This window comes from Belliella aquatica (assembly GCF_014637795.1).
Classification (GTDB): Bacteria; Bacteroidota; Bacteroidia; order Cytophagales; family Cyclobacteriaceae; genus Belliella; species Belliella aquatica.
On sequence record NZ_BMFD01000009.1, the window covers coordinates 57,672 to 157,377 of the forward strand.

The window sequence follows — 99,706 nt, forward strand, 5'->3', positions numbered from 1 at the left end:
CATCTTTAAAGGATGTCTTTGGCTGCTGAAGGGAAAGCAAGATATCCAAGTTGATATAATCCCAGTAATTCAGGTAATCGGCATAAAGCAATCCTTCCAAATACGAGGATAAATCTTGACCAGAAGCTTTAAATTTCTTTTGAAGAAGCTCGATTTTATCAGTGATGTCTTTTTGGGTTTCTTCCGGGGTCATGGAGTAAATTTATATGAAATAGATAGTTTTTTTACCTGCTTCTTGTTTATTTCAAGGCGATATTGAAAAAACATTCGGGTACAAAAATCCATTATAATTAGCAATAAACCAAAACAGAAATGAATCCAGATAATACAGCTAGCAAAAGCACCAAAAAGGACATGTTTGAAGGCGTTGACTTTTATCAAATTGATGACTTGCTCACAGAGGAACATAAGCTCGTCAGGTCATCTGTCCGTGATTTTGTAAAAAAAGAGATCAGTCCTTACATTGAAGATTGGGCTCAAAATGCACATTTCCCTTATGAAATTGTAAAGAAATTTGGTGATGTAGGAGCCTTTGGTCCTCAAATTCCATCGGAATATGGTGGTGGCGGATTAGACTATATTTCTTATGGTCTGATCATGCAAGAAATTGAAAGAGGAGATTCAGGGATGCGAAGCACTGCATCTGTTCAAGGATCCCTAGTGATGTATCCGATATATAAGTTTGGCTCAGAAGAGCAAAAGCACAAATTTCTTCCAAAATTAGCTTCTGGTGAAATGCTCGGTTGTTTTGGTTTGACCGAACCTGACCATGGTTCAAATCCAAGCGGAATGACCACTAACTTCAAAGATATGGGAGATCATTATCTTTTGAATGGTGCTAAAATGTGGATTTCTAATTCTCCAAAAGCTGACATCGCTGTAGTCTGGGCAAAAAATGAAGAGGGAAGAATTCATGGGTTAATCGTAGAGCGCGGCATGGAAGGCTTCTCGACTCCAGAAACACATAATAAATGGTCTTTGAGAGCATCTTGCACAGGTGAGTTAGTTTTTGATAATGTCAAAGTTCCAAAAGAGAATTTACTTCCAGGAAAATCAGGTTTGGGCGCACCGATGATGTGTTTGGACTCAGCTCGATATGGTATCGCTTGGGGAACACTAGGCGCAGCAATGGATTGTTATGATTCTGCTAGAAGATATGCAATGGAAAGAATTCAGTTTGACAAACCTATTGGGTCTTTTCAATTAGTTCAAAAAAAGCTTGCAGAAATGCTTTCAGAAATAACCAAGGCACAATTGCTCGTTTGGAGATTGGGTAAAATGATGGATGAAGGAAAAGCAACTACAGCCCATATTTCATTAGCCAAAAGAAACAATGTAGCCATGGCACTCGATATTGCTCGAGAAGCAAGACAAATTCATGGAGGTATGGGAATCACTGGAGAATATTCCTTGATGCGACACATGATGAATCTAGAGTCTGTAGTTACCTACGAAGGAACTCACGACATCCATTTACTGATCTTAGGTCACGAGATTACGGGGATACCGGCTTTTAAGTAGATAGGAGACGTAAGACTTAAGAAGGAAGATGACTTGTCCATCGTGAAAGATGATTTTGACCGCTGAGGTTTTGTACCTTGGCGGTTTTTTTCTTTTACATAAAAAATAAGGTGAACCTTTCGGATCACCTTATCAATAATGTTGTGATTACTTTTCTTACTTAGTAAACTTTTCTGCTTCAGCTTTCGCTTTTTTAGTCAATTTGTCTACTTCGCTTGATGCTTCAGAAACTTTTTTATTTAGACCATCTAGAAAAGAATTTACTTTTCCATTGACCTCGTCTAAATACTCGTTTCCTTTTTTACCTAATTTTTTCCTTGTATTCTCGCCTTTATCGGGAGCGATTAAAATACCTACCTGAACACCAACTACTGCACCTAATAATGCACCTAAAAGAAACTTTGTAGAACTCATATTTTTATAAATTTTGAGTGAAAATAAAATTAAAATTAGCTTAAAATAAAATCTATCTTTTATCTAAACTACACTAAAAACAACGAATACTGTGCCACAAAGTTCCTAATTATCGATTAATTTATTTATTTGATATTTATTTTGATTTTTCTTCTTCAGCTCAATGGATTTTTTCTCCTTGTGATTATTTCACAATCTTTTGCCAAGATTCTAGTAATCTTAATAAATCCATCAAGATCATTAAATTACTTGATCATACTTCTGATGACAATCGTTCTAACAGGCTGAATCGGATCGTTTGTAAAAAGTGTGATATGTTTGTGGTCTATTCCCCTTCTACCCTTGGGGTCAAAAGTATAGCTCAATTGCATGGACTCACCTCCTAGCAAACTTTTCCCTTCCAAGTTTACCGACATACATTCACAGTTAGCAATCACTTTTCGAATTTCTAAAACTTCTTGACCCTGATTAGTCAATTTAAGCTCTCTATTGATTATTTGATCACTAGAAATGTTTTTCAAGTCAATATCAATTTCATTGATTCCTAAGCGTGGAACAACACTTTCCATACTTTTCAATACAGGATCAAAATATTCAAATATGTTTGCAAGTAATTTAAACTCAACTGGATTCTCCTTACCTTCAAAATTTAGAACCAATTGTTCTTCAACTAATCCCAAGTCATTTTTAACCTGTCCGTCATAGTCAAGAACAAGTAAACCACGTCGATTTGGTGGAATTGAATTCGGAACCATATTAATTTTCAAATATTCAGGAAAAGAATCTGATATCGAAGAAATGGTAAGGCTATCATTTCCAAAATTATAAAGTTCTAAAAGTTTCCTTCTCGGCTCATGGGTGTAGACATTCCCCATATTGATGGCAGAAAGACGCATTCCAATCTCTTGATTTCTCACTGGGTACGCCTCTTCTAGATCATTAGGAAAAGGAATATTAAAACCTTGAAGATATAGTGTATCTCCATAAATGTCCTGATTAGTACGAACAACAATCATCTTGGTAAATGCTCCACCTCTGTGGTCAGGATTGAAATTTACCTTAACACTTCCGATTTTGCTCTGATATATAGTGTCTTTGCTATATGCTGCAGTGGTGCAACCACAATCCGTCAAGATGTCAGAAATGACAATGGAAGAGTCTGTCTGATTCAAGCCTAGAAATTCAACTTCCACCAATCCATTTTCTTCCAATACCGTTCCGATATCAATCGTTCTGTTTTCCCAAAACAACAATTTCCGTTCAATTTCCTGAGCGTCAGCAACTCCAATGGAGAGAACTACAAATAGAATTAATAACAGCTGGGTTTTCATTTTAATCATACCACCAAATAACGATAAAATTCAAACGATTTGTACCCATATTTATTTAATTTGCGTCAAATTTATGAATAATGGCAAGAGTATTAACAGGTATTCAAAGTTCAGGACGTCCGCATTTAGGTAATATATTAGGTGCGATTGTCCCAGCGATTGAATTGACAAAAAAAGATCAAAATGAGTCTTTTATTTTTATAGCGGATATGCATTCGCTCACAACGATCAAAGATGGCGACATTCGAAGAGAAAACACTTTAGCTGTAGCAGCAGCATGGTTAGCCTTTGGAATGGATATTTCTAAAACGGTTTTTTACAGACAATCTCAGATTCCTGAAGTATCGGAATTGACTTGGTATTTGAGTTGCTTCACTCCGTTTCCGATGTTGGCTAACGCACATAGCTTTAAAGATAAGTCTGACCGACTAGCAGATGTAAATGCTGGATTGTTTACCTACCCAGTCTTGATGGCGGCTGATATTTTGTTGTATAGTGCTGATTTGGTTCCTGTGGGAAAAGATCAATTACAGCACTTAGAGATTTCAAGAGATATCGCTTCTACTTTCAATCATAGGATTGATGAAGAGATCCTGACACTTCCTGAAGCAAGAATCAATGAATCTGTAATGATCATTCCTGGTACTGATGGTCAGAAAATGAGTAAGTCTTACAACAATTACATTGATATCTTTCTCCCTGAGAAAGAATTGAAAAAAAACATCAACAGCATTGTAACTGATAGTACTCCGTTGGAAGAACCCAAAGATCCTGATACTTGCAATGTGTTTAAACTCTATTCACTTATTGCTACAGCGTCAGAAACTGCTGAATTGAGAGCAAAATACTTAGGAGGAAATTTTGGATATGGACATGCCAAGAAAGAGTTTTTGAATTTGATTTTAGAAAAATACAAAGAGGAAAGAATTACTTTCGATTATTTCATGACCCATCCTGAGGAATTGGAACTAAAGTTATCAGAAGGTGAAGCTAAGGCCAGAGTGGTAGCTCGAGAAATGCTGAACCGCATCCGAGAAAAATTAGGATTTTAAACAAAAATGCCTGAAGTGAATCACTTCAGGCATTTTTTTTTATCACAATTCTAAAATAGATTTAGATAGTAATTTTTTCACTTTATAAATTAATTCAATTATTCACTTTTTTCTGTTTCCTTATCACCAATTAACCCAAGCACTAATTGACTACCTTGATCTCCAAAGATCCTTAAGGGAAAGTCCATTGATTTGCATTACAAATCTAGTGGGGTTTGGAATAAGAACAATTCTCACATCCTGCTTATCAAATTGCTCAGATTCTATTGGTACACCTTCGGCTCCCTTTACTTCATAAGAGACAATGCCGTTTGCATCGGGTAACATGGGCGTATAGGCATTCGCCAAATAGGCAGAAGGCAACAGAACGTCATTGTCTGACTTGAGCTTTGCATAAATTTTTTCTAATTCTGCTTCCAATTCATCGCCATATTCATCATTGAAATCATCTTCCAGATCGTGCAGTTCTTCCTCAATATCGTCATAGCGTTCGTCAGCATAAGTGATTTTACTTAGTGCAATTCTCTTCTCTACAATTGCCGTTAGTTCTTGATCTAGTTTCTTTAAATCCATTGATTGATTTCGTTTTTAATTTAAAATACGAAGGTATTGAATATGATGAGTGATTCCAAAATATAGGTCAGTTTACAAGACCTTAAATCATGCTTTATCAACCTACAACATAAATAATATACTTATTTTATTAAAAATTAGATAATTTCAAAGATTTAGAAAAAAATTTTATAAAGAGTGGGTGCAATAATGATTTGAAATACATTTTTACATTATCTTAATACAAAATTACCCATACAAATCCATTTGAAAAATGAAAAAAAACCTAACAACAAGATTCAAGACTAAGATGTCTATGATCTTCACTGCCTTGTTATTGATGGCAGTTTCCTTTTCGTGCACTTCGATCGAAGAGCAGCCAACGCTTGACGAGAATGCAATGTTCAAAAAAGCATTCTTGGAAGAACTGGAAAACCTTAATTTTACCTCAAATCCAAATGCAAGAAATGGAAAAGTACCTTCCTTGCAAGTAACTCTTGCCGCATTAAGGATGACTGACAATTGGGTTCCTGCTGTAAAAGACAGAGCAACAGTATTTATGGCAACTGACGAAGCTTATGCTGAGCTTAATATTACAACAAAAAATCTTGCAGAAAACATTGATTTTGTAATGGCTGCAATTGGAAACCAAGTTATTTCTGGAAAGAAATTTTCAGGAGATCAATTACTGGATATTAAAGAAGAGGCAAATTTATTCTCAGCCTTAGCGGGTGCACCAACTTCTTTAACGGTCACTAACTCAAATGGTCAACTTGTTTTGAATGGTTTCTGTGGAGAAAATGCAAACATTATTGGTATGGATTTCAAAGCAACAAATAGTGTGACTCATTTTATAGATAGGGTTTTATTTCCAGATTTATCGTGTTTTCCAACAGAATAAAAATCAAATAATCATTCAAAAGCCCAGTTGGAATTTCCAGCTGGGCCTTTTTTTATTTTCATGAATCCGAAAATCCAATCTACAAGCGGAAAATATTATTTAGTCTCTATATCCGCTTTTATACCATTAGCCAGATAAAATAGTGTAAGTATTATATTTGAGCTGCTGTTGTCCGTTGACCGCGGACAGTTGACGATTTCACTTCAACGTCTTCTCGTGATTCTCTTTGATGATTCTTCTTAGAATTTTCCCTACATTAGATTTAGGTAATTCATCTGTAAAATACACCTCACGAGGCACTTTATAATTTGTCAGATTTTCTTTGGTATAAGCAATGATCTCCTCTTCAGTGACGGATTTGTCCTTAGCCACTACATAAGCAACTACTTTTTCGGTAGATTTATCATCAGGCATTCCGATTACACCAACTTCCAGTACTTTTGGATGGGAAGAAATGACATTTTCTACTTCATTTGGATATACATTGAATCCGGATACTAGAATCATTTCCTTTTTACGATCTACAATCTTTGCAAAACCATCCTCATCAATCACTGCAATATCGCCTGTTTTGAACCAATCGCCCATCATGACTTTCTCTGTTTCGTCAGGTCTGTTCCAATAGCGCTTCATCACTTGTGGCCCTTTGATACAAAGCTCTCCTTTCTCTCCTGTTCCCAGTTCATTCCCATCGTCATCTATAACTTTAATATCGGTATGTGGAAGCGGTACACCAATGGTGCCTATTCTTTCTGTTCCATCGATTGGATTACAAGTTGCTACAGGCGATGTTTCTGTCAATCCATATCCTTCTGCCAAGGGAGTACCCGTCACTCTTTGCCAATTTTCAGCTGTTGCTTTTTGAACAGCCATGCCACCACCCACTGCAATCTTCAGAGATGTAAAATCCAATTTCAAAAATGCTTCTTGATTCAAAAGTCCATTGAAAAGGGTGTTGACACCAGTAAATACCGTGAATTTATGCTTAGAAAGCTCCTTGATAAATCCTGGCATATCCCTTGGATTCGTGATCAGGACGTTATGTGCCCCTATTTTCATCATGGCAAGACAATTTACCGTCAATGCAAAAATATGATAGAGCGGTAAGGCTGTGATGACAATCTCTTCCTTTTCTTTCAGCTTAGGTTTCATCCATGCAGAGATCTGCTGCATGTTGGCAACGATGTTTCCATGTGACAGTTCAGCACCTTTGGATACACCCGTAGTTCCGCCAGTGTATTGGAGGTAAGCTGCATCAGCTAAGACCATTTCTTCTCTTTTGAAACTTGTTGCATTGCCGGCAGCCATCAATTGCTTCCATTTGATGGCATTAGGTATATTGAATGAAGGAACCATCTTTTTGATGTGCTTGACAAGCAAATTGACTATTCCACCTTTTAATCCACCCAACATATCGCCAAGTTCTGTGACAATGATATGCTTGGCAGGAATATCTCTCTGTATTTTTTCAAGGTTAAAAGCAAAATTTGCCAAGATGACAATCGCATCGGCTCCAGCATCTGCAAATTGATGCTTCATTTCACTTGAAGTATAAAGCGGGTTGGTATTGACAACGATCATTCCTGCACGAAGCACACCAAACATGGCAACAGGATACTGAAGACAGTTAGGCATTTGTATAGCCACTCTGTCGCCTTTCTTCATTTTTAGATTATTCTGAAGGTAAGAGGCAAAGATTTTGGAATATTTATCAACATCATTGAAAGATAGCGTCTTGCCCATGCACTCGTAAGCCACGGCATCGCCATATTTTCGAACACTTTCTTCAAAAAGTGCGACAACAGAAGAATACGCTTCCACATCAATGTTTTTATCTACAGATTGAGGATAAAATTTATACCAAGGATAATCTTGCATAAACGCTTTAATATTTTGGGTTATGAATTGATTTAAATATTTTACCTTCTAAATATAAAAGAAATATGAGCTTTATAAAAAATAAAGCCACTTTACTATAAAATAAAGTGGCTTTGTAGTTCAAGAAATTGAATTTTTAATCCTTTTTAAGAATTTTTCTAGCAATCAATTCTTTCATTATTTCATTTGTCCCTGCATAGATCCTCTGAACTCTAGCGTCAGCATAAGCTCGAGCTACAGGATACTCCCACATATAACCATAGCCACCGTGCAACTGCACACATTCATCAGCAACTTCACATTGTAGCTCTGTCATGCTGTATTTGGCCGCTGATGCCATAGCAGGATCCACTAATTTATTATTGTGCATCACTACTAACTGATCACAGTAGATTCTTGCCATCTCTAGCTTAGCCGACATTTCTGCAATTTTGAATCTTGTATTTTGGAAATCAGAAACAGTCTTACCAAAAGCTGGACGCCCTTTGACATAATCCACGGTAGAAAGGAATGTCCCTTCAGCTAATGCCAAAGCTGCCAAAGCAACTACCAATCTCTCTTGAGCAAGTTCTGTCATCAGATATTTGAATCCTTCACCTTCATTTCCCAACAAATTCTCTTTAGGAACTTTTACATCTTCAAAGAATAATTCGCAAGTATCCTGCGCATGTAAACCTACTTTTTCGAATGGAACACCTTTGGAAAAACCTTCCATATTTGTATCAACGAGAAAAAGACTGATTCCCTTTGCTCCTAATGATGGATCAGTTTTGGCAGCTACTACAACGATATTGCAGAGGTATCCATTGGTGATAAATGTTTTTGAGCCATTAATCAGGTAATGATCTCCCATATCCTGAGCAGTAGCTTTGATATTTTGTAAATCACTACCAGCTCCAGGTTCTGTCATGGCTACGGCTGAAATCAATTCACCTGAAACCATTCCAGGAATATATTTTGATTTGGCGGCTTCGGTTCCATAATGCAAAACATAAGGGAACACAATATCACTATGCAAAGGGTAGCCAATAGCAGGTCCCGAACAGCCACTTAATCCTAATTCTTCGATAAAAAGTGCATTGTATCTAAAGTCTTCGATTCCCATTCCTCCGTATTGCTCGGGTGCTTGAAGACACAAAAATCCATTATAGCCGAGATCAGTCCATGATTCTCTAGAAACCATTTTATTCTTTTCCCATTCGGCATTCTTTGGACTGATTTCTTTTGCAATGTAATCTTTCACAGAAAGTCTAAACATCTCATGCTCTTCTGTAAAGATTGTTCTTGGTATTCCGTACATATTTTTATTTGGGTTTATATAATTTTTCAGAATTTTCAATAAGTATTATCAGATTCACTTTGAATACAACAGCGAAATATAACTGTATTTTAAATTAATTCCAATCAATATTTGGTTCCATGTGTTGATAATTTAGTATATTTAAAACTGAGTTATTTCTAGAACCAAAAAAGAGCTGATTGATAATCAGCTCTTTTATTAACTCTTTATTTTCCCCAAGGTTTTCTTGGGAGTTTGAGATCCCGCTGAGCAGTGTTGTACACCATCGCAGCGACAATGATTGCGGCTTGAGTCATATCACCTTGTTGCATCCTTTCGTAAAGATCCATATTGGTGTGGTAGCCTTTTCCGTAATCAATAGGGTCTTGGATAAACTGAAATCCAGGAACCCCAACAGCATCAAATGCCACATGATCTGTAGACCCTGTATTTCTTCTAGTAATCGTTTTTGCTCCCATTTCATGGAAAGGTTCAAACCATTTTTCAAAAACAGGTACAAGTTGATCGTTTCCTTCTAAGTAAATCCCTCTGATTTTCCCAGAACCGTTGTCTACATTATAGTATGCTGATATCTTATCCCACTCTCCTTTTTTCTCTTGAGTTTGTCTATCTCCCACATACTTCTGCACATAACCTCTAGAGCCAAATAGACCCTGCTCCTCTTCTCCCCAAAGTGCAATTCTGATTGTCCTTCTTGGCTGAACACCAAGTGTTTTCAAAATTCTTATAGCTTCCATCATGACAACTACACCAGCAGCGTTGTCATTAGCACCTGTCCCAGCGTGCCAGCTATCTAAATGCGCACCAAGCAAAACAAGCTCAGGCTTCAAAGTCTTGTCTGTTCCAGGTATTTCTGCAAGCACATTGTATCCTTTATAGTCATCGTCCAACCATTCTACTTCTATTTCAGCATCAAGATTGACTGTTTGTCCATTCTTCAACAATCTTTCGATTCTACCAAAATGTTCCAAAGCAATTTCCATTTCTGGAAGTGTTTTGTTCTTAGCTGTGCTATAAGATCCCGCACGGGTATGAAAAACTGTCCCGAAATTTCCTCTGGTACCAGAAAGTTTCATCGCAATACCTTCATTCATCAAGAATTCATTTACTTTTTGATCCAAAACTCTTTGATCTCTCATTTGCTGAATCTGTGCAGGTGTATATCTAGCACCTGTAGCAGCATTGATTGTAACTTCTTTTCTATTCTCTAGATCTTCATCTGTCAATCTTCTTGCTTCTGCTGTGAAAGCAGGAGTTGTAGATAAAGTTGTTGGAAGCATGATTACTTTACCAGAAAGCTTTCCTTTATATTTTTCAAAGTCTGCTTCAGATTGAATATCAACCAAAACGACTTCACTACTGACAAGGCCATTTGTGCCTTCTGTCCATGCTTTTGGATAACCAATCAATGGTGCATAGTAAGGTGTCTTCATCGCGATGTAAGATTTCTTTACATCCCAGCCTCTTCCAAACTCACCATAGGAATCAATTTTTACATTTTGTAATCCCCATTCTTCAAATTTCTCAGCAGTCCATTGTCTCGCTCTTCTTAAGTTCGTCGATCCTGATAATCTTGGTCCCATCAAATCTGTCAGATGAAATGCCAAATCTTGAATTTGAGAATTTCTTGTTCCTTCGGTTTTGATTTTATACATCATTTCCAAATCGACATTCTCCTGTGCAAAGGAGGATGATGTCCATAAGAAAGCGACAAAAAGAATAAATGAAAATTGTACTTTTAGCTTCATATACGTCTGGTTTTTGTTTTTATCTTTAATAAAATTGATAATGTTGTTTTACCTATCAAAAATGTTAAAAAATAGTTATCAAAAATAACCGTCAGTGTAATTTCAGGAAATAAAAAAGGCCTCAGCATTTGCAGAGACCAGATTTTATATCATTTAATTGCAGTTAGATCTTGAAGCTATTCAAAGAAAATGTACCTAAAAAGCACTTGAACGAGATATATTTTAACTTCTTAGAAACCTGTAGGAAATATGAAATGATTAACTTTCCTTAAGCTTATTCTTCAAATACTTAACACGCTGAGCTATAGTCATATCGGAAATATCAACATTCTCAGATGTAGCTTGTAAAAACTCATCCACTGCACCCGAATGGTCGGTTGATAATCCTTCTTTAATGGTCACATAACGCATGGTCGTCCAAAGTAACGTTTTCAACTCTTTGCTAGAATCATCAGTCATATAATATTCCAATACGACCGTATTTTGATTATACCAAAGTAGCCTACTTTTGATCCTAACCCACTCTCCTACTTTTGCAGGCTTAACGTAGGCGATATTATGATTATAAACTACCCAAGCAGCTTTATATTTGTGAATGAAATCAATCATCTCAACTCCGTATAACTTTGGTACTTGATCTTCTCTGGCATTGAAGAAGTAATCAAAATACTTGGCATTATTCAAGTGCTGTAAAGGATCACAATCTTGAAATCGGATGACTACTCTACTTTCTGTTTCCTTTGGGTAATGCTTATCTTTATTATATTCAAACATATCAATTTCTTTATTGGATTCTTTCAATAATCATTTCAACTCGTCGGTTTCGGGTTTTACCTTCCTCCGTATTATTATCGGCTATTGGTCTAGAACCTCCCCAACCAGCAATTCTGACCCTTTCAAAATCTACTCCTTTTAAAGTCATGTAGCCTCTAATCTTAGAAGCTCTATTCATAGATAACTCCTTATTTAATTGTGGATCACCTGCATTATCTGTATGACCCTCAAGTCTGATGCGAACTGTTGGATTAACTTTCATAAAATCAACCAAGTCATCCAAAAGCTGTATAGAATTAGCATCTGCAAAATCAGATGTTCCTCTATTGAATTGAATATTATCCAAAACAATACTTGCTCCGGTTTTGATTGGAAGCAACTCAATCGTATCAACTCCCTTAGCAATCCAATCTGAGGCCACAAAATTTTTCGGAATATATCCATTTGAAGCAACTACAAATCTTTCTAAAGCATTATTTTCAAATGCATCTTTTAGATCTTGTGGATTGTTTGTTGACTTTTTAAAACCTTGTTTATTGGTATAAGCTATCTCAAAAGGAATCACATCTTTGGTATTTGCGTCCAAAACAGTGAAAATAAGATTAGATGTCACTACAGGTATTTGCGATTTTGTTGTAGACACAGTATCAATCTTTTCTTCTAAGATCAAAACAGAAGCATCAGCTATTGTTGCAATTGTAGTTTCTTTCTTGGTTGAATCAATCTTCGATATTTCAATTTTTTCTTTGATTTGAATTGTATCTGATATTACTTGAGACACCAGAATCTCTTCTACTGATTCCTGTGCATCGATCTGATGGGTAATCATCATCAAGTCTCCAAAGCCTTCTGAATTTTGTGTGGAAGTAAAAAGGGCTAAGTTTTTCTCTTTATCAAAAACCACGTAACTAAGTTCTGCTCCTTGTGTGTTGACTTGTTCCAAAGGTGTTGGCTTTGACCAACTATCCCAAGAATCACCAGTCCTTTTTGCCATAAAAACATCTCTACCACTTCCAATCTTATCAGAATTTGAAGAAAAATAAATTGTCGAAAGATCAGCTGACAAAGATGGTGTTTGTTCTTGTAGATCGGTATTGATATCAGGCCCGAGATTTTGTGGAGAAGACCAAGTCCCTTCTCTTATGAGCTCAGAAATATAAATATCTTCATTGCCATAAGATCCATAAGAAGTCATTGACATAATGATAACAGAATTATCCGAACTCAGCCTCCCACTGAAATGATTTCCTTGATTTCTGAAATTCCCCATTTCCAATACTCTGACATAATTCCACTCCAATCCAAACCTTGAGTATTGATGAATTCCTTGTTTCAGTCCATTCAAAGTCCCACTATGATAGACGTAAGCAGTCAAAGCATCAGGAAAACCCAAAAGAACATCATTTCCTGATGTTGAAAGACTTTTTATATGAATTGGCTCTTCCCATTCTCCAAGATTAGACTTCTTAGCCATCCAAATGTCTCCAAAGTCAGTAGGACCACCAAGATTTTCGGGATTAAAGCCGACTGAATAAAAAATTTCTCCTCTAAGTGAGACAACAGGATGTTGTTCATCATAAGAAGAGTTTAAGCTCTTCAAGGATGATATTTCCTGTGAAAAAACATTTCCTGATAATGAAAAAGCAAGCAGAATTAAGCTGCTTGCTTTCTTTATAATATTGATAAGGTCATTTTTAATCATTTCTGATCTTCATCAATTATTGATCCAAAACAATCGCAAATACTAATGGAGCAACAATAGTTGCATCTGATTCTATGATATATTTTGGCGTATTGATACCAAGTTTGCCCCAAGTGATCTTCTCGTTAGGAACTGCACCTGAATAAGATCCATAAGAGGTTGTAGAATCTGAGATTTGACAGAAATATCCCCAAAGCGGAATGCTATCTCTTTGCAAATCTTGATGTAGCATAGGTACCACGCAAATTGGGAAATCACCTGCGATTCCACCACCAATTTGGAAGAAACCGACTGTGCTGTCTTCTGTTGCATTTTTTGTGTACCAATCTGCTAAGAACATCATGTATTGGATTCCGCCTTTGACAGTATGAACATCTTTAATGTCACCTGAAATTACGTGACCTGCATACATGTTTCCAAGTGTAGAATCTTCCCATCCTGGGACAATGATAGGAAGGTTTTTCTTAGCTGCTTCTAGCAACCAACTGTCTTTCGGATCGATTTGGAATGATTTATCCAATTTTCCTGAAAGTAAAATTTTATAGAAAAATTCGTGTGGGAAAAACGCCTCTCCTGCTTGATCTGCTTTTACCCATTCTTCTAAAATCACATTTTCAATTCTTCTCATGGCTTCCATTTCTGGAATACAAGTATCAGTCACTCTATTCATATGACGAGAAAGAAGATCATTTTCTTGTTCTGGCGAAAGATCTCTATAGTTAGGGATTCTTTCATAATAATCGTGAGCAACAAGGTTGAATACATCTTCCTCCAAGTTAGCACCAGTACAAGTGATTATTTGAACTTTATCTTGACGGATCATCTCTGCTAAGGAAATCCCTAGCTCAGCTGTCGACATCGCTCCAGCAAGCGTGATCATCATTTTACCATTGTTGTCAAGGTGAGTTTTATACCCTTCAGCTGCGTCTATGAGTGCTGCAGCATTAAAGTGTCTGTAATTATGTTTTAAAAATTCAGTAATTTTCATGAATCCTATGTTTGTTTTAATAATACAAAAGTACCAAAATATCCTTCACGAAAAAAGCCCGGAAATCCGGGCTTTTTTTGATAAGAATATTATTATAATTATTTCGCTGGCTCAGACTTCTTAGTTGCGAATTTAGCATTCAATCCAGCAGTAACTTTATCAGTGATATCTAATGATTTTTTAGAATACCAAACAGCGCCACCCCTTGTGTAAGAAAGAATCATCTCAAGATTATTCTCTTCAGCATATTCAGTCAAATACTCTTGGATCTGATCAATTACATCGCTGTATAATTTTGATTCATCAGCTTGCAATTCTTGCATCAAGTTATCTCTGTAAGTAACCAAATTTCTTTCTTTTTGCATCAAGTCTTCTTGCTTTGCTCTTGCTTGATTTGGAGTCATAGAATTAGCAGTCTGCTCAAAGTTTGATACTTCTTGCTGAAAACCTCTTGATCTAGAACCTAATTCATTTTCGAATTTTTTACCTTTTTCAGTGATCAACTCAGATTGTTCTTTGAAAAGATCAAAATTGGCAATAACACTATCCGTAAGGATATAGGCAATTTTAAGATCTGAAATACTTACCTCAGCAGTGGTCTCTCCGTCAGTTGAAGTTGTTGAAGTAGTGCCTGAATTGTTGCAGGCAGAAAATAGAAGTGTTGCAAATCCTAGAACACCCAATACTTTAGATAATTTTTTCACGTTAGTTTGCTTGTTTTTTACTTGCCGCAAATATAAACAAAGTATTGTTTGTTCAAATTATTATCGAAATTCGATTTGTTAATTTCAGTTAAATTCAGAAGTATAAAAATCAAAAAATCATTTTCAATTATTTGACAATCAAACTATTATTTATTTTTATCACCTTTTTTAATCTTCCGATTTTTATAAAAATCAATTTGGGTTCGCAGGTTAACAGCGTTACCAAAAAGGGATAATCCCGCAAAAAATACGATTAAGGCAAGTGTACCAAGAAAAAACCAATCATAGAAGTCTTCATTTTCAGACTTTGATATTACTGAATCACCCAATAAGCTCAATCCAAATCCCATCAATAGAATTCCACCAACAGCATTGTAAAGCCATTTTTTCTTGAGTCTGCTTATTTTTGACATAATTTAGAAGAAAATTTCTTGTGCTAATCTATAGGTATTGGCATGCGCCTCGATGATGTTACTGATTTTTGGTGAGTAGCCACCACCCATGCAGCACATGATAGGGATTTGATTAATTTTGGCTAATTCCAATACAATTCTATCTCGCTCTTTACATCCTTGAATCGTCATTCCAAGTCTACCTAATTTATCAGATTCTAAGACATCTACCCCACATTGATAAATGATGAAATCAGGTTGAAATTTATCAATCAATGGGATCAAATTCTTTTTCAGTAAACCTAAATACTCTTCATCTTGTATTTTATCTGGAAGACCTATATCTAAATCTGATTTTTCTTTATGCATTGGATAATTTGACGCGCCATGCATGCTAAAAGTAAATACTTGTTTCTTATTTTCAAATATTTGGGCTGTACCATTTCCCTGATGCACATCTAAATCTACTACAAGAACTTTTTTTGCAAGTTGATTTTCAAGAAGGTAATTCGCAGAAATCGCAATATCATTCAAAAGACAGAAACCTTCTCCCCTATCTGTAAAAGCATGATGTGTACCTCCTGCAATATTCATCGCTATACCATTTTCTAAGGCGAATATAGAGGCTTCGATAGATCCTTGCATGATGTGAATTTCTCGTTCGATCAATGCTCTAGTCAATGGAAAGCCTGTCTTTCTAATTTCGGATTTTGATAAATCTAAACGAATGAGCTTTTCAAAATATTCAGAATCATGCGTATTGAGAACCCACTTTTTATCCAAATCTGTTGGTTCAAAAAAGTTAGACGAAGTCACTGTACCTTCGTACAACAATTGCTCAGGAAGTAGCTCATATTTTTCCATCGGAAAGCGATGACCTTCTGGCAAGTCTAATTTATACAGGGGTGAATAGGCAATCTTTAACATCCTAAAAAAAACGCTTGTTAATTAACAAGCGCTATACAATATTGTTAAAACTATTTGAAATTAATCTTCATCGAAGTCTTCTTCTTCCTCCGATTGGAAAGCATACATAGTATCATCCAATTTAATAGAATCATCATTAAATTCCTTGATGAACTTCTCAATCACTGAATCATCAATGAAATCAACGTTTAATGCAGCATCTAATCCAATTCCATAATCATGATGGGTATCTAGATCGATGAATTCTTGAACCTTTACAGTTTCTTCTTCTTCGATATCCATGATGATTTCTGTGATGAACCATCCAATTTCTTCTTCTTCACTAGAAAGTGGCTTGAGATTTCCATCATCATCCTCTTCATATTTTATTCCTTTATAATTAGGGAATTTTTTTGCTGCCTCGTGTTCTGCCAATTCGAAAACTTCCGAAGCGTGATGTAATCTTAGGGTATAAAGAGCAGCATCATAGATGACTTCCTTGCCTTCAAACATTCCCACAAACAGAAAATTAACAAACTCCTCAGAGTTTTCCTCGTCACCTTCTATTACTTTAAATGCTTTATTTAAAGACTTAAGCTCCTCTTTAAGGGCATCAATGATTTCTGGGTCAAATCCTTCGTTTTTATACTTCATATTTGCAAAAATATTAGGTTTACATGGACAACTTACTACTGAATGCGTAATTTTAAAAGATAAAATTTTGAACTCTAACTCAATATAATTTTAAGTAATTAAATTCCAATCAATTAAGTAAAAAAAAATGTATCTGCCTCAAAGAAATGATAATTTTGTAAAAGAACTACTCAAAAAAGAGGAAAATATAGAATTAGATTTCAAATTAAGTATTTCAAATAGTTCAAAAATTGCAAGAACGCTCGTAGCTTTTGCAAATACCAAAGGTGGAACAATAGCCATTGGAATCAATGATCATAAAAAAATAATTGGAATAGATCCCGAGGAGGAATTGTTTATGATCAAAAAAGCTGCGGAGGAATATTGTATTCCTCCAGTGCTATATGATAGTCAAGTTTACGAGATAGAATATCTTGATGATGAAAAACTAGAAGAAGAACTTTTAATCTTAGTTATAAATGTTCCAAAATCTGAAAATGAACATCTCTTACTTTCAAAAGGAAATAATCGATTAAGATATCTAAGGGTCGGAGATAAAAATATTCCTCAATAAATTGATTAATTCTTATTGACGTCTAGAACCTCCTAAAGATACTCCTAAAAGAGAATTAATCAATCCTAGAATTAAACCAAACAACAAGGCCCACCAAAATCCATCGACACTAAATCCTGGAACAATATTCGCAGCTAATAAAATCAATAAAGCATTGATTACAATCAGAAATAACCCGAGTGTTACAATAGTGATTGGTATAGTCAGAATTATAAGTATTGGTTTTACAGTTATATTCAAAAGTGCAATCAAAGCTGCAATCACAATTCCCGTAAAAAAACTCTCAACGATTACCCCTGGCAAAAGATAACTTGTAATAAGAACAGCGACCCCGCCAAATATTAATTGTACGATTATTCCCCAAGTGTCTGATGCTTTGCTCATGATTTTTTAGTGCTTTGGTTAGTTTCCGTTTAAGAAGATAATCTAAGTTAATATAAAATTGATTTTTCTTCTCCTAAGTATTAAAAAAAAATTCTTCAAAACATCAATGTAAAAATATCAGTTTATCTTTGTGACAATAAATTATAACTTAATAAACGATTGTGATTTTAATAGCTTTCTTTCTTCTTCATTGGTATTTCTCTTTGTTCTGTCAGAGTTTCTTCCTTCACCGATACGCAGCGCATCAAATGTTTTCCATGTCAAAATATTGGGAAAAATTCTTCTATATATTCACTTGGATTACCCAAGGTAGTAGTTACTTATCACCAAGAGCCTATGCAGTATTACACCGCATGCATCATGCTTACAGTGACACTCCAAAAGACCCGCACAGTCCACATCACACAGAAAATCTTTTTACTATGATGTGGAAGACAAAAAATATTTATAATGATTATTTCAGTTTCAAATTAAAGCCTGAAGAACGATTTAGCAAAGATGTTCCGGATTGGAATAAGTTCGATCTTTTTGCAGATTCCATGATGGCACGTGTAGGATGGGCATTATTCTATATATTAATTTATGTATTGTCAATTTCTGTTTTTGAATTTGCAGGTACACATTGGTGGATGTATTTCTTACTTCCAATACATTTAATGATGGGTCCAGTACATGGAGCAATTGTCAACTGGAGTGGTCATAAATATGGATATGCTAATTTTGATAACAATGACAAATCAAAAAACAGCTTACTTCTTGACGTTCTCATGTTAGGAGAATTATTTCAAAACAATCACCACAAACTTCCTAACAGACCAAATTTTGCGGTTAAGTGGTATGAGTTTGATCCTACCTACCCTATTGTCAAGATTTTACATGCAAGTGGTATTATTAAGTTGAAAACTACCTAACAATTATAAATAGAAAATTACAAAGCCATTCTTTACGGAGTGGCTTTTTTGTTTTTAAAAATTTTTTAATAATAAACTAAAAAATATTTTACTAACTAATTTTTAATTACTACATTTATAGCTGCCAATAGAAAAGATTCGTTCTAAAATTTGTTATTATGAAACTAACTGAATAATTTAAGGGTGTAATTTAAACTTAAACATCATTATGAGAAATCTAACAAGAGCAGAAGAGCAGGTAATGCAAATCCTGTGGGAAGCTGAAAAAGGATTCGTAAAGGACCTTTTAGAAAAAATGACAGAGCCAAAGCCGGCTTACAACACCGTTTCAACAATCATAAGAATTCTTGAAAGAAAGGGATTTGTTCAGCACAAAGCCTATGGAAAATCTCACGAGTACTATCCAATCGTATCTAAAGATGCTTACAGAAGTCACTCGATAAAGAATTTACTTTCGGGGTATTTCGGAGGTTCGTTTACTAAAATGGCATCTTTCTTCGCAAAAGATGAAAATTTAGATATCAAGGAACTAGAAAAAATCATGAATGAAGTCAAAGAAGATGTAAAATAATCTGCTTATGGCTTTTCTAATTGATTATATCTGGCAAAGTACATTCTGTTTACTGTTTTTCTATGGTATATATTGGGTCTTTCTAAGAAACGAGAAAGTATTTGGTTTCACTAGAGTTTACATATTAATCACACCTATTCTAGCGTTACTTTTCCCAATATTGAAAATTCCAGTAAACTTCAGCAAACCAGATATATCATTAGAACAATCACAACTCTTTCGGGCGCTTACCATAGAGCAAGCGCCCGAAGATGTTGCCGGATTTTATGGTTTACCGGAAGTGACTGTACAAAGTACAAAGCTTCCAATGCTCTTAGAATTCAAAGATTATATCTTGATTTTTTATATTGTCGTCATTGCGCTGCTTACATTAAGATTATTTTGGCAGTTTTTACAAATAAGGTTAATCAAAGAAAAAGGTTGGTATCAAACCATTTTTAAGTTAAAAGAAAATTATTTTCTAATTCCAACATTTGGATTAGCTCCAATATTTTCGTTTTTCAATCAGTTATTTTGGGATGAAACCCATGATTTGAGTTCTGAAGAAAAAGAACAAATTATCAAACACGAAATTGAACATATCCGACAAGGTCATTCTTGGGATGTGTTGTATTATCAAATATTAAGTATTCTATTCTGGTTCAACCCCGCAATTCATCTTATGCGAGTAGCCCTCGTCGATGTACATGAATACCTAGCAGATGAATCTGTATTAAATCAAACTACAAATAAAGAAAGCTATCCAAAATTAATCGTCAAAATCGCATTTAAGGGAATGGATCTACCTATTGGCAACTATTTTATTAGATCAACCACGCTTAAACGAATTTTAATGATGAAAAAGTCAGCAAAACCAAATTGGTTCAAAATGGCCATGATTGTGCCATTAACCTTTATGCTTCTAGCATTGGTTTCCATGAAAACAAGTGAAAGAATAGGGAACTTATTCAGTTTTAGTACTGAAAAAATTGAACTCATTAAAGAACAACTCATTGCTTCTCAAGACTCTTTGGAAGTTGCCATCAAGGTAAAGAAAACGAATAATCCAAAACACTATGAACTTATAGGTCCACTAGAAGGCGATAAGTTAACTGCGCAGCTCGGAGAATTGGTTTACGAATTTTCAGAGATTTCCTCTGACAATGAGTACCTTAAAGTAAGAAGTTTGATCAATACGCTTAGAAGTAACTCTAGAATTGTAAAGAATTATGGAGCGGTAAAATCCTACAGTCAGGCAACAAAAAAACCAACTCCAGTAGATGGAAATGACAACTGGTATAAATATTTGACAAAAACTTTAAGTGAAAATTTACCTGAAAAAGAAAAAGAACTTGGTATAGCTTCAGAAATTGAAATAGAATTCATGATCTCCAAAGAAGGGAAAATCACTAATCCTATTATCAAAAGAAGCTATGGAGGAGGGGTCGACGAGATTATTCTTCAAGAGTTAGTAAGCACTTCTGCACCAAGATGGAATCCTGGAGAGATCAACGGCGAAAAAGTCGACGTCATCCACAGTGCTTATTTGCAGCTATCAGGAATGATTTCCAATAATTATGATAGAGAGTCTTTAGAGTTTTTTCCACAATTGATGGATATTCCTATTGGTAAGAGTACAAATACTGTTATCAATGAAGACACGGTTTTTGATGTAGTTCAAACTGCACCTATTCCTATGGGAGGAATGGAAGGATGGAACGAGTATTTAAAAAATAATTTGACCTATCCTGAGGAATCCAAAGAAAAGAATATTTCAGGGACAGTATATGTGTCATTTGTAGTAGATAAATCGGGTGCTATAGATGATGTCAAAACAATTCGTGGGGTTAGCCCTGACATCGATGCAGAAGCAATAAGGGTGGTACAAGCGGCACCAAATTGGACTCCGGGAAAACAAGCTGGAAAAGAAGTCAATGTGAGAATGCGTTTGCCAATTCGTTTCAAAACCAATAGCAGTGCTGCAAATGAAAATATTTTCAATGTTACTCCCGGTAATCAAACTCCAAATGATGCAGATGGCTGGTCTTCTCCATCTCCGAAAGGAGGAATGGATGGCTGGATTCGCTATTTATCAGACAATCTTAATTACCCGAAACAAGCCATTTCAGCTAAACAAGAGGGTACAATTTACTTAACTTTTTTAGTAGCAGAGGATGGAAGCGTTGAAAATGTAGAACTGCTTAGAGGCATAGGTTATGGAATCGATGAAGAAGCACTGCGCTTGGTAAAGGAAGGTCCAAAATGGATCCCAAGTAAAAAGGATGGTGAAGTAAGAAAATCAAGAATGAGATTACCAATTGTATTTGACTTGGATAAGTTGGTTCAAACTTCCACTCCAGCCAAACCAAGTGAAAATTTCAACAAGTACCTCTCAAGAAATCTCAAATACCCAATTGAGTCTAGATCAAATGGTCATGTTGGTACCGTAATTGCAAAACTTACACTAGATGAAAATGGAGAAATCAAAAAATCATCTATCAAAGAAAGTTTAAGTAAAGAATTAGATGCAGAGGTCTTGAGAGTATTGGCTAATGCACCAGCATGGGAGGTAAATAAAAAGGGTTGGAAATATGAAGTCCTTATTCCTGTTACCTTTAGAATGAATAACGCTGCACCAGAAATAAAAAATAGTCTACCAAACGAGATTGTTGTAGTTGGATATGATTCTCAAACAAGCCAACAAAAAGAGAAATCTGATTCTAATGTGAAAAGCAATATGCGAGTTGGTTTTTATATGCCTGAAGTCTTTCAAACTCACGCATCTCCTACTACAAAAATCCCAATTTATATATATGAAGGCAAGGTTATAGACTTTGATGACATAGTCAAACTCACTACAGAGACAAAAACAATATTTACAAGAGTCCAAAATCCTTCCAAAATGGAAATTGAAAAGTTTGGTGATGGAGCGAAAAAAGGAATAGTTTACATAGAAAAAAATAATAAATAACTTAAACACAGTACTATACTCTAAAAGTAAAATCCCCACTATCAGTTTTAGTGGGGATTTTTTTTTAGGTCTATTCAAGATTTATTTCAAATTCAATCTTCCTTGTGAAGCACCATAGAGATTCGCCATTCTATATAGAATTCGAGCACCTACATTCCCATCCCACTCATCACCTTCGGGACCTGGAGCTACCTCTACCAAATCAAATCCAATCAATCTTCTACCTGACTTTACTACTTCGCGCACTAAATACATAATTTGATCCAACTCAAAACCACCAGCTACGGGTGTTCCTGTGTTTGGACAAAGTTTTGGATCAAAACCATCAATGTCAATGGTAACATAAACTTCTTGAGGTAATTGTTCTACAATTTCATCACAAATGATCTTCCAGGCTTTTCCTTCATAGGAATCTTTCTTAATGTCTTTATCATAGAAAGTAGTAATCCTATTATTTTCTTTGGCCATGATCGCCTCTGCTTCGCAATAATCTCTAATTCCAACCTGAACAAGCTTGCTGATTTGTGGAAACTTCAATGCGTTGTAGGCAATAGAAGCATGTGAATATTCAAAGTTCTCGTAAGCAACTCTTAAATCTGCATGGGCATCTATCTGAAGAATTCCAAAGTTATCATGATCATCAGCTACAGCTTTGATCAATCCTAAAGGAGTACTATGATCTCCTCCAAGAAGAGCAACCATCTTACCTTGTCCTCGATACAATTTCGCTTGTTCGTAAACCCACTCGTTCATCTCTGCAGCGGCCTTATTGATTAAATCTGGAACTGCAGCGAAACGCTCTAATTCAGCTTCTGGTGAACCCTTCTCTAACCAATCGATATAGTTTCGTGCCAAAATTCTAAAATTAGAACTTTTGTTAGCCAAATCATCTGGGATGGGTAACATATAAATCCCCATCTTCCAAGCATCTTTAATGTCATCCTGAAAAAGATCAACCTGCATCGAAGCATTCAAAACTGCATCGGGTCCATCAGCTGTACCTGGAGAATAAGAAACTGTAACTTCCCATGGCACTGGGATAATAATCATTTCGGCAGTATTTTCATCAAATGGCAGACCAAAAAGACTTTCGTAAGTACTTACTCCATTTGGATCAAAACCATCTATAATTTGGTGTTTCAAAGACATATTTATAAAATTTTAAATTCGAATTAAATTTAACTATTCACTATCTTCTTGTAAAAAAACAAAATCCAAGCTAAAGTTTAAACAGATTGAGTGAATATAAATTCCTTTAATATAAAACAAAGAGATAACCTATTGTAAAACTTCTCTTACTATACCAGTTCCCATTCCCAAATGACTCCAATTATCCACTGCTAATTCAATGACAACCATCATTCCAGGTTGAATACTCAAATAGCCTTGATCTGCAATGTGAGAAACCAATGCACTCACGCCAGGATTGTGTCCAACTAACAAAACACAGCTATGTTCATTATTCATTTTTGAAAGAAGATCTAGAATAACTGATGTTTCAGCTTCATAAACTTCATCGCTAAACTCCATGATTGAAGGGTCCATTGAAGACCCTATTAATTCTGTAGTCTGTTTAGTTCTTTTTGAAGAGCTTGAAAGTATTTTATCAACTACGATTTCAGATTTTACAAAAAGTTCTTTTAATCTCAATAATTGATTTTTTCCATTTTTTGTTAATTCCCTTTCAAAATCTGTTCCACCACCAGAGTTAAAATCCGCCTCTCCATGTCTCAGAACCACTAAAATTTTATTCTTTTTCATTTTATAATTACCATTTACAGCTAGCAATTGTTTGAAATAATCATGCCAATTCTAAGATAGTGTCTTTCATAATTTGGAATACAATGTAATCGCATCTATTTTTAGGATTTAAATGGCATTTTTAATAAATGCCCATTGTTTTAACCTTAAGGAAGTATGCCAAAAAATTTAGTCATAGTAGAGTCCCCTGCCAAAGCAAAGACCATAGAAGGATATTTAGGAAAGGATTTTAAAGTAGCGTCAAGTTACGGTCATGTGCGGGATCTGCCAAAAGGTGACAAAGCCATTGACATTCAGAATAAATTCAAACCAACTTACGAGGTAACTGCTGATAAAAAGGAAGTGATCAAACAACTCAAAAGTCTTGTCAAAGATGCTGACATGGTTTACCTAGCAAGTGATGATGACCGCGAGGGAGAAGCTATCAGCTGGCATTTAAAAGAGGTTTTGAAACTCAAAGATGAAAACAGCAAAAGAATTGTATTCAGAGAAATCACAAAAAATGCAATTACTAAAGCAATAGAAAATCCAAGAACAATAGATTACGACCTTGTCAATGCACAACAAGCAAGACGAATTTTAGATCGTTTGGTTGGTTTTGAGCTTTCTCCAATTCTTTGGAAAAAAATTAAAGCAGGACTATCAGCGGGTAGAGTTCAGTCTGTAGCTGTCAGACTAGTAGTAGAACGCGAGAGAGAAGTAGAAAAATTCAATACCAAACCTTCGTACAGAATTACAGCACTTTTTGATGTAGAAGGCAAGACACTTTCTGCTGAGCTACCAAAGAAATTTGAAACCCAAGAAGAAGCTGAAGACTTCCTAAAAAAATGTCTAGGGGCTGATTTTAGTATTAAAAGTTTAGAGAAAAAGCCAGGTAAAAAGTCACCTGCAGCGCCATTTACCACTTCTACATTGCAACAAGAAGCCAGTAGAAAGCTCTATTTCTCTGTAGCACAAACAATGTCAGTTGCGCAGAAATTATATGAAGCTGGTAAGATTACTTACATGAGGACAGACAGCACGAACTTGTCTGACGATGCGATGACAGCTGCAAAAAATGAAATCACCTCAGCTTATGGTGCTGAGTTTCATAAATCAAGAAAATATACAACTAAGTCAGAAGGAGCTCAAGAAGCTCACGAAGCCATCCGTCCTACAGATTTTTCACAACATGTTACTTCTGGAGATAGAAATGAGCAGCGCCTTTACGAGTTGATTTGGAAAAGGGCAATTGCCTCGCAAATGGCAGATGCTGAACTTGAAAAAACTAATGTAAGTATCGCTATTTCGACCTTACCACAGACACTTTCTGCGAGTGGCGAAGTCATCAAGTTTGAGGGCTTTTTGAAAGTTTATCTAGAAAGTACCGATGATGAAGATGAGGATGATGAAAGCACAGAAAAAGGTTTACTTCCTCCATTGACAGTAGGTCAAATTTTGAATTTGACTGAAATGAAAGGAAGAGAAACATTCACCAGACCTGCTCCAAGATACACGGAAGCGTCTTTGGTCAAGAAACTTGAAGAAATGGGAATCGGTAGACCTTCTACCTATGCTCCTACTATTTCTACTGTCCAAAAAAGAAATTATGTGATCAAGGAATCACGTGATGGAAATGAAAGAAAATATGTAGAAATGAAGATCGCCAAAGGCGAATTCAAAAAAGAAACCAAGACAGAAATAACAGGTGCAGACAAAAACAAGTTATTTCCTACCAACATTGCCATGGTGGTGAATGACTTTTTGGTCGAGCACTTTCCAAATGTCATTGACTTTACCTTTACAGCAAGAGTAGAAAAAGAATTTGATGAAATTGCTCATGGAAACCAAAATTGGGAAGATATGATCCAGAATTTTTATGGAGCATTTCATACCCGAGTAGAGGAAACTTCCAATGTAGCTAGAGAAGACATCAATACTTCTAGAGAAATCGGAATTGATCCCAAAACAGGGAAAATGATTATAGCTAGATTAGGGAAATTCGGGCCATTGGTTCAAATCGGTGATCAAGAAGATGAAGAGAAACAATTTGCCAGTCTCAAAAAGGGTCAATTTATAGAAAACATTACACTCGAAGATGCTTTAGAATTATTTAAGCTTCCAAGAGATGTTGGTAATTTTGAAGACAAGAAAATAGTCGCTGCCATAGGAAGATTTGGGCCTTACTTAAGACATGATAGCAAATTTGTCTCTTTAGGGAAAGAATATGATCCATTGAGTATAACTGAGGATGAAGCTATTCAACTTATCAAAGACAAGAGAAAAGCAGATGCAGAGAAGCATATCAAAACCTTTGAGGAAAATGAAGAAATTCAAATCCTCAATGGTCGATGGGGTCCTTACATCAAGTTTGGTAAAAACAACTTCAAAATCCCTAAAGACAAAAAAGCAACCGAATTGAGTTATGCGGAAACCATTGAAATCATAGAAAATCAACCTGAAAAGAAGAAAGGTAGATTTACCAAGAAAAAGTAATTAAAGAGCAGGTCGAAAGTCCTGCTCTTTTTTTTGCACTTGCCTATCATTTTGATTGGAACGGGTTTTTCATGAAATATTCCAAGTGAATATGCTTTATTCCTTAAAATTATGAAGTTAAATTGCATGATGAAGTTAGGTATTAGCTTAGTGATATTTTTTCTCTTATTTCATGTTAGTAAATCCTTTTCTCAGGTGACACTAAGAGGTGTTGTTGAAAATGAAAACAACAATGCTCCAATCCCCTATGCTATGATTTTCCTAAGTAATACGAGCAATGGGACATTGAGTGATTCCTTGGGGAACTTCACCATGATAATTGAAGAAGGCAAGCATGAATTGATTATAAAATCAATGGGCTTTACAACACTCAATTATGAATTTGATCACTCTAATATTCAGAATAGACTTTATAAGTTCAAGCTTGCTTCAAACGATTTAGAACTTACAGAAATAGAGGTTGATTCTAAAAGAGATCGTGTTTGGTATAATAATCTCGAGGTTTTCAAAAGTTATTTTATCGGCAATAGCACTAATTCAATGAAAAGTAAATTGGTAAATCCCAACATCTTAATATTGGATGATCAGAGTGTTCAAAGAACTCTTTTAGCAAAAGCGAGTCAGGATTTAATCATTGAAAATACCAATCTAGGTTATACGATCCGTTATTTACTCCAGACATTTGAATATAATATGGCTGAAAAGAAGATTTTTTATGGTGGTTACTCCTACTTCACCGAGCATGATGGCCTTTCAAAAAGAAAAGTGAAGCAAGTAGAAACCAATAGAAAAAGAGCCTACGAAGGAAGTTCTATGCATCTATTACGGGCGATTTATAATAATTCTGTAGCAGAGGAAGGATTTATTGTAAGAAGGCTAAAGAAAATCCCTAATATTAACCGCCCGTCGGAGGAGCATTTGGATAGCATTGCACGGAACCTGAGGTTGGGCAGACCGACACCATACACGTTCGAGGAATTTGCTAGGTTAAAAAAACTTCCCAAAACTATAGATCAACTTGAGAAAAAGCCTGTAGACCTCAGCCAATATATAACAAAAGAAGATGGTGGGAAAATCACACTTCATTTTGAAGATTACCTTCAAGTTATTTATACGAAAGCTAAGCCTGATCCAAATTATGTTCTACCACACAAAGCAGAAAATCAGGAGAGTTTGATTCATTTTCTCAATGGGAAAATAGAAATTTATGAAAATGGAAGTTTCTCTCCTCCATTTGATCTGTTATTTGAAGGGTATATGGGTTGGCTGAAAACAGGTGATTTACTTCCATTAGATTATAATCCACTATAAATGAAAAAAAAGCTCATCGTATTAACTGGTGCTGGAATTTCAGCAGAAAGTGGGATTGCCACTTTTCGAGACAGCAATGGCCTTTGGGAAGGGCATAATGTCATGGACGTAGCCTCACCAGAAGGCTGGAGAAAAAATAAAGAAGTAGTCCTTGAGTTTTATAATCAACGAAGAAAGCAAGCGCTATCTGTTCATCCCAATCCTGCCCATCTTGCATTAGCTGAATTGGAAAAGCACTTTGATGTCACCATCATCACACAAAATGTAGACAATCTTCACGAAAAAGCTGGTTCTAGCAATATCATTCACTTGCATGGCGAACTTTTTAAATCCCAAAGTACATTTGATCCGAGTTTAATTTATGAAATGGATCAATGGCAATTGAATATTGGTAATAAATGTGAAAAGGGAAGTCAACTGAGACCATTTATAGTATGGTTTGGTGAAATGGTCCCCATGATGGAACCTGCTATAGTTGCAGCACAGCAAGCAGATGTCTTTGCGGTCATAGGTACTTCACTTCAGGTTTATCCTGCGGCAGGATTGATCCAATACCCACCTAGCGAAAGTTTGAAGTATATCATCGATGTAAAAATCCCACAAACTGGCTATATCAATAATTTGAAAGCAATAGAAGCGACTGCTTCAGAAGGAACACAAATCATGGCAAGAGAACTTATTGATAAGTATGTTTATCAGTGAATTCGTTATTAGGGGGATTGGTTATTTGGAGATTAATGATTGGGTGTATTAGTTATTGGGCCGTATAATTTTTAATCAGACAAAAAAATACCTGACAAGTTCCTAAAGCTTGTCAGGTAAAAATTCAATGGGAATTTCAATCTACTATTTCCATTCAATTCTTGCAGTTTTCAAATCCCTTGAATTTGGGCCAACCATGATATCAAACTCACCAGGCTCAAAGACAAAATCAATATCGAAATTATAGAATTTTAAATTTTCTTTAGTCAGTTCAAATTTAACAGTTTTTGTCTCTCCAGCTTTCAGAGGTACCTTTTCAAATCCTTTTAGCTCTTTCACCGGACGTGTAATTGAAGCGACCAAATCTCTTATGTAAAGCTGAACCACTTCCAAACCATCTCTTTCACCAGTATTTTTAATTTGAATAGAAACTTCCAGCTTCCTATCTCCTTCAAGTGATTTATTGCTGATTTGAATATCTCCATATTCGAATTGGGTGTAGCTCAATCCATACCCAAATGGATATAAAGGATCATTAGATACGTCTAGGTAATTAGACCTAAACTTCTGGAACCACTCACCATCTGGAAGCGGTCTTCCAGTATTCTTTTGATTGTAGAAAATTGGAACTTGTCCCACATTTTGTGGAAAAGTAGCCGTGAGTTTCCCTGAAGGATTCACATCTCCAAAAAGCACATCAGCTATAGCATCTCCCGCTTCACTTCCAGCAAACCATACATTTAAAATCGCAGGAACATTCTCTGACTCCCATTTGATCGCCAATGGTCTGCCAGTGAAGAGAACCAAGACAACAGGCTTACCCGTGTCCAAAAGCGCTTGCATCAGTTTTCTCTGATTTTCGGGCATTTCAATATCTGATCTACTAGCCGCTTCACCACTCATCTCAGCAGATTCTCCCATAGCCATTAGAACCACATCTGATTTATTAGCAGCTGCTACAGCTTCTTTGATCAAAAGATCCTCTGATCTTTCATCTCTATAAGTTGGCTTTCCAAAAATACTTACTCTTGCTTCATATTCTGCATCAGGAACGACATTAGCGCCACGCGCAAGAATGATATTTGCTTGATCTCCCAAAGCCTTTTCAAGTCCATCTTTTAAGGACACAGATTCGGCAAATCGACCAGCCACACTCCATGTTCCTGCCATGTTTTCTCTATTGTCAGCCATTGGACCTATTAGAGCTATCGTACCTTTCTTTTGAAGTGGAAGAATATCTCCTTCATTTTTCAATAAAACTAAAGATTGAGCCGCAATATTTCTTGCAATCGCTCTATGCTCTGCATTGAAGATTTCGTTTTTCGATCTTTCTGGATCAGCATATTTATAAGGATCATCAAACAACCCTAATCTGAATTTTGCAATTAGCATTCTTTTTACTGCAACATCAATTTGTTTTTTAGTGATTTTTCCTTCTTCCAATGACTTAGCCAAAGTTGTCAAGAAACCTTCTCCAACCATATCCATATCAACTCCTGCGTTAAGCGCAAGAGCAGATACTTGCTGCAGATCTCCCATACCATGAGCAATCATCTCGTTAATAGCTGTGTAATCCGTAACTACAAAACCATCAAATCCCCATTGATCTCTCAAAAGATCAGTCATCAACCATTTATTTCCAGAAGCAGGAATTCCATCAATATCATTGAAAGAAGTCATAACAGAACCCACGCCAGCTTCAACAGCTGCTTGGTAAGGTAAAAAATACTCGTTGAACATGCGTTGACGACTCATATCAACAGAATTGTAATCTCGACCAGCTTCAGGAGCACCATACAAGGCAAAGTGCTTGACACAAGCCATAATTGTATTGGCGAGTGTTAAATCATCTCCTTGATAGCCTTGAATCATCGCCTTGGCGATTTTAGCTCCTAAATATGGATCTTCGCCATTTCCTTCCGAAACTCTCCCCCATCTAGGGTCACGAGAGACATCCACCATTGGTGAAAATGTCCAATTAATCCCGTCTGCACTAGCTTCGATGGCTGCAATGCGAGCCGATTGCTCGATCAATTTCATGTCCCACGTGCTTGACAAGCCTAAAGGAATCGGGAATAAGGTTTCATAGCCATGTATAACATCCATTCCAAAAAGCAAAGGAATCTTCAATCGGCTCTCTTCTACAGCTACACGTTGAATTTCTCTTATTTTTTCGGCAGACTTCAAGTTAAAAAGACCACCAACTTTTCCTGCTTTAATGCTGACTGCAATATCTGAACTCCCCGCTTCCCCTGTAGTAATATCTCCGCCAACAGGTAAATTTAATTGTCCCAACTTCTCTTCGAGGGTCATTAATGCTAAGACAGAATCGGCTCGAGCTTCCAAATTATCTGAGGAATTATTGCTTACTGACGTGGAACAAGAGCTCGAGATCCATCCCAAAAGCAAAATATATAGGATATATTTATTTAACATAACATTTAAGTTTTCAATAAAGGAAATAGGTTTATAAAGTCAATCTTCTAATTGATGACAAGTTACAAACTTCTGAAGGGAAATTTCCCTAGAGAAGTACAAATCACCTAAAATCAGTTAGCTTGAATTATAGTTAAGCTTCAAATCTATTTTCTTTCTGAGAATTTTATTTTAAATGAGGACTTTGGAATTCTAATTTTGATAAACCCTCTTGTACCTCGGGCGATGACATAAATAGATCCCAAAGCAATCCTGTCCTGTGATTTTCGATCATTACCACAATTGGACCTTGGTCAATTGCCAAATATCGCTGTGGAAACCAATTTTCACTTGCACTGAAAGCATCATAGAATCCATATTTTCCAAAAAGCTTTTCACCATATTCTTCAAACCAATATCGCATGGCCTCCATGGAGTATTCTGGAGTGTATGGAAATGAAGATAATGCGGCAGTGGGTGAAATCACGCCTTTATCCTTGTCCACTCCAGGAGCATGTGCAGCGTATCCATTTACTGAGTAGCTCGCAGTCAATCCCCAAGAGTTTTCTCCATAACCTTCAAAACCATTTGGATTTTCAACACACCAAGCTCTATTGGCGAGTGTATGATTGACATTTTGTCTCCAATAATCTGCATATTGATCTTGCAGACCTCGTGGATCTAGGCCAACAAATGAATAATGTGCCCAAAAAAGTGGTCCACCCAATTCCGCTGCTCCATTGTGTTTGAGTTCTAAAAGATGCCCATAAGGTTCAGAATCATTCTTAATTTCTCCACTTCTTGCCCAACCTTCTTGATAAAGAATTGGATCAATTGCATGAGTTGGTGATGAAGCTGCAAGGATATAAGTTATCAGCGTTTCATCATAGCCCATGAGCGCATGATTCTTTTGAAAGTCTATATTTGGTGACCAATGCCATAACAAAACATTCTCGTTCTTTCTCTTGTACCATGACCACTCCATCTCTTCATAAAGCTTCGTTATTCTAGTCGCAAGTTCTTTTTCTTCCTCTGTTCCATCTCTAAAATATTGTCTAACAGTTAATAAACCTTGCATTAAGAATGCAGACTCTACCAAATCTCCCCCATCATCATCCGATCCAAAAGGCTTGACCTTTCCTGTTTCACCATGAATCCAATGCGACCAAATTCCATGAAATCGGTCTGCTTTTTCAAGATAATTTACGATTTTCCTCAATCGCTCAAATCCCTCTTGTCGAGAGATAAAACCTCTTTCAATACCAACCAATATGGACATTATTCCAAATCCTGATCCACCTGTAGTGACCACATTCTGATCATTTTCGGGATAATCTCCATCTAAATGAATCCTTTCGCGTGCTAATCCTGAGGTAGGCTCCGCTCCTTCCCAAAAATATTGGAAGGTTCTGTATTGAACTAATGTCATTAATGAATCATCTGAGATTCTTGTTTCTAAAGACGTACCCTCTACCTCATTTTGATTTTTTTGATTACAAGAAAAAACAAATAGTGCTAGAAGGAAATATCCTCCAAGTAAACGCTTCATAATTTGGGGTTTAATAGTTGAAATTTAATTTATCTAAACCTGCTTTCACTTGTTCATCTTGCATAAACAAGTCCCAAAGCAATGCAGTCCGGTGATTTTCTATCATGATAATAATGGGGCCCTGATCAATCGCGAGATAAGAGTCTGCAACCCAATCTTCGGTTTGATTATAAGCATCATAAAAACCATACTCTCCCCATAGCTTATCTCCTATTTTATAATAAAAAAATTCCAAAGCCTGAATGGACTCTTCAGGAGTGTAAGGCATGGATGAAAGTGCTGCTGTTGGAGTAATTACACCCAAATCATTGGTGGGTGAATGTGCAGAATATCCCAAATGATTATCACTTGCAGTCAGTCCCCACGAAAAATTTGAAATCCCTGCAAAGCCTTGAGGGTTTTGAACACAATAGGCTCTATTTATTAAAGTATGATTCCTTCCCTGGGTCCAATAATTGGCATATTGATCAGAAAGATTTCTTGGGTCTAGACCCAAAAAAGAATAATGAGAGTAAAACAAAGGACCACCAAAACTCTCTCCAAGTGGCAAAAGGTGTGTATAAAAAGTCCCCCCATTTCTCATCGATCCATTTCTTGCCCAACCATTATCGTATACTGTTTTTGTAATTGGGTGAGTGGGTGAAGCAGCAGCAAGTACATAAACAAGTAGTGATTCATTGTATCCTCTGATTGGTAAATTCATCGCCCATTCGTGTTGGGGCGACCAATGCCAGTACAAAACGTCCTGACCACCTCTTGTATACCATGACCATTCTACTTCTTCCCAAAGCTTCGTAATCTGATCGATGATGGATTTTTCAATGGGGTGTGATGCATCCAAATATTGTCTGACTGTTAGCAAACCTTGAATCATAAAAGCAGTTTCTACCAAATCTCCTCCGTTGTCAAACTGAGAAAATGGTAAAACCCTTCCAGTATTTCCGTCAAACCAATGTGGCCAAGCACCATGAAATCTATCTGCTGCTTCCAAAAAATCAACAATCTTTTTTAATCTCTCAACTCCTTCAGTCCGATTAATAAAACCTCTTTCAATGCCTACCAAGATGGCCATTACACCAAATCCAGAACCACCAACAGTCACAAGGTTTCCTGAAGTATTTCGCTCTCGGGCCATTCCACTAGCTGGATGCCCAAAATCCCAAAAATATCTAAAGGTTTGTTCTTGAACTTTAGTCAAAAGCTGATCAATTGGTATCTGTGGGAATTTACTTCCTTCGGCAATCGGTTTTGTGAAAACATTTGTTGGTGTAAGCGCTTCTAATGTTCCTGCAACACTTTCAATGCCTTGGGCAATCCTAAGTTCATATTTAGAAAAATCTTTAAGTCTAATATTTGAATTTATTTTTATTTTGTTTTCTACTATTTCAAAATCAAGTTGGGTGGCAGTAGGACCGACTAAAGTGATTTTATCGGAAAGCACTTGATCTGTCAATATCTTATGTGATAATTCCATTTCTACACTGAAATCAAGAGGTACATTGATAATTCTGCCAAAATTTGTCACCAAAGCATCCTCTGAAGTAAATTTTATAAAAGAAACTCGGTTTTGAAGTGTCCTGAAATTAATGGTTGAATTAAGTACATTTTCACCATTAGCTCCTTTCAGATTGGAAAACTCAATTTTGTATCTCGAAAATGCTGACAGTACTCCAGCTGGAAAAATAACAAGGTTACGGTTATTTGAAATTAAAGATGTTGTGAAACCTACGTTTTGCCCATTTTCATTTGTAAATGTAATTCCACTGGAAATTGACCTGAGATCTAACGGACCAGAAAAACTAAAAGATAGCGCTCTATCTAATGGGACATTGATATAATACCCATCTTCTTGGGTAAGTTCTTCAGCACCCGATTCAAATTTTTCCAAAGAAATATCAGGGAAGCTATCTTCCTCTTTACACGAGAAAAGAGCAATAGATAAAATTAGAATAAAGGAGATTTTATTGAGCATTATTGATTGGCTGTATAAAAAAGGGAGGGTTAGGATATGTCCCAACCCTCTCTGTTTAATAAAATTTAAACTACTGAACTATTGTAATTAAAGTCTATCAGTATCAATAATTGCTTGAATTTCAGCTTGGGTTAAAGCCTTACTGAAAATCCTCAATTCATCTATCAAGCTTTGCGTAGACAAATGCCCCCACTCTGAAAAACGAGGAGCTCCTGATCCAATTGATAAAAGATCACATCCCGTCCAATCGATACCTGGAAATGTTCCTTGACTGACAACTTGACCGTCTAAATAAACAGCCGCTCTTGATCCTGAAATTGAAATGGCAATATGCACCCATTCATTTTTACTTGGGTCAATATCAGCTGCTGCACCACCATCAAACCAGTTGTCACCTGATCCATTTCCTACGTTCAATTTGACTCTTTGCATGGATCCAGCTGCTTCTCGGAATAATCTAAAGCCATGATTCCTGAAATTTTGATTTGTGGGATTATTTGGATCAGGTGGACCCATAACCAATATTCCCGCTCTATCTGGGCTTGGATTTACTTTATACCAAAACGCTGCTGAAAACTCTTGATTTCTCAAACCCTCTGTTGGGAATGTGAGGTAACCACTGCTACTACCTTGATAAGCTCTTCCTTTTATTCCTGTAGCAAAGCCTGGCGAACCATTGATCGCCGCTTCTTCTACACTGACTAACTCTAAATAATCCCCGTCGAAAGGTAAATAAAAGATTTCCCCATCATAAACAGGATCATAAGGCTCTATTTTTTCAAAAATTACCGTTTCGGTTGTGGTCTTACCTGAAAGATCCTTTGCTTCAATAGAAAGTATATGTTCTCCATTCCCTAATTGATCATAGTTGAACGTTCGGACTAACCTTCTGTAATCAAGAAAATCTGTCACTTGTAGTAATTCAGTTCCATTCAGTCTTACAATTACAGACTCAATTTCGATGTCATCAGACACTTCAAAATTAATATTTAGGTTTGTGACTGCTTCAGGAACTCTAATTTGCGTCCCATCCAACGGAAAATTGATGACTACTTCGGGAGCTTCCTCGTCAGGACCTACAGCAACAGGGACAATATCATCTATATATGTGGCATCGCATCCGAAAGCAAAAAGAGCAATTGCGATGATATAAATATTTAACTTTTTCATTTTTATTTATTTAAATGTGATGGAATCAAAATATTATCCTTGCGGCGTATTAGCCGTTAATTGAGGAAGAATATCTTGTTGTTCTAAAGGATATGGTAAGTATTTGTTAAATTCTTGTTGGAAATTTCTTCCTCCAAAATTCAACTCACTCCCTCTGTTGTATCTCATTAGGTCGTAAAACCTAATACCCCATTCCATTCCAAATTCTGCAAATTTCTCATCAAGCACTGTTTCAAGCGTAACCATGCTGACAGGCCCTAAACCCGCTCTATTTCTAACCAAATTCACAGCAGCGGTTGCCGAGATTGAGGAAGTATTGGCGCCATTTACAATCGCCTCTGCATGCATCAATAATATTTCTGAGTATCGTATTACTGTTAGATTCTTGTTTTCTCCATAAGAGAATCTACCTGGAGTCAGCTGTGTGGAAGGTAAATAATGCTTTCCACTCATGAAATTATATCGAGGATGATTGTTGAACACGTCACCATCTGGAGTTACATTAGATATCCAATTAGGCAGGTTAGAATAGTTTGGATCTGACTCTATCTCAGCAATCCCATCAGGAGTAAATATTACAGTCGTTTCTAGACGCGTTCTTTCATTTCTGTCTAACATAAACTTTATGTATTTGGTCGTTGGAGACCAAAAACCCCATCCTTGAGAAGCACCTGCAACAGTAGGTGTCCAACTTGCAGGACCAAAGAAATCCCAAAGATATCTTGTCACAGTACCTGTAGCGGTTCCAAAATCTGAGTATTGAAATTCAAATACATTTTCTCTATTTAACTTTCCTGGAACTTTGAATAATTGATAATAATCGGGTTCTAAAGCAAATTGATTTGAACTGATGATTTCACTTGTAGCTTCAGCTACTTCTTGCCAGTTTTTCAATTCGAGATTTGCTTGCGCTTTGATCGCAAGGGCTGTTGCTCTAGTCATTCCACCTCTTATATCAGATCTTTGATTTGGATGAACGTTAGGTAAATTAGGAATTGCTTCATCCATTTGAGATGATATATATTCCATAACCTCATCAAAACTCGATAATTCCACATTAAACAAGTCACTTGGCTGTGAGCTATTTGGGATCAAAATTGTTCCCCATAATCTAGCCAATTGAAGTAGCTCGAAAGACTTCATTACCTTAACTTCTGCAATATATTGCTCAGCTGTTTCGGCTCTCGCACCAGCTTCTTGATACTTCCTGATCTCCTCCATCGCACCATTCCAATAAAGAATGTCTGTGTACAGATTCAACCAGGTAGAGTTGTACATCCAAAAGCTTCGGTCATATCTAAAAAGATCTGTCTCTGTCAAAGGAAACTGATCTCCAGCAGGTGTCACATCATCTCCACGTACAGAGATGATAGGAAATGACTCCCATTGTAGACTATAAAGTTCTGCATATGCTCCATACAAAAGCAAAATCATATTCTCAGATTGAGAATAATTTGTTCCGTCAGCTATGATCTGATTTTGAAGTGGTTCGTCAAGCAAATCTGAACATGAAGAGATACTAAACATTGCTGCTAGGATCAATGCTAATCCACTTTTTATAAATTTATTATTTTTCATGATAGGTCTCCTTTTTAAAATTTAACATTTAACCCAACTGTGTAAACTGCAGGAATTGGATAGGTTTGTCTATCTATTCCATCAGCTACTTCAGGATTGAAACCATTGTAACTAAACATTGTCAATGGTCTTTCTGCTGTGAAAGAGATTCTTGTTTCCGGCATAGGTAGCCCAAAAAGTAATTTGTCAATTACCGAATAAGCAACTCGTACGTTTTGAATTCTAAAATAAGAACCATCTTCCACAAAGTAGGAGCTCATATTCTGATTCCATCCTTTTCTCAAACCTGCTGCAGAAGGGTATTTATTGGAAGTTCCTTCTCCACGCCATAAGTTATCTGCAAGCTCCGCATCGATGTTAGTATCATTGGTAAAAATGATTTCACCTCTTTTTCTATTGAGGATACTGAATCCAGATTGTCCTTGAAATAGCGCTGAAAAATCCCAGTTCTTATATCTAAATCCAGCATTCAAACCATAAGTAAGCTCAGGTAAGAATGATCCTAAAACAGTTCTATCTAAATCATTGACAATACCATCTCCGTTCAAATCTCTAAATTTGAAATCACCTGGTTGAAAATTATTTTCTGCTATAAATTCTGGAGAATAACCGCTGTTATCAATATCAGCTTGATTTTGGAAAACTCCGTCAACTTCATATCCGAAGAAAGCTCTAAATGGCTGTCCTACAATAGACCTCTGACGAAACTCAGCAGAGCCTCCATCCAAATACTCCGGTCCTCCCAAGCTTAAAACAGAATTTTTCAAAGTAGCGAGGTTACCAGAAACATAATAAGAGAAATTTTCAGTGACTTGATCATCCCATCCTAAGGTAATTTCTAAACCTTGATTTCTAATCTGTCCCACACTTCTTCTTTCCAATGCTCTGAATACAGGAGGTATAATTTGGACTGCTAGATTTCTTGTATCTCGAATAAAGTAATCTGCATCTAAAGACAATCTGTCATTTAAAAATCTTGCATTCACACCAATATTCGTCTCAACAGTTGTTTCCCATCTGTCTATCAAATCAAAAGTTGGGTTTAGTCTTCTCCCAAACAACAAAGCATTATTGATTGCAACACTGTTTTCTTGGAAAGTAGGTCTTCCAACTGATGGGTTTATTGCATCATTCCCCAATTGACCCCAAGAAGCTCTAAATTTCAAGAAATCAACACCACTAACGTTAAAGAATTTCTCAGATGTCACTACCCAACCTGCTCCAAAAGTTGCGAAATTACCCCACTTCTCCTGAAATTTATTATTCCCATCTCTTCTTAAAGTAGCGTAAAGTAAATATCTGTCATCATAGTTATAGGCAACTCTACCAAAATAAGAAAGGAAGTTTAATTTGGCTCCACCATCTCCGATTCCGTTTAAATTGAAATTTGTAGAATTCGACAAATACCAAAATTGCTCTTGGTCTCTATTTGGGTCTGGATTCAAACCTTGTCCAGCTGCAAAAAGTACCTCGTTGTATTCACTTCTGAAAGATTGACCTAAAACAGCTGTAAAGCTATGCTTGCCAAATCCGTCTGTGTAGGTAAAGAAATTATCTACTATTTGATTGTAAGCAGCAAAATTCCTTCTACTCATTCCTGACTGATTTTCAGTCACACCATCGTTATAGGAGAAATTCACACTTCTGGAATTGATTACATCGATACTGTAATTATATGCCGTTCTGAATTTCAATTTGTTAGGAATAATTTCAAAATCTGCATAGAAATTACCCATCACCTTCGCTACGTTGTTTCTGTTGTCCGAATAAAGCAAGCTATAGAAAGGATTTTGGTTTCCTCTATAGCCAAGCTGCTGGGCATTTGAAAGACCAAAAGGCTCAGCGGCTGTATTCAACTGATCATAAACAGGAAGGATCGGAACAGCAAAATATGATCTAAACCAAGCTCCGTTGTCTGCATTATATTGTCTCGCTGTACTGAGGTTGATATTTCCTCCTACAGAAAGCCAATCTCTTAAATCAGAATCCAATTTAACTCTAAAATTTAACCTCTTATATTCATTTCTTGTGTCATTCAATAGACCTTGTTGTTCGAAGTAGCTCCCACCTATAGAATAACGTGTTCTATCACCTCCCCCATTGAAAGTAAGTGAGTGATTCTGAATAGATGCAGGACTCATGATTTGTGAATACCAATCTGTATTGACATTTGGTAAACTTGGATCAATTCTACTTCTTCCATAACGTTGTATAGCATTGTTTACAAAAGCAATGTCAGGTGCACTTCCTGTTTCATTTATATATCCCACAAATTGCTGGGCATTAGCCATTCTTAGGACGTTTTGTGGATTTTGAATTCCCACATAACCATCATATATAATTTCAGCTTTTTGATTGTATTCACCCGATCTAGTTTCTATCAAAACTACTCCATTGGCTGCTCTCACACCATAAATTGCGGCAGCAGAGGCATCCTTAAGGATTGAAATATTTTCGATGTCTCCAGGGTTGAGGAAATCTATATTATCAAAAAACATCCCATCAACCACGTAAAGCGGCGCTCCTCCTCCTTCAAATGATCCAACACCCCTAACTCTTACAGTTGGTGATGCGCCTGGTGCACCGTTAGAAACAATTTGGACCCCTGCTACCCGACCTTGTAATGATTGCATAGCTTGAGCATTAGGTGTCTTGACAATGTCCTCCGTTTTGACGGTTGAAATTGAAGATGTTAAATCTCTCTCCCTCTGTGTACCATATCCGATGACGACCACTTCATCCAAAGAGCTTTGGTCTTCTCGCATTTGAACATTTATAATATTGGAATTGCCAACTACAAAACTCTGCTTTTCAAAGCCAACAAAAGAAAAAACTAGCGTTTGCCCTTCTTCTACCGTAATGGAATATTTACCATCCATATCGGTGACTGCTCCTCTTGTTGTTCCTTCTATCACTACAGTTACTCCAGCTAAAGGTTCCCCCAAAGGGTCAACTACAGTGCCTGAAATAGTGATTTCTTCTGCGATAGTAACCGCCTTGTTAAGACTTTTTCTATCTCTTTTGACATCAATACTATTGTTGATTTGGCGAAATGACAAAGAAGTCTGTCTCGCTACTTCAATCAAAAATGACTCAACGGTTCCTGAATTCTTTGAAATCAAAATTTCTGAATCAAGATTTATATTTTTCCTATCAAAAGAAAAAGAGTATGGAGTAAGAAGTTCTACTTGATTGAAGAATTGACCTAGACTTTGACTCCCTTTGTTTACCTCAACGTTTACTTGATCAATTGGCTTGTATTGACCATTTGCGGCGCTTGCAAAAACAAAATTGAACGTCAATAACTGAAATGCAAATCCATATATGAAATATTTGGAAAACATATAAATGACATTAGTTAAATTTTTTTTCATATTTTTCATGGTTTATTGAATTGAACGATTCGATAGCTAGGTCTGATGATGATTCCATTCCCCAATGTTTTTTGTCATCAAAACCTAAACTAGGCCGGTAGATATTCATTATCTATTGGCCTTCTTTTTACTCTTGGTGTATCTTTATCATAGTTCTAAAATTTAATTTTCACTTGTTTTTCTTTTATTTCAAACTCAAAATCCTCAACATACGACATGCTTTTAAGCACCAACTCTAGTGATTGATTTTTGTACTCTCCTGAAAAATTCCATTTCACATTCTTCGTGTTTTCAAAGGAAAATTCAACGCCATACCACTCTATCAATTTCTGGATGACTTCATCGAAAGTATTATTCTCAAAAACAAGCTTGCCCTCTTTCCAAGCAATCTCACTTTCTATTTCGAAATTTCTAATTTCAAAATTTTTAGAAGTCTTGTTAATTAAGATTTGCTCGGTCGGTTGAAGAATTTTATTTTCTATGTTTAATTCCATGTCTTCAATAGCTACAATTCCAGTTATTAAAGATATTTTTAGTTTGTCTTTTGATTTACTGTTGATATTAAATGATGTCCCTATAGCTGTGGTTATACTATTATTCGTTATGACTTTAAATGGCTTATTTTCATCTTTTGCAACTTCAAAATAGCCTTCTCCGATCAACTCCACTGTTCTTGTCGAATCATCAAAAAGCGAAGGAAAAGCTAATTTGCTGTTTGAATTCAACCAAACTCGCGTCCCATCAGGCAGTGCAAAACTAAGCTTCTCTCCAAGGCCTGCAGCTTTTTCAAGATAGGCAATGTTGCTTTTTACTGGTATCTCTTCATTCCTAGGATAGAAATACCAAGACAACAAAATCCCAAGAACAAAAACTGCCGCTACTTTAAATAATATGCGGACGTCAAATAGGGATTTCTCCTTGATGACTATTTGATTCTTGTCCGAATAAGCAGTTTCTTTCAAAATCTCAGACAAGATTTGATTTTCCAATTCTTTACTCGGAGCTTTGTTTTCAAACTTGATCCCCCTTACCAACTCTCTTGCCTCTGTCAAAGCCTGCAAAGACTCTGGGTTTGCTTCCAACCAATTTTTCCAATAAATCTCTAGGTCTTCATCTGATGATTTTACCCAGCGGATAAATTCCGGATTCATTAAAAAAAACTCTCTTGTATACATGTATGATGTGTGTTAATTACTTTAAAAAAGCCCCTTTTAAGTGTAAAGACAAAAATGTATGAAATGACACCATCGTTTTTGAAAAAAAAATTTATAACAGGGTTACAGTAATGACGCAGTTATGAAAATTCATGTTCTCAGAGATGCGTTTAAAATGATTAAGTATAGAAATACAAAAGCATCCTCAGCTCCAAAGAGAGTACTTAGTTAAATTAAATGGGTTCTGATAAAAAATAATATGCTTAAAATTTCAAATAGGATTAACCTTTTTCACAAAATATTCCTCAAAAAAGCTAAGGATCTATAAATCAAATTTCTTACTGATTTGATATTGTCTAAGTTCATAATCTCTTGGATTTCTTTATAGGTCATCCCTTCATAAAAATAATAATAGACAACCTCTTTTTTCCGTGGACTTAGCTGTTGAATCGCTTTTGTTAGTTTTTTTGACTTTTCCTCATCAATTTGTCTGTTGATCAACAACTCCTCTGGAGAAAAACTAAAATCGAAAAAATAATTAGAATCAATATGTTCCAAATTTGAATACCACTTTTTTTCCTCTTTAATCAACTTTCTTTTAATACACTTAAAAAGGTAGAACTTTATAGAAGTGGTTTGTCCTAATTTTAATCTGTTTTTTCTCAGTTCAATAAATAAATCTTGAATTGCATCTTTCACCATAGCTTCAGAATTGCAAATTTTGAATCCATATGCAAATAGATTATCAAAATGCATCTGATAAATAGAAATAAAAGCAGATTCATTTCCCATTCTAAAAGCATCCCAAATGTCAGAGTCGGATGTTTTGCTTACAGATGGTGAATCGTTTGCTGGAAAAATATTGTAATAATAGGGTTTATTTTCATTTACCATAATCTTGGGGATTATAACAAATTTAATTTTGAATAAAATTAGTCATTTAATTTATAATTTGAGACCATAAGACATTAAAACAATTAATTTTAAGGATCATTTGTTCCTTTCCCAAGCTATGAAACTTTCATTTCCACACCCTATGATTATTATGCTGGCCTTTGTTGGTTTGGCAACTATACTTACCTATATCATCCCTGCTGGCTCTTTTGATAGGATATTGGATGAGGGGACGGATAGGGAGATCGTCGTGGAAGGAAGTTTCAAATATGTTGAAAAATCTCCCGTAAGTATAGGAAAGGCTTTTTTAAATGTACCTGAAGGAATTATAGAAGGTGCCGAAGTGGTGGTATTGATTCTGATTATTGGCGGAGCATTTTATGTAGTGGATAAAACAGGGGCATTTCAAGCTGGATTGGAAAGCTTAATCTTTCGTTTCGATAAAGCCAAGGCTGGACTCCTTGCGATTGTGGGAGTTCTCTTCGGTACTGCAGGAGCACTTAATGGACTACAAGAAGAGATCATTGCTATGGTGCCCGTTTTGATGATCTTGACAAAAAGAATTGGCTATACCAAAATTGCTGGAGTTGCAATTAGTTTAGGGGCAGCTTTGATAGGCGGATCTTTTGGACCCTCCAATCCATTTTCAGTAATCATTGCACAAAAAGTTGCTGAAGTACCTGTTTTCTCTGGAGGTATGTATAGAATGGTTTTCCTAAATTTAGCATTGAGTTTTTGGATCATCTACATCATCCGAACAGGAAAAGATCAAAACAACCTTGAACCAATAAAAAGTGATAAGCCAGCAAAATTATCGAATTCTCATAGCATTATACTTTTACTTGTTGCTTTGACATTTACAGTTATGATCTATGGCTTGACCAATTGGGAATGGGACTACAATGAAATGTCTGCAATCTTCTTCGCAATGGGTTTAGCCGCAGGTATTATTGGTAAATTAGGAATCAATGGGACAGCTCGTGCCTATTCCGAGGGATTTGCAGAGTTGGTTTTTGCAGGGATTATTGTGGGACTTGCTAGGAGTATTTATCTCGTCCTTCAAGAGGGTCAAATCATTGACACGGTTATCTATGGTTTATTTAATCCATTAGAAAATTTACCACTCGCACTTTCAGCATTTGGTATGATGCTCGCTCAAGCTATTTTACATATACCTGTTCCAAGTACTTCGGGACAAGCAGTTTTGACTATGCCACTGTTGACCCCCATTGCAGATTTGATCGGAATATCGAGACAGGTCGTTGTATTAGCATATCAATACGGCGCTGGAATCATGGATATGGTCACCCCGAGTAATGGAGGCTTGATGGCGATTTTGGCAGCAGCAGGGATTTCTTACAAGGAGTGGATTCAATATGCTTGGAAGCCAATCTTGGTACTTTTTATTATCGCCTCGACGTCAGTCATCCTCGGTATTTACCTCTTATAAGTACTTGAATATTTAGTATTTATATTTGTTTTTACTAACTTTAAGGAGGTTCTAATTATATTTTCTAACCTAAATAAATTTTTAAGAAATGAAACAAGTAGCCATACTATCCATCGATGGAGGTGGAATCAGAGGGATAATCCCAGGAACAATTTTAGAATTGATTGAAGAAAAAATCCAAGAAAAAACCCAAAATCCACAAGCTCGAGTTGTGGATTACATTGATTTTGTCGCTGGTACCAGCACGGGAGGAATTTTGGGTTGTGGAATGCTTATGCCTGATGAAATTGATCCGACAAGGCCCAAATTTACCATGAAAGAAGTAGTCAACCTTTACCTTGAAAATGGTCAATCTATCTTCAGCAAATCACTTGGGCACAAATTAAAATCTGTTTTTGGAATTCGAGAAGAAAAATATCCAAATACAAATTTGAAAAAAGCTTTACAAACTTATTTTGGTGATGTGTATTTAAGTGAATTGATGAAGCCGTGTCTTTTTACTTCATATGACATAGAAAGTAGGAAAGCAAAGTTTTTCAAACATGGATACGCATGCCAAGATGAAACACATGATTTTTATGTCAAGGATCTTGCCTTGGCCACAGCTGCTGCTCCTACTTATTTTGAAGCAGCATTAATCCAATCCAGATTTGGCTCAAAATATCCATTGATAGACGGCGGTGTTTTTGCGAATAATCCTGCAATGTGTGCTTATGCAGAAGCTAGAAAATGTACTTTTGGAGATATTGTTAATCCAACATCTAAAAATATGTTGATGCTGTCTCTTGGAACTGGTTCTGTCAAAGAAGAAATCCCATACAGCAAAGCAAAGAATTTTGGACTAGCACAATGGATAAAACCTCTTATTGACGTCATGATGTCTGGGAATTCTGAGACGGTTTCGCATCAACTAGAATGGCTTTTTGATGCAGGTAATAATAATGAAGGATTCATCCGAATTGAACCTGAACTGATTCACGCAAAACCTACCATGGATGACGCTAGCAAATCAAATATGAAAGCGCTGAGAGAAGATGCTATCCGATATGTCAAAGATAATTCCATGAAAATCAATAATCTTGTAGATAAACTTATCAAAAATCAATCTTATGAAGATCAATGATCTTGAACCTTTAATCCCATACCATCCAGCCAACTCAAGATATGAAAATATGTCATACAGAAGAACTGGAAATAGTGGTCTATTACTTCCTGAGATTTCCCTTGGTCTTTGGCATAACTTTGGGCACAATGCTGATTTCACCAGTGCCAGAAAAATACTTCGTCAAGCATTTGATTTAGGAATTACCCATTTTGATCTAGCTAATAATTATGGACCTCCTTATGGTTCTGCAGAAGAGACTTTTGGCAGAATTATGAAAAAGGATTTTGAAATGTATCGAGATGAATTAATTATTTCTACCAAAGCAGGTTGGGATATGTGGCCTGGTCCTTATGGGAATTTTGGCTCCAAAAAATATCTTATTGCCTCACTCGATCAAAGTTTAAAAAGAATGGGTTTAGACTATGTAGATATTTTTTATCATCACCGTCCTGATCCAGACACTCCATTGGAGGAAACAATGGGTGCGCTAGACCAGATTGTGAAACAAGGAAAAGCACTCTACGTCGGAATATCCCAATATAGTGCTGAAGATACACTTAAGGCTTCCAAGATTTTGCGAAGTCTGGGAACACCTTGTTTGATTCATCAGCCGAGATACAGCATGATGGATCGATGGGCTGAAGGTGGCCTTTTAGACACTTTAGAAAATGAAGGGATTGGCGCAATTGCTTTCTCTCCTCTAGAACAGGGGATTTTGACAAATAAATACCTGAAAGGAATTCCCGAAGATAGCAGAATTGCTAAAGATGGAAGGTATATACAAGAAGACAAAATTACCCCAAAGCTCATCAGTAAAATCGAGGCTTTAAATAATCTCGCTTTAAAAAGAGATCAATCATTAGCCCAGATGGCAATTTCTTGGCTCCTCAAAGATACGAGAATTACTTCTGTCCTAGTGGGGGTCAGCAAAGCAAGCCAACTTAAAGACAATGTGGGAGCCTTGTTAAATACTAATTTTTCGAGTGAGGAGATTCAAGCAATTGATAAGATTCTTGAAAAATGAACCATTAAAAAAATAGCCTCTCAAATTTTGAGGGGCTAATTATTTAAAGTCATCCTTCCGATTATCTAATATGATTATCCGCAATGACACCAGTATGTGAATATTTCACTTATAATTATGCGAATAATCGCTTACAGTCAATAGTCAACTGACCACAGCTGATTGAAATGAACTTCATACAATATAATAAATGGCTACTGGTGCAAAAGCGGATATACATATTATCTAATTAGGCTTTGGAGGGTTGCAAGATAGACCCACTTTTGATCTCTTGATTTTAAGCCTTTTTCTACTGCTGTTCTTTGTTCGACTGTAGATTCCATTTCATCATATTCTAAGGCATTGAAAAACTGCACATAATCTGCATACATATTCATCGTCAGATGGGTAGATTTGGCTTCGCTGCCAAATGGTAATGCTGTTCTTAACAAAGTCCAACTTCCCATCAATCCTTTTTCGATTCTATTTTGATGAATAGGCATAAAAACTTCTTTTTCAGCATTTTCATAGTCTAGAAATTTTCCTTCAACTGCCTTCATCAAGTCGAATGAAGCCAACACACCTTTCTTCATTTTAAAATTATCTTTTGTACTAGAAACTTGCTGCATGTAAGACCTCTGTGCTAGGTCGTGTGTTGATGAAGCTGCTTCAAGTTTGTCACTTACTTGCTTTTCAGTCAAATGTGGATTTGCAATCATATAATATTTGATGATATCTTCATTTGTCAATCCTTTCATCATCGTCACAGGATCCTTGAAATATGTAATGGTGATGTATTGAAACTCTCCTTCGTCGGCACCAGATTGCAAAGACCAAAAATCCCAGCCTAGAATTTTGTTATCGTTGACTGCTGATTGATATACTTTTTCCATAAAGTCTTTATGCTCAATGAAGTCATACATTTGAGAAGTTTCAACCTTGATAAATTCAAATACCAAATATTTTGTCTCCTGAGCATATACTCTCCCGATTAGGATTATTCCTACAATCAATGATAAAACTGACTTTTTCATAATATTTATTATTTAGGGTTATTATCAATATATCTGAATATCATAAAATTTAAGAATATAATTTTGATAAAAATAATTTTATCAGTCTTTTTTTAATGTACAATACTATTTATTCAAAACTTATGAAAATCAAAAAATTAATGTTTTAGAAAAATCCTTCAAAAAATTCATAGGAATAAAATTTTGATATCCTTAACTTTTAAAAAATATTTCTAAAACAATATGAAACTATCCCGAAGACAATGGCTTAAAAATGCAAGTTTGACAAGTGGATTGGCACTATTGGGTGGGTCTGGAGCCATAGCTGCCTTAACTTCTTATGAAGAGGAGCATTTTAATCCCCGTCCACTCGCCGATCTCATTCGTCTTGGTAGCAATGAAAATCCATACGGACCTTCTCTAAAAATGAGAAAAGCGATGGAAAATAGTTTTGACCTCTCTTGTAGATATCCATGGGCCTACAATTCAAGCCTTCAGGAATTAATAGCCAAAAAAGAAGGGGTTCCAACTGACCATATTGTTCTGACAGCTGGGTCAACAGAGGGTTTGAAAATTGCGGGAATTACTTACGCTAGTAATGGCGGAGAAATCATTTCAGGCTTACCCACCTTTTTATCCATGATGACTTACTCTGAAGTTTTTGGTGCCAAGATAAATTGGGTTCCTCTTGACACAGAGATGAACTTTGACCTGCCAGAAATAGAAAAAAGAATCAACTCAAACACCAAGTTAGTCTTCCTATGCAATCCAAATAACCCAACAGGAAAGCTCCTGCCCGCAAAAGAAGTTATGGATTTTTGTGAATCTGTTAGCAATAAAACAATCGTGTTTAGCGATGAAGCTTACTATGATTATATAGAAGAACCTAATTACCCTTCGATGGTAGAATTAGTAAAAAAAGGGAAAAACGTTATTGTGTCCAAAACGCTTTCAAAAGTCTATGGGCTCGCAGGAATAAGAATTGGGTATTTGATTGCAAAGCCTGAAATTGCTGAAAAGCTTTCAGAAAGAATTGTAGCAAATACCAATATGATGGCAATAGAAGCTGGAAAAGCGGCGTTGCTAGATGAGGAATTCTATAATTTTAGCTTAAAGAAAAATCTCGAAGCTAGAAAATCCATTGAAATCACTTTAGACAACCTAGGCCTTTCTTACCTTCCTTCACAAGCAAATTTTGTGTTTTTTGATGCAAAGCGAAATGTGATCGAATTGGGAGAACAAATGCTAAAAAAAGGCATAATAGTAGGTCGTCCTTTTCCTCCATACACAGATTGGTGTCGAATTAGCACCGGAACACTTGAAGAAGTTGCATTTTTCAACAAGGCAATCACAGAACTTTATACTTAATATTATGCAAATCGATTTTAATCTGATTTTACAGAACAAGACAATTATTCTCCGCCCAATTAAAGATTCGGATTTAGAAAATTTGCACCAATTGACAGCAGATTCCAACGCTTGGAAATTCTATACACATGACTTATCTGATTTTGAAGAATTTAAGGATTGGGTAAAACCTGCTTTGAAGAAAGATAGATTTCAATTTGTCATTCTGCTCAAAGAAAATAACGAAATCGTGGGATCTTCTGCCTTCGGTAATTTTTCGGTAAGGGACAGAAGAATTGAAATTGGATGGACTTGGTTTGCTAAAAAACATCAAGGGACAGGAATAAATAGTCAAGTAAAGCAGCTGATGTTGGAATATGCTTTTGAGAAACTTTACATAGAAAGAGTTGAGTTCAAAACTGATGTTCTGAATGCTCAAGCTAGAGCCTCGCTTAAGAATATTGGCGCTATAGAAGAAGGTGTATTGAGAAGTCACACCTTGATGGCAAAAAGTAGAAGAAGAGACACCATCTATTATAGTATATTAAAATCAGAGTGGAATCATATCAAAAGAGAAAACGAGTGGTAAAACAAATCCAAAATGATAGATCATATTCTTAAAATTGAAAAAATAGGGAAAAAGTTACTTCGGTTTGGGATGGTTGCATACCTCCTATTTATTGGAACACTCAATTTTAATAATACCCTAATTTCAAATAATGACTGGATTCAAAGCACAATATTATTCACTATTGTGCTTGTTACGGCAGTTTTGCTATTGATGCATTTCAAAAAACCAAAACTAGGTGCTATTGGGGGATTTCTTGCTGCATTACTTTTCTTAATCACCGTAATTTATCTCTCCTATCTTGAAATCAGCTCAGGAATACCTATTTCCTTGGTCTTCCTTCATGTCATCAAGGATATCATGCTCACTTTTGCTGCAATTATCTTAGCTGGTGAATCTCTCAAAGAAATGATTCGAGAAAAAATAACAAAGCCATTCCCAGTGAGATAGGAATGGCTTTGTTTTCATTGGAATCAAATTAATCTTGCGCTTGTGGTCTTGCTCCGGCAAAGCTTCTTAAATTATATGTTAAGCTTAACATAAAGAATTGCGTCAATACTTGTGTTCTTTCATCTTGAATGAAGACATCCGTCACGTTTCTCGATATACTCGTGTTTTGATTGAGTAAATCAAAGATGGAGAGTTTCACTTCTAGCTTTTCGTTCGATCCAAATCTATAGCCTAAATCTGCATTTACCAACCAAATAGACCGATCAAACGCTTCGCCTAAGCCACTGTAGATCTGATTATTGATATTGGTGCTAATAAATAGTCCTCCTAGAAATTGCCAATAGAAATCAATTCTCGTGTTTTGAGTGTAGAAATTGTTGTTCAAAGATTCTTGAAGACTACTTCTGACCATTGTATAATTTCCTTCTGTATTGAAATTAAAATCTACACGTTCACTGATATTACTACTCAAGCCTATTCCTTGACCAAAAGATGTGTTTTTATTGACATTGAGTCTTTCGTTAATTATACCGGGTCTATTGGAATAATTTGCTCTAGTACTTAGATTGATGTTACTTTTAATTAAAGATACTGGAAAGCCAAATGATAAATAAGATCTTGCATCCCAGAAACCGTCAAGGTTGATCGGTCTATTGAACTGCCCTCCCTGTCTTAGTAATACATCGCCATCAATCAATGTATCCCTAGCAGCGATGAATGTCGAGTTACCTAAGTAGTTATTTCTTTTTGATCCAGATACGAACATAAAGAAAGATCTAGAAGATTCTGTATCCACTCTTCTAATTCTAGCAAATAATCTTTGTTCATATTCTTGAACAAGATCTGGATTTCCTGCAAAAATCTGAATTGGATTTCTATTGTCAATCAAAGACTGTAATTGTCTAATTGACGGAGCATCAGTACTCGCTCTATAATCTAACCTGATATTTGTTTGCTCTGAAATGTTGTAATTTATGACAGCTCTCGGAATTAAGTTTTGGAAGGTTCTTTGTGTATTTTCAAACCCAGGAAATAATCGATCACTATTCAACTTTGATACTTCATAATCCAATGAAGTGAAAATCCTCCACTTTTCATTGTTAAATCGATATCCAATTCCACTTTGCTGTTGTAGATACCTGTTTTCAAATTGATTTGAAAGTGCACTGTCTAGTTCAAAGAATGTAGATTCTGCTTGTCTTTGTAAAACATCCTGATCCGTTTTCCCGATATCATTTCCAATTCTGTATTGTAATCTCAACTGAGAACTCTTGCTCAAAGGCTCACTATAATCTAGACTAACTCTATAATTTAAACTATTAGAATTACTGATTGAATTTTGAATTAAGCTATCTACTTGCGAAGTGCCAAAATCTGTATTCACTGAGGTCAAACGAGAATTTCGTTCTGACTCGTTCATTCTTGAAGTAACGTTTGTAGATAAAACTCTTCCTTCCTTGGCGAATTTATAGCGGTAGGTAAAGTCGTTGTCAAAACTCATCCATTTATTATCTCCGAGTGTGACGTTATTGATCTGATTGATAGGATTCTCCGTATCAAATAAATTTTGAGCAGTAGTTTCACTTCTAGACTGACTCACAGCATAACTCAGTCTCGGCCTCCAAATAATGGCTGATCGCTCAGATATATCATAATCCAGCCTAAATTCCAGACGATGTCTTTGAGATTCGTTGGTATTTCTCGTGTCTTGGTTGTAAAGCTGTAAACTGTCACTAGGTAATATGTAAGTTCTCGAAGAGGTTCTACTCAAGACATTGCTATTGTCATTAAAAAAGTATGAACCTGTGAATTTGGCTTTTCCATCATCAAATTTATCTGAGAAATTGACACCTACAGCATTGGTAACTGTAATTCCATCACGCTCACGAGTTTGAAGCGCATTTCCACCACCTCGTCCACCACGACCGCCACCACCTGCTTGACCTCCGTTTTCACCCAAAGCACCAGACAAGTCGTCAGAGGAGAAGTTTTGTTGATTTATATTATTAGTCAAGCCAAGGACTGTAGTTCTTCGCGTACCATTGAAGAAGTTCAACGAGCCAGTTGCTATGTAATTGTTATCCGTTCCATATCCTCCTGAAAGCCTACCAAACAAACCTGATTTCACTTCTTTCTTAGTGATAATGTTGATAGTTTTGGTGGTATTACCATCGTCAAATCCAGTAAGGACTGCTTGATCACTTCTTTGATCCAAAAACTCAATTTTATCTATAATTTCAACAGGAATATTAGCCATCGCAACGGCTGGATTTTCTCCGAAAAATGGTTCCCCATCGACTAGAACCCGACCGACAATTTCACCTTGAACTTCAATCGTTCCATTTCTAATCAGCACTCCAGGCATTTTGCCGATCAATTCATCGGCATTTGCTTGAGGTCTTGTTTTGAACGCATTGGCATTGAAAGCAACGGTATCACCTCTAACCTCTCCCGTAAGCACTTGTGCTTTGATTTCAAAAGTTTCGAGAAGCTCACCATCCTCAGAAATCTCAATATCTCCGATATCTACTCCATCAAAATTCTCTATTGTTTTGGTGAATTTTGAATATCCCACGAAAGACACTTCTACATTGTAAGTATTGATTGTCGGTCTTTGAAATGAAAATTTACCAGCACCATCCGTAAAGGTGGAAGAAATGGTTTCCCCAAATTCCGATTTGACAAAGACATAAGCGCCTGGTAGCGTCTCTTTAGTTACTTTATCTACTACTCTTCCAGAAATTGTAGATTGACCAAAAGTGAGATTGACACTGAAAAAGAAGGTGAAAAGAATTATACTTACTCGAATCATTATTTTGATTATATTAGGTTTGAATCTTTTAAAAGAAATAATATTTCTCTTAAAACAGATATACAAATTTAGGTTTGCTTTTAAGAGTAGGCAAACCACTAGTCAAATACCAATATTTGAAATGAATTGTTTATTTTACTGGTCTTTAAAACAAGATAAAAGGTCAAATAATGTCGCTAACAAACACTATTAATTAAATATCACGACCAATAATCGTGTTAAATCAATAGGTTTAATTCATAAATTTACCGATTGTAATAAATGCACATTTTAACCCTATAAAATCACAAAAACTATGAAAAAAACATTGAATTTATGTCTCACACTTTCTTGCATCTTTCTCATTCTTAGTTGTCAAAAATCAAATCAATCGGATGAAATTATTGTTGATGATGCCATCTTTGAAGCTGATGAATTTTCTGAGGAATTTAAGAATGAGCATACAGCAATTAATTCGTTAGACTACATGGGGATTTATTCAGGAGTACTTCCTTGTGCTGACTGCGAAGGAATTCAAACCTCTATAGAATTAGGAAGTGGAAATTCTTACGTTAAAAAAGTAATTTATTTGGGTAAAGATGACCAACAGGTCGTAGAGACAGGCGGTACATTCACTTGGAACGATGCTGGGAATACCATTACCTTAAATGAAGAAACTGCCCCAAATCAATATTTTGTTGGTGAAAATGTACTCTTTCACTTAGATATCGATGGGAATAGAATATCAGGAGATTTGGCATCAAAATATGAGCTTAGAAAAGAATAAAAGAAAGATTCTTTGTTAGTTTCATATTCAATATCTCTTCGAGTAAAAAGACCCGATCTTGCGACCGGGTCTCTTTTTGGTTTGAATTCCTTCACTTAGATGAAGGATTTTTTATAAAGAACATCACCTATTTTACATCCTTCAGTAATTCCTCAACGGCTTTTTCCAACTGCTGATCTACGCCTTTGTCAATTTTACCTGGCATATTTTTCACTTGAAACTGAGGTGCTGTTTCATTGTTTTCCATCCACTCTCCTGCTTTATTTTTAGCAGAGACTGGCACTACACCCCATCTGGTTCCGTCAGGTAAAGATTCCCATCCTGCAAAGGAACATGTTCCTGGAGTAGGCATTCCTACTGTTTTTCCAATATTCAAGTCAGTATAACCACAAGCGAAACAATGTCCATCAGAGTAATTTGCTTCATTGAACATCGCCAAAGTTGGCTTAGTCCATCTGAAAGTTGGTTCATAACCCAAATCTCTATCTTCAGTAGCGTAGGTGATGAATTTTTCACCTGTAAAGAACATTGCCAAATCTGCAACCAAATCTCCTCCACCATTGAAGCGGGTATCTACAATCACACCTTCTTTGTCATGGAATTTACCCATCATTTCTTCGTAGGTATTTCTGTAAGGTCCATCAGACATGCCTGGAATATGGACATAGCCTAATTTTCCATCAGATAATTTCTCAACTTCTTCTTGATTCTTTTTTACCCAACGGGTGTAAAGCAATCTGTTCTCTTCGCCAATAGAAATTGGTTTCACAGTGATCTGTTGACGGCTTCCATTACTTGGGTCTACTACTTCTAGAAGTGTAAACTTATCTGCTTTTCTATTGAAATACTGTGCGACATCTCGATCAGAGGCGATCAATTCTCCATCCACTTTTTCGATGATCATTCCAGCTTTCACATTGATGCTAGATTTATCTAAAGGTGAACCTTTGATGATTTCACTGATCTTAATTCCAGGACCTTTATGTGTATAATCCATAAATATCCCTAAAGATGCTGTTGCGTCAGCCTGAGGAATACTTCTGTTGTATCTCGCTCCAGCATGAGAGACATTCAATTCACCTATCAGTTCTGAAAGCATTTCTGCAAACTCATAGCCATTACCAATATGTGGCAAATGTTTTTCGTAGGATGTAGCCAAAGCTTCCCAATCTACCCCATGCATATCAGGAGTGTAGAATGCACCTTGTGTTCTGATTTTGATATGTTCAAAAAGATGCGCTCTTTCCGCTTCAGTATCCATACTCATTTCACCAGAAATCTTAATAGCTTCGCGCTTTGTTCCAATGTTTGTAATTTTGGCAATGCTACCACCACTCAAGAGATAAAGATTTTTCATTTCCTTATCCCATTCCAAACTTCCACTTCCAGCATCAAGCTTCAATTCCATTTTGGTTTCCTTGGTTCTCAGATCAGTGCTCCAAAGGTTCATTCCCTTTTCGAATCTGGCTAGATAATAAAGTTTCTCCCCTTCCTTATCCAAGACTGCATCACCTAAAGAAGAAGAATGAATTGTTAATCTAGCTTTGCGCTCTTTCAAGTCTTCCCAATCGAACTTAAGCTCCTCGACTTTTTTATCATCTTTCTTCTCGTCTTTCTTTTCATCCTTTTTCTCTTCTCCACCTTTGTTAGCTTTCTCTACTTCTTTCATCAAGTCGTAGTCATCTTTGCTTAAGTTGAATTTTTCAAAGGCATCTTTGGTAAAGAAAAGCGTGTAAACATCATTTTGCGCTCCACCACTTGTGGCAAAACCCTTCAAGCCATCTCTATTCGAGAACCAAAGCATTTGTTTGCCTCCATTGACCCATTTGGCACTTCTGTCTCCATAACCACTTTGAGTAAGATTTTCCATAGGTTTTTTGCCAGTTGCATCAAGCAATACAATCTCACCATTGGCCATCGTAGGTCTGTAAGATGCCAAAAGCCACTTGCTATCAGGACTCCAATTGAAATATTGATCTCCATCACGCATGTGCATCAAATGCTCAGGCCCCATCAATGTTACCGAAGTTTTAGATGCTAAATCCATCACGATCAACTTTCTCCTTGCCTCGATATAGGCTAATTTCTTTCCATCAGGAGAAATGATCGGTTGGTAATTGTCAAATTCATTAGAAACCAAAGGCTCTTCCTGAATCAATGTACTCGCATAGAAAAATGGCTCTTCTTTATCTCTTATCTTTTTTGCTTGATAGATTCTCCACTTCCCATCTCTTTCACTCGCATAGACAATCGACTTCCCATCGGGAGCAAACTGTACAAATTGCTCTTGTTCTGGTGTATTGGTAATTCTTTTTGTTAAGGAGCCATCCACAGATGTCACAAACACTTCCCCTCTTGCTATAAATGCAATTTCTTTCCCATCAGGTGAAATCGACATTTCTCTTACTCCTCCATTAATGGAAATATAACTATCGGTGTTACTTATTGGCTGAGTCTTGATAGACACTTGAACTTTTTTCGGGCTTTCTCCTTCTTTCAATGTATAAAGCTCTCCATCATAAGAAAATGACATGGTTCCATTTTCAGCGATGGATAAAAATCTCACCGGGAAATCTTTCAACTCCGTTAAGGCTTTCTTTTGAGATGGGTTTTCCAAATTCATTTTGAAAACATTGAAACTTCCATTCTCTTCAGATAGGTAATAAATATCCTTTTCCCCTGGTGCGAAAACTGGATTTCTATCTTCACCACCGAAGCTTGTCAGCATCTTATGACTTTTACTAGCTACATCGTACACCCAGATGTCTCTGGTGATCGCAGATTGATGTCTTTTTCTCCACTCGTTTTCTCCACCCTTCTTGTCATGATAGATCATCTTTTTTCCATCAGCACTAACTTTCACATATTCAGCTGGCAATGTCCAAACTTGATCTATTCTACCACCTTTCACCGGCACTTGATACAATTCTGGCTGAGAACCTGTTGGGTACTGTCTATGCTCTGCCAAATCCTGACGAACACCACCAAAAATTACCGTTTGACCATCCGCTGAGAAAGTGTAGGGCATTTCATCGCTAGAATGATAAGTCAATCTAGTAGCGGCACCACCTTCAGCATCCATAATAAAGACATCAAAATTACCATAGCGGTCAGATGCAAAAGCGATTTTCTGACTGTCTTTACTCCATACAGGCATAAAATCATGCGCCTCATGGAAAGTCAATTGGGTTGCTTTTCCTCCCGATGTCGGTACAGTGTACAGATCACCCTTGTAGGTAAATGCAATCTTAGAAGCATCTGGTGAAATAGCCGAATGTCTGAGCCAATTAGGTGCATCCTGTGCAGATGCTAATCCTACGACTCCACTGAGCAATAAACTCAAGTAAATTTTTATGAATTTCATATATATCGTTTATAATTAGAATCTAAAAATAGTGAATTTAACGCCAGTGAAAAGAGATTTTTACATTAATGGGGAAATGATCATCCACAAAATATCAGGTATGTAAAAAAATCATTTCAACAATTACAGATAATATTGAAAAGTTATCAATTGATCAGCTATCAATGAGCTGATATTGTCCGCTAGATGATGGCTGTTCAGGAGCGGATAATCATAGAGTCAAACATCGCTAAATCTTAAAACTCCGCCTGAACTTCAAACTCCATTCGTTCTTTACTGTCAGGATGCGTAAAAGCCAAAAACTCTGCATGCAAATGCAAACGATCTGCTTTTTTTCCATACAAATCATCACCCAAAATCGAAGCTCCCAATCCACTTGGGTGGGCAGCATGCATTCTCAATTGATGTGTTCTTCCTGTAATAGGAATAAATTGAATTCTAGTCAAGCCGTCCGACTCACTCAAAACTCTGAATTTGGTTTGTGAAGGTTTCCCATATTGATAACAGACCATCTGCTGTGGTCTATTGTCTAGGTCAACACGAATAGGCAAGTCTATAATCCCTTCTTTCTCCTTAATTTTACCATCCAATACGGCCACATAGCGCTTTTCAACAGTTCGCTTGATAAATTGAGCTTGAAGTTGCTGATGGGTGATTTTGTTTTTGGCAATAAGCATAATTCCCGAGGTGCTTTGATCTAAGCGATGAACCAATATCGCCTCAGGATGCTGTTCCAAAATTCTATTTTGGACCGAATCTGTTACGTTCTTTCCGGGAACAGACAGGAATTCCGCAGGTTTATGGACAATCATCAATACATCATCTTCAAAGATAATTTCGAGTTTCTTCCCTTCAGCAGGATTCTTCAAGAGTGGATTGTCCTCTACATCGATATCGGAAAGCATGTGTCCCAAGATCGGTAAACACTTACTACGACAGGCGGGATAAAATTCTCCATGTTTCCGAATCTCAGATTTTGGGGATTGTCCCCACCAGAATTCCGCCATCGTCACAGGCTTCAAATTATTCAAAAATGCATAATGCAATAATTTAGGAGCAGCACACTCACCAGCACCTGCCGGGATGGGTAGTTGAAGTTCCTCTGCAAATATTTCTCTCAAACTTTTCCATTTTTGACTGATATTCAAAAACTGATACTGATCGAAAATCTGTTGCTGAAGCTTATTTGACAAATCTTTCCTTTCTTGCTTGAGCTGTGGTAACTTTTCTTCGTAAACATTCAGCTTAGACTTCAACTCTTCCAGCTTTTCATCCCATTCTTTTACCAAAAGATTAAAAAAGTATTTGTTTTTCAGACTCTCTTCAACTTGCTCAGCAAGTAGCTTTTCATATTCGATCGCAGTCAAAGTTTGAGCAAGGTCTTTCTTTTTGGCTTTCCTCAATCTTCTCGCAGCATTGAGTTCCTCCTTCTTCAAAGCAAGCTCTTCAGAAGCTATTCTTTCAGTCTTCATCCATTCTTCTTTCAAAGAAATGTATTCCTGATCTGCTTCAATTACTTCAATCTCTTGATTGATTCCATTTACTATCAACTCTCCTTTTTTGAAAAATCCATCCTTTTTGAGGATATCAAATACAGGTGGGACAAAATAATCATGCTCATTGCTATCCGCAAGTTTCCCCGAAAATGCAGCTAAAAAGCCAAATTCTGAATGCTCATTTTGAACGACCAAAACACCAAACATCTTCCCAATCACCAAACCCGAATCAGCTGGATTTAAACCAAAATTATGTTTCCAGTCACTCTGATTTTGAAGATATACTTGAAGCTGTTCGGCTGCTTGGATAGCCAAAGGATGTGCTTCATAGTAAAAAGGATAAGTGAATTTTATTGGAATCTCTATTCCTGCAATGGGTTTGTGAAAAGGGATAAATCTATCGGACACTGAATATAATTTCTATTGGAAAACAAATGTAGGATGATAAATTGGTTTCTTCTAAAAATTCATAATTCTTAAGCAATATCAAACTTTGTATCATGTACTATCTCAATGAAATGAGAACCTATTCGTTTAAACTGAGTATATTTAAGTAAATCAATTTTAAACTTATGATTAACGCAGAAGAACTTCAAAAGAACCCAAAATTGTATATTTTTCTTCCTTTATATTACACCCTTTGGGCAGATAGTGTTTTGACGCCAACGGAGGTTTTGGAAATGCAAAAATTGATTGACAGTCAGAAATGGCTTCAAAATCACGAGAAAGAATGGCTTCTAAAAAACATCAATCCTGCTAAACCTCCAAAATCCAAGGAATTGAAATCTTGGAAGAATAAAATCAAAGAACTAAAACTGGAGAATTTAGAAGACCTTTCTCAGATTGGAATTGCTTTGGCAAAAAAGCATGACTCTTCAATACAAATCGAAAAAGCTATAATCGATGATTTCAAGGAAGCAGAATTAGCCTTAGGTTTATTAAGCAGAGAAGCAGGATACGCTTTCAAATCAGGACATCAAACTATCACCACAGCGCATAAAAAAGCCTATAATTTTGATATTGGCAAGATGACGGCACTTTTAGATGGTAATCAAGCTGATTTGATCAAGAAAGTAAAAGCTGTCATTACTGATCCATCATTTGCTTACAAAGAATATGATAGCTTACTGGAGCAAAGAGAGCAGGTATTGCAGTGGTGCAAAGATTTAGCTGATCAAGGTTTTGGGGCATGGGCTTTTCCAAAATATGCAAATGGAAAGGACGACATGGAAGGGTATTTCACCATCATGGAAACACTCTCTTACCATGATTTGAGTATGGTGATTAAGTTTGGTGTGCAGTTTGGCCTTTGGGGAATGAGTGTTTTTTTCTTGGGAACAGACAAGCATCATCAAAAATACCTCAAGGATATCGGAAGTCTTAAACTTCCTGGTTGCTTCGCTATGACTGAAACAGGTCACGGGTCAAACGTAAGAGGGCTGGAAACTACAGCAACTTATGATCACGATAAGAAAACTTTCATCATCCACACACCAAATCCTGATGCCAGAAAAGAGTATATAGGAAATGCTGCCTTGCATGGACAGATGGCTACCGTGTTTGCAAAATTGATCATCGATGGAGAGGATTATGGTGTCAATGCCTTTGTTGTGCCCTTACGAAATGTAGAAGGTGAAATGGTGCACGGTGTGAAAATCGAAGATTGCGGGAGGAAGATGGGTCTAAATGGCGTCGATAATGGCGTGATTTACTTCGACAATGTGGAAATCCCAAAGGAAAATATGTTGGATAAATTTGCTTCTGTAAACGAAGCAGGTGAATTTGAAAGCCCGATCAATTCAGATAACAGAAGATTTTTTACTATGCTTGGAACGCTTGTTGGTGGGCGAATTGGTATTCCTAGATCGGCTGTGTCAGCAACTAAAACAGGACTTACCATAGCCATCAGACATGCCGAAAAAAGAAAACAATTTGGTCCTGAGGGTGGAGAAGAAGTGCCTATCATGAATTATAGAATGCATCAAAGAAGGTTGATGCCACCTTTGGCTACTTCTTATGCGCTTCATTTTGCTCTCCGGTATCTTACTCAGCGTTTTCTCAAAAGAACAGAAGAAGAAGCTCAGGAAATCGAAGCATTGGCAGCTGGGTTGAAAGCATACGCTACCAGTTTCACCACTACTACTCTTCAAGAGTGTCGGGAAGCTTGCGGAGGAAAAGGCTACTTGTCTGAAAATAGAATCGATGCACTCAAAAACGATACTGATGTTTACACCACTTTTGAGGGCGACAATGTGGTCTTGATGCAGCTTGTTGCTAAGAATCGATTAACAGAATTTAGACAGGAGTTTGGCGACATGAATATGTTCACCATTTTCAATTATATCACCAATCAGGCGAAAACATCCATTACGGAAAAGAACCCACTTATCATCAGAAGTACCGATCAAACCCATTTGCTTGATATGGATTTTCATCTTAGTGCTTTCAAATACCGCGAAAGGGCGATTTTGTCAAGTGCGGCACAAAGGATCAAGAAGCATATTGACGATGGAATGGATTCTTTTGATGCCTTCAATGTGGTGCAGCATCATTTGGTCAATGTTGGTCAGGCCTATATTGAAAGGGTAATTTTAGAAGAGTTTCAAAAAGAGGTCATGGATACCAATGATGTTGAATGCAGAGATGCGCTATTACAACTTTGTCAACTATACGCACTTCATACAATCGAAAAAAATCGAGGTTGGTACCTCGAGCAAGGATATATGGAAGGAGTCAAAACCAAAGCAATAAGAAAGGAAGTCAATCAACTCTGCTGGGAAGTGCGGAAAAATGCTTTGGCACTGACAGATGCTTTTGATATTCCTGAAAGTTGTATCGCCGCTCCAATAGCAAGGTGTTAAATCCAACCCGAACACAAAAAAACCTGCTTCATTTAACTAAGAAGCAGGTTTTTCATTTTTTAAATATAAGTATACGTATATCCGCTTTCACAGCAGTAGCCATACAAAGTAGTTTATTTTAAAGTAATTGATTCACTAATTACTAATCGACTAATAACGCTCGTGCCCTGTGGCGGAAATAAGGTTATTCGCAAGATCATTTGTGATAAATATGCATACAGGTTTCATTGCGAATAATCATATTAGAAATTATTTATCATCTCCGTCCTTTTTCTCTTTATTAAAATGTTTTTCATAAAATTCAAAGACTCTGTTCCAGTGATCGTGAAAATCGCTTTCGTTTGAAGCAGCTCCTGCACCATGACCGCCATTGAGGTAGTTAACCCATACCACGTCTTTTCCTAATCGTCTCATGGCGTAATAAAGCTCTCTCGAGTTAGTTCCAGGTACGTTCCAATCACCTTCACCTGTCATGATCATGTGTGGAGTTTTGATCCGATCAGCATAAAGCACAGCTGTTGTCGCCAAATACTTCAAAGGTTCATCCCAAAGTGTTCCTCCTATCCTATCCTGTCCATATTCGGCAGCAGTATAATTTCTCGTTCCAATCTTAGGACTATCTCCCAAGAAACTCATGATGTTTACCTTTCCAGAAATATTGATCGCTGCTGCAAACCTGTCTGTCTGTGTGATCAATAATGAAGTTGCATAACCACCGTAACTTCCACCTTGAACACCCACTTTATCGTTGTCTACTTTTCCTTCGTCTACCAGTTTGTTGATCGCTGCAGTAATGCCTTTTACCCAAGCTTCACCGGGATAACCCATCTCTAAATCCACCGAAGGACGCAAAGCGAAATAACCTTGATTGGCAAATAAATTCATATTTCTATTGTAACCATTCGCAAAAAAACCTTCGTAAACTTCACATACCAAAGGGTATTTCTTTCCCTCTTCATAATCTACAGGGTAATATAAAATCCCCTTCAACTCTTTTCCATCTACATTTCTATAAGTTATTAACTCTGAACGGGTTAATTTCTTTTCGTTCATCCATGGATTCAAATTAGTCAGCGTTTGCATTTCATTGAAACTCCAATCTGTCACAACCACGTCTGAAGGCATATTCCCATCTGAAAGATTCAAAACCACTACCTCAGAATTTTTGGCAAACTGAACACCTGAATAAAGATTTTTATCTATTCGAATGTCTTCCATTTTCTGCTCGGCTAGGTCAAATTTCACAAAGCCTCTTTTCCATTCATTTTTATCACTGTAGCTGAAATACAGGTAGCGTTCGTCCTTTGACCAATTTTCAAAATTTAAGCTAGGAGCACTTTCTTTGTCTTTTGGAAATTCATAAACCATTTTTAAGTCCTCACCATTAGTATCTACCAACCAATATCCTTTATCAGAACTTAATAATAATTTTCCTTCCTGTGGACTCCAGGTCATGATTGAAAACTTCACTTCCTTTTTCTTTTCTTCATCGGAATAAGCTTTTCCTTTTGTCAAATTCTTAACATCATCAGTTCCTAGTGTTTGGATGTACACCTGACCCGAATCAACCCAGGCATACTTAGATTTCGAATCAGACCAATTGAAATTCCTTCTCTGCTTGTTCTTTTTATACAACAAATAAGTGGAATCAGGATTTGAAAGCATCTTGTAAGCGACTTGGTAATCCGCTCCTTCATTCCGAACGTAGGCAGTTTTGGTAGGGAGAGTTTCGCTGAAAATTAGATTTTGGCCATCTTCTGAAATATTTATCCCAGAGTAATTAGACTCTTCCAATAGCTTTACAGCAGCACCATTGTTCTTATTCACTTTGAGGATAGTAGTCAGACTGTTTGTATTCCTGATTTCATCCCACTTCAAAAACGGTTTGTTTCCATCATAAACGACAATTGGTCCTTTTGTCGCTTCATTGTATAGCGTCATGGCACGTTCCATCCATGAAGCTTCTCTTGCATTAACAATCACTGCCTCACTATCTGGAGTCCAAGTCAAAGACGAGTTTGCTAAAAGTGGCGTTCCAGAAATCTTGATTTCCTTCAATCTCTTTCTTTCCACATCGAAGTGCATCAAGTGCAAAGACTCCCCTTTTTGTTCTAAAAACACCAGCTCCTTGCTATTTGGCGCCCAAGAAATTGAAGTTACTTTGGCTGCATCTTTATAAGGCCTTATTTCTTCTAAAGTTGCTGTATGGATAATGACAAAATCTCCTGCCGAGACATTGACATAACTTGGATCTTGAAATCTAAAATGATCCACATCGAATCGGGCACTGCCATCAGCGATTAAGCCTGCTAGGTATTTCCCATCATCTGATAGATTTTGACTGCTGATAGACTTTACCTTAATGGCATCAGCTATCGTGAAGCGTGTTTTTTGTGCAAATACATCCACTTGAATAGATATAAGCAGCAAGAATATAAAACTAAAGGTGTAGCGTTTTTTCATAATAAACATTTTGTATGAAGGGAAAATAGAAATGATTTTCTTGAATTACTATCTCTTTTGTGATGAACCGTTTCATTTTCTTTTGACTGACAATTTTTTAAATATCATTTCTCCAAAAACTAAAATCAAATGAATTCGTAAAAATTTGTAGTTAAAATTTTAATTATCAGGTGAATTTCAACAGATTTAATTTGTAGCTTTAATCCTAATTCAATCATAATAAACATTTTAGTAATGACAAAAACTTTACAAAGCACTTTCTTCCTAAGCTTATTTTTATTGGTCTTTGGATTTCAAATTCAATCCTCAGCTCAGGGAATCTATACCGCTCGAGGATATTGGGAAGAGTCTAATAAGCAAACTTATAAGACCATCAAGCTCAAGCAAGCTGTGGGCGATTCTATTTCTGATGAAGAGATCTCTTATCTATTAGACTTCGAGGATTATCTCAATAATTACTACGCAAAGCTTTCTGAGTATGAAAAAGAAATTTATCAAAAAATGAAAGTTCAGTGGGATAGAGAATTAACTGCTCCTAAAAGAATCGAAACACAGCCTGAGGAATTTGAATGGAGAGGAATTGATCGAGCCGTAAGCGTTGGCTATGGTTTATATTATGGGGCAAGTCTGGTATCATTATTCGAGATAGACAATGCAGGAATAGTAGGGATTCCTTTAATAACAGGTGGTTTGTGGGCATTAGGTCCAATTATTAATCCAAAAAAATATGAAAATATTGATCGCTCTGTTGTTAGGGCGGGTAATGCTGGTAAATTTCTAGGTTTGATATATGGTGGTTCTCTGGGTTTGGTAGTGGCTGGAGGAAACTATCCTAACAATGAAGGGAAAGCAGCATTCATTATGTCTTCAGTTGGAAGTATAGCCTTAGGAGAGGTAGCTTTTCAAATGCAAAAAAACAGAAGATACTCAGATGGTCACATTGAAATTATGCGGCATCATGGTGTTTTAGGAGCGTTTTCAGGATTGTCTATAGCCGCTGCTGCCGATGGTGATACTGGAAGGCCATTTGGTATTGCATCAATACTTGGTACAACAGCTGGACTTGCCTTAGGAAACATGGCCTCAAAGAAATATCCCTATACTAGAGGCGATAGCAGGTATGCTACTAATATGAGTTCTGTCGGTGTCGGTTTCGGTTTCGCCATCTCGACTCAAATTGCTCAAAATGGTGGTGATCAAGTCTTACTTTTAGTCCCAGCTGGTATGGGAATTTTAGGAACATATATAGGTCAAAAAAATACACAAGGAGTTAATCTTACAGCAAGACAAGGCAGTACAATTAATTATGCTTCTGGTGGCGCGGCGCTTCTAGGTCTTGGGGTTACTGCTTTAGCCCAAAGTGATTCCCCAGTAGTAGTATTGGGTGTAGCCTCAGGCTTTGCTTTGATCACCCAAGAATATCTATTTGCAAAGTATAAGAAAGAAAATTTAAACTTCAATCTTTCCCGACAAAGCTTAAGCGGGGACATTAAATATTCTTTAAAGTTCCACCCAGAGAATTATATTCTCAATCAGCAGCTACAATCCAAAGCTACAATCATGAGTTCATACTCACAGCTTTCAACGCCGATTATCAACTTTAATCTGACCTTTTAAGAATATCAAAAAAACCAACCCACGTCTTTCAAGGATGTGGGTTAGTTTTATTTAATAGTAAATCAAATTACTTTTTCTCTTTTATTTCACTACTTCGAGGAATACCATTTTTCACACAACAATTGGAACAGGTAATAGCATCGGGATTCATTTTTTTGGCTTTTCTGAGAGCTTCTTCGCCATTATTGAATGGTCCTAGATAATCTCTTTCTAAAGGGTCGGGAATGTTTGAACAATCTCTTTCGTGTATTTGGTAAAAACCATCAGCATTACTCACTGAACTAAGATAAAAGAATTTCATATGGTAATTTTATAATTAGAAGCTAAAAGTATGTTCATAATCGATCAAAAAAAATACCTACTTGTAGGTATTTTTTGACTAATTAATGGATAGACAATATTTATTACTGCTAAAATTATATAAAAATTAATTATTTTTCTTTTCTGAAATCCGCATTGGCATGGAATCGATTGTCTTCATAATCAAAGTCCAATTCAACTCTCCTTCTCTTTTTAATTTTACTCCTCCATCCAAACCTAGTAAAACAAAACAATCTGTTTTGGAGCCCATCTTATATCTTTTTAAAAGCGCTTTTTGATAACTCTCTGAGAACCTAATCGGAATATTAGAATCAACGCTTTTTTCTTTGATAATGAAATAAGCGACTTTCCTGTCTTTCAACTCAGCCAACAAACTATCAGCAAATTCGAATTCACTTTTTTCATCTTGAGGAAAATATAAAACTAAACGATTTTTCCACTTGAAGTCGTCAAGTTTCCCCACTGTATCCTGCATGTTTAGTGAATTAAATAATAAGCTAATCAGAAGAATATTCATGATCAATAATCAAAAGGAAAACATGTACTAATTCACTTTCTTTCTCAATTCTATCACAGTAATTTCAGGCCAAATCCCAACTCTTCCCGAAAAAGCATGAAATCCGAATCCTTTATTGACATAGAGAAACCTACCCGCTTCTTCTACTAATCCTGCCCAATTTGGATATCGATATTGTACAGGACTCCATTTGAAAAGTGGCGTATCTATGCCAAACTGCATTCCATGAGTATGACCTGATAATGTCAAATGAATTTTATTCGGATTATTTTTCACCTCTTTATCCCAATGTGATGGGTCATGAGAAAGCAATATTTTAAAATCATCCTTTGCAGTTCCATCAATAGCCTTTTTAAGATCTCCCTTGGATTGGAAACCTACCCCCCAATTCTCCACTCCTATCAATGTGATCTCTTGACCATCTTTTTCTATCTTAATATGCTCATCAAGTAGCAGTCTATAGCCCAATTTCCGATGCTGATCTTTGAATTTTTTGAAATTCGCTTCCTTATCTGCAGCTGAGTTCCAACTCACATAATCCCCATAATCATGGTTCCCAATGATAGAAAACTGACCATAAGGAGCTTTTATTTGATTGAATATATCAATCATTGGTTCTATTTCATCCGCATGATGATTGACCAAGTCACCTGTAAAAACAAATAAATCTGAATTTTGCGCAATGGCTAGGTCCACACCCTTTTGAACTGCCTCATAGTTGGTAAAACTTCCTGAATGGATATCTGAAATCTGTGTGATAGTAAACCCATCAAAAGCTTCGGGTAAATCTTCAAAGTAGATAATTTCTTTCTGTACTTTGAAATTATATTTTCCTTTGGTGATGCCATACACAAAGCTTGTAAAGGGAATTATGGAGACAGTCAATGCCAAAACACTTAGCCACTTTACTCTTGAAGGAAATGTAGTTGCTTCTTTACCATTGAAAATGTAAGAAAATCCTGCTTGAGCATTTCTCACCAGGTCTTCTCCAAATAAAAAAACCACGCAAACCAATTGAGTAACCAATACTGTGAGGAATACATTGAGTACTTGTTGATTTTCGGTACTTATCTCTCGCTCTTGAAAAATCTGGTAAAATGTAAATACTACCCAAAGTGTGATTCCTATAAAAATCACCCAATAAAGAACAAATGAATAATTTCTAATTTTCACTGATTCAATATCTGCTAATAAGGTTTTTAAGGCCTGAAAAACATACCAATTAAGAAAAGTTGAAAATAGAAATATAACAATAAGGAAAATTATCCCACCGATTTGATTCATGTCAGTTTATCAATTAATGCTTTGATTATACATGAATCACTAAGGAATAGTTCGGAAAAGATTAATCTCTTGGCTTTATTCTTTCACTTCTTTGATAATCACCTCTGAAGTTAAATGGGAACTTCCTCCTCCACCATAGGTTCCGTAAATAGGGAGTGTATTTAGGGGATGAAAACTACATGCTAAAGGAATGTAATTCTGATCTGCAAAAAGACCTAAACTTGGGTCAAGTCCGATCCAACCTGCACCGGGAAGAAATACTTCAACCCATGCATGCAACTCGTGTCCCTCTTCCAATTCAGGATTGAAAGCATAGCCGCTGACAAAACGTGACGCAAGACCAACACTTCTCAGCATCTGAATCAATAACCAAGACAAATCCCTGCAAGAACCTTCCTTTTTTTCAAACATCTCCTCTACTGTCATCAAGCCTTCCTCCATCCTGATGATATGCTTCCAATCTCTGTGAATGTTGGCTACAAGAAGAGTTAAAAAAGAAATGAAATCTGAGCTTTGATTTATGCTACCTTGGACGTAAGGTTTTAGCTGTTCATTTCGCTCTTCCGTTTTGATAAACAAACGCAATGATTCTTCGAAAGCATCTGGATAAACAAAAAAATCAAAAGGGAAAACAACCTCTTTTTGAAGAATAAAATCGTAAGGATTATAATTTGATATTTCAAGCTCCAAACTTGACTTCACAACAAGCTCCGAAGTCTCCTCATCAAACCAAACTTGATAAAAAGGATTTCCTTCTGCATTGATCCGTTCATTTTTTCCAAGTGGATTTGGGGAAATATTAAGCTGAGAATCGAGGATTTTGATATAGCTTCTTTGCTGCGGAATCAAATACAAATCATGAGGATTCAGACTCACTTTTTCTTGATAAGTATATCGTGATAAGTGATCTATCTTCAATTTCATAAAAGTGCTTTTTCTGTAGGAGTATCCTTTTCAAAGGCTTTTTTTAAGACCTCAGCAGGAAGTTCTCTGATGGCTTCTCTCAGTCTTCCATTCCAAAATTCTGAAATATGTTCCAATTCTTGTTGATTGAACCTCTTTTCAATGATATTGTAAGTATCATTTTCCAAAATGACGGTATCGATTGGAAAATCAACATCATTGGCAGAAATCCTTGTTGCATCAAAAGAAAGGAAGGCACATTTCAAGGCATAGTCTAACGTTTCATCGTAAGACAAAGACCTTTTTAAAACAGGGTTTCCTCCTCCAGAATTGCCAATAATGACAAATGGTGTTCCTCTCCTAATTTCAATCCAATTACCCTGAGGATAAAGCAAGTATAACTTAGGAGATTTATCATGTTCCAATTGTCCCCCGATAATCGAAAATAAATTAAAAGAAAGTCCCGCTTCCTCAAGATGCTCTTTGTCTTCTTTAGCTACTCGCTTGATTTGATCCCCAAATTCATTAACAGCTTTGTAAAGCTTATTGAATTGATCGTCTCTCTCTTCTATAGTCTCTGAAAAATATGTTATTGCTTTGTCTCTTACAGAGCGCAGGCCAGATGTCATGATAAAGAAAGAATGCTTTTCCTTATTTACTGTATATACTTTTTTGGAAGTGGTGGTCTCGCTTCCAGATGTAATCCTAGTGTCTGAGAGACCTACAATTCCATATTTTGTTTTAATACCTAAGCAAAATGTCATTCTTGTTCGTTGATTTGAGATACAAAGTTATCCTTTATTCGAAAGAAATTGCCTTCTATCTCATTTGATATTTTATTAATCCTAAGCTGCATATCATCCAAATATTCATGCAATCCTGAGTTGATCACATCAGATACATCCGCAAATTCCAGCTTCGATCTGATCTCTCCTATGGATTTTTCAGCACTATTGGAATATCCTGAAGATGTTCCACCCGAAATCTTATGAAGACATTTTTCCGCTTCTACCAGACAGTAAAACATCGATCTAGGAAAATATTTATTCAAGACCAAAAACTCCACAACATTGGAAGAGTCGATGTTACCATAAATTCTTCTATAGGTATTGAATGCTGTAACTGACTTGAGCAAAGCCGTCCAATGTAAGAAGTCCAAAGGTGTGCCAATCATACTTGATGACGGTAAAATAATGTGATATTTGACATCCAGGATTCTGCTAGTTTTGTCAGCGCGCTCCAAATACATTCCTAGCTGCCGGAAATACCAGCCTTCTGTTCGAGCAACGGTACTTTCTGCCAATCCATAAAGCAATAAAATCTGGTTTTTAACCGATTCAAAGAAAATCCTCAAGTCTTCGGTTTTCCATTCTTTTTTTGTGGCTTTCTTATTTACAAAATGGTAGAGTTCATTCAGTTTCTCCCAGGTTTCTTTAGTCAAGTTTTCCCGAATAATCCTCGCATTTTCTCTCGCAAATTTAATGGAGGAGATGATTGAGTTTGAGTTTTCTGAATCAAAGGCTAAGAATTGAATCACATTGACGCGGTCGAAATCTACATTTTTTGTTTTGAACTGTTCGTGATCTCCTGTCGCCAATACCAAAGGCTCCCACTGCTCGCTCATGTCAGGCGGCAAATCCATGGATAAATTGATATTGACATCTATAAATCGGGCATAATTTTCGGCTCTTTCCAAATACCTTCCCAACCAATATATCGAATTCGCTACTCTACTTAACATATCTTCTTAATTATATAAAACCCATGTATCCTTACTGCCCCCACCTTGAGAGCTATTGACTACCAGTGAGCCTTTTTTCAAAGCCACACGTGTCAGTGCACCAGGAATCACCTCAATCTCTTCTCCATACAAAATGTATGGTCTAAGATCAACATGACGTCCTTCCATCCCCTCATCGGTCAAAGTAGGTACTGTGGAAAGTGAAAGCGTCGGTTGAGCTATGTAATTCGTTGGGTTATTTTTAATCAATTCTCTGAATTTCGCATGCTCTTCGGCATCTGCTTTGGGACCGATAAGCATCCCGTAACCACCCGCAGCATTGGTTTCTTTGACAACAAGCTTCTCTATGTTTTCTAGCACATAGTCCCTATCCTTTTTCTCTCTACATAGATATGTAGGCACATTATTGAGAATAGGTTCTTCGTCTAAATAATACTTAATAATTCTCGGCACGTAGGCATAAACTGCCTTGTCGTCTGCAACTCCTGTTCCTGGCGCGTTTGCAAAAGCAATATTACCAGCTTTATAAGCTTCAAAAACACCCGGTATCCCTAACATAGAATCAGGATTGAAGGCCAAAGGATCTAAAAATGTATCATCTATTCTTCTATACAACACATCTATTTGTTCTAACCCTTTTGTGGTTTGCATAAATACTTTTTTATTCTTCACTACCAAATCTACTCCAGAAACAAGCTCTACTCCCATTTGCAATGCCAAGTAAGAGTGCTCAAAATAAGCTGAATTATATATCCCCGGTGTCAAAACACCCACCACAGGCTTTTCTTTATTAGACAAATATTGAAGCATTTTGAGCAATTTCGCTGGATAATCAGAAACTGGCATGACACCGAGCGAATTAAAAAGTTCTGGATAGGCTCTTTTGATAATCTCTCTACTTTCCAGCATATAAGAAACACCCGATGGACATCTCAAATTATCCTCTAAAATATAGTATTCCCCATTTTTGTCACGAACCAAGTCTGTTCCAGTAATATGGCACCAAATGCCTTTTGGAGGAGTGAGTCCAATACAAGGTTTAAGGTAGTCTTTGCTATTTAAAATTAAATCCTCTGGAACAACACCATCTTTAAGGATTTTCCTTTCATTATAAATGTCTTGAAGGAAAAGATTAAGCGCATGAATACGCTGCTTCAAACCAGCCTCAAGGAGTTTCCATTCTGAATTAGGAATAATTCGTGGCAAGATATCTAAATGCAGAATCTTTTCAGTTCCTTGATTGTCATGATAGACATTGAAAGTCATCCCCATGGCAACTTGTGTCTTGTTTGCCGTAAATTGGAGCTGAGCCATTTTCTTTGCACTGGTCTTTTTGACTAAACTCAAAAACGAGTTGTAATGTGTTCGACAAGTTCCATCATCTTTGAACATCTCATCATAGTTACCATTTATTTGGTAAGCATTAATATCCATAAAGTATCGTTTAATAGGTTAAAAACTAATAAAAATTAATCTAAATAAAAAATAACAAACTCGCAATATTTAACTCATTATAATACCATTTTTATATAAAAAGATCAGTTTATTCAAAAATTTTTAAAATTTTTTACGGTTTAGATATTTTCTTAAAATAGGCTCAAAGGATGATAACATTTTAACATTCAAAAAGTGTGATCCGATCTCAGGGCAGCAAAAGGATCTAAGCCCAAAACCAATTATTTGACAGATAATTAATTGAATTTTTAATAACCGATTCTCTGACTTAAATTTTTACTTAAAAAGCATATTTTTTATTTATTTTATCTATTAATTTACCTATTTTAGGTGCCAAATATCATTTTAAACCAAATACTACATATGAATCTTTTATTAAAAATGAGGTTTGTTTTTTCTGAACCTGAAATTCTAACTGAAAATCTAAAAGTTTACTTTTATGATGAAAACAGAAAACTAATTACTGGAAATGGTCAATTGATAGATCAAAACGGCTTTCTGACTATCAATGAAGAGTTTATCAGATTGATCAGCTATTTTCCTTACCCCCTTTTAGTTAAGCGTGGCAATGCCAATATTGTATCAGTTCTAATTCCATCAAAAGATACGTTTGAAAAATGTTTAGGAAAGGATAAAACGTCTAATTTCTCACCTATTCTTAGATTCAATGTAGATCTTAAAAATAATCATACGCATATAGATTTCGAAAAAGACACCAGAGTCAACGAAGTCAATCAACCTGTCGAATTAGCTCCTATAAAACCTGCAAGAAATCTCGAAAGTTTACAAGTAGCACCTGTTTCAATGGAAGCAATTCAAGATAGAAGAGTTGAAAAAGAAAATACAGATCATGTAGTCAAACTACCAGCTTCTGTGGATAGACAGTTAAAAGGAAAAGTTATTGAATCAAATGGTACTTCACTGAAAAATATACCATTTGTCATTTATGTTGAAGAAAAGAACGATACTGGAACCAAAGACATTAAGCTCCAGCCACTGCTCTCAGGTACAACAGATCAATTGGGAACATTCAATGTAAAGGTACCTAATAAAGTTTATCAGGCAGCATTTGCAACGGTTGGAAATGCAGTAAATGATTTTCTAGAGATCATCCTTGAAGAAGGCAGATTTCCTCTTTTTACGCTTTTGATGTCTAGCATCCTTCATAATGATGATCCTGTATCTCATCAAGATGATGACGATTGTGAATGTCATGGTAGTGCATCCACGCCAACCAATACACTTCCAGACATGGAAGACTTGGTGAGTGGTGAATCACAGTATCAACAAGATATAGGTGGATCTTGTGTCAATTTCACAACACCTAACCGCGCTCTAGAGGAATTTACCTATCATTCTGTCGTGAGACTTTCAGATCCAGAAGTAATGAATGCTCCAGGATACATTGAAAGTCTAGAAGGCAAAATCAGACAATTAGAAAGAGCCATTGAAGAAGCTCAAAAAAATGACAATTTGCAAGGTGATACAGGTAGCCAGCTCAAAAGCACAGGTGGTTCTGGCAGGAATGTAACTTTACCAAGTTATTTTATTACAGAAATCACCAATTTATTGAATCTTATCAACACGGGTAATTTCCCTAATTTCAGAAACACCCAAAACAAAACAAGATATCAATTACTGGAAGACGTATTTGCTTCTATTATAAACAATGCTCAATCACGAGAGCCATTGAGTCCTCAAATCAGAACTTCTGTCACCAATCATTTTTCAAGCTGCTTCCCTGAGGCATCAAGCGGAAAATTAAGAGAAAGTCAACTTATTGATTATTTTAATTTCACAAACACACAATCTTGGCTTTGTGTCCAAGCAAAATTAAATCATTTTATCACATTACAAACCAATTTCAGAAGTAGTTCATCAACTTCTACTCCCACCCCCACTCCTACGGCGAATGACCCTATAAGTCCGGCGACAGACCATTCGATTATGAATCTTGAATGGATGCAGGCAGAACTTCAAAGACTTCGTCAAACTAGGGAAAGAGCTTTGAGTAGAAACCACCTTGGACTATCAAGATCCGAGATATCAATTGAAAATCAGATTCAATGGGACTCTCCCCTTCCGTTGGTACAGCCTGCTAGCATTGCACATGGCCATTTGCTTCATTTTAGGCAGGTTTGGAAAGCACATGGGTACAGTATGGGGGATTTGCTCTATTCATTACCGCTTGCACCTGGTCAGCAGAAGCAAATCGCCATTCATGATTGGGATAGAAGGGACACCGCTAGCCGAAGTGAAATCCAAAGTGTAAAAGAATCATTATCAAATAGCTTTTCCCAAGATAGAGACATCAATGAAATTGTAAGATCAAATTTACAAGAAAACATTGAGGCAAGTAGCTCTGCCAAAACAAAAGGATTTTCTGCTGGTGGTGGCTCCGCAACGAGTGCTGCCGCAGCCGTCCCTATTGGCGGTATACCTGTGAATCTAAAGGTAGGTTTCAGTGGTGGTGTAAGCGGCGGGAGAAGCTCTGCGAGCTCTGATGCTTCCCAGACATCTAGCCGAAACCTCTCAGCAAGCAATATGCAAAGCATACGTGAAAAAACGATGCAAAATGCCTCTTCCCTCAGGTCACAAAGAAGCACGGTCATCACTACTGTATCTCAAAGTGAAACTACAACAGTCACTACTGAAAGCGTTGGCAATTACAACCATTGTCACGCCATCACGATTCAGTATTTTGAGGTATTGAGACACCTTGCTGTGTATAACGAGCTAGTGGATGTACAAGAATGCTTATTTATTCCACTTACTATCACTTTATTTGATGATGCGAAAATAGTGCGTTGGGCAGATTTACTCAAGCCTGCACTTCGCGCTCCTGCATATCAATACGGCAAGCTTCTAGAGGGATTTGACTCTGTCAGGAGATTCTATGAAATAAATTCCCTAGGAAGACCCTCTTCTGAAGTTTACTACAATCGGCCTTCGGCAAGATACTGTGATGAAGATATCGTCAAGATATCGGGAAACTTTAGAATAAAGATTCAATTCACCTGCCCTACCAAGGCTCTAGTTCCAATGGACGATGCCCTAGCTCAGAGATACGAGCGGATTGCTAATGGAAACAATAGCATGGGTTTAGTCAATATTCCTCCTAGTTTATTCATAGACCAAGATGTAGATAGAGCAAACTGGAGAGCCAAATTAGGTTTCATTTCAGAAATCGAAGACATCAGAATAAAAGTCAACAATGCTTTTGACCAAGATCGTGAGCGTGTATTTTTTGAAGAAATCCAAAAGGTAAATGCCATTGGCCAGTTTGCCGCTAGCATAAAAATATTCATTAGCACGCCAAATCACGAGGAAATTCCTGCGAGAATATCATTAACAAGGAGAAGTAATGTCCGCACAGGGGTAAGAAATGGTGAGCCACCTATCTTTGATTTTACTTTTACCAGTGTATCTAATGTCAGCATTGCTAAGAGAGTAGATATTCTTTCATTTGGCATCACCGCTGACCATGCAGACACATTGCCAGATGGCAGCAGACTAATCGTGGATCATATCAAAGCAAATTATGAATCTGACTATCTAAGTGCTCAGCTTTGTGATGCAAGACCTTCAGCAGATTTGACCTTGGGTTCGGTATCTGTAAGAACACCAATGACAGAAAGCGAAATGGTCTCCCCAAGAGCTGAAGATCTGAGAAATAGAAATGAACTTCTTGACCATATCAATAGCAATATTGAATATTATCACAAAGCTATCTGGGTACAAATGGATCCCGACAGAAGACTCATGCTATTGGAAGGGTTCAAAGTGGAAGTACCACCACGGGAAAACCCAGCCTACAGACCTGGAAATGGTGAGCCACAGTATCTATTTGGAGACGATCCCAACCAGAAAAATATGATCAGCCTAGCCTCAGTCATTGAAAACAGACTTATAGGAATAGCTGGAAACTCACTTATTATGCCAGTAGCAAAAGGCCATAACCTCAATCCATATTTCAGAAATATTAATGATGAAGTAGAAATCGACGGTAAAAAAGTATCTAGACTTATGCTTCACTATATGCCTGAAAAAGGATTCAAAGAGACTCCATTCAGAATTTCTATTCCTACAAAAGGGGTATTTGCGGAAGCTGTCATGGGTGCATGTAACTCTTGTGAAAAAATAGACAATACCAGATATTGGGAATGGGACAAGCCAATTCCAAATAGCCCTACAGCTATACAACCTGTGTCTATGGATTCAAGGAAATCAGAAAATTGGGATATTCTCAAGCCAAGCGGCATGTCAGAATCAATGATTTCGCAAATGACTCCTCAAAACTATGCTTTGCCTAATGCGCTTGCAGAAGCTTTGAAGAATGTTACATCAAAAGACGTATTTAACAACCTTACAGGCTTAGATCAAAATCAGAAAAATGCAATAGAAGCGCTCAAGCTACAAACAAATGCAGCTGTAGAGTATGCGAAAACCGCCGCTGATCTAGCCAAATCAGCTGAAATTCCTAAAAATGCCGATCTAGTCGCAGAATCTATAAGACGAAATGTGAAAGATCCTGAAAAGGCAGAAAAGCTAGTAGAAGATTATTACAAAAATCTCATCGGCGAGCAAAAGGGAAAAGATAGCAAAGGTAATAATGACATTCCAAAAAGGATTGTAGATAGACTTCTCGGTAGTGAAAATGGAGGTAAAATAAATATCAAAAACCCTGATGGATCATCAGTATCTGCCGAATTTCCTACTCATGATGCTAAGAAACCTTCAAAACCGAAAGAGGAATCAGAGGGAAGCCCTGATTCAGCAAACCAAAAAAAATCAGCAGTAACAGACAATACAGAGGATGTCAATCTTAATGATCCAAAGATTATTGAAGCAAGAGAGGAAATAGATTCAAATTTAAGTCAGATTAGTCCATTCCTTCATAGTTTCCTTAGTCCGTTCATTACAGAACAGCAGGACAGCAGCACAGGTCCTGGCCAAAGTATTGATCCAAACGACTCAAATGATTAATTATGGCAGTTGTGAAAAGAAATGGATTGAATAGCCCGAAAGGATTCGGGCTATTCATTGGAATCAATGATTTCAAATCCTTAGACTCACTATTCAAGTGTGAGAGAGATGCTGACTACTGGTCCAAAGGCTTGAAAAAAATGGGTTACAAAACCTCCATAGTCTTAAAGTCAAAAGATGCAACCCTAGAGCGGATTATATCATCAATCTTCCTATTGGCCGATCTCGCTATCTCAGGAGATATCGTCACAATTACATTTTCTACACATGGAGCGGTTTCCCTTGATAAAAAAAATATAACAAGTATTTTCAGTAGTGACTGTAAAATCTTCAATGAAAAAGTCTTCTACGTTCTCCTCAAGGCCTTCAAGCCCTTAGTGAGAATTGTAGTCGTATCTGATACTTGTCATTCAGGGACTTTTGTAGAACCAAAAGGATATCCATCCATTAGCGATCCAGAATTAAAAACGATCAAGGGTTATATGACCAATTGGCCTACTCAAATGAAAGATCGGTTGGATAAACTTTTGACTGAATTCAACAAAACTAAACTCACTTCATGTGTAGGACATATCGCCTCAGGTGCAGATAGGCACGTAGTGTACGATGGTATACTCGTGGATCAGATTGAAGAAAGATTCAAAAAATACACTTTTACATTTCACAACATCACAGAATTCACTAGCGAGATCAACAACCAATTTAGAAAACACAACAAATCACAAGTTCAGTCTTATGCTTTCCAACTAGCTACCTATGGTGCCACCAACCCCTTGATTAAGGAGTACTTGTTACAACAGCTTGAGAAGTACCAAAAAGAAGACCTAAATGAGCTGATAGCTAGAAATAGGAATTCCCCAAATTTCATGTTTCACTTCTTCAAAAAGTTGGAAACTTTGTCTGATAGCTACAATGATAAAAAAAACAAAATTAAGTTTGATAAATTCCTTAAAGGATGGCGTGATTTCTATGAAGCAACTCACCTTGGAGCTCCATTCGTAAACTTTGCAGGAGTTCCTGTCGACGCTTTCAAAGCACAGTGGATATTTGGTATCTACAGTTATTATTTTATTTCAGAAGCAAGTTCAAAACTTAAATAATTTAAACTTAGTAAAAATGGCTCTAGAATCAACAAATAGAAAACCAAAGGCCTATGCACTTTGTGTAGGTAAAAACGAATTTATTTTTGATAAAAGTTTAAGAAAAGCTGTAAGGGATGCTAAATATTGGGAAAGAGAGTTTTTGAGGAGATTCAAATATGACTTAGTTATTACATTGACTGAAAATGAAACACGATACCAACTGTTTATTGCAGCAATTTGGCAACTCGCCAATTTAGCAAAATCAGGAGATGTAGTCGCTATTACAATAGCCACTCATGGAGAAATCAAACAAGGTATCAATTCCTTTACTATTACTCCAAATGTGAAAATTTCAGAAGATGAATTCTATTTCTTATTGAAAGCTTTCAAACCAGGTGTCCGTGTTTTTGTCCTTACAGATATCTGCCACGGAGGCACTTTTGTCGAACCAAACAATAATAGAGAGGCTCAAGGAAATTTTGTGAATAGAGTTCTTGATATAATAAAACATGAAGCTGCATGGGATCTGCCTAAAGTGGAAGCTATGCTGAAAAATCAGTGTGATATTCCAATTACTGCATCTATAGCTCACCTTTCATCATCAGCAGATAATAATCAGATTGTAGACGGCATCTTGGTGGATTTAATCGTATCCGAATTCTGGATCTATGGTTATACTTTAGATTGGTATACTTTTGAAGGTTTCAGAGATGAAATTGCAAAACTGTACGAATCCCGACTAAAAACTGATGAAATAGGATTTGCTGAAACAATAACTGAAAGCACTAAGCATTGCAGCGCTTATTCAAAAGTAATAAAAGATTTTGTAGTCAAGTATAAATTTGCTTCTCTAAAATCTTTAATTGTTCACATAGCAAAAAGCCAAAATAAATCATTACTAAAAGATCTTTATATTGAACTAATTACCAATATTCATTTACTGAGTGCTTACCCTAATGAAAGTAAAGAGGAGACTCAAGAAAACTTAAAAAATGTTATTCAAAATATTGTTAGTTGGTACTCTCTGATTGAAACTAATGCGCCAATTATCAATTATGCAGGTGTTCCCACAGATGATTTCAAAAATAAATACATCTTTCAAAAATAAAAAAGAGGCTATCAGTGTAAATATGCTGATAGCCTTATACCTTAACCGACTTCCTTTAAACCTTCAATTGCTACAAAAAAAATTTCTATATACCTCCTAAAAGTATATTCAGTTCTGAATTACCTGAAAATCTTTATACCTCTGTATTTGAACAAACTATTAGCCCAAAAATTATTTTTCCAGCATTACTGATCAAAGCCCAATCCTGCAGCATTAAGCATTTGGACATAGGCGATTTTTCTTTTTGCTGCAAGGTCATTGAGGATCAGTCTTCCATCGAGAACACTCACTTCACGGGCATTGATCAAGAACAATGAGCTTTCTCCAATTTGAAATCTTGTTTGTTCTCCTTCTAGTAAGCGTTCCAACCCTGAAATATTCGCATTATAAACTGCTAATTGTTGTTGCAGTGTTTGAAATTGGTTGATTTCTGCTTCAAGTTTGGCTCGAAGTTGAACAAATTTCAAATCTCTATCATTCTGTTTGAAATCAATTTTTGCTTTTGTCAACCCTAACCCTCCTCTTTCTTTCCTTAATAGAAGGGGGGTCTTGATAGTAAATCCCCATTTATAGTTGTTCTCAAAAAAAGGAGACTCATTAAATTGACCAATTGACTCTGTTAAGAAATTATAATTCACTTTTACTATCGGCTTAAGCTGCTCTGCTTTCCACCTTCGTTCGATATCTAAAGAGGCTAACTCAAAATCAGTTAATCTAAGCAAGGGATGATCCCCAACAAGACCTCTCAATGAATTCTGATCATAATCCAAAGTAGTCTCTTCCAACACATTTTGAGGAAAAGTGGTCATTGCGATGTTCATAGGATTATCTTCCTCATCCCAAAGGAATGTTTCTAGCTCTTGTGACGCTTTAAAGTAAGCAATCTGAGCCGACTGAAACCTATATACTCGATTCAGAACTTGAGTATATGCTTCTATTGTATCAATGGCTGGTAAATCTCCTTGGATAAAACTAGTTTTAACCCCTTCAAATCGAATTTCTGCTAGTTCAACACTTTCTTCAAGAATCTTCATGTTTTGATAAGCAGCACCCCAAAACCAATATGCAGCTGATGCATCAAGGTACAGATCATTTAGAATCTGTTGTCTTTCCGTTTGGGTTACTTCAAGATAAATCTCTGCTTGTCGCAGAGCCACTCTTCTTTTATCTATTAATAGACCTTGACCCAGATTTACTGATGCTCCGGCTGCTATCAAACCATTATTTGGTACAGTTCGCTCAGGATTGAGGTATGTACCTGAGTTTTGCTCAAAAACTCCCTTCAGCTCTACCCCTGCTATAGTCGGTATTAATAGACCTCCCTCTCTTTTGTCATAATATTCAGTATCGCTAAACTGTTTATTGTCATAGTTACCGAACAGCATGGGGTCAAAACCTCCTCTCGCAATACGCATTTCTTGCTCACCAAACTGCAAATTTATATCAGCTTGCTTGGCTACAGGATGATAATATCTAACCCAATCCAAAAACTGCTCATAGCGCAACTCCTCTTGACCTAACGTAGGGAAAGCAAACAATAAACCTAAACAAGCCAGTATTAAATACTTCATTATATTTTTTCTTTATTGGCCTTCTTCTCTTTTCTAGTATAGTAATCTGCTGGGAATCCATTAAGTTGTCGCCATATTTCATACCATATAGGCACATCATTCAATAAAGCGATACCATCTGCTCCAGACCCAATTTTCAATGCATAAGGCCATGGATCTTCCTCAGGATCTTCTACTACGATTACTCGATATTTATTGTTTTCTCCTGCAAAATTATCGATTGCTTTCACTTTGCCACCAAATGTACCATTTGAGAACTGTGGCCAACCTGAGAATACAATGGCAGGCCAACCATCAAATATAAAGCGAACCTTATTTCCTGGTCTTAATAGAGGTAAATCTACTGGTTCAACATACATTTCTACGGCCAGTTGAGCATCTGCCGGCAAAATACTGATGATCTCTGCTCCTTCTTTGATTGTTTCCCCAATACCTACTTGAATAGCTTGGGTAATATATCCATCTTGAGGAGCTAAAATATGCCTGTATCCTGTTCGGAATTGATAATTGGTAAATTGATTTTCCAATTTTGTAGCAGTAGCTTCAGCATCATATTGAGCCGATAAAGCTGAATATTTCTCAGACTCTGCTTTGGCCATTCTGTCTCTAAAATCATTATCAATAGCGTTCAATTCAATTTGTGCTGCTATTAATTCATTTTTAGAACTCAATAGACTGTTTTCAGCAGAAATCAAACCGGCTTTTACTTCCTGAAACCTTAATTTTCTACTTTCAAAATCCGTCAAAGATCTTAATCCATCTTCAAAAAGCTTTTCTGCTCTATCCAGTTGCTGCTGTCCTACTTGAAAATTAACCTTTGATTGTTCGAATCGAATACTATCAGATTGAACCTTCAGTTCTGCCATCCTCAATCGATTTTCAGCTTGCTCTTTTCTAAGTGCATTGTTTGCTAAAAGGGCCGATACCTGAATTTCCTGAGCTAATACTTTTTGTTCATAAGATTTTGCGGAAAGTATTTTCGCATCTACCTGAAGCTGAGTCCGCTCTAAAAGTTGAGGATCAAAATACTCATCTTTAATTTCCGATATCAAAAGAATAGTATCTCCCTTTGTCACATAATCTCCTTCGGACACATACCATTTTTCAATCCTTCCAGCAAGTACTGAATGAACTGTTTGCGGTCTTTGATCTGGCCTCAAAGCTGTCACATAACCATTGGATCTTACATTCTGAGTCCATGGTAGAAATATGAATAATATCATTCCTAGCATAAACCACAGAAGAACTCTAATCCTCTGTTTGCTTTCATCTGTAGGCTTAGTCATCGAAAAACTCTTGAAGCCTTCAAAAGAAACTCCTTTTTCAATATTGTTTTTTGAAATGTTCAACATAACTCCTAAAGATTAAAGATTTTTATATTCGAAGTAAGCTTGACTTGGACCATCAAAGGCGATTTTCCCATTGCTCAACTCAATAATTCTTGGTGCTTTTTTCAATAGACTGATATCATCTGATACCATAATCGTCGTCCAGGGCCCATCAAGAATATAATCAGATACTCTTTGTTTCACTTTTTCATCAAAATAGCTAAATAACTCCTCTAAAATAAGCGCCTTTGGAGCACCGGCGAGACATCTTGCCATAATGATTTTACTTATGATTTTCTTGCTGAGTCCTTTTCCTTCAGGCATCAATTCAGTATCCATATCATCTTTCAATGCATAGATATAGTCCTTCAAACCAACCAACTCAATAATACTCCTGATTTGTTGATTATCGACATCTTTACCTAAAGTAATATTTTCATAGATCGTACCATGGAAAATAGATTGATGTGTCAAACTATCCCCAATGAAACTTCTAAATTTATCTAAATTCATCGTCTCGATCGGAAGTCCATTTACCAAAATTTTCCCTTTATAATCCGAATACAATCCAGCAAGTAGGTACATTAAAGTACTTTTCCCGCTGCCACTTGATCCTGTTAATATGACCTTTTCACCTGTCTTTAATTCTAAAGAAACGTTATCCAAAATGTTGAATTGTGTGTCTCTAGATTGATAGATGACATTTTTCATTTTGAATTCTAAACCTTTGAATTCCTCTGATAATGATTTGTCAGTTCCGTCTTGGTTCTCAACCGGCAAATCTAAAATTTGACCAATTTTTTCTGTAGCTGTAAGTGTATCATAAACTGTCTCCAAGGTCAAAATGAGTTTTTCTACTGAGTTTACTACCAAAATAATAATGATCTCAGCGGCAACAAATTGGCCAATACTGATTTCATTATTGATCAATAACAAACTACCTGCAACTAGAAGAGAACAAACAATTAAAACCTTAAAAGCAATAAGGACTTTGTATTGAAAAATCAAAATCGCAAAATGCTTATTTCTAAACTCAACATAAGACTGCAGCAATTTGTCAACTCTCATAAAAGGGAGTTTTGATGTTCCTGCCAACTTAAATGTAGCCATCGTTCTGCCGATTTCTTCAAGCCAATACGCAACCTGATACTTTGAGGTAGATTCATTAAGAGATGTTTCCATCCCTCGGGGACTCGTAAAGTAGAAGATTAATATCAATAAGGAAATCAAAATAAATCCGAATATGATAAAGAATGGATGGTAAAAAGCCAACAAAATAAGACCAAAGAATACTTGTATAGACGCTGCCGAAAAGTCAATTAAAATCTTCGCCATCCCTTTTTGAAGGTTTATGGCATCGAAGAATCTATTTACTAAATCAGGAGTATGCTTATTTTGAAGGGAATCAAGTTTCAACCTTGGTAGCCTGTAGGCAAACCCAAAACCTGCCTTTGTGAAAATACGCTGTTGGAGTTTTTCCGTCAAATATAATTGACTGATCTGCAAGTACCCCCCAAAAGAAATACCCGCACCGACCACGACAACTAAAAGGACCCAAGAAGTACTTATTCTACCACCTAAGATAAAATTTAGGATGGCTTGGATTCCCAAAGGCAAACTCAAAGAAACTAAACCATTCAAAATTGCATAAAAGTAGATGGCATACACCTCTTTACGCTCTTCATTTAGAAATCTAGCAAATCTCTTTAAAGGTGTGAGTGCTAATTCAATTTTCATTTTCTATTGCTTTAAAGACCAGTTTTTGAAAAAAATCCACTCTTTTATTATCCAAAGGATGAATTTCAGTGAGACTTGGTATGTGTTCTGAATAATAAGATTGCAATAAACTTGATTCCATGATAGTAGAAACAAGCGTTTTTGGGTATTCGTAATTTGGGTTTATCTCTAATATAATCGCAGCGATCCGCTCTCCAAATCTATTGTATAGATTAAAGAAACCGTTTTTATAATCTTCGTCAACTTCTTTGGTAAGGTAAGCTTTTGTAGATTCATCTATCAATACTCTTTTGAGACAAATTGGGTCAATGTAATTATTCACCTTATAAATGGGTCCCTGAACTAGGATCTTTATTGCAAGCAATAATCGCTCCTTCGGATCTTTTAGATTCAAAGCACCTAAAACCAAATTTTGCTCTAAGAATCCCCAATACCATAAGGTTAAAAACAACATTAACTTATGCTTATTTTCAAAATAGCGATAGACCGCAGTTTCAGTACAACCTATTTTGAGTGATAATTTCTTAAAAGTAAAATGCTCCAAACCAAGCTCTGGTATCAAATGAAGACTGCACGTGACAATTTCCTTACCTAAATCTGAACTAAACGGATCTTTTAAGTAGATATTTTCATTGATATCTACTCGCAAGTTCTTAAGGATTTTTTCCATAATTTCATTTAAAAACATATCCTTAACGGTGCCAATTTTAAAAAAGTTTAGATTTATAGCTTTTTTGTTTGTAATACAAACAAAAATTTATTTCAAAGCAAATTCTGACTTATTGAAAAGCATACCCTACACCTATTCCGACCCACAAAGGCCAAAATCCCTTCGTGTTAAAAACTGGATTTAGATTCATTTTCCATGTCAAACCACCTTCTCTTGGCAATAACCTATAGCCAAAATTCAATACCCCAATAGCATTTGGGGAACCATTGAAGGGCAAGATAAATTGTGTAAAATCACTTCTCGAATTAGGTTTTGAACTTCCAAAAGCTAAAAAAGTCATACCGCCTCCCATTTCGAAATATCCAGGGCCTTTTCCATACAACCTATTAATCAGAATTGGCATGGAGAAAAACTTGTCTCCTTCAAAAAAAGCATAACCACCAACACCTAATCTCATTCCCCAACTATTTATATTAGTTTGGTCAAATCGAAAATCATAATTGAACGAATAGGGAAGTCCTGCTCCCCCTAGCTCCACATATACTGATCTATAAGGCACATAATCCTGAGAATATGAATGAGTGCAAAATAAAATAAGTGTTAAGGTGATTAATATGAATTTTTTCATTCTCGAAAGATAAGAAGTCAAAATGCTTTTGAAAAGCAATCATAAAGCTAATATTTTCTAAAAGTTAAGAATAGATTAACATTATATAATTGTCGTATTACGACAATTCCAAGCTCTGTGCTGCTAGTAGATTTGAGCATCAAAACACAAATCTTCTATTATGAAAAAAGGATTACAATTCTTAAAGATCGGAGTTTTCAGCATTATTTGGCTGTATAGTTCCATTGCAATTGCTCAAAATTCATCAGGCTCGCTTTTCGGGGTAATACGGGGTGAAAGTGGTGAAACTTTACCGGGAGCCAATATCCAAGTAAAAAATGAAGCTACAGGCTTCACTACTGGAACCGTTGCTAATTTAGAAGGAAGATATCAGCTCAACCAACTTCCGTTAGGTGGACCTTACACTATCGCAGCATCATTTGTTGGTGAAGGTAGTGTAATCAAAAAAGGCTATATGCTCAATTTGGGAGATCAAATTAGAGTTGATTTTGATTTAAGAGACGGAGATGGTGAATTAGAAACAATCACTGTAACCGCTTCAGATTATGCACCAAACAGAGTTTCTCCTATCGGAGGTGCTACAAGGCTTGGTATCAATGAAATAAAAAATATGCCAACAAGCGGAAGAAGTTTCCAAGATTTGGCGAACCTCGCTCCTACTACTGCTCCAGGCACATCATTAGCAATCGGCGGAACAAGAGAAAGTTCAACTTCCATCACCCTTGATGGTGGAAATCAAAGATTTATGATGAATGGTGGATTGATCTCTCAATACACTGTGTCCATGGAAGCGATCAGAGAATATGAAGTCACCACAAACGAATACAGCGTCAGAGAAGGCCGTCAAGGAGGTGGGGCAATCAACGTGGTTACCAAATCTGGAACAAACGAATTAACGGGATCTGCATTTTTTTACAATAGAAATAAAGCATTGACAGCTGACCAAGATTATATTGGAAGACCAATAAATGACTTCAATATCAATCAATATGGTTTTTCACTCGGAGGTCCTATTATCAAGGACAAACTTCATTTTTTCACTGCTTTGGATTTTGAAGATAGAAGTGAGCCATTTGCCATTATAGATGTCAGAGATTCACAGACAGAGCGATTGGAACAAATCACACAGCAAAACCTGGATAGATTTATAAATATTCTAGAGGATCAATACGGACTAGATCCTAATAGACAGCAAACAGGTTTGTTTACTAGAAAACCAACCAACAGAACAATCTTTGCAAAATTGGATTGGCAGATTAATAAAATTCATAAACTTACTTTCAGAAATAACATATTTTGGGGTGGTAATGAATTTGTAATTGGAGGTGATCAAACGGCATTAGCAGATTCAAGAGGTGATATCGAGATTTTTGGACTCAATAGTCAATTGGGCTTAAGGTCTACTTTCTCTCCAAAATTGACAAATGAATTTAAAATTCAATATTTGAGAGCACAGCGTGATTTTGTGGCAAGATCATTTGCTCCTAGAGGTTTCGTAGGGATTGAATCATTCCAAGAAGACGGAACAAGACTATTTAGACAATTTCAGTTTGGTGGAAATAGAATTGCTCCAGAAGAACAAGGCGAAAAGCAGTTTCAACTCGTAAACACAACTTATCTTCAAACTGGAAAGGTTTTTTGGACTTTTGGAACTGATAATTTAATCACTTTCACAAATACACTTAATACCAACGAGCAAGGTGGACTTTTCCAGTTTGCAAGTTTAGATGCTTTGGAAGCCCGTACGCCATTTCAATACAGCAGGTTAGTTCCTAACAATCCAGAAGGAAGATACACCCCAAAATTGAAACAAACCGCACTGGATCTATCCGCATTTGTACAAGCAGAATTGAATTTCACTAATAAATTCAGTGGTTCTTTAGGTTTACGCTGGGACGCTACAGTATTCATGACAGCTCCAGAGTACAATCCTCTGATAGAAGCTGAGTTAGGCAGAAGAACAGATGTAGTTGCCAAAGACTACAATAATATTCAGCCAAGATTGCAGTTCACTTATGATTTCAATGAAGATCAGAAGAACGTATTAAAAGTTGGGTTTGGTGGATACTCTGCCAACATTGTACACTGGGCTCAATTGAGTAACATTCTACAATCAGGTACACAACTGACAGATTTATTGTTAACCGGTGCATCAGTCCCAACTCCAAATTATCCAAACTACATTCAAAATCCTGAATCTGTTCCTGGTGTTCCTGTGGGTGGCGAAGGAAGATCACCCTATATCAATCTGATCGGTGAAAATTTTGAAGCACCATATACTTGGAAAGGTAATATTGCTTACAGAAGATTCTTGACAAATGAACTTTATTTTGGTGCCAATGCATATTTTGCAAGAACGGTGAATAATTATAGATATCAGGATCTAAACTTGAGAAATGAATTTGCTTTTAGACTTCAAAATGAAGGAAATAGAGGTGTATACGCAGATCCAAGTCAAATTAGAAACGTAAATCTTGCCTCTCCTGGAGTAGTCGTATATCCAATCAATCCGTCAGTAGTCAATGCTAATCCAAACTTGGGAAGAGTATTGGAGTTGAATGGTGATTCAGACATTTGGCAAAGAGGTATTGTATTTGAATCTGGATACATCTTCCGAAGAGGTGGTTCAATCAGTGGATCATTTACTATAAACAGAACAGAAGACAATAATTCATATAACTGCTGTATTGCAAGAACGTCTGTTACGACTGCTATTTTTGATGATCCAAGAGATTTACAAAACAATCGAGGCGGTGCAAACACAGATTTTAGACATAAAATAGTGCTTTTTGGTACCTCTCCTTCTTATAAGAACATGACTATATCAGCGAGATACGTTGGTCAATCAGGTACACCATGGTCACCGCTAGTTTTTGGGGATATCGTAGGTGATGGAGCAGGACTCTTGATCAATGCAAACAAGAGAGCTTTTATTTTCGACCCAGAAGCGATCAGAAATACAGCTGGAATCACTCCATTTGAAACCCTAATTGCGGACGGTATGGATGTTGTCCTAAGCAATCCGGATAATATTGCAAGAGGGTTATTAATAGATAATCTGGGTGAAGTAGCACCAAGGAATGAAATTTATAATCCTTTCTGGCATAACGTCGACATCAGATTTACTTACAGGTTAGATAATTCTGTGATAAAAGGTCTAGGTAAAAGTAATGTAGAGTTCATTGCTGAAGTTTTCAACTTCACCAACTTACTCAATAGCGACTGGGGTGGTGCTGCCGTGGTCCCTGGAGGAAACCAAGTCTTACTTCAAACACTAGGTTTAGATCCAATAGCAACACAGCAAGGAAGACCACAATATGCTTACAGAGTGAATCCTACTTTTGGAGAAACTGTCAAAGCTAATCCTCCTTACCAAGTACAACTTGGTTTGCGCTATACATTTTAATTGCTTCTGCTTATTTGTATCAAAAAAGGTCTATGAAATTCATAGGCTTTTTTTGATATAAAATAGAATGGTCACATTGGGATAATCATAAGGTAATGAACCAATGCTAATTTTATGGTTTAATCCGATTAATTATGCCAGAGCAATTCAAATTTCAATTACTTGTCAGAACTATTGTTGAAATTGGTCATCAAATCAAATCCATACATCTCAACCAGCAGAATGAAATCAAAGAAGGGATAGTTTTTGTGGAATCAGGAATAGCGAAGATCTATGGGATAAATGAAAAAGGAATCAAAATAAATACGGACCTAATATTTGAGGGGGAGATATTTAGAGTTCAAAATGGAAATTATCTTTCAAGAGACAATTTTTATTTAGAAGGATTGAAATACTCACGACTGATCTATATTGAAACCGAACAACTGTCATCTTATGAAATGGAATTTTTACCTGAAATTCTTATGAAATGCTTCAATGAAAGGCTCAAAAGAATTCATCAGCAAAAAGTTCGAAATTATGATTTAGACCTTCAAGAACGTATTTTCTATCTTCTTTTTGATTTTTGTTTGATCTTCGGCAAACAGAGTGGAAGTCACATTACAATGCCCAACTATTTTACCCATGATGATTTGTCCAATATGTTGAGGACTTGTAGGCAAAATATCACTTCTTGTCTTAACGTCCTCAAGCGTGATGGAATCATTAAATATGATCGAAAAGAAATTAAAATTGAACGATCTATCTTTGAAGAAAAAAAAGTCAAATATCTTAGCCAAATAAAGAAAAACAAAGTCCTCGTACCATGCTAAAAAAAATACTTCCCGCGATCATGGCAATCGCCATTATTCTTGCCTTTACTTGGATTCTTGGTCCTAAAGCTACAGTTCAGAATCTATCGGGTGAATACCCTTCCGTACCCTCAGATTTTTCAGCTTTAGAGAATTACATCGCACAAAAAGAGGATACTGTCAAAGGTCTTAAACCTGGCAATGAAGCAAAAATCATTTGGGCAGACTCAGTTAATAAAAGTAAAACCCCATACAGTATCGTCTATATCCATGGTTTTGGTGCTAGCGAAATGGAAGGAAGTCCAGTTAACCGTCTTTTGGCAGAGCATTTTGGATCCAACCTTTACCTTGCTAGACTCCCCGAACATGGGATTGACAGAAGTGACGCTATGAAATATATGAGTGCAGAAAAATTGATGCAAGGCGCTAGAGAAGCTTATATGATTGGTAAAAGCTTAGGAGATAGTGTAATTGTAGTCGGTACTTCTATGGGTGGTGCATTGTCTATCAACTTGGCTTCAGAGAGACCCGATATGAAAGCATTGGTACTCTATTCTCCAGCTGTAGGTGTCAATGGTGATATGCTAGATCAATTTTTTCAACCCTGGAGAAAGTTTATATTTCAGAACTTCATGCTTGACAATGGCATGAGAATGAACCCTAGAGAAGGTGAAAAAGCAAAATATTGGTCCGAACAATATCATGTCAATAGCTACGAGAGTCTAGCTGTATTGATCAAAAGTACCATGAATGATTCAACATTTACTAAAATCAAACAACCTCTATTTCTGGGCTATTTTTATAAAAGTGATAAGGAACAAGATTTCGTAGTATCAGTACCGAAAATGCTGGAAATGTATGATAAGGTAAACACACCAACCCAGTATAAAGACAAAAATCCTTTCCCTGAATCAGGAGATCATGTAATTGCTTCTGCTATAACTTCTAAAGATTGGGAAGGTGTATTGAAAAGTACGATTGATTTTTTAGAAACTGTAGCCAACGTTAAGCGCAATCAAGAGTTGGTACCTGTTCAATAAATTTTAGCTAGACTCACTATTTCTGAATCTAAATTCTTTAACATTTTATTACACGATTATCCGCAATGACACCAATACCTGATTTTATCACAAATAGTCTTGCGGATAATCGTTGTTTACGTCACGTCACCAAGATTATTAGTCGATTTTAATCAGTTCATCAATTGCTTTTTAGCCAAAAAACTGAATTTGATTCTTGATCAAAAAGTCTGTTTTTACGCTGTTAATCCTTGATAGATAGGACTTAAGATATTCACCTTTAAATTTTTTCATATATACGAAAAACCCTTTTGCATACAGAAATATGGGAATCATGTAATTTTTTTAAAAAATTTCATAACACAATCCTACTCATTGCTTCCCACCTTTGTATCATCAGAAACTACAAAATGAAAAGAAGCTTTTTCAAGCTCTTGCTTTTTGGAAATACGATTTCTGAAAGATAAATGTATTTGTGCCGATGTTCAAAACAAGGCAAATGGTTAAGGGCTGCTTATAAAGCATGGAAGAGAAAGATTCAACCAGACTTTAATAGTAAAGCAGATTTTTAGTTCTACAACACTTGAATTTCAACTTTAACCCATACCACTGTGGAAAATACAAAAAACAATTCTCAAACATTTTCTAAAGACTCCGAAAAAAAAGTAGCAATGAAAGCCTCTCAATTGATGCAGCTATTTGAAGATAGTCTAAAAGATATTTATTGGGCTGAAAAAGCATTATTGAAAGCACTTCCTAAAATGATTCAAAATGCTACTTCTAAAGCACTGAGTAAAGCGCTGTCTTCACACCTTGAAGAGACCGAAGTACAAGTAGACCGTTTGGAAAAAGTTTTTTCAATGATAGAAGTGAAAGCAACCGCAAAAAAATGTGATGCAATGGAAGGGTTAATCTCTGAATCGGTAGACATCATGGAATCATGTGAAGAAGGATCAATGCGAGATGCAGCAATCATAGCTGCAGCACAGAAAATTGAACATTACGAAATCGCTACTTATGGCACTTTAAGACAATTTGCTCAAACGCTAAAATTGACGCAAGTAGTAGAGATTTTAGAAAAAACTCTTCAAGAAGAGAAGGAATCCGATCTAAAATTATCGGAAGTAGCAATGGATGCGATCAACATAGAAGCGGCTGAGGAGGCTGCATGAATAAAATAAGATGAACACAATATTTAAAGGTCTTATAGCAGGCTATGGTGCAAAAAAATTAGGAGGTGGATGCTTTGGGACAATCGTTGTCTTCATCATCATATTCCTTCTTTTAGGCCAATGTAGCTAAAAATGTGCAATTTTTAAAAATCAAACTAACCAATACTTAACCACAATAAAATGGAAAATGTACGCAATGATAATCAAAGCCAGAACTTAAGTGATGGTAGGAATTCTGACAAAAGGGTCTTGACAGGTATGTTCAATGACCGTGAGAGTACAGAAAAAGCATATAATACGCTTCACGAAAGAGGCTATTCTGACGAGGAAATCAACCTCATCATGTCTAAGGAAACAAGAAAAAAAGACTATGATGAAACTGGTACCGAAAAAACAGAAATAGGTACTAAGGCTGCAGAACATGCCGGTAAAGGGTCTGCAATTGGAGGATCCATTGGTGCAATCGCTGGAGTTATTGCAGCAATTGGCACAAGCGTAATCATTCCTGGGCTTGGGATTTTGGTCGCAGGACCATTAGCAGCAGGATTGGTTGGTGCGGGTGCAGGTGGTATCACTGGAGGTCTTATTGGTGCCCTAGTCGGTGCTGGTATACCTGAGGCGAGAGCTGAATTATACGAAAATGGAATAAAAGAAGGTAATGTAGTCATCTCTGTCACACCAAAAAATGAAGAGGATGCCAAATATCTAGAAGAAAACTGGAGAACCAATCGCGGAGAGGAAGTTCACTGGTAAAATCCCAGTATTTTTTTCAGCAGGGGATAGAAATTATCCCCTGCATATTGATTCAATTAAACCAACTAATAAACAATACTATGAAAACTATCATGAATCTAAATTCAATTTTTGTCTATTCTTTTTGTCTGGCGGGCCCAATGTTTTTCGCATCATCTTGCTCAGAAAATAAAAGAATGGATTCTACAGAAGTAGCAAAACAGGAGAACATTCAGCGAATGACTTCCAATGAAAATACCGCAATAGTAATAGATAATGAAAATGATGCGAAATTTCTAATGAAAGCTACCGAAATGCAATTAGAAAAAATCAGCTTAGGAAAATTAGCACAACAGAAAGGAAACTCAGCTGAAGTGAAAGCATTTGGAAAGATGATGGAAGATGAACACAATGCATCTCTGACTGAAATCAGAACTCTTGCTCAATCTAAATCTATATCAATTCCAACGACTGTATCAGAAGATTCAAAAGATCACTATGATGATCTTAACGAAGAAACTGACAACGATTTTGGGAAATCTTACAGCAAAATGATGGTTGATCAACATGAAGATGCTATTGATTTATATGAAGATGCCATCGAAGATACAGAAGATCCTAAAATCAAGGCTTGGGCAACGAAGAAACTTGCAACCTTAAGGACACATCTTGAGCGTGCAAAACAATTCAAGGATAAGAATGATAATTTGAATTCTTAATCTATCAGACTAGTATAAAGTAGATCTATTCCAACGACTAATTTCAGAAGGAACAAAAGAAAAGGAGTAATTTTTTTATAATCTAATCTCAATTTTTTTGGTGCAGCAGACTGGTTCTGCTGCGCCTCTTTTTAGTCTAAGAGTACCTACTTTATAAAGGTTAGAATTATTTAAGATGCTTATCAATTTAACCATTGTGGCAAATCAGTACCCACTAATAATTTTACGAGTATATGAAGATCTATGTAAAGAATATGGCATGTGAAAGCTGTAAAGTTTTTGTAATTAATACCCTTGAGGAACTTGACATTTCAACCGTGAAGGTCGAATTGGGTGAAATTGAAACCAAAGAGGATATTACCTTGGAAAAAAAGAAAGCGCTAAATACTAAGATTAAAACTGTCGGCCTAGAGCTTTTGGAAAAGAAGCAGGGAATTTTGGTGGAGCAAATCAAAAAACTCATGATCGAGTATGCATGTAAGTCAGAAAAAAAGCCAAACATAACCTTTTCTGTTTACCTCAGCCAAAACATGAACAACAGCTATTCCTATCTGGCGAATTTCTTTTCGGAGGTAGAAGCCACAACAATCGAACAATACATGATATCTATTAGAGTCGAAAAAGTAAAAGAGTATATTGTTTTTGGAGAGTATACACTCTCTGAGATTGCAGACATACTTCATTATAGTAGTGTTGCTCATCTTTCTACCCAATTCAAAAAGGTAACAGGCCTGACTCCCTCCTATTTCAAAGCATTAAAAGAAAAACGAAGAGTGTCTATTCATAGCGTATAAGAGTTAACCAAAAAATCAGCCTAAAAAATGAATAAAGAACTTTGATTTCAAGTACTAAAACATTTTTTACACCAATTGGAAACACACTATTCTAATGTGTTTCTAACTAAGGAAAACATGTGCACATCAATTCTTATCGCGTTTTAGGCTGATTTTATAATCTTCAGGAGTACCTTTCATATTGATATTCACAAATCTGATCCTTCGATCTTGATCTCTGAAGACGATTGCATCTTCTTGATCTGGGTCGATTTCGTTTTGATTTTTCCCTCCAAAAAGTGATCTAAATCCTACTTGAGTTACCATCGCAAGAGGTACACGAATAAAATAATCCATATTCAGATCCAAACTTTGCTTTCCTGAAAGTTCAATAAAGCCCAAACTTGAGTTGATATTCATTTTTGGAATGTTAAGTACTCCCCCTTTCAGTTCAAAAGTATTGCTCAGTGTATCAAAGCGGACATTCTTAAGATTTCTATCTCCAAAATAGGAGGACATTGCATCCAAAGGTGCAAAATTGACCAAACTACCCTGAAAAACAGTCAAATCCATCTTGGCTTCTGATTTTTCTATAATAGGTGTGAGATCTTGATGAACTAGAAATTTACTAGTGATCGTTCCACTGACTTTTCCATGAAGGTTTTCATTGATCATATAATCCTGACCAAAATTCTCAAATTTGAATAAGAGTTTATCCAAATCAAGCTTATCTGCTTTCATTTCGCTATGAAAATATATTTCTTCAGGATTTGAACCATTGAAGTAGCCTTTGATACCAAGTTTGCCATCCGCCGCACGCAGACCTAGTGTATCCACGTACAAATAATGATTTGTGGTAGTTCTCAGTTTTCCTTGAATATCTTCAAGCCAAAATTTATGATAATTCATTCGTCCTATTTCAGCTTTGAAATCCATATCTGAAAAAGGCAATTGAAACACATTAAACGAATCTTGATGATTGGTCTCGACTTCTATACTTTCAAAACCCATCAAAGCATCTAAGTCTAATACCTTTGATTTGATATTGAAATAATTCCTTTTTGGCTTTACCCCTTTTAGTGAATCTTTGCTGCCAAGAAAATAGCCTAAATCTATATTGAAATCTGAAACTCCCATTTTTCCTGAAAATTTCTCCATCGTGAGATAATCATTCTCATAATGAACTCTACCCTTGAAATCTTCTAGTTTCAGTGGGTGAACTTTCAACTTTCCGTCTAATTCGGTAAGATAAAAATCTGCTGATTTGAACACCTTCTCGTAATGTAGGTCAACTTTCCCATGTAGTTTCAAATCGGTAATCGTCTCCTTGCTGTAATCTTCAGGAAGATAGTTCACACCATTATAACTCAATAAATCACTCAGCTGAAGCCTCTTGGATAGTAAATCAAATTCAAAACTTGAATCACCACTTTTGACATCTTCAAACCATTTTCGATAATTATCAACTCGGCCAGTAAATAAAAAATCACTCTCATCAATCTCACCCTTGAAATCCTTCACGATCAAATGCTCTTTTTCAATAAAAATATCTGCATGAAAATCATGCAATCGGTGTGGGTAGTTTTTGAATTGTGCATAAAAATCCTCAATGAAAAACTCTCCTTTAGGCAAATGTTCGAAGTCATAAATTTCCTTACCTGTAGTTTCAAAAGCTAGCTTAATTTCAAAGTCGGTAATCACTTCATCAATTGCAAAACTACTTGAATCAGATTGAATCAACTCACTTAAATTCAATAATTTAGAATTCGATTTAATTTTAGCAATTAGCGGTCTATCATTTTGATGAAGCAAAACTGGAAAATCATTCAACTCGCCAGAAAATGAAAAATCAGATACTCCTAATCTAAAGTCTAAAGATTCTAGAACTATTTTGCCCCTACGCATATAAGCATAAGCATTTGCTTTGGTGACAGGCAGATGATAACCTGGGATTTGTAAACTTAAATCTTTTAAAAATAACTCTGTCTGAAGACTACTTTGTGCACCACCTATAGAAGAAGTAGTCAAGTCCATGTCAATCAATTCATCAAAATCCATGTCCAAAATCACCTGACCTTGAATACCTCGAAGGCCTTCAATTTCAAAAAATTCTCCTAAGAATTCCAAATCTAAATCTGCATTTAGATTTATTTTGATAAATGGATCTTCAAAATTTCTGATCGTCATTTGACCTTGAAAAATTCCCTCTTCCGGTTTGGCATGAAACCGTTGTAATTGTATCTCCGATGTTTTCAGACTTCTTTCCGAACCATTTGTATAAAAACCTGAGAACCGCAGTTCATCTACTTTCTTCTGTATCCCTGTATTCAAGAAGTATGCATTATCCGCACCAAACTCTACAGAGACAGCTGGACTTATTCCATCGCCTGTTTTACCATTTATGGATCCAATAAAATATATTTCCCCTTCATTTTTGTACCTCTTCAAGGTTTCTCCAACCTCTTTTGGAAGAAAAGCTGCAAATATGTTGAAATCTGGTTTTTCGCCATTAAACTTAAGATCTAAATCAAAACCTTCCTCTAAAATTTCTACTTGTCCTGATAGTGCTAATAAAGCGTCTTCTAATCCGACTTTAGATGGGGAAATTTTTAAATTCTGCTCGGACTCAAAGTAATCAAGAGTTAGATCAAGAAAAACTTTCTTATCTGCAAAAAATGTATTTTCTCCATCCTGATCTAAATCAAAGACCATATCTGAAATCACATCCAAAAAAACATGATCGTCTGAAAACTTTAGAGCTGTCTTTAATTGGTCAATATGAAAAACTAAATCTCTCGACTTTGATAAATCTGAATAGGTTATATCAAATTTGTTTAATTCAACTCCTGCTAATTCAAACTTAAATTCTTCAGCATCTTCTTCTTTTTCATCATCAGATATCCCTTTAGCCAAAAGTAAATTAATATCTCCATTCTCATATTGAATCAAATCCAAATGACCATTATTAATTTTTAGCTTCTTAACATTATACCTTCCATTTAGAATATCCCAAATATTGAACCCCAAGTAAAAATCCTCGGCCTCGTATATTGGTTTTGAGTCCATAGTTTTAGACTCATAGAATTTGATATTTTTCAAATCTATGGAGATATATGGAAAATTTGCAAATGGAGAAATGTATGAATCTTCTATCGTAAGAGCACCAATAAACTCTTCATTGATTTTCAATAAAGCATCTTGTGTAATAACTTTCTGTTTAGAATAAATTATCGCAGCAGAACCAACAAAAAAGAGTACTGGTAACAATAAAAATAGGGATAGATAGATGATTTTTTTTCTTGACATACGCTAATTTTCTCTTCAATACTAAATGTCAAAAATAGTGCAAATGGTTTCAGTAATCTTAGCCTTTTTTAATCTTTCAAGAAAATTAATCGAAACTTAAGTCAATGGATACTCAATAAAGACAAAGTAATCCGCAGCAGCTCTAATTAAAATGGCAGTAAATTTTACGAAGTAAATAGTAAAAAGACTGTTATTAATCTCCAAATGACATTCCCATTGCCTTAGCTCCTTTTACTAAAAAGCTTTCTGGATTTACAACATTATAGTCTTTCACCGCTTCTTCTAAACTTACCGAACAATAATCATTGTTTTTGAAAGAAACCATCTGTCCAAACTGCTCATTTTGAACCAGTTCAAAAGCCTTCACCCCAAACATAGTTGCTAAAACTCTATCATAACTTACAGGTGTGCCTCCTCGCTGAATATGACCTAAGACAGTTTCTCTGATTTCAGGCTTACAACCAGCAGCTTTAAGTTCATATGATAACTGATAAGCAACACCTCCAAGGCGGAGATGTTCGGACACTGTTTCTCTTTCCGATCCTACCACATTGCCACCTTTTGCTTTAGCTCCTTCTGCGATCACGATATTGACAAAGCCTCTACCTTTTTCATATCGGCTATCTATCTTCTCTTTTACTTTTTTGATATCATAAGGGATCTCTGGAATCAAACAGATTTCTGCCCCTCCAGCTATTGCTGTATGCAGAGCTATCCATCCTGCGTCACGTCCCATGACCTCCATGATCATCACACGATGATGACTTTCTGCTGTCGTGACGAGTTTATCGAAACTATCTGATGCAATCTGAACAGCAGTCTGAAATCCAAAAGTTGTATCGGTTGCTGAAAGGTCGTTGTCAATAGTTTTTGGAACGCCAATGATTGGAACGCCTAGATCAAAAAGGGCTTTAGAGATTTTTTGAGAACCATCTCCTCCAATGTTGATCACTGCATCGAAACCAAGTTCCTTGATTTTTTTTGCCAACACGTCTGTTCTGTCTTCAAAAATAATATTGCCATTTTCATCCTGAACAGGAAACTGAAGAGGATTTCCTCGATTTGTGGTTTTTAAAATCGTACCGCCTTTTACATGAATTCCTCCAACTTTAGCTTTAGTGAGTTTAATGATTTGAGTGGGCTCTGCCATCACTCCATTGAATGCTTCAATGCTTCCATAAACTTCCCATTCTTTGGTTTTTTTTGCAGTTTTAAAAATCCCTCTGATCACAGCATTCAATCCTGGACAATCTCCACCTCCAGTACAAACAAGTAATTTTTTCATGTCTTTTATATTTACTATTTTCCGATTAAAGAATTATTACATTAACATAAAGATAGGATAGATATATTTGTTTACTTACGATCCAAACAAAATAATGATGAAGAATAAAATACTCTTACTCAAATTATTCATCTGTGCAGGTCTCATGGGTAGCCTTGAAGCACAGCAACTAGATGGTTTTCAAAAGTCTTCACAGTCAAATCAATTGACTTTAGAAAAGGACTTTTTGAATACTGTCGACTTTTCAAGATTTAAGAAACACCTGACTGCAATTACCTCAGACCCACACCCTGCTGGATCATTGGCGAATGAAAAAGTCAAAGATTACATTGTGAAAACAATGAAAGATGCTGGATTGGACGTAAAAGTGCATCCTTATGACGTATATCTCTCCAAAGAACCAGGGGAGTCATTGGTAGAAATCGTTAGACCCTTTAGACAACCACTCAATCAGCAAGAAAATATAGAAAGTGAAGATCCATATTCAAATCATCCAGACTTATGGAAAGGCTGGAATGCTTTTTCTGGTAGCGGCGATGTAACCGCTGAAGTAGTCTATGCCAACTATGGGACCAAAGCAGACTTTGATAAATTGGAAGAAATGGGTATCGATGTCAAAGGAAAAGTGGTTTTGGCAAGATATGGAGGTAACTTCAGAGGTTTCAAAGCAAAATTTGCTGAAGCAGCTGGAGCGATTGGTTTGCTTATTTATACCGATCCTGGAGATTCTGGCTACATGCGTGGATTGACTTATCCCGATGGGATTTTTTACAATGAGTCATCTATTCAAAGAGGTTCTCTGCTGACAGTGGATTGGACTGGTGATGCTCTGACACCCTTCGAGCCGGCTTTGCCTCTGGATGGAAAAGAAAAAATCAAGCGTCTTGACCCAGAGAGTGTAGGATTACATACCATTCCAGTAACTCCAATCCCTTATGGCTCAGCCAAAGAAATTATGGTTTTGATGAAAGGAAAACCTGTACCTAATGGTTGGCAAGGCGGATTGCCATTTACTTATCGTTTGGAAGGGGGAAGTGAGCTTCAGGTCAGAGTGAAAGTAGATCAAAAAAGAGAGTATGTCCGAGCAAATAATGTGGTCGGAACACTCAGAGGAAGTGAAAATCCTGATGAATGGGTAATCTTAGGCTGTCACTTTGATGCTTGGTCTTTTGGCTCAACTGATCCTAACAGCGGAACAGCCATGCTTTTGAGCTTAAGTGAAACGCTCGGGAAATTAGCCAAAGAAGGTAAAAGCCCAAAAAGGTCCATCCTCATTGCTCATTGGGATGCTGAGGAGCATGGTGTGATTGGTTCTACTGAGTGGGTGGAGCATTACCGTGAGGAATTACAAGCCAAAACAGTGGCTTACATCAACTTAGATGCGGCTGTATCTGGGAGAAACTTTGGAGCATCGTCTTCTCCTACTTTGAAGAAAATCATCATGGAATCTGCCAAAGCGGTAGCATTTCCAGATTCAGCTAAGACTGTTTTTGATGTTTGGGCAAAAAACCAGCCCGAGCCAACTATCGGCAATCTTGGTGGCGGCTCGGACCACATTGCATTCTATATGCATGCAGGCATCCCGTCGATGAGTGGTGGAGCGAGTGGCCCAACACTTTATCATACCAATTATGACAACTTGCATTTCTACGAAAAATTTGCTGACCCTTCTTTTAAAATGGGTGGGGCTGTAGAGCAACTAGTTGGAATCATCAGCTTGAGACTTGCTAATGCAGAAGTCATTCCCTATCAGACAAGTCGCTATGCCAAAGACCTTGCAGGACATTTTACCAACGCTGTCAATCAGGTGAAGAGGTTTGACTTAGGATTTTCTGGATTTTCTAAATCCGAAGAGGCTATTACTATGCTTCAAGAAAGCAGCAATAATTTAGATGAAAACATCTCAAATAAACTCAGTAATTCATCGATGGATTCAAAAGCCCTAAAAGGGATCAACAAAGATTTATTATCACTCGAAAAGTCATTTATTGATACCAAAGGAATGTATTTTGGAGCTTGGTATAGATCACTTTATGCTTCCAATGATCCATTTAGCGGTTATGCATCATGGATTCTGCCAGGCATTCAATATGAGATAGAAATGAAATCCTCAGATAGACTTCAAGAATGGGACGAGCGCTATGCTGCTGCTATCTTGGATTTGAAAAATAAGATTGATAAGTTAAATAGTAAACTGTAAAATCCGCTAATTAGATCTAATGGTCAAAAATAGTTGGTAAAAACCCTGTAACGTATTGATTTAAAATTATTTACAAAAACCTTATTGAAATCAGTTTCAATAAGGTTTTTTTGTTT

Annotated in this window: 74 protein-coding genes (1 of these 74 running past the window's edge); 30 read left to right on the forward strand and 44 right to left on the reverse strand. The window is 36.4% G+C overall.

Going from position 1 to position 99,706, the window contains the following annotated elements:
* Positions 1–193, reverse strand: the beginning of a protein-coding gene (locus IEV57_RS12980) for a tryptophan 2,3-dioxygenase family protein (RefSeq protein WP_188443471.1). Its footprint begins 767 nt before the window's first position; the window shows 193 of its 960 coding nt (coding positions 1–193); the start codon lies at positions 191–193; its stop codon lies beyond the left edge, outside the window.
* Positions 194–312: 119 nt separating this feature from the next.
* Between IEV57_RS12980 and IEV57_RS12985 the strand changes: the two genes are divergently transcribed.
* Positions 313–1,521 (forward strand): acyl-CoA dehydrogenase family protein, encoded by a 1,209-nt coding sequence (locus tag IEV57_RS12985; RefSeq protein ID WP_188443472.1) that lies wholly within the window; start codon positions 313–315, stop codon positions 1,519–1,521.
* Between the two features lie 156 nt (positions 1,522–1,677).
* On the opposite strand, the gene IEV57_RS12990 is transcribed toward IEV57_RS12985, so the two are convergent.
* Both IEV57_RS12990 and IEV57_RS12995 read right to left on the reverse strand, forming a co-directional pair.
* Positions 1,678–1,935 (reverse strand): YtxH domain-containing protein, encoded by a 258-nt coding sequence (locus IEV57_RS12990; RefSeq protein ID WP_188443473.1) that lies wholly within the window; start codon positions 1,933–1,935, stop codon positions 1,678–1,680.
* Positions 1,936–2,180: 245 nt separating this feature from the next.
* Complete coding sequence (locus IEV57_RS12995; protein WP_188443474.1) at positions 2,181–3,275, reverse strand: DUF1573 domain-containing protein; 1,095 nt, start codon at positions 3,273–3,275, stop codon at positions 2,181–2,183.
* A gap of 71 nt (positions 3,276–3,346) precedes the next feature.
* Between IEV57_RS12995 and trpS the strand changes: the two genes are divergently transcribed.
* On the forward strand, positions 3,347–4,318 hold the full coding sequence (gene trpS / locus IEV57_RS13000; protein WP_188443475.1) for a tryptophan--tRNA ligase: 972 nt from the start codon (positions 3,347–3,349) through the stop codon (positions 4,316–4,318).
* A gap of 150 nt (positions 4,319–4,468) precedes the next feature.
* Here trpS and IEV57_RS13005 read toward each other — a convergent pair whose 3' ends face one another.
* Entirely contained in the window at positions 4,469–4,891 is a 423-nt protein-coding gene (locus IEV57_RS13005) for a hypothetical protein (RefSeq protein WP_188443476.1), read from the reverse strand.
* Between the two features lie 253 nt (positions 4,892–5,144).
* Here IEV57_RS13005 and IEV57_RS13010 point away from each other — a divergent pair, with 253 nt between their 5' ends.
* Positions 5,145–5,771, forward strand: coding sequence for a fasciclin domain-containing protein (locus IEV57_RS13010; protein WP_188443477.1), 627 nt, complete (start codon positions 5,145–5,147; stop codon positions 5,769–5,771).
* A 198-nt stretch (positions 5,772–5,969) separates the two neighbouring features.
* Here IEV57_RS13010 and IEV57_RS13015 read toward each other — a convergent pair whose 3' ends face one another.
* From IEV57_RS13015 to IEV57_RS13060, 10 genes are all read right to left on the reverse strand, one after another.
* Positions 5,970–7,649 (reverse strand): AMP-binding protein, encoded by a 1,680-nt coding sequence (locus tag IEV57_RS13015; RefSeq protein ID WP_188443478.1) that lies wholly within the window; start codon positions 7,647–7,649, stop codon positions 5,970–5,972.
* Between the two features lie 136 nt (positions 7,650–7,785).
* A complete protein-coding gene (locus IEV57_RS13020; RefSeq protein ID WP_188443479.1) occupies positions 7,786–8,949 on the reverse strand; it encodes an acyl-CoA dehydrogenase family protein in 1,164 nt (387 codons plus the stop codon).
* Positions 8,950–9,155: 206 nt separating this feature from the next.
* Positions 9,156–10,697: a M20/M25/M40 family metallo-hydrolase gene (locus IEV57_RS13025; protein ID WP_188443480.1), complete on the reverse strand. Its 1,542-nt coding sequence runs from the start codon at positions 10,695–10,697 to the stop codon at positions 9,156–9,158.
* Between the two features lie 258 nt (positions 10,698–10,955).
* On the reverse strand, positions 10,956–11,471 hold the full coding sequence (locus IEV57_RS13030; RefSeq protein WP_188443481.1) for an acyl-CoA thioesterase: 516 nt from the start codon (positions 11,469–11,471) through the stop codon (positions 10,956–10,958).
* Positions 11,472–11,481: 10 nt separating this feature from the next.
* A complete protein-coding gene (locus tag IEV57_RS13035) occupies positions 11,482–13,173 on the reverse strand; it encodes an OmpA family protein (RefSeq protein ID WP_188443482.1) in 1,692 nt (563 codons plus the stop codon).
* 16 nt (positions 13,174–13,189) lie between these two features.
* Positions 13,190–14,161, reverse strand: a complete 972-nt coding sequence (locus tag IEV57_RS13040) for a deoxyhypusine synthase family protein (RefSeq protein ID WP_188443483.1) — start codon at positions 14,159–14,161, stop codon at positions 13,190–13,192.
* Positions 14,162–14,259: 98 nt separating this feature from the next.
* Positions 14,260–14,865: an OmpH/Skp family outer membrane protein gene (locus IEV57_RS13045; RefSeq protein ID WP_188443484.1), complete on the reverse strand. Its 606-nt coding sequence runs from the start codon at positions 14,863–14,865 to the stop codon at positions 14,260–14,262.
* 146 nt (positions 14,866–15,011) lie between these two features.
* Positions 15,012–15,278: a hypothetical protein gene (locus IEV57_RS13050; RefSeq protein WP_188443485.1), complete on the reverse strand. Its 267-nt coding sequence runs from the start codon at positions 15,276–15,278 to the stop codon at positions 15,012–15,014.
* A gap of 3 nt (positions 15,279–15,281) precedes the next feature.
* Complete coding sequence (locus IEV57_RS13055) at positions 15,282–16,184, reverse strand: histone deacetylase family protein (RefSeq protein WP_188443486.1); 903 nt, start codon at positions 16,182–16,184, stop codon at positions 15,282–15,284.
* A 60-nt stretch (positions 16,185–16,244) separates the two neighbouring features.
* The gene (locus IEV57_RS13060; protein WP_188443487.1) at positions 16,245–16,817 is read right to left on the reverse strand and encodes a hypothetical protein; all 573 of its coding nucleotides are present in this window, start codon (positions 16,815–16,817) and stop codon (positions 16,245–16,247) included.
* A gap of 127 nt (positions 16,818–16,944) precedes the next feature.
* Between IEV57_RS13060 and IEV57_RS13065 the strand changes: the two genes are divergently transcribed.
* Positions 16,945–17,370: an AlbA family DNA-binding domain-containing protein gene (locus tag IEV57_RS13065; protein WP_188443488.1), complete on the forward strand. Its 426-nt coding sequence runs from the start codon at positions 16,945–16,947 to the stop codon at positions 17,368–17,370.
* Positions 17,371–17,382: 12 nt separating this feature from the next.
* Here IEV57_RS13065 and IEV57_RS13070 read toward each other — a convergent pair whose 3' ends face one another.
* Positions 17,383–17,754, reverse strand: coding sequence for a phage holin family protein (locus tag IEV57_RS13070; protein WP_188443489.1), 372 nt, complete (start codon positions 17,752–17,754; stop codon positions 17,383–17,385).
* A gap of 161 nt (positions 17,755–17,915) precedes the next feature.
* Here IEV57_RS13070 and IEV57_RS13075 point away from each other — a divergent pair, with 161 nt between their 5' ends.
* The 3 genes from IEV57_RS13075 to IEV57_RS13085 all read left to right on the forward strand — a co-directional run bounded on the left by IEV57_RS13075 (position 17,916) and on the right by IEV57_RS13085 (position 22,186).
* On the forward strand, positions 17,916–18,665 hold the full coding sequence (locus IEV57_RS13075) for an acyl-CoA desaturase (RefSeq protein WP_188443490.1): 750 nt from the start codon (positions 17,916–17,918) through the stop codon (positions 18,663–18,665).
* A gap of 208 nt (positions 18,666–18,873) precedes the next feature.
* Positions 18,874–19,236, forward strand: a complete 363-nt coding sequence (locus IEV57_RS13080) for a BlaI/MecI/CopY family transcriptional regulator (protein ID WP_188443491.1) — start codon at positions 18,874–18,876, stop codon at positions 19,234–19,236.
* A 7-nt stretch (positions 19,237–19,243) separates the two neighbouring features.
* A complete protein-coding gene (locus IEV57_RS13085) occupies positions 19,244–22,186 on the forward strand; it encodes a TonB family protein (RefSeq protein WP_188443492.1) in 2,943 nt (980 codons plus the stop codon).
* 81 nt (positions 22,187–22,267) lie between these two features.
* On the opposite strand, the gene IEV57_RS13090 is transcribed toward IEV57_RS13085, so the two are convergent.
* Together IEV57_RS13090 and IEV57_RS13095 are read right to left on the reverse strand one after the other, a co-directional pair.
* Positions 22,268–23,335 (reverse strand): agmatinase family protein, encoded by a 1,068-nt coding sequence (locus IEV57_RS13090; protein WP_188443493.1) that lies wholly within the window; start codon positions 23,333–23,335, stop codon positions 22,268–22,270.
* Positions 23,336–23,464: 129 nt separating this feature from the next.
* Entirely contained in the window at positions 23,465–23,947 is a 483-nt protein-coding gene (locus tag IEV57_RS13095; protein WP_188443494.1) for a SixA phosphatase family protein, read from the reverse strand.
* A gap of 156 nt (positions 23,948–24,103) precedes the next feature.
* Between IEV57_RS13095 and topA the strand changes: the two genes are divergently transcribed.
* The 3 genes from topA (at position 24,104) to IEV57_RS13110 (ending at position 28,435) form a co-directional block, all read left to right on the forward strand.
* A complete protein-coding gene (gene topA / locus IEV57_RS13100) occupies positions 24,104–26,422 on the forward strand; it encodes a type I DNA topoisomerase (RefSeq protein ID WP_188443495.1) in 2,319 nt (772 codons plus the stop codon).
* Between the two features lie 126 nt (positions 26,423–26,548).
* Entirely contained in the window at positions 26,549–27,733 is a 1,185-nt protein-coding gene (locus IEV57_RS13105) for a carboxypeptidase-like regulatory domain-containing protein (protein ID WP_188443496.1), read from the forward strand.
* A complete protein-coding gene (locus IEV57_RS13110) occupies positions 27,734–28,435 on the forward strand; it encodes an SIR2 family NAD-dependent protein deacylase (RefSeq protein ID WP_188443497.1) in 702 nt (233 codons plus the stop codon). It abuts the gene before it with no gap.
* 144 nt (positions 28,436–28,579) lie between these two features.
* Here IEV57_RS13110 and bglX read toward each other — a convergent pair whose 3' ends face one another.
* The 8 genes from bglX to IEV57_RS13150 all read right to left on the reverse strand — a co-directional run bounded on the left by bglX (position 28,580) and on the right by IEV57_RS13150 (position 42,541).
* Positions 28,580–30,871, reverse strand: a complete 2,292-nt coding sequence (gene bglX, locus IEV57_RS13115; RefSeq protein WP_188443498.1) for a beta-glucosidase BglX — start codon at positions 30,869–30,871, stop codon at positions 28,580–28,582.
* A 166-nt stretch (positions 30,872–31,037) separates the two neighbouring features.
* Complete coding sequence (locus IEV57_RS13120) at positions 31,038–32,399, reverse strand: glucoamylase family protein (protein ID WP_188443499.1); 1,362 nt, start codon at positions 32,397–32,399, stop codon at positions 31,038–31,040.
* A 10-nt stretch (positions 32,400–32,409) separates the two neighbouring features.
* Complete coding sequence (locus tag IEV57_RS13125) at positions 32,410–34,371, reverse strand: glucoamylase family protein (protein WP_188443500.1); 1,962 nt, start codon at positions 34,369–34,371, stop codon at positions 32,410–32,412.
* Between the two features lie 87 nt (positions 34,372–34,458).
* Positions 34,459–35,541: a LamG-like jellyroll fold domain-containing protein gene (locus IEV57_RS13130; protein WP_188443501.1), complete on the reverse strand. Its 1,083-nt coding sequence runs from the start codon at positions 35,539–35,541 to the stop codon at positions 34,459–34,461.
* A 33-nt stretch (positions 35,542–35,574) separates the two neighbouring features.
* Positions 35,575–37,119, reverse strand: coding sequence for a RagB/SusD family nutrient uptake outer membrane protein (locus IEV57_RS13135; RefSeq protein WP_188443502.1), 1,545 nt, complete (start codon positions 37,117–37,119; stop codon positions 35,575–35,577).
* 14 nt (positions 37,120–37,133) lie between these two features.
* Complete coding sequence (locus IEV57_RS13140; protein ID WP_188443503.1) at positions 37,134–40,493, reverse strand: SusC/RagA family TonB-linked outer membrane protein; 3,360 nt, start codon at positions 40,491–40,493, stop codon at positions 37,134–37,136.
* 155 nt (positions 40,494–40,648) lie between these two features.
* Entirely contained in the window at positions 40,649–41,668 is a 1,020-nt protein-coding gene (locus tag IEV57_RS13145) for a FecR family protein (protein WP_188443504.1), read from the reverse strand.
* A 270-nt stretch (positions 41,669–41,938) separates the two neighbouring features.
* Positions 41,939–42,541, reverse strand: a complete 603-nt coding sequence (locus tag IEV57_RS13150) for an RNA polymerase sigma factor (protein ID WP_188443505.1) — start codon at positions 42,539–42,541, stop codon at positions 41,939–41,941.
* Positions 42,542–42,659: 118 nt separating this feature from the next.
* Here IEV57_RS13150 and IEV57_RS13155 point away from each other — a divergent pair, with 118 nt between their 5' ends.
* The 3 genes from IEV57_RS13155 to mgrA all read left to right on the forward strand — a co-directional run bounded on the left by IEV57_RS13155 (position 42,660) and on the right by mgrA (position 46,120).
* Positions 42,660–43,991, forward strand: coding sequence for a YfcC family protein (locus tag IEV57_RS13155; RefSeq protein WP_188443506.1), 1,332 nt, complete (start codon positions 42,660–42,662; stop codon positions 43,989–43,991).
* Positions 43,992–44,079: 88 nt separating this feature from the next.
* Positions 44,080–45,114: a patatin-like phospholipase family protein gene (locus IEV57_RS13160; RefSeq protein WP_188443507.1), complete on the forward strand. Its 1,035-nt coding sequence runs from the start codon at positions 44,080–44,082 to the stop codon at positions 45,112–45,114.
* Entirely contained in the window at positions 45,101–46,120 is a 1,020-nt protein-coding gene (gene mgrA / locus IEV57_RS13165) for an L-glyceraldehyde 3-phosphate reductase (protein ID WP_188443508.1), read from the forward strand. The genes IEV57_RS13160 and mgrA overlap by 14 nt, the downstream gene beginning before the upstream one ends.
* A 221-nt stretch (positions 46,121–46,341) precedes the next feature.
* Here mgrA and IEV57_RS13170 read toward each other — a convergent pair whose 3' ends face one another.
* A complete protein-coding gene (locus tag IEV57_RS13170; protein WP_188443509.1) occupies positions 46,342–47,133 on the reverse strand; it encodes a hypothetical protein in 792 nt (263 codons plus the stop codon).
* A gap of 222 nt (positions 47,134–47,355) precedes the next feature.
* On the opposite strand from IEV57_RS13170, the gene IEV57_RS13175 reads away from it, so the two are divergent.
* Genes IEV57_RS13175 through IEV57_RS13185 form a run of 3 tightly spaced genes read left to right on the forward strand, consistent with a single transcriptional unit; the run spans position 47,356 to position 49,477 of the window.
* The gene (locus IEV57_RS13175) at positions 47,356–48,480 is read left to right on the forward strand and encodes a pyridoxal phosphate-dependent aminotransferase (RefSeq protein ID WP_188443510.1); all 1,125 of its coding nucleotides are present in this window, start codon (positions 47,356–47,358) and stop codon (positions 48,478–48,480) included.
* Positions 48,481–48,484: 4 nt separating this feature from the next.
* Positions 48,485–49,048: a GNAT family N-acetyltransferase gene (locus tag IEV57_RS13180; RefSeq protein WP_188443511.1), complete on the forward strand. Its 564-nt coding sequence runs from the start codon at positions 48,485–48,487 to the stop codon at positions 49,046–49,048.
* A gap of 12 nt (positions 49,049–49,060) precedes the next feature.
* Positions 49,061–49,477 (forward strand): DUF417 family protein, encoded by a 417-nt coding sequence (locus IEV57_RS13185; RefSeq protein WP_188443512.1) that lies wholly within the window; start codon positions 49,061–49,063, stop codon positions 49,475–49,477.
* A 28-nt stretch (positions 49,478–49,505) separates the two neighbouring features.
* Here the strand turns inward: IEV57_RS13185 and IEV57_RS13190 are convergent, their stop codons facing one another.
* Positions 49,506–52,289: an outer membrane beta-barrel protein gene (locus IEV57_RS13190; RefSeq protein ID WP_188443513.1), complete on the reverse strand. Its 2,784-nt coding sequence runs from the start codon at positions 52,287–52,289 to the stop codon at positions 49,506–49,508.
* A 295-nt stretch (positions 52,290–52,584) separates the two neighbouring features.
* Between IEV57_RS13190 and IEV57_RS13195 the strand changes: the two genes are divergently transcribed.
* On the forward strand, positions 52,585–53,055 hold the full coding sequence (locus IEV57_RS13195) for a copper resistance protein NlpE (RefSeq protein WP_188443514.1): 471 nt from the start codon (positions 52,585–52,587) through the stop codon (positions 53,053–53,055).
* Between the two features lie 127 nt (positions 53,056–53,182).
* Here IEV57_RS13195 and IEV57_RS13200 read toward each other — a convergent pair whose 3' ends face one another.
* Both IEV57_RS13200 and IEV57_RS13205 read right to left on the reverse strand, forming a co-directional pair.
* On the reverse strand, positions 53,183–56,419 hold the full coding sequence (locus IEV57_RS13200) for a S41 family peptidase (protein WP_188443515.1): 3,237 nt from the start codon (positions 56,417–56,419) through the stop codon (positions 53,183–53,185).
* Positions 56,420–56,655: 236 nt separating this feature from the next.
* The gene (locus tag IEV57_RS13205) at positions 56,656–58,323 is read right to left on the reverse strand and encodes an RluA family pseudouridine synthase (protein ID WP_188443516.1); all 1,668 of its coding nucleotides are present in this window, start codon (positions 58,321–58,323) and stop codon (positions 56,656–56,658) included.
* Between the two features lie 164 nt (positions 58,324–58,487).
* Here IEV57_RS13205 and IEV57_RS13210 point away from each other — a divergent pair, with 164 nt between their 5' ends.
* A complete protein-coding gene (locus tag IEV57_RS13210) occupies positions 58,488–60,776 on the forward strand; it encodes an acyl-CoA dehydrogenase family protein (protein ID WP_188443517.1) in 2,289 nt (762 codons plus the stop codon).
* Positions 60,777–61,025: 249 nt separating this feature from the next.
* Here IEV57_RS13210 and IEV57_RS13215 read toward each other — a convergent pair whose 3' ends face one another.
* Positions 61,026–63,239, reverse strand: a complete 2,214-nt coding sequence (locus IEV57_RS13215) for a S9 family peptidase (protein WP_188443518.1) — start codon at positions 63,237–63,239, stop codon at positions 61,026–61,028.
* 234 nt (positions 63,240–63,473) lie between these two features.
* On the opposite strand from IEV57_RS13215, the gene IEV57_RS13220 reads away from it, so the two are divergent.
* Positions 63,474–64,856, forward strand: coding sequence for a hypothetical protein (locus IEV57_RS13220; protein ID WP_188443519.1), 1,383 nt, complete (start codon positions 63,474–63,476; stop codon positions 64,854–64,856).
* Between the two features lie 67 nt (positions 64,857–64,923).
* On the opposite strand, the gene IEV57_RS13225 is transcribed toward IEV57_RS13220, so the two are convergent.
* The 7 genes from IEV57_RS13225 to IEV57_RS13255 all read right to left on the reverse strand — a co-directional run bounded on the left by IEV57_RS13225 (position 64,924) and on the right by IEV57_RS13255 (position 71,056).
* Positions 64,924–65,157: a hypothetical protein gene (locus IEV57_RS13225; RefSeq protein WP_188443520.1), complete on the reverse strand. Its 234-nt coding sequence runs from the start codon at positions 65,155–65,157 to the stop codon at positions 64,924–64,926.
* A gap of 126 nt (positions 65,158–65,283) precedes the next feature.
* Complete coding sequence (locus IEV57_RS13230; protein WP_188443521.1) at positions 65,284–65,652, reverse strand: DUF4174 domain-containing protein; 369 nt, start codon at positions 65,650–65,652, stop codon at positions 65,284–65,286.
* 69 nt (positions 65,653–65,721) lie between these two features.
* Positions 65,722–66,978 carry a metallophosphoesterase gene (locus tag IEV57_RS13235; RefSeq protein ID WP_188443522.1) on the reverse strand — a complete coding sequence of 419 codons (1,257 nt, stop codon included), beginning with the start codon at positions 66,976–66,978 and terminating at the stop codon, positions 65,722–65,724.
* Positions 66,979–67,053: 75 nt separating this feature from the next.
* Positions 67,054–67,902, reverse strand: a complete 849-nt coding sequence (locus tag IEV57_RS13240) for a transglutaminase family protein (RefSeq protein WP_188443523.1) — start codon at positions 67,900–67,902, stop codon at positions 67,054–67,056.
* Positions 67,899–68,645 carry a proteasome-type protease gene (locus IEV57_RS13245; RefSeq protein WP_188443524.1) on the reverse strand — a complete coding sequence of 249 codons (747 nt, stop codon included), beginning with the start codon at positions 68,643–68,645 and terminating at the stop codon, positions 67,899–67,901. The genes IEV57_RS13240 and IEV57_RS13245 overlap by 4 nt, the downstream gene beginning before the upstream one ends.
* Positions 68,642–69,622, reverse strand: coding sequence for an alpha-E domain-containing protein (locus IEV57_RS13250; protein ID WP_188443525.1), 981 nt, complete (start codon positions 69,620–69,622; stop codon positions 68,642–68,644). The genes IEV57_RS13245 and IEV57_RS13250 overlap by 4 nt, the downstream gene beginning before the upstream one ends.
* A gap of 6 nt (positions 69,623–69,628) precedes the next feature.
* Positions 69,629–71,056 carry a circularly permuted type 2 ATP-grasp protein gene (locus IEV57_RS13255; RefSeq protein ID WP_188443526.1) on the reverse strand — a complete coding sequence of 476 codons (1,428 nt, stop codon included), beginning with the start codon at positions 71,054–71,056 and terminating at the stop codon, positions 69,629–69,631.
* Between the two features lie 384 nt (positions 71,057–71,440).
* Here IEV57_RS13255 and IEV57_RS13260 point away from each other — a divergent pair, with 384 nt between their 5' ends.
* From IEV57_RS13260 to IEV57_RS13270, 3 genes are read left to right on the forward strand one after another with little or no spacing between them, the layout of a single operon-like run.
* Positions 71,441–76,063 (forward strand): hypothetical protein, encoded by a 4,623-nt coding sequence (locus IEV57_RS13260; RefSeq protein WP_188443527.1) that lies wholly within the window; start codon positions 71,441–71,443, stop codon positions 76,061–76,063.
* Positions 76,064–76,065: 2 nt separating this feature from the next.
* Positions 76,066–77,163, forward strand: coding sequence for a caspase family protein (locus IEV57_RS13265; protein ID WP_188443528.1), 1,098 nt, complete (start codon positions 76,066–76,068; stop codon positions 77,161–77,163).
* Positions 77,111–78,253, forward strand: a complete 1,143-nt coding sequence (locus IEV57_RS13270; RefSeq protein WP_188443529.1) for a caspase family protein — start codon at positions 77,111–77,113, stop codon at positions 78,251–78,253. The genes IEV57_RS13265 and IEV57_RS13270 overlap by 53 nt, the downstream gene beginning before the upstream one ends.
* 185 nt (positions 78,254–78,438) lie before the next feature.
* Here IEV57_RS13270 and IEV57_RS13275 read toward each other — a convergent pair whose 3' ends face one another.
* The 5 genes from IEV57_RS13275 to IEV57_RS13295 all read right to left on the reverse strand — a co-directional run bounded on the left by IEV57_RS13275 (position 78,439) and on the right by IEV57_RS13295 (position 84,187).
* Positions 78,439–79,824 (reverse strand): TolC family protein, encoded by a 1,386-nt coding sequence (locus IEV57_RS13275; protein ID WP_188443530.1) that lies wholly within the window; start codon positions 79,822–79,824, stop codon positions 78,439–78,441.
* The gene (locus IEV57_RS13280; RefSeq protein WP_188443531.1) at positions 79,824–81,176 is read right to left on the reverse strand and encodes an HlyD family secretion protein; all 1,353 of its coding nucleotides are present in this window, start codon (positions 81,174–81,176) and stop codon (positions 79,824–79,826) included. Before IEV57_RS13280 ends, IEV57_RS13275 begins: the two co-directional genes overlap by 1 nt.
* Before the next feature lie 12 nt (positions 81,177–81,188).
* Complete coding sequence (locus IEV57_RS13285) at positions 81,189–82,889, reverse strand: peptidase domain-containing ABC transporter (protein ID WP_188443532.1); 1,701 nt, start codon at positions 82,887–82,889, stop codon at positions 81,189–81,191.
* Entirely contained in the window at positions 82,879–83,559 is a 681-nt protein-coding gene (locus IEV57_RS13290; RefSeq protein ID WP_188443533.1) for a TetR/AcrR family transcriptional regulator, read from the reverse strand. The genes IEV57_RS13285 and IEV57_RS13290 overlap by 11 nt, the downstream gene beginning before the upstream one ends.
* Positions 83,560–83,668: 109 nt before the next feature.
* On the reverse strand, positions 83,669–84,187 hold the full coding sequence (locus IEV57_RS13295) for a hypothetical protein (RefSeq protein ID WP_188443534.1): 519 nt from the start codon (positions 84,185–84,187) through the stop codon (positions 83,669–83,671).
* 160 nt (positions 84,188–84,347) lie between these two features.
* On the opposite strand from IEV57_RS13295, the gene IEV57_RS13300 reads away from it, so the two are divergent.
* From IEV57_RS13300 to IEV57_RS13330, 7 genes are all read left to right on the forward strand, one after another.
* Positions 84,348–87,593, forward strand: a complete 3,246-nt coding sequence (locus IEV57_RS13300) for a TonB-dependent receptor (protein ID WP_188443535.1) — start codon at positions 84,348–84,350, stop codon at positions 87,591–87,593.
* A 134-nt stretch (positions 87,594–87,727) separates the two neighbouring features.
* Positions 87,728–88,405 (forward strand): Crp/Fnr family transcriptional regulator, encoded by a 678-nt coding sequence (locus IEV57_RS13305; protein WP_188443536.1) that lies wholly within the window; start codon positions 87,728–87,730, stop codon positions 88,403–88,405.
* Positions 88,399–89,424 (forward strand): alpha/beta hydrolase, encoded by a 1,026-nt coding sequence (locus IEV57_RS13310; RefSeq protein WP_188443537.1) that lies wholly within the window; start codon positions 88,399–88,401, stop codon positions 89,422–89,424. Before IEV57_RS13305 ends, IEV57_RS13310 begins: the two co-directional genes overlap by 7 nt.
* A 590-nt stretch (positions 89,425–90,014) precedes the next feature.
* Positions 90,015–90,575, forward strand: a complete 561-nt coding sequence (locus tag IEV57_RS13315; protein WP_229744449.1) for a YciE/YciF ferroxidase family protein — start codon at positions 90,015–90,017, stop codon at positions 90,573–90,575.
* Positions 90,576–90,755: 180 nt separating this feature from the next.
* Entirely contained in the window at positions 90,756–91,328 is a 573-nt protein-coding gene (locus tag IEV57_RS13320) for a hypothetical protein (RefSeq protein WP_229744450.1), read from the forward strand.
* Positions 91,329–91,504: 176 nt separating this feature from the next.
* A complete protein-coding gene (locus IEV57_RS13325; protein ID WP_188443538.1) occupies positions 91,505–92,026 on the forward strand; it encodes a DUF4142 domain-containing protein in 522 nt (173 codons plus the stop codon).
* A 233-nt stretch (positions 92,027–92,259) separates the two neighbouring features.
* Positions 92,260–92,820 (forward strand): helix-turn-helix domain-containing protein, encoded by a 561-nt coding sequence (locus IEV57_RS13330; protein WP_188443539.1) that lies wholly within the window; start codon positions 92,260–92,262, stop codon positions 92,818–92,820.
* A 126-nt stretch (positions 92,821–92,946) separates the two neighbouring features.
* Here IEV57_RS13330 and IEV57_RS13335 read toward each other — a convergent pair whose 3' ends face one another.
* Together IEV57_RS13335 and IEV57_RS13340 are read right to left on the reverse strand one after the other, a co-directional pair.
* Positions 92,947–96,105 (reverse strand): AsmA-like C-terminal region-containing protein, encoded by a 3,159-nt coding sequence (locus IEV57_RS13335; protein ID WP_188443540.1) that lies wholly within the window; start codon positions 96,103–96,105, stop codon positions 92,947–92,949.
* A gap of 193 nt (positions 96,106–96,298) precedes the next feature.
* Positions 96,299–97,390: a 6-phosphofructokinase gene (locus IEV57_RS13340; protein WP_188443541.1), complete on the reverse strand. Its 1,092-nt coding sequence runs from the start codon at positions 97,388–97,390 to the stop codon at positions 96,299–96,301.
* Positions 97,391–97,487: 97 nt separating this feature from the next.
* On the opposite strand from IEV57_RS13340, the gene IEV57_RS13345 reads away from it, so the two are divergent.
* A complete protein-coding gene (locus IEV57_RS13345) occupies positions 97,488–99,590 on the forward strand; it encodes a M28 family peptidase (protein ID WP_188443545.1) in 2,103 nt (700 codons plus the stop codon).
* Positions 99,591–99,706: the final 116 nt, after the last annotated feature.

Bases quoted from the DNA above. Each gene is read 5' to 3' on its own strand.
- IEV57_RS13300 (WP_188443535.1), top strand. From the start codon at position 84,348: ATGAAAAAAGGATTACAATTCTTAAAGATCGGAGTTTTCAGCATTATT.
- IEV57_RS13305 (WP_188443536.1), top strand. From the start codon at position 87,728: ATGCCAGAGCAATTCAAATTTCAATTACTTGTCAGAACTATTGTTGAA.
- IEV57_RS13155 (WP_188443506.1), top strand. From the start codon at position 42,660: ATGAAACTTTCATTTCCACACCCTATGATTATTATGCTGGCCTTTGTT.
- IEV57_RS13195 (WP_188443514.1), top strand. From the start codon at position 52,585: ATGAAAAAAACATTGAATTTATGTCTCACACTTTCTTGCATCTTTCTC.
- IEV57_RS13265 (WP_188443528.1), top strand. From the start codon at position 76,066: ATGGCAGTTGTGAAAAGAAATGGATTGAATAGCCCGAAAGGATTCGGG.
- IEV57_RS13060 (WP_188443487.1), bottom strand. From the start codon at position 16,817: ATGAAGTATAAAAACGAAGGATTTGACCCAGAAATCATTGATGCCCTT.
- trpS (WP_188443475.1), top strand. From the start codon at position 3,347: ATGGCAAGAGTATTAACAGGTATTCAAAGTTCAGGACGTCCGCATTTA.
- IEV57_RS13145 (WP_188443504.1), bottom strand. From the start codon at position 41,668: ATGTATACAAGAGAGTTTTTTTTAATGAATCCGGAATTTATCCGCTGG.
- IEV57_RS13250 (WP_188443525.1), bottom strand. From the start codon at position 69,622: ATGTTAAGTAGAGTAGCGAATTCGATATATTGGTTGGGAAGGTATTTG.
- IEV57_RS13065 (WP_188443488.1), top strand. From the start codon at position 16,945: ATGTATCTGCCTCAAAGAAATGATAATTTTGTAAAAGAACTACTCAAA.
- IEV57_RS12990 (WP_188443473.1), bottom strand. From the start codon at position 1,935: ATGAGTTCTACAAAGTTTCTTTTAGGTGCATTATTAGGTGCAGTAGTT.
- IEV57_RS13225 (WP_188443520.1), bottom strand. From the start codon at position 65,157: ATGAAATTCTTTTATCTTAGTTCAGTGAGTAATGCTGATGGTTTTTAC.
- IEV57_RS13135 (WP_188443502.1), bottom strand. From the start codon at position 37,119: ATGAAAAATAATAAATTTATAAAAAGTGGATTAGCATTGATCCTAGCA.
- IEV57_RS13335 (WP_188443540.1), bottom strand. From the start codon at position 96,105: ATGTCAAGAAAAAAAATCATCTATCTATCCCTATTTTTATTGTTACCA.
- IEV57_RS13340 (WP_188443541.1), bottom strand. From the start codon at position 97,390: ATGAAAAAATTACTTGTTTGTACTGGAGGTGGAGATTGTCCAGGATTG.
- IEV57_RS12985 (WP_188443472.1), top strand. From the start codon at position 313: ATGAATCCAGATAATACAGCTAGCAAAAGCACCAAAAAGGACATGTTT.
- IEV57_RS13180 (WP_188443511.1), top strand. From the start codon at position 48,485: ATGCAAATCGATTTTAATCTGATTTTACAGAACAAGACAATTATTCTC.
- IEV57_RS13260 (WP_188443527.1), top strand. From the start codon at position 71,441: ATGAATCTTTTATTAAAAATGAGGTTTGTTTTTTCTGAACCTGAAATT.
- IEV57_RS13345 (WP_188443545.1), top strand. From the start codon at position 97,488: ATGAAGAATAAAATACTCTTACTCAAATTATTCATCTGTGCAGGTCTC.
- IEV57_RS13140 (WP_188443503.1), bottom strand. From the start codon at position 40,493: ATGAAAAAAAATTTAACTAATGTCATTTATATGTTTTCCAAATATTTC.
- IEV57_RS13085 (WP_188443492.1), top strand. From the start codon at position 19,244: ATGGCTTTTCTAATTGATTATATCTGGCAAAGTACATTCTGTTTACTG.
- IEV57_RS13275 (WP_188443530.1), bottom strand. From the start codon at position 79,824: ATGAAGTATTTAATACTGGCTTGTTTAGGTTTATTGTTTGCTTTCCCT.
- IEV57_RS13280 (WP_188443531.1), bottom strand. From the start codon at position 81,176: ATGTTGAACATTTCAAAAAACAATATTGAAAAAGGAGTTTCTTTTGAA.
- mgrA (WP_188443508.1), top strand. From the start codon at position 45,101: ATGAAGATCAATGATCTTGAACCTTTAATCCCATACCATCCAGCCAAC.
- IEV57_RS13055 (WP_188443486.1), bottom strand. From the start codon at position 16,184: ATGTTAAAGATTGCCTATTCACCCCTGTATAAATTAGACTTGCCAGAA.
- IEV57_RS13080 (WP_188443491.1), top strand. From the start codon at position 18,874: ATGAGAAATCTAACAAGAGCAGAAGAGCAGGTAATGCAAATCCTGTGG.
- IEV57_RS13160 (WP_188443507.1), top strand. From the start codon at position 44,080: ATGAAACAAGTAGCCATACTATCCATCGATGGAGGTGGAATCAGAGGG.
- IEV57_RS13120 (WP_188443499.1), bottom strand. From the start codon at position 32,399: ATGAAGCGTTTACTTGGAGGATATTTCCTTCTAGCACTATTTGTTTTT.
- IEV57_RS13325 (WP_188443538.1), top strand. From the start codon at position 91,505: ATGGATTCTACAGAAGTAGCAAAACAGGAGAACATTCAGCGAATGACT.
- topA (WP_188443495.1), top strand. From the start codon at position 24,104: ATGCCAAAAAATTTAGTCATAGTAGAGTCCCCTGCCAAAGCAAAGACC.
- IEV57_RS13240 (WP_188443523.1), bottom strand. From the start codon at position 67,902: ATGAAATTGAAGATAGATCACTTATCACGATATACTTATCAAGAAAAA.
- IEV57_RS13025 (WP_188443480.1), bottom strand. From the start codon at position 10,697: ATGAAGCTAAAAGTACAATTTTCATTTATTCTTTTTGTCGCTTTCTTA.
- IEV57_RS13290 (WP_188443533.1), bottom strand. From the start codon at position 83,559: ATGGAAAAAATCCTTAAGAACTTGCGAGTAGATATCAATGAAAATATC.
- IEV57_RS13035 (WP_188443482.1), bottom strand. From the start codon at position 13,173: ATGATTAAAAATGACCTTATCAATATTATAAAGAAAGCAAGCAGCTTA.
- IEV57_RS13310 (WP_188443537.1), top strand. From the start codon at position 88,399: ATGCTAAAAAAAATACTTCCCGCGATCATGGCAATCGCCATTATTCTT.
- IEV57_RS13170 (WP_188443509.1), bottom strand. From the start codon at position 47,133: ATGAAAAAGTCAGTTTTATCATTGATTGTAGGAATAATCCTAATCGGG.
- IEV57_RS13220 (WP_188443519.1), top strand. From the start codon at position 63,474: ATGACAAAAACTTTACAAAGCACTTTCTTCCTAAGCTTATTTTTATTG.
- IEV57_RS13040 (WP_188443483.1), bottom strand. From the start codon at position 14,161: ATGAAAATTACTGAATTTTTAAAACATAATTACAGACACTTTAATGCT.
- IEV57_RS13255 (WP_188443526.1), bottom strand. From the start codon at position 71,056: ATGGATATTAATGCTTACCAAATAAATGGTAACTATGATGAGATGTTC.
- IEV57_RS13130 (WP_188443501.1), bottom strand. From the start codon at position 35,541: ATGAAAAAGTTAAATATTTATATCATCGCAATTGCTCTTTTTGCTTTC.
- IEV57_RS13005 (WP_188443476.1), bottom strand. From the start codon at position 4,891: ATGGATTTAAAGAAACTAGATCAAGAACTAACGGCAATTGTAGAGAAG.
- IEV57_RS13150 (WP_188443505.1), bottom strand. From the start codon at position 42,541: ATGGTAAATGAAAATAAACCCTATTATTACAATATTTTTCCAGCAAAC.
- IEV57_RS13230 (WP_188443521.1), bottom strand. From the start codon at position 65,652: ATGCAGGATACAGTGGGGAAACTTGACGACTTCAAGTGGAAAAATCGT.
- IEV57_RS13110 (WP_188443497.1), top strand. From the start codon at position 27,734: ATGAAAAAAAAGCTCATCGTATTAACTGGTGCTGGAATTTCAGCAGAA.
- IEV57_RS13190 (WP_188443513.1), bottom strand. From the start codon at position 52,289: ATGATTCGAGTAAGTATAATTCTTTTCACCTTCTTTTTCAGTGTCAAT.
- IEV57_RS13320 (WP_229744450.1), top strand. From the start codon at position 90,756: ATGGAAAATGTACGCAATGATAATCAAAGCCAGAACTTAAGTGATGGT.
- IEV57_RS13125 (WP_188443500.1), bottom strand. From the start codon at position 34,371: ATGCTCAATAAAATCTCCTTTATTCTAATTTTATCTATTGCTCTTTTC.
- IEV57_RS13330 (WP_188443539.1), top strand. From the start codon at position 92,260: ATGAAGATCTATGTAAAGAATATGGCATGTGAAAGCTGTAAAGTTTTT.
- IEV57_RS13175 (WP_188443510.1), top strand. From the start codon at position 47,356: ATGAAACTATCCCGAAGACAATGGCTTAAAAATGCAAGTTTGACAAGT.
- IEV57_RS12995 (WP_188443474.1), bottom strand. From the start codon at position 3,275: ATGATTAAAATGAAAACCCAGCTGTTATTAATTCTATTTGTAGTTCTC.
- IEV57_RS13070 (WP_188443489.1), bottom strand. From the start codon at position 17,754: ATGAGCAAAGCATCAGACACTTGGGGAATAATCGTACAATTAATATTT.
- IEV57_RS13285 (WP_188443532.1), bottom strand. From the start codon at position 82,889: ATGAAAATTGAATTAGCACTCACACCTTTAAAGAGATTTGCTAGATTT.
- IEV57_RS13200 (WP_188443515.1), bottom strand. From the start codon at position 56,419: ATGAAATTCATAAAAATTTACTTGAGTTTATTGCTCAGTGGAGTCGTA.
- bglX (WP_188443498.1), bottom strand. From the start codon at position 30,871: ATGTTAAATAAATATATCCTATATATTTTGCTTTTGGGATGGATCTCG.
- IEV57_RS13050 (WP_188443485.1), bottom strand. From the start codon at position 15,278: ATGTCAAAAATAAGCAGACTCAAGAAAAAATGGCTTTACAATGCTGTT.
- IEV57_RS13215 (WP_188443518.1), bottom strand. From the start codon at position 63,239: ATGAAAAAACGCTACACCTTTAGTTTTATATTCTTGCTGCTTATATCT.
- IEV57_RS13095 (WP_188443494.1), bottom strand. From the start codon at position 23,947: ATGAAAAAGAATAAAATTTTAGTGGTTCTGAGACATGGAGAGGCGGAT.
- IEV57_RS13015 (WP_188443478.1), bottom strand. From the start codon at position 7,649: ATGCAAGATTATCCTTGGTATAAATTTTATCCTCAATCTGTAGATAAA.
- IEV57_RS13235 (WP_188443522.1), bottom strand. From the start codon at position 66,978: ATGAATCAAATCGGTGGGATAATTTTCCTTATTGTTATATTTCTATTT.
- IEV57_RS13030 (WP_188443481.1), bottom strand. From the start codon at position 11,471: ATGTTTGAATATAATAAAGATAAGCATTACCCAAAGGAAACAGAAAGT.
- IEV57_RS13295 (WP_188443534.1), bottom strand. From the start codon at position 84,187: ATGAAAAAATTCATATTAATCACCTTAACACTTATTTTATTTTGCACT.
- IEV57_RS13185 (WP_188443512.1), top strand. From the start codon at position 49,061: ATGATAGATCATATTCTTAAAATTGAAAAAATAGGGAAAAAGTTACTT.
- IEV57_RS13090 (WP_188443493.1), bottom strand. From the start codon at position 23,335: ATGTCTTTGAAACACCAAATTATAGATGGTTTTGATCCAAATGGAGTA.
- IEV57_RS13105 (WP_188443496.1), top strand. From the start codon at position 26,549: ATGATGAAGTTAGGTATTAGCTTAGTGATATTTTTTCTCTTATTTCAT.
- IEV57_RS13020 (WP_188443479.1), bottom strand. From the start codon at position 8,949: ATGTACGGAATACCAAGAACAATCTTTACAGAAGAGCATGAGATGTTT.
- IEV57_RS13010 (WP_188443477.1), top strand. From the start codon at position 5,145: ATGAAAAAAAACCTAACAACAAGATTCAAGACTAAGATGTCTATGATC.
- IEV57_RS13245 (WP_188443524.1), bottom strand. From the start codon at position 68,645: ATGACATTTTGCTTAGGTATTAAAACAAAATATGGAATTGTAGGTCTC.
- IEV57_RS13210 (WP_188443517.1), top strand. From the start codon at position 58,488: ATGATTAACGCAGAAGAACTTCAAAAGAACCCAAAATTGTATATTTTT.